105 protein-coding genes and 1 tRNA gene (2 of these 106 only partly in view) are annotated in these 111,638 nt (G+C 72.0%); 58 read left to right on the top strand and 48 right to left on the bottom strand.

The window, feature by feature from the left end:
- The 3 genes in view from AC3IYJ_RS20760 to AC3IYJ_RS20750 are tightly spaced (each overlapping or abutting the next) and all read left to right on the top strand, a layout consistent with a single transcriptional unit that may run on beyond the window.
- A protein-coding gene (locus AC3IYJ_RS20760) for a peptidoglycan-binding protein (protein ID WP_489396282.1) crosses the window boundary here: on the top strand, positions 1-937 show its 3' portion. Its footprint begins 59 nt before the window's first position; only the last 937 of its 996 coding nucleotides appear in the window; the start codon falls outside the window, past its left edge; the stop codon is at positions 935-937.
- Positions 934-1,707: an ABC transporter ATP-binding protein gene (locus AC3IYJ_RS20755; protein WP_489396281.1), complete on the top strand. Its 774-nt coding sequence runs from the start codon at positions 934-936 to the stop codon at positions 1,705-1,707. The genes AC3IYJ_RS20760 and AC3IYJ_RS20755 overlap by 4 nt, the downstream gene beginning before the upstream one ends.
- Positions 1,704-2,966, top strand: coding sequence for an ABC transporter permease (locus tag AC3IYJ_RS20750; RefSeq protein ID WP_489396280.1), 1,263 nt, complete (start codon positions 1,704-1,706; stop codon positions 2,964-2,966). The genes AC3IYJ_RS20755 and AC3IYJ_RS20750 overlap by 4 nt, the downstream gene beginning before the upstream one ends.
- Before the next feature lie 16 nt (positions 2,967-2,982).
- Here AC3IYJ_RS20750 and AC3IYJ_RS20745 read toward each other — a convergent pair whose 3' ends face one another.
- Genes AC3IYJ_RS20745 through AC3IYJ_RS20735 form a run of 3 tightly spaced genes read right to left on the bottom strand, consistent with a single transcriptional unit; the run spans position 2,983 to position 4,303 of the window.
- Complete coding sequence (locus AC3IYJ_RS20745) at positions 2,983-3,273, bottom strand: hypothetical protein (RefSeq protein WP_489396279.1); 291 nt, start codon at positions 3,271-3,273, stop codon at positions 2,983-2,985.
- Between the two features lie 39 nt (positions 3,274-3,312).
- A complete protein-coding gene (locus tag AC3IYJ_RS20740; RefSeq protein ID WP_489396278.1) occupies positions 3,313-4,062 on the bottom strand; it encodes a CbtA family protein in 750 nt (249 codons plus the stop codon).
- A gap of 22 nt (positions 4,063-4,084) precedes the next feature.
- Positions 4,085-4,303 carry a CbtB domain-containing protein gene (locus AC3IYJ_RS20735; protein ID WP_489396277.1) on the bottom strand — a complete coding sequence of 73 codons (219 nt, stop codon included), beginning with the start codon at positions 4,301-4,303 and terminating at the stop codon, positions 4,085-4,087.
- Positions 4,304-4,484: 181 nt separating this feature from the next.
- Between AC3IYJ_RS20735 and AC3IYJ_RS20730 the strand changes: the two genes are divergently transcribed.
- Positions 4,485-4,949 carry a histidine phosphatase family protein gene (locus AC3IYJ_RS20730; RefSeq protein WP_489396276.1) on the top strand — a complete coding sequence of 155 codons (465 nt, stop codon included), beginning with the start codon at positions 4,485-4,487 and terminating at the stop codon, positions 4,947-4,949.
- An 82-nt stretch (positions 4,950-5,031) separates the two neighbouring features.
- On the opposite strand, the gene pucL is transcribed toward AC3IYJ_RS20730, so the two are convergent.
- The 3 genes from pucL to AC3IYJ_RS20715 form a co-directional block, all read right to left on the bottom strand.
- Positions 5,032-5,949 (bottom strand): factor-independent urate hydroxylase, encoded by a 918-nt coding sequence (gene pucL, locus AC3IYJ_RS20725; protein ID WP_489396275.1) that lies wholly within the window; start codon positions 5,947-5,949, stop codon positions 5,032-5,034.
- A gap of 267 nt (positions 5,950-6,216) precedes the next feature.
- Positions 6,217-7,578 carry an aspartate aminotransferase family protein gene (locus AC3IYJ_RS20720; protein ID WP_489396274.1) on the bottom strand — a complete coding sequence of 454 codons (1,362 nt, stop codon included), beginning with the start codon at positions 7,576-7,578 and terminating at the stop codon, positions 6,217-6,219.
- A gap of 133 nt (positions 7,579-7,711) precedes the next feature.
- The gene (locus AC3IYJ_RS20715; protein WP_489396273.1) at positions 7,712-8,512 is read right to left on the bottom strand and encodes an SDR family NAD(P)-dependent oxidoreductase; all 801 of its coding nucleotides are present in this window, start codon (positions 8,510-8,512) and stop codon (positions 7,712-7,714) included.
- Between the two features lie 409 nt (positions 8,513-8,921).
- On the opposite strand from AC3IYJ_RS20715, the gene kdpF reads away from it, so the two are divergent.
- The 6 genes from kdpF to AC3IYJ_RS20685 all read left to right on the top strand — a co-directional run bounded on the left by kdpF (position 8,922) and on the right by AC3IYJ_RS20685 (position 16,169).
- On the top strand, positions 8,922-9,011 hold the full coding sequence (gene kdpF, locus AC3IYJ_RS20710; protein WP_489396272.1) for a K(+)-transporting ATPase subunit F: 90 nt from the start codon (positions 8,922-8,924) through the stop codon (positions 9,009-9,011).
- A 6-nt stretch (positions 9,012-9,017) separates the two neighbouring features.
- The gene (gene kdpA / locus AC3IYJ_RS20705; RefSeq protein ID WP_489396271.1) at positions 9,018-10,682 is read left to right on the top strand and encodes a potassium-transporting ATPase subunit KdpA; all 1,665 of its coding nucleotides are present in this window, start codon (positions 9,018-9,020) and stop codon (positions 10,680-10,682) included.
- Positions 10,679-12,778: a potassium-transporting ATPase subunit KdpB gene (kdpB, locus tag AC3IYJ_RS20700; protein WP_489396270.1), complete on the top strand. Its 2,100-nt coding sequence runs from the start codon at positions 10,679-10,681 to the stop codon at positions 12,776-12,778. Before kdpA ends, kdpB begins: the two co-directional genes overlap by 4 nt.
- A 22-nt stretch (positions 12,779-12,800) precedes the next feature.
- Positions 12,801-13,436: a potassium-transporting ATPase subunit KdpC gene (kdpC, locus tag AC3IYJ_RS20695; protein ID WP_489396269.1), complete on the top strand. Its 636-nt coding sequence runs from the start codon at positions 12,801-12,803 to the stop codon at positions 13,434-13,436.
- Between the two features lie 173 nt (positions 13,437-13,609).
- Positions 13,610-14,851 carry an MFS transporter gene (locus tag AC3IYJ_RS20690; RefSeq protein WP_489396268.1) on the top strand — a complete coding sequence of 414 codons (1,242 nt, stop codon included), beginning with the start codon at positions 13,610-13,612 and terminating at the stop codon, positions 14,849-14,851.
- 238 nt (positions 14,852-15,089) lie between these two features.
- Complete coding sequence (locus AC3IYJ_RS20685) at positions 15,090-16,169, top strand: PucR family transcriptional regulator (protein WP_489396267.1); 1,080 nt, start codon at positions 15,090-15,092, stop codon at positions 16,167-16,169.
- Between the two features lie 46 nt (positions 16,170-16,215).
- Here the strand turns inward: AC3IYJ_RS20685 and AC3IYJ_RS20680 are convergent, their stop codons facing one another.
- Positions 16,216-17,304 carry an NsdA family TPR-like regulatory protein gene (locus AC3IYJ_RS20680; RefSeq protein ID WP_489396266.1) on the bottom strand — a complete coding sequence of 363 codons (1,089 nt, stop codon included), beginning with the start codon at positions 17,302-17,304 and terminating at the stop codon, positions 16,216-16,218.
- On the opposite strand from AC3IYJ_RS20680, the gene AC3IYJ_RS20675 reads away from it, so the two are divergent.
- From AC3IYJ_RS20675 to AC3IYJ_RS20660, 4 genes are all read left to right on the top strand, one after another.
- Complete coding sequence (locus AC3IYJ_RS20675) at positions 17,285-17,782, top strand: hypothetical protein (protein ID WP_489396265.1); 498 nt, start codon at positions 17,285-17,287, stop codon at positions 17,780-17,782. The genes AC3IYJ_RS20680 and AC3IYJ_RS20675 overlap by 20 nt on opposite strands.
- Positions 17,783-18,222: 440 nt before the next feature.
- Positions 18,223-18,840, top strand: coding sequence for a class F sortase (locus AC3IYJ_RS20670; protein ID WP_489396264.1), 618 nt, complete (start codon positions 18,223-18,225; stop codon positions 18,838-18,840).
- Positions 18,841-19,026: 186 nt separating this feature from the next.
- Positions 19,027-19,356, top strand: a complete 330-nt coding sequence (locus tag AC3IYJ_RS20665) for a hypothetical protein (RefSeq protein WP_489396263.1) — start codon at positions 19,027-19,029, stop codon at positions 19,354-19,356.
- Positions 19,357-19,417: 61 nt separating this feature from the next.
- A complete protein-coding gene (locus AC3IYJ_RS20660; protein ID WP_489396262.1) occupies positions 19,418-19,597 on the top strand; it encodes a hypothetical protein in 180 nt (59 codons plus the stop codon).
- A 208-nt stretch (positions 19,598-19,805) separates the two neighbouring features.
- Here the strand turns inward: AC3IYJ_RS20660 and AC3IYJ_RS20655 are convergent, their stop codons facing one another.
- On the bottom strand, positions 19,806-20,216 hold the full coding sequence (locus AC3IYJ_RS20655) for a hypothetical protein (RefSeq protein ID WP_489396261.1): 411 nt from the start codon (positions 20,214-20,216) through the stop codon (positions 19,806-19,808).
- 159 nt (positions 20,217-20,375) lie between these two features.
- Between AC3IYJ_RS20655 and AC3IYJ_RS20650 the strand changes: the two genes are divergently transcribed.
- From AC3IYJ_RS20650 to AC3IYJ_RS20630, 5 genes are all read left to right on the top strand, one after another.
- Positions 20,376-21,203: a hypothetical protein gene (locus tag AC3IYJ_RS20650; protein WP_489396260.1), complete on the top strand. Its 828-nt coding sequence runs from the start codon at positions 20,376-20,378 to the stop codon at positions 21,201-21,203.
- Positions 21,204-21,285: 82 nt separating this feature from the next.
- Positions 21,286-23,313 carry an FUSC family protein gene (locus AC3IYJ_RS20645; protein WP_489396259.1) on the top strand — a complete coding sequence of 676 codons (2,028 nt, stop codon included), beginning with the start codon at positions 21,286-21,288 and terminating at the stop codon, positions 23,311-23,313.
- A 133-nt stretch (positions 23,314-23,446) separates the two neighbouring features.
- Positions 23,447-24,154, top strand: coding sequence for a hypothetical protein (locus AC3IYJ_RS20640; protein ID WP_489396258.1), 708 nt, complete (start codon positions 23,447-23,449; stop codon positions 24,152-24,154).
- Positions 24,155-24,175: 21 nt separating this feature from the next.
- Positions 24,176-25,435, top strand: coding sequence for a sensor histidine kinase (locus tag AC3IYJ_RS20635; protein WP_489396257.1), 1,260 nt, complete (start codon positions 24,176-24,178; stop codon positions 25,433-25,435).
- Positions 25,436-25,767: 332 nt separating this feature from the next.
- Positions 25,768-27,108: a VWA domain-containing protein gene (locus tag AC3IYJ_RS20630; protein WP_489396256.1), complete on the top strand. Its 1,341-nt coding sequence runs from the start codon at positions 25,768-25,770 to the stop codon at positions 27,106-27,108.
- A 109-nt stretch (positions 27,109-27,217) separates the two neighbouring features.
- Here the strand turns inward: AC3IYJ_RS20630 and aspS are convergent, their stop codons facing one another.
- Entirely contained in the window at positions 27,218-29,023 is a 1,806-nt protein-coding gene (gene aspS / locus AC3IYJ_RS20625) for an aspartate--tRNA ligase (protein ID WP_489396255.1), read from the bottom strand.
- Positions 29,024-29,159: 136 nt separating this feature from the next.
- Between aspS and AC3IYJ_RS20620 the strand changes: the two genes are divergently transcribed.
- Complete coding sequence (locus tag AC3IYJ_RS20620; RefSeq protein WP_489396254.1) at positions 29,160-31,346, top strand: SpoIIE family protein phosphatase; 2,187 nt, start codon at positions 29,160-29,162, stop codon at positions 31,344-31,346.
- Positions 31,347-31,385: 39 nt separating this feature from the next.
- Positions 31,386-32,471: an AI-2E family transporter gene (locus tag AC3IYJ_RS20615; RefSeq protein ID WP_489396253.1), complete on the top strand. Its 1,086-nt coding sequence runs from the start codon at positions 31,386-31,388 to the stop codon at positions 32,469-32,471.
- Between the two features lie 30 nt (positions 32,472-32,501).
- On the opposite strand, the gene AC3IYJ_RS20610 is transcribed toward AC3IYJ_RS20615, so the two are convergent.
- The 6 genes from AC3IYJ_RS20610 to AC3IYJ_RS20585 form a co-directional block, all read right to left on the bottom strand.
- Complete coding sequence (locus AC3IYJ_RS20610; RefSeq protein WP_489396252.1) at positions 32,502-33,464, bottom strand: pirin family protein; 963 nt, start codon at positions 33,462-33,464, stop codon at positions 32,502-32,504.
- Positions 33,465-33,614: 150 nt separating this feature from the next.
- The gene (locus AC3IYJ_RS20605) at positions 33,615-33,977 is read right to left on the bottom strand and encodes a hypothetical protein (protein WP_489396251.1); all 363 of its coding nucleotides are present in this window, start codon (positions 33,975-33,977) and stop codon (positions 33,615-33,617) included.
- Positions 33,978-34,073: 96 nt separating this feature from the next.
- The gene (locus AC3IYJ_RS20600; protein WP_489396250.1) at positions 34,074-35,033 is read right to left on the bottom strand and encodes an ArsR/SmtB family transcription factor; all 960 of its coding nucleotides are present in this window, start codon (positions 35,031-35,033) and stop codon (positions 34,074-34,076) included.
- 24 nt (positions 35,034-35,057) lie between these two features.
- A complete protein-coding gene (locus AC3IYJ_RS20595) occupies positions 35,058-35,516 on the bottom strand; it encodes an SseB family protein (protein WP_266840166.1) in 459 nt (152 codons plus the stop codon).
- A 48-nt stretch (positions 35,517-35,564) separates the two neighbouring features.
- A complete protein-coding gene (locus AC3IYJ_RS20590; RefSeq protein WP_489396249.1) occupies positions 35,565-35,768 on the bottom strand; it encodes a DUF397 domain-containing protein in 204 nt (67 codons plus the stop codon).
- A complete protein-coding gene (locus tag AC3IYJ_RS20585; RefSeq protein ID WP_489396248.1) occupies positions 35,749-36,600 on the bottom strand; it encodes a helix-turn-helix domain-containing protein in 852 nt (283 codons plus the stop codon). Before AC3IYJ_RS20585 ends, AC3IYJ_RS20590 begins: the two co-directional genes overlap by 20 nt.
- Before the next feature lie 121 nt (positions 36,601-36,721).
- Here AC3IYJ_RS20585 and AC3IYJ_RS20580 point away from each other — a divergent pair, with 121 nt between their 5' ends.
- The 6 genes from AC3IYJ_RS20580 (at position 36,722) to AC3IYJ_RS20555 (ending at position 42,761) form a co-directional block, all read left to right on the top strand.
- Positions 36,722-36,928 (top strand): hypothetical protein, encoded by a 207-nt coding sequence (locus AC3IYJ_RS20580; protein ID WP_489396247.1) that lies wholly within the window; start codon positions 36,722-36,724, stop codon positions 36,926-36,928.
- Entirely contained in the window at positions 36,925-37,332 is a 408-nt protein-coding gene (locus tag AC3IYJ_RS20575) for an ATP-binding protein (protein WP_489396246.1), read from the top strand. The genes AC3IYJ_RS20580 and AC3IYJ_RS20575 overlap by 4 nt, the downstream gene beginning before the upstream one ends.
- A gap of 67 nt (positions 37,333-37,399) precedes the next feature.
- Positions 37,400-39,226 carry an acyl-CoA dehydrogenase gene (locus tag AC3IYJ_RS20570; protein WP_489396245.1) on the top strand — a complete coding sequence of 609 codons (1,827 nt, stop codon included), beginning with the start codon at positions 37,400-37,402 and terminating at the stop codon, positions 39,224-39,226.
- Between the two features lie 204 nt (positions 39,227-39,430).
- Positions 39,431-40,171, top strand: a complete 741-nt coding sequence (locus AC3IYJ_RS20565) for a hypothetical protein (RefSeq protein ID WP_489396244.1) — start codon at positions 39,431-39,433, stop codon at positions 40,169-40,171.
- A gap of 98 nt (positions 40,172-40,269) precedes the next feature.
- Positions 40,270-41,565 (top strand): M18 family aminopeptidase, encoded by a 1,296-nt coding sequence (locus tag AC3IYJ_RS20560; protein ID WP_489396243.1) that lies wholly within the window; start codon positions 40,270-40,272, stop codon positions 41,563-41,565.
- A gap of 182 nt (positions 41,566-41,747) precedes the next feature.
- A complete protein-coding gene (locus AC3IYJ_RS20555) occupies positions 41,748-42,761 on the top strand; it encodes an NHL repeat-containing protein (RefSeq protein WP_489402873.1) in 1,014 nt (337 codons plus the stop codon).
- Positions 42,762-42,770: 9 nt separating this feature from the next.
- Here the strand turns inward: AC3IYJ_RS20555 and AC3IYJ_RS20550 are convergent, their stop codons facing one another.
- Together AC3IYJ_RS20550 and AC3IYJ_RS20545 are read right to left on the bottom strand one after the other, a co-directional pair.
- Positions 42,771-44,621 (bottom strand): NHL domain-containing thioredoxin family protein, encoded by a 1,851-nt coding sequence (locus tag AC3IYJ_RS20550; RefSeq protein ID WP_489396242.1) that lies wholly within the window; start codon positions 44,619-44,621, stop codon positions 42,771-42,773.
- Positions 44,618-46,204 (bottom strand): recombinase family protein, encoded by a 1,587-nt coding sequence (locus tag AC3IYJ_RS20545; RefSeq protein ID WP_489396241.1) that lies wholly within the window; start codon positions 46,202-46,204, stop codon positions 44,618-44,620. The genes AC3IYJ_RS20550 and AC3IYJ_RS20545 overlap by 4 nt, the downstream gene beginning before the upstream one ends.
- A 165-nt stretch (positions 46,205-46,369) precedes the next feature.
- Here AC3IYJ_RS20545 and AC3IYJ_RS20540 point away from each other — a divergent pair, with 165 nt between their 5' ends.
- On the top strand, positions 46,370-47,932 hold the full coding sequence (locus tag AC3IYJ_RS20540; RefSeq protein ID WP_489396240.1) for a hypothetical protein: 1,563 nt from the start codon (positions 46,370-46,372) through the stop codon (positions 47,930-47,932).
- Positions 47,933-47,943: 11 nt separating this feature from the next.
- Here AC3IYJ_RS20540 and AC3IYJ_RS20535 read toward each other — a convergent pair whose 3' ends face one another.
- Positions 47,944-48,750 carry an ATP-grasp domain-containing protein gene (locus AC3IYJ_RS20535; protein WP_489396239.1) on the bottom strand — a complete coding sequence of 269 codons (807 nt, stop codon included), beginning with the start codon at positions 48,748-48,750 and terminating at the stop codon, positions 47,944-47,946.
- A gap of 32 nt (positions 48,751-48,782) precedes the next feature.
- On the opposite strand from AC3IYJ_RS20535, the gene AC3IYJ_RS20530 reads away from it, so the two are divergent.
- Positions 48,783-49,289: an LURP-one-related/scramblase family protein gene (locus tag AC3IYJ_RS20530; protein WP_489396238.1), complete on the top strand. Its 507-nt coding sequence runs from the start codon at positions 48,783-48,785 to the stop codon at positions 49,287-49,289.
- Positions 49,290-49,311: 22 nt separating this feature from the next.
- Here the strand turns inward: AC3IYJ_RS20530 and AC3IYJ_RS20525 are convergent, their stop codons facing one another.
- Positions 49,312-50,091 (bottom strand): carbon-nitrogen family hydrolase, encoded by a 780-nt coding sequence (locus AC3IYJ_RS20525; protein ID WP_489396237.1) that lies wholly within the window; start codon positions 50,089-50,091, stop codon positions 49,312-49,314.
- A gap of 155 nt (positions 50,092-50,246) precedes the next feature.
- Between AC3IYJ_RS20525 and AC3IYJ_RS20520 the strand changes: the two genes are divergently transcribed.
- Positions 50,247-51,077 (top strand): maleylpyruvate isomerase family mycothiol-dependent enzyme, encoded by an 831-nt coding sequence (locus tag AC3IYJ_RS20520; RefSeq protein ID WP_489396236.1) that lies wholly within the window; start codon positions 50,247-50,249, stop codon positions 51,075-51,077.
- A 58-nt stretch (positions 51,078-51,135) separates the two neighbouring features.
- On the opposite strand, the gene AC3IYJ_RS20515 is transcribed toward AC3IYJ_RS20520, so the two are convergent.
- The 6 genes from AC3IYJ_RS20515 to AC3IYJ_RS20490 all read right to left on the bottom strand — a co-directional run bounded on the left by AC3IYJ_RS20515 (position 51,136) and on the right by AC3IYJ_RS20490 (position 58,092).
- Positions 51,136-52,521: an MFS transporter gene (locus AC3IYJ_RS20515; protein WP_489396235.1), complete on the bottom strand. Its 1,386-nt coding sequence runs from the start codon at positions 52,519-52,521 to the stop codon at positions 51,136-51,138.
- Positions 52,518-53,189 carry a GntR family transcriptional regulator gene (locus tag AC3IYJ_RS20510; protein WP_489396234.1) on the bottom strand — a complete coding sequence of 224 codons (672 nt, stop codon included), beginning with the start codon at positions 53,187-53,189 and terminating at the stop codon, positions 52,518-52,520. Before AC3IYJ_RS20510 ends, AC3IYJ_RS20515 begins: the two co-directional genes overlap by 4 nt.
- A 76-nt stretch (positions 53,190-53,265) precedes the next feature.
- The gene (locus AC3IYJ_RS20505; RefSeq protein ID WP_489396233.1) at positions 53,266-53,574 is read right to left on the bottom strand and encodes a protease inhibitor I42 family protein; all 309 of its coding nucleotides are present in this window, start codon (positions 53,572-53,574) and stop codon (positions 53,266-53,268) included.
- Between the two features lie 42 nt (positions 53,575-53,616).
- Complete coding sequence (locus AC3IYJ_RS20500; protein WP_489396232.1) at positions 53,617-55,572, bottom strand: C1 family peptidase; 1,956 nt, start codon at positions 55,570-55,572, stop codon at positions 53,617-53,619.
- Positions 55,573-55,772: 200 nt separating this feature from the next.
- Entirely contained in the window at positions 55,773-56,588 is an 816-nt protein-coding gene (locus tag AC3IYJ_RS20495) for a hypothetical protein (RefSeq protein WP_489396231.1), read from the bottom strand.
- A gap of 277 nt (positions 56,589-56,865) precedes the next feature.
- A complete protein-coding gene (locus tag AC3IYJ_RS20490; protein ID WP_489396230.1) occupies positions 56,866-58,092 on the bottom strand; it encodes an FAD-dependent monooxygenase in 1,227 nt (408 codons plus the stop codon).
- Positions 58,093-58,186: 94 nt separating this feature from the next.
- On the opposite strand from AC3IYJ_RS20490, the gene lepB reads away from it, so the two are divergent.
- Positions 58,187-58,879, top strand: coding sequence for a signal peptidase I (gene lepB, locus AC3IYJ_RS20485; RefSeq protein ID WP_489396229.1), 693 nt, complete (start codon positions 58,187-58,189; stop codon positions 58,877-58,879).
- Here the strand turns inward: lepB and AC3IYJ_RS20480 are convergent.
- A complete protein-coding gene (locus tag AC3IYJ_RS20480; protein ID WP_489396228.1) occupies positions 58,854-59,369 on the bottom strand; it encodes a GNAT family N-acetyltransferase in 516 nt (171 codons plus the stop codon). The two genes, lepB and AC3IYJ_RS20480, sit on opposite strands and share 26 nt — an antisense overlap.
- Before the next feature lie 167 nt (positions 59,370-59,536).
- Here AC3IYJ_RS20480 and AC3IYJ_RS20475 point away from each other — a divergent pair, with 167 nt between their 5' ends.
- Positions 59,537-60,763 (top strand): DUF1266 domain-containing protein, encoded by a 1,227-nt coding sequence (locus tag AC3IYJ_RS20475; RefSeq protein ID WP_489396227.1) that lies wholly within the window; start codon positions 59,537-59,539, stop codon positions 60,761-60,763.
- A gap of 51 nt (positions 60,764-60,814) precedes the next feature.
- Here the strand turns inward: AC3IYJ_RS20475 and AC3IYJ_RS20470 are convergent, their stop codons facing one another.
- The 6 genes from AC3IYJ_RS20470 to pdhA (AC3IYJ_RS20445) form a co-directional block, all read right to left on the bottom strand.
- A complete protein-coding gene (locus AC3IYJ_RS20470) occupies positions 60,815-61,588 on the bottom strand; it encodes a hypothetical protein (RefSeq protein ID WP_489396226.1) in 774 nt (257 codons plus the stop codon).
- Positions 61,589-61,623: 35 nt separating this feature from the next.
- Positions 61,624-62,562, bottom strand: coding sequence for a GNAT family N-acetyltransferase (locus AC3IYJ_RS20465; protein ID WP_489396225.1), 939 nt, complete (start codon positions 62,560-62,562; stop codon positions 61,624-61,626).
- 115 nt (positions 62,563-62,677) lie between these two features.
- Positions 62,678-63,046 (bottom strand): hypothetical protein, encoded by a 369-nt coding sequence (locus tag AC3IYJ_RS20460; protein WP_489396224.1) that lies wholly within the window; start codon positions 63,044-63,046, stop codon positions 62,678-62,680.
- Positions 63,047-63,101: 55 nt separating this feature from the next.
- Complete coding sequence (locus AC3IYJ_RS20455; protein WP_489402872.1) at positions 63,102-64,556, bottom strand: dihydrolipoamide acetyltransferase family protein; 1,455 nt, start codon at positions 64,554-64,556, stop codon at positions 63,102-63,104.
- A gap of 29 nt (positions 64,557-64,585) precedes the next feature.
- On the bottom strand, positions 64,586-65,566 hold the full coding sequence (locus tag AC3IYJ_RS20450; protein ID WP_489396223.1) for an alpha-ketoacid dehydrogenase subunit beta: 981 nt from the start codon (positions 65,564-65,566) through the stop codon (positions 64,586-64,588).
- Between the two features lie 5 nt (positions 65,567-65,571).
- Positions 65,572-66,783 (bottom strand): pyruvate dehydrogenase (acetyl-transferring) E1 component subunit alpha, encoded by a 1,212-nt coding sequence (gene pdhA / locus AC3IYJ_RS20445; RefSeq protein WP_489396222.1) that lies wholly within the window; start codon positions 66,781-66,783, stop codon positions 65,572-65,574.
- Positions 66,784-67,354: 571 nt separating this feature from the next.
- Between pdhA (AC3IYJ_RS20445) and AC3IYJ_RS20440 the strand changes: the two genes are divergently transcribed.
- Together AC3IYJ_RS20440 and AC3IYJ_RS20435 are read left to right on the top strand one after the other, a co-directional pair.
- Positions 67,355-68,026, top strand: a complete 672-nt coding sequence (locus AC3IYJ_RS20440; RefSeq protein WP_330297500.1) for a response regulator transcription factor — start codon at positions 67,355-67,357, stop codon at positions 68,024-68,026.
- Positions 68,027-68,166: 140 nt separating this feature from the next.
- Positions 68,167-68,583, top strand: coding sequence for a pyridoxamine 5'-phosphate oxidase family protein (locus AC3IYJ_RS20435; RefSeq protein WP_489396221.1), 417 nt, complete (start codon positions 68,167-68,169; stop codon positions 68,581-68,583).
- An 89-nt stretch (positions 68,584-68,672) separates the two neighbouring features.
- Here the strand turns inward: AC3IYJ_RS20435 and AC3IYJ_RS20430 are convergent, their stop codons facing one another.
- On the bottom strand, positions 68,673-70,256 hold the full coding sequence (locus AC3IYJ_RS20430) for a protein kinase domain-containing protein (RefSeq protein WP_489396220.1): 1,584 nt from the start codon (positions 70,254-70,256) through the stop codon (positions 68,673-68,675).
- Between the two features lie 228 nt (positions 70,257-70,484).
- Here AC3IYJ_RS20430 and AC3IYJ_RS20425 point away from each other — a divergent pair, with 228 nt between their 5' ends.
- The 10 genes from AC3IYJ_RS20425 (at position 70,485) to AC3IYJ_RS20380 (ending at position 82,560) form a co-directional block, all read left to right on the top strand.
- The gene (locus AC3IYJ_RS20425; RefSeq protein ID WP_489396219.1) at positions 70,485-72,167 is read left to right on the top strand and encodes a protein kinase domain-containing protein; all 1,683 of its coding nucleotides are present in this window, start codon (positions 70,485-70,487) and stop codon (positions 72,165-72,167) included.
- Between the two features lie 103 nt (positions 72,168-72,270).
- On the top strand, positions 72,271-72,864 hold the full coding sequence (locus AC3IYJ_RS20420; RefSeq protein WP_489396218.1) for a hypothetical protein: 594 nt from the start codon (positions 72,271-72,273) through the stop codon (positions 72,862-72,864).
- Between the two features lie 95 nt (positions 72,865-72,959).
- Entirely contained in the window at positions 72,960-73,655 is a 696-nt protein-coding gene (locus AC3IYJ_RS20415) for a PadR family transcriptional regulator (protein WP_489396217.1), read from the top strand.
- A gap of 31 nt (positions 73,656-73,686) precedes the next feature.
- The gene (locus tag AC3IYJ_RS20410; RefSeq protein WP_489396216.1) at positions 73,687-74,418 is read left to right on the top strand and encodes an ABC transporter ATP-binding protein; all 732 of its coding nucleotides are present in this window, start codon (positions 73,687-73,689) and stop codon (positions 74,416-74,418) included.
- The gene (locus AC3IYJ_RS20405) at positions 74,415-77,252 is read left to right on the top strand and encodes an ABC transporter permease (RefSeq protein ID WP_489396215.1); all 2,838 of its coding nucleotides are present in this window, start codon (positions 74,415-74,417) and stop codon (positions 77,250-77,252) included. Before AC3IYJ_RS20410 ends, AC3IYJ_RS20405 begins: the two co-directional genes overlap by 4 nt.
- Positions 77,253-77,370: 118 nt before the next feature.
- Positions 77,371-77,910 (top strand): bacterial proteasome activator family protein, encoded by a 540-nt coding sequence (locus AC3IYJ_RS20400; protein WP_330297492.1) that lies wholly within the window; start codon positions 77,371-77,373, stop codon positions 77,908-77,910.
- A gap of 290 nt (positions 77,911-78,200) precedes the next feature.
- Positions 78,201-79,100 carry an NTP transferase domain-containing protein gene (locus AC3IYJ_RS20395; protein WP_489396214.1) on the top strand — a complete coding sequence of 300 codons (900 nt, stop codon included), beginning with the start codon at positions 78,201-78,203 and terminating at the stop codon, positions 79,098-79,100.
- Entirely contained in the window at positions 79,097-80,440 is a 1,344-nt protein-coding gene (locus tag AC3IYJ_RS20390; RefSeq protein ID WP_489396213.1) for a molybdopterin molybdotransferase MoeA, read from the top strand. Before AC3IYJ_RS20395 ends, AC3IYJ_RS20390 begins: the two co-directional genes overlap by 4 nt.
- Entirely contained in the window at positions 80,428-81,528 is a 1,101-nt protein-coding gene (locus AC3IYJ_RS20385; RefSeq protein ID WP_489396212.1) for a potassium channel family protein, read from the top strand. Before AC3IYJ_RS20390 ends, AC3IYJ_RS20385 begins: the two co-directional genes overlap by 13 nt.
- Before the next feature lie 54 nt (positions 81,529-81,582).
- The gene (locus tag AC3IYJ_RS20380) at positions 81,583-82,560 is read left to right on the top strand and encodes an NAD(P)H-quinone oxidoreductase (protein ID WP_489396211.1); all 978 of its coding nucleotides are present in this window, start codon (positions 81,583-81,585) and stop codon (positions 82,558-82,560) included.
- A gap of 34 nt (positions 82,561-82,594) precedes the next feature.
- Here the strand turns inward: AC3IYJ_RS20380 and AC3IYJ_RS20375 are convergent, their stop codons facing one another.
- The 3 genes from AC3IYJ_RS20375 to pdhA (AC3IYJ_RS20365) are packed head-to-tail and all read right to left on the bottom strand — an operon-like array spanning position 82,595 to position 86,114.
- Entirely contained in the window at positions 82,595-83,968 is a 1,374-nt protein-coding gene (locus tag AC3IYJ_RS20375) for a dihydrolipoamide acetyltransferase family protein (RefSeq protein WP_489396210.1), read from the bottom strand.
- Positions 83,968-84,966 carry an alpha-ketoacid dehydrogenase subunit beta gene (locus AC3IYJ_RS20370; protein WP_489396209.1) on the bottom strand — a complete coding sequence of 333 codons (999 nt, stop codon included), beginning with the start codon at positions 84,964-84,966 and terminating at the stop codon, positions 83,968-83,970. Before AC3IYJ_RS20370 ends, AC3IYJ_RS20375 begins: the two co-directional genes overlap by 1 nt.
- Positions 84,963-86,114, bottom strand: a complete 1,152-nt coding sequence (gene pdhA, locus AC3IYJ_RS20365; RefSeq protein WP_489396208.1) for a pyruvate dehydrogenase (acetyl-transferring) E1 component subunit alpha — start codon at positions 86,112-86,114, stop codon at positions 84,963-84,965. The genes AC3IYJ_RS20370 and pdhA (AC3IYJ_RS20365) overlap by 4 nt, the downstream gene beginning before the upstream one ends.
- A 178-nt stretch (positions 86,115-86,292) precedes the next feature.
- On the opposite strand from pdhA (AC3IYJ_RS20365), the gene AC3IYJ_RS20360 reads away from it, so the two are divergent.
- The gene (locus AC3IYJ_RS20360; RefSeq protein WP_489396207.1) at positions 86,293-86,862 is read left to right on the top strand and encodes an Lrp/AsnC family transcriptional regulator; all 570 of its coding nucleotides are present in this window, start codon (positions 86,293-86,295) and stop codon (positions 86,860-86,862) included.
- Between the two features lie 36 nt (positions 86,863-86,898).
- Here the strand turns inward: AC3IYJ_RS20360 and AC3IYJ_RS20355 are convergent, their stop codons facing one another.
- The 3 genes from AC3IYJ_RS20355 to AC3IYJ_RS20345 form a co-directional block, all read right to left on the bottom strand.
- Positions 86,899-87,384: an SCO4225 family membrane protein gene (locus AC3IYJ_RS20355; RefSeq protein WP_489396206.1), complete on the bottom strand. Its 486-nt coding sequence runs from the start codon at positions 87,382-87,384 to the stop codon at positions 86,899-86,901.
- Between the two features lie 129 nt (positions 87,385-87,513).
- Entirely contained in the window at positions 87,514-88,101 is a 588-nt protein-coding gene (locus AC3IYJ_RS20350; protein WP_489396205.1) for a TetR/AcrR family transcriptional regulator, read from the bottom strand.
- Complete coding sequence (locus AC3IYJ_RS20345) at positions 88,098-89,666, bottom strand: 3-hydroxyacyl-CoA dehydrogenase (protein WP_489396204.1); 1,569 nt, start codon at positions 89,664-89,666, stop codon at positions 88,098-88,100. The genes AC3IYJ_RS20350 and AC3IYJ_RS20345 overlap by 4 nt, the downstream gene beginning before the upstream one ends.
- Positions 89,667-89,823: 157 nt before the next feature.
- Here AC3IYJ_RS20345 and paaN point away from each other — a divergent pair, with 157 nt between their 5' ends.
- Together paaN and AC3IYJ_RS20335 are read left to right on the top strand one after the other, a co-directional pair.
- The gene (paaN, locus tag AC3IYJ_RS20340; RefSeq protein ID WP_489396203.1) at positions 89,824-91,506 is read left to right on the top strand and encodes a phenylacetic acid degradation protein PaaN; all 1,683 of its coding nucleotides are present in this window, start codon (positions 89,824-89,826) and stop codon (positions 91,504-91,506) included.
- A 93-nt stretch (positions 91,507-91,599) separates the two neighbouring features.
- Complete coding sequence (locus AC3IYJ_RS20335) at positions 91,600-92,646, top strand: DNA polymerase III subunit beta family protein (protein WP_489396202.1); 1,047 nt, start codon at positions 91,600-91,602, stop codon at positions 92,644-92,646.
- Positions 92,647-92,668: 22 nt separating this feature from the next.
- Here AC3IYJ_RS20335 and AC3IYJ_RS20330 read toward each other — a convergent pair whose 3' ends face one another.
- Genes AC3IYJ_RS20330 through AC3IYJ_RS20320 form a run of 3 tightly spaced genes read right to left on the bottom strand, consistent with a single transcriptional unit; the run spans position 92,669 to position 95,489 of the window.
- Complete coding sequence (locus tag AC3IYJ_RS20330; RefSeq protein WP_489396201.1) at positions 92,669-93,457, bottom strand: TrmH family RNA methyltransferase; 789 nt, start codon at positions 93,455-93,457, stop codon at positions 92,669-92,671.
- On the bottom strand, positions 93,454-94,791 hold the full coding sequence (locus AC3IYJ_RS20325; RefSeq protein WP_489396200.1) for an HTTM domain-containing protein: 1,338 nt from the start codon (positions 94,789-94,791) through the stop codon (positions 93,454-93,456). The genes AC3IYJ_RS20330 and AC3IYJ_RS20325 overlap by 4 nt, the downstream gene beginning before the upstream one ends.
- Entirely contained in the window at positions 94,728-95,489 is a 762-nt protein-coding gene (locus AC3IYJ_RS20320; protein WP_489396199.1) for a DUF5819 family protein, read from the bottom strand. The genes AC3IYJ_RS20325 and AC3IYJ_RS20320 overlap by 64 nt, the downstream gene beginning before the upstream one ends.
- A gap of 143 nt (positions 95,490-95,632) precedes the next feature.
- On the opposite strand from AC3IYJ_RS20320, the gene paaA reads away from it, so the two are divergent.
- The 6 genes from paaA (at position 95,633) to AC3IYJ_RS20290 (ending at position 100,657) form a co-directional block, all read left to right on the top strand.
- Positions 95,633-96,655 (top strand): 1,2-phenylacetyl-CoA epoxidase subunit PaaA, encoded by a 1,023-nt coding sequence (gene paaA, locus AC3IYJ_RS20315; protein ID WP_489396198.1) that lies wholly within the window; start codon positions 95,633-95,635, stop codon positions 96,653-96,655.
- Entirely contained in the window at positions 96,652-96,936 is a 285-nt protein-coding gene (gene paaB / locus AC3IYJ_RS20310; RefSeq protein ID WP_030153111.1) for a 1,2-phenylacetyl-CoA epoxidase subunit PaaB, read from the top strand. The genes paaA and paaB overlap by 4 nt, the downstream gene beginning before the upstream one ends.
- Positions 96,933-97,691, top strand: coding sequence for a 1,2-phenylacetyl-CoA epoxidase subunit PaaC (gene paaC / locus AC3IYJ_RS20305; RefSeq protein WP_489396197.1), 759 nt, complete (start codon positions 96,933-96,935; stop codon positions 97,689-97,691). Before paaB ends, paaC begins: the two co-directional genes overlap by 4 nt.
- 29 nt (positions 97,692-97,720) lie before the next feature.
- On the top strand, positions 97,721-98,212 hold the full coding sequence (gene paaD / locus AC3IYJ_RS20300; protein ID WP_489402871.1) for a 1,2-phenylacetyl-CoA epoxidase subunit PaaD: 492 nt from the start codon (positions 97,721-97,723) through the stop codon (positions 98,210-98,212).
- The gene (locus tag AC3IYJ_RS20295) at positions 98,213-99,364 is read left to right on the top strand and encodes a 2Fe-2S iron-sulfur cluster-binding protein (RefSeq protein WP_489396196.1); all 1,152 of its coding nucleotides are present in this window, start codon (positions 98,213-98,215) and stop codon (positions 99,362-99,364) included. It abuts the gene before it with no gap.
- A gap of 150 nt (positions 99,365-99,514) precedes the next feature.
- Complete coding sequence (locus AC3IYJ_RS20290; RefSeq protein ID WP_489396195.1) at positions 99,515-100,657, top strand: acyl-CoA dehydrogenase family protein; 1,143 nt, start codon at positions 99,515-99,517, stop codon at positions 100,655-100,657.
- Positions 100,658-100,678: 21 nt separating this feature from the next.
- Here the strand turns inward: AC3IYJ_RS20290 and AC3IYJ_RS20285 are convergent, their stop codons facing one another.
- The 6 genes from AC3IYJ_RS20285 to AC3IYJ_RS20260 all read right to left on the bottom strand — a co-directional run bounded on the left by AC3IYJ_RS20285 (position 100,679) and on the right by AC3IYJ_RS20260 (position 106,171).
- Positions 100,679-101,023 (bottom strand): rhodanese-like domain-containing protein, encoded by a 345-nt coding sequence (locus AC3IYJ_RS20285; protein ID WP_356652752.1) that lies wholly within the window; start codon positions 101,021-101,023, stop codon positions 100,679-100,681.
- A gap of 61 nt (positions 101,024-101,084) precedes the next feature.
- Positions 101,085-101,918 carry a J domain-containing protein gene (locus tag AC3IYJ_RS20280; protein WP_489396194.1) on the bottom strand — a complete coding sequence of 278 codons (834 nt, stop codon included), beginning with the start codon at positions 101,916-101,918 and terminating at the stop codon, positions 101,085-101,087.
- A 105-nt stretch (positions 101,919-102,023) separates the two neighbouring features.
- A complete protein-coding gene (locus AC3IYJ_RS20275; protein WP_489396193.1) occupies positions 102,024-103,463 on the bottom strand; it encodes a DUF2252 domain-containing protein in 1,440 nt (479 codons plus the stop codon).
- 43 nt (positions 103,464-103,506) lie between these two features.
- The gene (locus AC3IYJ_RS20270) at positions 103,507-104,166 is read right to left on the bottom strand and encodes a response regulator transcription factor (RefSeq protein WP_330300976.1); all 660 of its coding nucleotides are present in this window, start codon (positions 104,164-104,166) and stop codon (positions 103,507-103,509) included.
- 17 nt (positions 104,167-104,183) lie between these two features.
- On the bottom strand, positions 104,184-105,884 hold the full coding sequence (locus AC3IYJ_RS20265) for a sensor histidine kinase (protein ID WP_489402870.1): 1,701 nt from the start codon (positions 105,882-105,884) through the stop codon (positions 104,184-104,186).
- Positions 105,885-106,088: 204 nt separating this feature from the next.
- Positions 106,089-106,171, bottom strand: a tRNA-Leu gene (locus AC3IYJ_RS20260).
- 292 nt (positions 106,172-106,463) lie between these two features.
- On the opposite strand from AC3IYJ_RS20260, the gene AC3IYJ_RS20255 reads away from it, so the two are divergent.
- The 5 genes from AC3IYJ_RS20255 to AC3IYJ_RS20235 all read left to right on the top strand — a co-directional run.
- A complete protein-coding gene (locus AC3IYJ_RS20255) occupies positions 106,464-107,306 on the top strand; it encodes an FHA domain-containing protein (protein WP_489396192.1) in 843 nt (280 codons plus the stop codon).
- A 10-nt stretch (positions 107,307-107,316) separates the two neighbouring features.
- Positions 107,317-107,823, top strand: a complete 507-nt coding sequence (locus AC3IYJ_RS20250; RefSeq protein ID WP_489396191.1) for an FHA domain-containing protein FhaB/FipA — start codon at positions 107,317-107,319, stop codon at positions 107,821-107,823.
- A 141-nt stretch (positions 107,824-107,964) separates the two neighbouring features.
- A complete protein-coding gene (locus tag AC3IYJ_RS20245) occupies positions 107,965-109,440 on the top strand; it encodes a PP2C family protein-serine/threonine phosphatase (RefSeq protein ID WP_489396190.1) in 1,476 nt (491 codons plus the stop codon).
- A 31-nt stretch (positions 109,441-109,471) separates the two neighbouring features.
- Positions 109,472-110,896: an FtsW/RodA/SpoVE family cell cycle protein gene (locus tag AC3IYJ_RS20240; protein WP_489396189.1), complete on the top strand. Its 1,425-nt coding sequence runs from the start codon at positions 109,472-109,474 to the stop codon at positions 110,894-110,896.
- Positions 110,893-111,638, top strand: the 5' portion of a protein-coding gene (locus AC3IYJ_RS20235) for a peptidoglycan D,D-transpeptidase FtsI family protein (protein WP_489396188.1). It continues 721 nt past the right edge of the window; 746 of the gene's 1,467 nt are visible here — the first part of the coding sequence; it begins with the start codon at positions 110,893-110,895; the stop codon falls past the right edge of the window. The genes AC3IYJ_RS20240 and AC3IYJ_RS20235 overlap by 4 nt, the downstream gene beginning before the upstream one ends.

The raw sequence follows: 111,638 nt of genomic DNA, 5'->3' as shown, positions 1-111,638 counted from the left end.
CCCCACCCAGGTCGTCGCCGCGGGACGCGGCATCCTCACCGCCCTGCCCGCCGTCGGCACGGTCCTCAAGGCGGGGGCGAAGCTCTACGAGGTGGACGGCCGGCCCGTCGTACTGCTCACCGGTGACCGCCCGATGTGGCGCGACCTCGGCCCCGGGACAGCCGACGGCCCCGACGTGGAGCAGCTCAAGCGCAACCTGATCGCGCTCGGCCACGCCGACGGACTGGGCCTGTCGGCGGACCAGAAGTTCACCGCCGCCACCGCCACCGCCGTCAAGCGCTGGCAGAAGTCCCTGGGCGAACCGCAGACCGGGTCGGTGGTGCTCGGCAGCGTCGTGGTGCTGCCGCAGCCGGCCGTACGGGTCCAGCAGCTCGGGGCGCAGCTCGGTTCGGCGCTGGGTGCCACCTCCGTCATGACCGTGACCGGCACCGACCTGGTCGCCACCGTGCAGCCCGCCGACAACCAGCTCTCCTCTTTCAAGCCCAACGGCCGGGTCACGGTGAAGCTGGCCGACGGCTCCACCCTCAACGGCCGCATCCGCTCGCTGGTCCGGGGCGGCGGCGGGGGAGGGGGCGGGGGCGGGGGCGGGGGCGGGGGCGGGGGCGGCAACGGCGGGGACGGCGGCCCGGGAGGCGGGGGCGGGGGTGCGGGCGGCTCGGACAGGACCACCGTCACCATCGCGCTCGACGGCCAGCAGGAGGCCCAGCAGGCGGGCCCCTCCTCCGCGACCGTCACGGTCGTCGGCAGCAGCGTCAGCGACGCGCTCATCGTGCCCGTCACGGCGCTGCTCGCCCTGGACGGCGGCGGCTACGGGGTCCGGGTCGCCGACGGCGGCGCCACCCGGCTCGTCAGGATCGAGCTGGGACTGGTCGCCGACGCCAGGGCCCAGATCACCGGGGAGGTCCGGGCGGGCGACCAGGTGGTGATCCCGAAGTGACGCTTCCCCGGTCGGCCGACCCGACTCAGGCCTCCCCGGCCCCGGCCACCCCTACTCCGGCCGCCCCGACCCCGGTACTGGAACTCACGGGCGTGACGAAGGAGTACCCGGGATCACCGCCGCTGCGCGTCCTGGACGGCATCCACCTCACCATCGGGGCCGGCGAACTCCTCGCCGTGGTCGGCCCCTCCGGCTCCGGCAAATCCACCCTGCTCGCCCTGCTCGGCTCCCTCGACCGCCCCACCGCCGGACAGCTCCGCTTCGAGGGGCGCGACCTGGCAGCCGTCTCCGACCCCGAACTGGCCGCCCTGCGCGCCCACCGGATCGGCTTCGTCTTCCAGCAGTTCTTCCTGCTCTCCAAGGTCACCACGGTGGAGAACGTCGCCACCGGCCTCCTCTACAGCGGCGCCCGCGCCTCGGACCGGCGCGCCCGCGCCGTCGAGGCCCTGCACGAAGTGGGTCTCGGACACCGGCTCGACCACCACCCCGACCAGCTCTCCGGCGGCGAGAAGCAGCGCGTCGCCATCGCGCGCGCCCTCGTCGCCCGCCCCGCGCTGCTGCTCGCCGACGAACCCACCGGCGCCCTGGACAGCGTCTCCGGCACCGCCGTCGTCGACCTGCTGCGCGAGCTGAACGCCAACGGCACCACGGTCGTCGTCATCACCCACGACCGGGAACTGGCCGCCTCGTTCCCCCGGCGGATCGGCATCCACGACGGGCGCATCGAGTTCGACGAGCACGGCCAGAACCCCGCAGGAGCCCTCCGATGACCCCGCCCACGACCCCGCCGAAGACCTCGCCGAACACCCCGCCCACCGGCCGTCGCAGGAGTCGCCCGCGCCGACCGCGCCGTACGCGGCTGCGCCCCGTGGACGTGCTGCGCCTCGGCATGATCGGGCCGCGCACCCGCCGGACGCGCACCGCGCTCTCCGCGCTCGGGATCTCCCTGGGCATCGCCGCCGTCATCGCCGTCACCGGGATATCCGCCTCCAACCAGGCGCACCTGCTGGCGCGCCTGGACCGGCTCGGCTCCAACCTGATCACCGTGGCCCCCGGCAACGGTCCCGACCAGAAGCCGGTGCCACTGCCGCCCACGGCCGAGAAGATGCTCGCCAACATCGGACCCGTGCAGCAGGTCACCGCCACCGGCGCCACCAAGGCCCGGGTCTACCGCAACGACCTCGTACCCGCCCAGCAGACGGGCAGCATCAGCGTCCTGGCCGCCCGGCTCAACCTGCTCGACGTCCTGCACGCCACCCTGAGCAGCGGCCACTGGCTCGACCGGGCCGGCGAGAACCTCCCCGTCACAGTGCTCGGCGACCAGGCCGCGCTGCGGCTCGGCGTGGGCGCGCCCGGCGAACGGGTCTGGCTGGGCGGCCAGTGGTTCGCGGTCGCCGGGATCCTGGCCCCCAACGAGCTGGCCCCCGAACTCTCCTCGGCCGCCCTCGTCGGCTGGCCCGTGGCCACCGCCGCCCTCGGCGCGGACGGCACCGCCGCCACGGTCTACCTCAGGGCCCACCCCGATCGCGTACCCGGCGTACAGGCCGTGGCGGGGGCCACCGCCGACCCCGCCAACCCCAGTACGGTCGCCGTCAGCCGCCCTTCGGACCTGTACACGGCACGCGCCGAGACCAAGGACTCCCTCACCGCCCTGGTGCTCGTCCTCGCCGCCGTCGCCCTCCTGGTGGGCGGGGTCGGCATCGCCAACACCATGGTCGTCGGCGTGATGGAGCGCCGCGGCGAAGTCGGACTGCGCCGCGCGCTCGGCGCCCGGAGCGGCCAGATCGCCGTCCAGTTCCTGATCGAGGCCGTGCTGATGGGCCTCATCGGAGGGATCGGCGGACTCCTCCTGGGCGGCCTCACCGTGTACGGCTACGCCCTCGCCCAGGGCTGGCCCGCCTCCGTCCCGCTCTACACGGTCGTCGCCGGCCCCGTGGTGTCGGTCCTGGTGGCCGCCGTCGCCGGCATCTACCCGGCCCTGCGCGCGGCCCGGGTGTCCCCGACCGACGCACTGCGCTCGGCCGCCTGAGGCCCGGACCGGCCGCTCAGGACACCACGAACGCCACCGCCGCCGCACCCATGAGCGCAGCGGCGGTGTGGATGGCCGGGTGGCCGTAGTCACCCGACCAGAGATGGCGGGCCAGTCCGCCGATGGCGGCCAGGGCGGCGATGATGCCGATCTGGGCGAACAGGGTGACCGAGGTGAAGGGGGCCAGGAGCAGCAGCAGCGAATTCAGCCAGAACGGGGCTGCCCCCGTCCAGCCGCGCCACTCCCGGAGTTCCCTGAGTCCGTGCAGGTCCCGGAACTCCCGGAACTCCCGGATCACCGTCGTCATCGTGCCGCCACCGGCCCCTTCGATCAACCTTGCGAGACATCAACTCGCAGGCTGTACAGCCTCCTTGGGTGCGACGGCCGGGACAAGGGCCCGTTCGGCAAGAAATCCGAAAGCCAGGCCGAAAGTGCTCCACATGGCGATCTGGATGCCCAGCGAGGAGAGCCGGAACTGCCAGATGAGCGCGGCCGGGAAGTCCGCCGGGACCTCGTTGACGCCCGGCAGGGTCGCGTACGCGATGCCGATGGCCACCGCGAAGGCGAGCCCGGCGACGATCGAGGCGTTCCAGTTGCCCATGCGCGGCGCGAGACGCCGGCCCAGGATCAGCGCGACCGAGGCCAGGAGCACGCTGAGCGCGATCATCAGGACGAACAGGGTGGTCCGCCGGACCACGGTGTCGGGGTCCCCGACGGCCGGCGGGTTGGCGGGGTACTTGAGGAACGGCACCAGGTTGACGGTGACGAACAGACCGCCCGCGACCAGCGCCGCCGTGGACCGGGGTCCGAAGCGGCCGATGCGGCCGAGCGCGTAGCAGAAGACGAGCGCGGCGATGCCGCCGAGCGCGACACCGTAGAGCAGGGTTCCGGTGCCGAGGCCGGCCGTGGCCTGGAGGGCCCGGCTGACCGGGGCGGACTCCTCGCCGTGGTCGTGGGCGCCGGCTTCCTCGATGGCGATCGCCGCGTCCACCTTGGATTCACCGAGGAGGTACGCGACGAGGAACGCCGCGACACCGGCCAGCAGGCCGGCGAGCATGCCCCTGATCAGGAGCACGCGGGGAGAGATGTCGTTCATGAGCGCACTTGCCCCTCGCTGGTCAGTGGCAAGGGAAGCCGAGCAGGTGACGGCCGTCGTGCATCCACTCGTGGATGGTGTCGCCCTGGAACACCGCGGTGGCACCCTGCTCGGCGCCGACGAGGTAGAGCAGGACCAGCATGAGGACGCCGACGAACAGGGCCCAGGGGGCCAGCGAGGAGAGGGAGATGGGGGCGATGCCGACAGGTGCGGCAGTCGTGGGCACGGCGGAGTGGGCCATGGCAGGAACCTCCAGGGGAACACGCGTCCCGGTCATTGGTGCTCGCGACGACGGTGGCGGGTCTGACTTTCCTCCCCCTCCGGGAGGATTCACAGTGGCGCGACCGTGCCGGATTCTCACCGGTGCTTCCGTCATACCGTCGTCTTGTCGTTGGTGACCGTACCGCGCTTACGCTCACCTTATGAAGAGCGCATTCGTGCGAGTCCATCTCGTGAGACCTCCGCTGAGCGACGCCGAGCGGCTGCATCGCTTCCCCTACGGGGATCCGTGCCCCGGGTACGAGGGGCTGCGTGGTCAGGATCACGGGGCCTGGGCGGGGCTGATGATGGACGAGGTGGCGGCCGGGGACCCTGGGGCGCTGCGGAGCTGGATGACCGACACCTCGTTCGCGCCCTCGGGCGGTGGGGAGTCGGTGGAGGCGCTGATCGCGCGGGTCGGCGTGGAGCTGGCCGGGCTGGCGCCGGGGACGCACCGGCCGGTGGCCGGGCAGGGCGTCGTACGGGCGGCCGTCGTGTGGGCGCTGGAGCTGCCCGCGGCGGCCTTCTGGCGCCTCGACGTCAGGCCCGGCTCCGTGACCACCCTGACGGGCCGCTCCGGGCGCTGGAACCTGCTCGTGGGACAGCCCGGGGAGCAGCACGGGAACTAGACCGTGAACGCCGGTTCGGCCCGGCCCCCTTGGCGGGGCCGGGCCGAACCGGACGGTACGAGTGGCAGTGCGAGTATGGGTGTTACGCCACGATCCAGTCGCTGGTCGCGATGACCGGCTGCACGCCGTCGCGGTGGATGGTGCCCTCGATCAGGCCGTACGGGCGGTCCGCCGCGAAGTAGACCTCGTTGTCGTTCTTGAGGCCGAAGGGCTCCAGGTCGACCAGGAAGTGGTGCTTGTTGGGGAGGTTGAGGCGGACCTCGTTGACCTTGGGGCAGTTGTCGAGCACGCGCTCGGCCATCGCGTTCAGGGTCTGCTGCAGCGAGTACGAGTAGGTCTCCGCGAACGCCTCGAGCATGTGCTTGCGGACCTTCTTGTACGACTGGTCCCAGTCGTACTCCGGGTCGTCGGCGGCCAGCGCCGAGTGCGCCCAGCGCGCGGTGACCTTGGTCGCCAGGATGCGGTCGTACGCTTCCTTCAGGGTCGTGTACTTGTCCTTGATGTAGCCGTGGAACTCGGAGTTGGTCGAGTTCATCACGGTCAGGTCCTTCAGACCCGAGATGACCTGGAGACCGGTCGTCTCGCTGTACGTGACCTGCGTGGTGCGCACCTCGCTGCCCTTGAGGGAGAAGGAGTGCTGCTCCTTGCGCGACGGGACCGGGATCCGCTCCCAGGCGAACTCCTCGATCCGGATCTGCGCCTCGCGGATCGGCTCCTGCGAGGAGACGAAGTGCTTGGCGAGCAGGATGCCGAAGGCCTCCGGGGAGGAGACGCCGTGCTCCTTGCCGAAGGCGTACACCGTGTTCTTGGTGGTGTCGGTCGGCAGGCAGTTGGCGTTGTCGCCGGTGAGGTGGACGTCGCGGAACTCACCGCGGAGCGCGACCGAGACGTTCAGGTCGCGGATCTCGTGCCAGGAACCGTCGTTGCCCTTGCGGGTGACCTTGACGATGCGGTTCTCGGCCTTGCCGTACTGGTTCTGGGCGAGGACGTGCTTGCTCATGCGCTGTCTTCCTTCGGTACTCGGGAACACGGAGTCCGGTTGTCTGGATCCCGTACGCCCGGCGTCCGGCGGACGCGCAGCCCGCCCCCCGCCGTTCGGTCACGTACTCGGAGAAGACTCGGAGAATCCGTGGACCGCCCCGGGACTGACGTGCATCCCGGTCCGTAGGTGCCTGTTGATTCCAGCACGTTCACATCCCGTTCGTAAGGGAGCGAATCCTCCGAGAACAGGCACCCACGGCTTGGGCAACCGTACGATCTGCGCAGGTCAGACCGTGTGCGCGTCGGCGACCATCAGGGCTTCGTCGATGATCCGCAGGCCCTTGGCCACGTCCTCGGCCGAGATGTTGCACGGCGGCGCGACGTGGAGGCGGTTCCCCGCGATCAGCGGCCACAGCCCGGCCTTCTTCAGGGCCGCGCCGAATTCCGCCATGGGGGCGGCGTCGGCCCCGGCGGCGTTGTACGGGACGAGGGGCTCGCGCGTCTCCTTGTCCCGTACGAGCTCCAGGGCCCAGAAGGTGCCCAGACCCCGGACCTGACCGACGGACGGGTGCCGTTCGGCGAGGGCGCGCAGCCCGGGGCCCAGCAGCTCCGCGCCGGTGCGGGCGGACTGCTCGACGATGCCCTCCTCCTCCATGACGTTCACGGTGGCCACGGCCGCGGCACAGGCCAGCACGTGCCCGGAGTAGGTCAGCCCGCCCGGGTAGGGGCGGCGGGCGAAGGTCTCGGCGATGGCGGCCGAGATGGCCACGCCGCCGAGGGGCACGTAGCCGCTGGTGATGCCCTTGGCGAAGCAGATCAGGTCGGGGGTGACGTCCCAGTGCTCGGAGGCGAACCACTTACCGGTCCGGCCGAAGCCCACCATGATCTCGTCGAGGATGAAGACGATGCCGAATCGGTCGCAGAGCTCGCGGACGCCGGCCAGGTAGCCCTCGGGGTGCACGAGCACGCCGGGGGCGCCGCCGACGGTCTCCAGGATGATCCCGGCGATCGACTGCGGTCCCTCGAAGACGATGGTGTCCTCCAGGTGGCGCAGGGCGCGCACGCACTCCTCGGCCTCGTCGGCCGCGTAGAAGGGCGAGCGGTAGGCGAACGGGCCCCAGAAGTGCACGACACCGGCGGTCGCGGTGTCGTTGCCGAAGCGGCGCGCGTCGCCCGTGAGGTTGATCGCGGTGGAGGTGGCGCCGTGGTACGAGCGGTACGCCGAGAGGATCTTGGGGTGGCCGGTGTGCAGCCGGGCCATGCGGACGGCGTTCTCGACGGCCTCGGCACCCGCGTTGGTGAAGAAGATCTTGTCGAGGTCGCCGGGGGTGCGCTCGGCGATCAGCCGGGCGGCCTCGGAGCGCACGTCCACGGCGAAGCCGGGCGCGACGGTGCAGAGCTTCGCCGCCTGCTCGGCGATGGCGGCGGCGACCTTCGGGTGCTGGTAGCCGATGTTCGTGTAGACGAGCGCGCTGGAGAAGTCGAGGTAGCGGTTGCCGTCGTAGTCCCAGAAGTACGAGCCCTCGGCGCCGGCTACGGCGAGCGGGTCGATGAGCTCCTGGGCCGACCACGAGTGGAAGACGTGCTTGCGGTCGGCATCTTTCACTGCGGCTTTGGCGGCGGCGAGGGCGTCGGCTTCTGCGTTCATGGATCGAGCGTAGTTGTCCGGCATGTGGATACCTCTCCGTGTACGGATCTGCGTGCGGGCGGGGTCGGGGCGGCGGGGCCGGCGGGGCGGCGGACGACACGGGCGACGGGCGGGCGCGTCGGCGCGGGGCCCGTCAGACGACGTGGCGGCCGCCGTCGACCGTGAGGACGTCGCCGGTCGTGTAGGCCGCGTCGACCAGGTAGAGCGCGGCCTCGGCCACGTCCTGCGGCGTGCCCACCCGGCGCAGCGGGGTGTTCTCCGTGATCCATTCGCGCGAGCTCTCCCAGACCTCGTCCGCGCCCTCGTACCAGGGGGTGTCGATGAGGCCGGGCGCGATCGCGTTCACCCGGACGGCCGGTCCGAGCTGGGAGGCCAGCAGCCGGGTCATGTGGTTCACGGCGGCCTTGCTGACCGCGTACGGGATGGAGCTGCCGAGCGCGCGGGTGGCGGAGACGGAGGAGATGTTGACGATCGAGGCGCCGCCGGACTTCGCGCCGGAGCCGTCAACGGCGGCGCGCTGCGCGGATTCCCGCAGGTGGGGGGTGGCGGCGGTGATCATCTGCCAGGTGCCGACGACGTTGACCTCGAAGATCTCGCGCCAGGCGTCGGCGTCCGCCGCGTCCAGGTCGCCCAGGGGGATGAAGCGGGTGACGCCCGCGTTGTTGACCAGGATGTCCAGGCGCCCGTAGGCGTCGATCGCCGTCTCCACGATCCGCCGCGCGTCGGCGGCGTCGGCCACGTCTCCCCGTACGTAGACCGCGTCCGGCAGCTCGGCGGCGAGCGCCTTGCCCGCGTCCTCGCTGCGCGCCGAGTTCAGGACGACCCGGATGCCGGCCGCGGCCAGTCTGCGGGCGATCCCGGCGCCGATGCCGGAGGAGGATCCGGTGATCAGGGCGACGCGGTTCTCGGCCGGGGCGGGGGTCTGCTCGGTCATGGCGTTCCTCCTGGCAGGGGGTTCCGTGGTCTGGACGGCCCGGAGCATAGCGCGAATCCCGTATGTCGGAAGTTGGTTTCCGCTATCCGGAGTTTGATCACCCAATCGACTACCCCACAGCGCCACAGATCAGGTGAATAGGTACACACGCGCCTACTCTGAGCGAACGGCGCACATCCCCCTGTTAGGGACCCGTAAAAGCCGTACCGCTGGACGTATGGGCCCCGTCAAGGGTGTCTGTGAGACCCCCGGACAGGCGTTCCACTCGAAGGTGTCCGACAACGAGGTGTCCTGAAAACACCCGCCCTCGAAATCCCCGGGAGCTCACGATGGCCGATCTGGCCTTCGTCGTCACCACGATCGCGGTCTTCGCACTGGTGGTACTCGTCGCCAAGGGGGTGGCCAAGCTGTGAACGCCGAAAACGTCATCGGCCTGCTGGTCGCCGTCGCGCTGCTGGGCTACCTCGTCATCGCCCTCGTGTTCCCGGAGAGGTTCTGAGCCCCGATGAGTCCCGTTCTTGCCGGGGTGCTCCAGCTGCTCGCGCTCGCCGCGGCCCTGGCCCTCTCCTACCGCCCGCTGGGCGACTACATGGCCCGCGTCTACTCCTCGAAGAAGCACTGGGCCCCCGAGAAGTGGATCTACAAGGCCGTCGGCGCCGATCCGAACACCGAGATGCGCTGGCCCGCGTACCTGCGCGGCGTCCTCGCCTTCTCGGCAGTGGGCGTCTTCTTCCTCTACCTGCTCCAGCGCGTCCAGGGCGCCCTGACCGGCTCGCTCGGCTTCGCCTCCATCAAGCCGGACCAGGCCTTCAACACGGCCGTCTCCTTCGTGTCGAACACGAACTGGCAGTCCTACGCCGGCGAGCAGGCCATAGGCCCGCTCGTCCAGACCGGCGGCCTGGCCGTGCAGAACTTCGTCTCGGCCGCGGTCGGCATGGCCGTGGCGGTGGCCCTCGTACGGGGCTTCGCGCGCTCCCGTACCGGTGAGCTCGGCAACTTCTGGTCGGACCTGGTGCGCGGCACCGTCCGCATCCTGCTGCCGCTGTCGGCGATCGCCGCGGTGGTGCTGGTGGCCTGCGGGGTCATCCAGAACTTCTCCGGGATCCACGAAGTCGGCCAGTTCATGGGAGGGCAGCAGCAGTGGAACGGCGGCGCGGCCGCCTCGCAGGACGCCATCAAGCAGCTGGGCACCAACGGCGGCGGCTACTTCAACGCCAACGCCGCCCACCCCTTCGAGAACCCGACCCCCTTCTCGAACCTCTTCCAGATCTTCCTGATGCTCCTCATCCCGTTCTCCCTGACCCGCACCTTCGGCCGCATGGTCGGCTCGGTCCGTCAGGGCTACGCGATCCTCGCCACGATGGTCACCATCTGGATCGGGTTCACCGCGCTGATGATGTGGACGGAGTTCAGCCACCACGGCCCGGCGCTCCAGGCGGCCGGCGGGGCGATGGAGGGCAAGGAGACCCGCTTCGGCATCGGCGCCTCCGCGATCTTCTCGGTCGCCACCACGCTGACCTCGACCGGCACGGTCAACTCCTTCCACTCCTCCTACACGGGACTGGGCGGCGGCATCCAGCTGCTGGGCATGCAGCTCGGCGAGATCGCACCCGGCGGCGTCGGCTCCGGCCTCTACGGCATGCTGATCATGGCGATCATCGCGGTGTTCATCGCGGGCCTGATGGTCGGCCGGACCCCCGAGTACCTGGGCAAGAAGATCGGCACCCGCGAGATCAAGTTCGCGGCCTGCTACATCCTCATCACCCCGACCCTCGTCCTCGGCTTCACCGCCCTGGCGATGGCTCTGCCCACCCCGGTCACCTCGATGTCCAACGGCGGCGCGCACGGCTTCTCCGAGGTCCTCTACGCCTACACCTCGGCCGGCAACAACAACGGCTCGGCCTTCGCCGGACTGAACGCCAACACCCAGTGGTTCAACACCACCACCGGTCTGGCGATGCTGCTCGGCCGTTTCCTGCCGATGGTCTTCGTGCTGGCCCTGGCCGGCTCGCTCGCCGAACAGCAGCCGGTCCCGGCGACCGCGGGCACCCTGCGCACCGAGAAGCCGCTGTTCACCTTCCTCCTGGTCGGCACGATCGTCATCGTCACCGGCCTCACCTACTTCCCGGCCCTGGCGCTGGGCCCGCTCGCCGAAGGGCTCGCCTCATGAGCACCATCACCCCCACCCGCGCCCCGCACGGGGACCTGCCCAGCGGTCACAAGCCCGAGAAGGCCCGGATCGGCGGCGGCATCTTCGACCCGAAGCAGCTGCTCAAGTCCTTCCCCGACGCGGTGCGCAAGCTGGACCCCCGCGTGATGGTCAAGTCCCCGGTCATGTTCGTGGTGCTGATCGGCTCCGTGCTGACCACCGCACTGGCCATCTCCGACCCGGGCAACCTCTTCGGCTGGGCGATCACCGGCTGGCTGTGGCTGACCACGGTCTTCGCCAACCTGGCGGAAGCGGTGGCCGAGGGACGCGGCAAGGCCCAGGCCGACACCCTGCGCAAGGCCAAGACCGACACCGTCGCGCGCCGCCTGAACGGCGCCGTCGAGGAAACCGTCCCCGGCACGGAGCTCCGTATCGGCGACCTCGTGGTCTGCGAGGCCGGAGACATCATCCCCGGCGACGGAGACGTCGTAGAAGGCGTCGCCTCCGTCGACGAATCCGCCATCACCGGCGAATCGGCCCCCGTCATCCGCGAGTCGGGCGGCGACCGCTCCGCCGTCACCGGCGGCACCAAGGTCCTCTCCGACCGCATCGTCATCAAGATCACGACCAAGCCCGGCGAAACCTTCATCGACCGCATGATCGCCCTCGTCGAAGGCGCGGCCCGCCAGAAGACCCCCAACGAGATCGCCCTCAACATCCTCCTGGCCTCACTGACCATCGTCTTCCTGCTGGCCGTGGTCACCCTCCAGCCGTTCGCGATGTACGCGCACGCCGAGCAGTCGATGATCGTGCTCACCGCACTGCTGGTCTGCCTGATCCCCACCACCATCGGCGCGCTGCTCTCGGCCATCGGCATCGCGGGCATGGACCGCCTGGTCCAGCGCAACGTCCTGGCCATGTCCGGCCGCGCGGTGGAAGCCGCCGGCGACGTCTCGACGCTGCTGCTCGACAAGACCGGCACCATCACCCTCGGCAACCGCCAGGCCTCCGAGTTCGTACCGGTGAGCGGAGCCATCGCCGCCGAACTGGCCGACGCCGCCCAGCTGTCCTCACTGGCCGACGAGACCCCCGAGGGCCGCTCGATCGTGGTCCTCGCGAAGGAGAAGTACGGACTGCGCGAACGCCACCAGGGCGAGCTGACGGCCGCCGAGTGGATCCCCTTCACCGCGCAGACCCGCATGTCGGGCGTGGACGTGGACGGGCGCAAGGTCCGCAAGGGCGCCGCCTCCTCGATCACCGCGTGGGTCGGCGAGCAGGGCGGAACCATCGCCCCCGACACGGGCACGAAGGTGGACGAGATCTCGGGCGCGGGCGGTACGCCGCTGCTCGTGGCGGTGAAGGACGACAAGGGTGCCCGCGTCCTCGGTGTCATCCACCTGAAGGACGTGGTCAAGGAGGGCATGCGCGAACGCTTCGACGAGCTGCGGCGCATGGGCATCAAGACCGTGATGATCACGGGCGACAACCCGCTGACCGCGAAGGCCATCGCGGAGGAGGCAGGAGTCGACGACTTCCTCGCGGAAGCCACCCCCGAGGACAAGATGGCCCTCATCAAGCGGGAGCAGGCCGGCGGCAAGCTCGTCGCGATGACCGGCGACGGCACCAACGACGCCCCGGCGCTCGCCCAGGCCGACGTCGGCGTGGCCATGAACACGGGCACCTCGGCCGCCAAGGAGGCCGGGAACATGGTGGACCTGGACTCCAACCCCACCAAGCTCATCGAAATCGTCGAGATCGGCAAGCAGTTGCTGATCACCCGCGGTGCGCTGACCACCTTCTCGATCGCCAACGACGTCGCGAAGTACTTCGCGATCATCCCGGCCATGTTCGCGGTGGTCTATCCGGGCCTCGACAAGCTCAACGTCATGGGCCTGTCCTCGCCGAACTCCGCGATCCTCTCGGCCGTCATCTTCAACGCGCTGGTCATCATCGCCCTGGTCCCCCTCGCCCTCAAGGGCGTCCAGTACCGGCCCACCAGTGCCGACAGGATGCTCCGCCGCAACCTCACCCTCTACGGACTCGGCGGCCTGGTGGCCCCGTTCATCGGCATCAAGCTCATCGACATGATCGTCTCCCTCATCCCCGGCCTCTCCTGACTAGGAACGTGCTGATCCCGCCATGACCAACTCCGTGTCCAACACCCTCCGCCTCCTCGGCGCGGGCCTGCGCGCCCTCCTGGTCCTGACCGTCCTGTGCGGGGTCCTCTACCCCCTGGTGGTCACCGGCATCGCCCAGGCCGCCTTCCACGGCAAGGCCAACGGCTCCGAGATCAAGGACGCCGGCGGCAAGGTCGTCGGCTCCTCCCTCATCGGGCAGTCGTACGGGGACGACCTGCGCTGGTTCCAGGGCCGCCCGGCGGCGGGCCTCGCGAAGAACACCCTCAACACGCAGTACGAGCTGCTGGTCTCCGGAGCCACCAACAAGGCCGCGGACAGCCCGGAGCTGCTGAAGGCGGTGGAGGAGGCCAAGGCCAAGGCCCTGCTCGACAACACCGTCCCCGGCTACACCCCGCGCCTGTCCGAGATCCCGGCCGACGCGATCACCTCCTCCGGCTCCGGCCTGGACCCGAACATCTCCCCGGCCTACGCGGACCTCCAGATCCACCGCGTCGCGCAGCGCAACGGCCTCCCGGTGGCGACGGTCGCGAAGCTGGTGCGCGACCACACCGAAGGCCGCACGCTCGGCTTCATGGGAGAGCCCCGGGTGAACGTTCTGGAGCTGAACACGGCCCTGAAGGCCATCGCCCAGAAGTAGCCAACTCCCGGTTCCGGCCGGGAGGACGGATGCTCTACTGACGTTCATGGGGAGCTCATACACGCACCGTCGGGACTGTCGGGACCGTCAGGACTGTCGCGGGTACGGATTCGGGTCGGGCGGCTTCCGGTCGGACCGGTCATGACCGGGGTGCGCTGATCCGGCGGCCGCGGATGCCCGGACCACCGCCCTCCTCGCCTCCCGTCCGCCTCCCCGCGCTGCTGCGGGCCAACCCCGACTTCCGACGGCTGCTGTGCGCCTCGGCGTTCAGCATGACCGGCGACTGGTTCACCCTGGTCGCGCTGAGCGGGTTCGTGTACCGGCAGACCGGGTCGCCCGCGCTGACCGCGGTCCTGTTCGCGGTCAACTCCCTTCCCGGGGTGGTCCTGATCCCGTTCATCGGTCCGCTGACCGACGGCTTCGACCGGCGGCGGCTGCGGATCGCGTGCGACCTCGGCGCGGTGGTGCCGGTCTTCGGGCTGCTGGTCGCCCTGCGGCTGGGTTCGGTGCCGCTCGCGCTCGGCGCTCTGGCCGTGCTGTCGGCGTTCGCCGCCGTGTCCAAGCCGGTCCCCGAGACCGTGCTGCCCAACCTGGTGGCCGAACGGGACCTGCCGGCGGCCCAGGCCGCGCTCGGCGGCGTGTACTCCGGCGGACTCCTGGTGGGTGCCGGGCTCGGCGGGCTGGTCGCCGCGGTGGGCGGCGCCTCCGTCACGCTGCTCGTGGACGCGGCCTCGTTCGCCGTCTCCGCCCTCCTCGTGGCCAGGATCCGCAGCCCCTTCGCGACGGACGCCCCCGCCCACCGGATGCGGGTTCGCGCCGATACCGCGGAGCTGGGCCGGTTCGTACGGGCCACGCCCGCCGTGGCCGCGTACCTGTGGCTGACCGCCGGACTGCGGCTGTCCTACGGCATGGTCGGGCTGCTGCCCGTCTACGCCCTGGCCCGTTTCCACGTCGGGGAGTCCGGGGTCGGCGCGCTGTACCTGGCCCAGGGCGTCGGAGCCGTCCTGGGCCCCTTCGTCGGCCGCCGGCTCGCCGGAGGTTCGCAGCACCGGCGGTTCTACGTGACCTCGGGCGGCCTGGCCGTCTTCGGGGCCGGATACCTGGCCCTGGCCCAGACCGATCACCTGGCCCTGGGCATGGCCGCCGCCGCGGTGGGCCACGTAGGGGTCGGCGCCTGCGGGATCCTTTCGCTCAACGGCCTGCAAGTGGCCAGCCCCGACCACATCCGGGGGCGGATCATGGTCCTGGCCTTCGGACTCGCCATGGGTCTGCAGGGCGTCTCCGCCCTCGCCATCGGCCCGCTGGCCGCCGCCTTCGGCATGGCGGCCGCCACCCGCGTACTGGCGGTCCTCGCCCTCGTGTGGGCCACGGTCTGGATGATGCGCCTGGAGAGCACGCTCCGGAGCGGGGCCTAGGACGGATCGGACCGGGACCTGGACCGACCGCACCCCTTTCGGCTCGCGTAGGGAATTCCTCCCCGGCTCTAGCCGGAGACCGCCTGCGACCAGCAAGAATGGGGCCCTTGAGCTACTCGCGGGAGCTGGTGTGACGGAAGGTCGGGAGATATCCCGGATACCTCGTATGCCTCGGATGCCCGGAACCTCCGGGACCACTGCGGGCCCGGGGATGGCCGGGAGAGCCGGGACGGTCGGGATGGCGGGGACGGCGGGGACGGTCGGGACCACCAAGGTCCCCGACGCGTACCTGGACGGCTACGTCCGGATCCTCGGGCAGGTGGCGGAGACCGGCCGCCGCCCCGGCCGCGACGAGCTCGACGCCCGGCGGGCGGAGGGCGTACGGGCCGCCGAGGCCGGGTACGGGCTGCGCACGCTGATCGGCGCGCACCTGGCCGTGACGCGGCGGGCGCTGGCCGGCCGGCTGGCCGCGAACCACGTCCTGGCGGCGGTGGAACAGGCCGTCGACGCCTTCGCCGAGGGCTACGAGCGGGCCCAGCGGCTCGCGGTCCGCCAAGAGGAAGCGGCCCGACGGGAGTTCATCGACGACCTGCTCCTCGGCCGCAGCGACCTGGGCCGACTGAGCGCGCGGGCCGACCGTTTCGGCCTGCACCTGGCGCAGGCGCACTCGGTGGCGGTGGCCCGCGGACCCGAGTCCTACGAGGACACGGGCACGGCGATCCGGCAGGTGGAACTGGCGCTGTCGGGGCGGTTCGGCCACCGTACGTTCCTGCTCGCCACCAAGGACGGCCAGCTGATCTGCATCGCCCCCGGCGACCAGGACGACGTCCTCGCGCACTTCGCCAAGCACGCCTACGCCGCCGTGGCCGAACGGGGCCTCGTCGCGATCGGCCGGCCCCATCCCGGAGCGGGCGGGGTCGTGACCTCGTACGAGGAGGCCCTGGGCGCCCTCGACCTCGCCGACCGCCTCCAACTGGACGGCCCGGTCCTGCGCTCCGCCGACCTGCTGGTCTTCCCGGTGCTCGCGAGGGACCGGGCCGCCCTGGTCGACCTGGTGCGCAGCGTCCTGGGTCCCCTGCAGGCGGGCCGCGGCGGAGCCGGTCCGCTGCTGGACACCCTGAGCGCGTACTTCGACTCCGGCTGCGTGGGCGCGGCGGCGGCCCGTCGGCTGAACCTGAGCGTGCGCGCGCTGACGTACCGCCTGGAACGCATCCACCGGCTGACGGGAACGGACCCCGGCGACCCGGTGCAGCGCTACACCCTCCAGACGGCGGTGATCGGGGCCCGGCTGCTGAACTGGCCGGCCCAGCCGCTGTAGGAAGGCTGCGGGGAGGCCGTAGGGATCCTGCGCGCCGACCGCGCCGTCACCGGAGCCGTTCGGCGAGCGCCCTCGCCATCGCGAAGGTCGGGACCGCCTCCCTCATCCGCCGGTACGGGGTCAGGTCCCGCAGGAGCCGCCCGAGCGCCTCGTGCACCGCGCGGGACTGCACGGCCGGGACGACCGTGAGGAACGCCCGCCAGTGTTCGCACGCCCGGCTGAGGTGCCCGAGGCGCAGCAGCGCCTCGGCCAGCGCGGCGTGCGTGAGCGCGGTGGCCCGGTGCTGCCCGGCCGCGCGGCCTCGCAGGGACCGCTCCAGCGCCTCCACCGCGGCCGGGACCTCGCCGAGCGCGAGGTGGGTCCGGGCCCGCGCGAAGTCGAAGTCGGCGCGGGCGTAGGACTCGAAGGGTCCGGCGGGTGACTTCGCGGTGTGCCGTGCGTGCACCCGGTCGGCGGCGGCCAGATCGGCGGCGGCCGCCGCCCGCTCCCCCGCGTGGGCGTGCGCCGCGGCGCGCTGGACCAGCAGGAACGCCAGCGTCCCGGGCTCCCCGTCGGCTGGAGCGCTGTCCACGGCCATCCGGGCGAGGCGCACCGCGTACCCGGGCTGCCCCAGCCGCCCGGCGTGCGCGCTCATCGCGCGGAGCGTGATGGCGTACATCCGGCGGTCCCCGGCCTGCCGGGCCAGCCCGAGGGCGATGGCGTGGTACTCCTGCGCGAGCCCGTGGTACCCGGCTTCGACGGTCATATCGCCGAGCAGGTGGGTGAGTTGCGCGTACCCCCGCAGTACGTCCGCTTCCACCGTCCCCGGCCGTTCCACGAGGACCCGGGTCCGCGCGGGCACCCCGCCCGGCCCGGTTCCACGGGCCGCCGCCCCCGCCCGGCCCGGCCGGGGGCGGCGCGCGGCGAAGGCCCCCGCGTCCTGGGCGAGCCAGGCGGCCAGGGCGGCGCGGGTGCGGGTACCGCCATGGGCGAGGTAGAGCCCCGAGAAGCTCCCGGCCAGGGCCCGCAACTGCTCGGCGTGCGCGGCGAGATGCCGCCGCGCGGCAAGCTCCGCGACGCCGGGGGCGGCGGGGGCCGCCGGGTCGGCCCGGCCCGGCTTCGACGCCGTCTGGTGCGTGGAGCAGCCCGCCGCCACCGTGGCCGCGCTGCTGCCCCTCGCCTCCGCGGGCCGTCGGTCCACGGCGTTCCACCTGGTCACCACCGGGGACGCGGGGCCGGCCGGGCGGACCGTGGCCGCCGCGGCCCTGCGGGAGGGGTTCGCGGCCGGGGTGCACTGCCTGGCCCCGACCGTGAGCGACCTGCCCGACCATCCGGAGCTTCCGCGGCCGGTGTTCACCCGGGTCGCGGTCGCCGAGGCCACCCGGCCGAGCCCACGGCCGGTGCTCGGCGCCCCGGACTCCCCGCAGGCTCCGGCGGCCGTCAGCCTGCTGCCGCTGACCGCCGCGGCCACCGCCCTGGCGGACGCCGCCGAGGAGCCGGGCTGGTCGGGGCTGCGCCGCATCGGCTGGGTGCACGCGCACCCCACCGGGGCCGCGGACCTCGCCCCGGCGCCGGAGCGGGCGCCGGATCGAACCCCGGAGCGGGTACGAGCAGAGCCCTGCGCACCGGGGTGAACCCGTCCAGGGGTCCCCCGACTGCCGCCGCGCCCGGAAGGGCCGCGTCGTGGCGGGGCGAGGAACGGAGGCCCATGGCCAGGGCGTACGCGTAAGGATCATTCATGGCTCAAGGACAAGCGGCCGGGTCCACCCCCGCAACTCGCACGGCCACTCCGTCGCATCGTCCCGCTTGACAGGTTTTCGCATGTGGCAGAACGTGCCGCCGACCCGACACGCCCGGAGCCCCGCCTTGACGTTCTCACTCGTTCGGGCGCACGTCTTCCACATGCTGGTCATCGCCCGGCCCACCGGCCGCCATCTGCGAAGACGCTCCCACCTCGGGGTGAAGTGACCGTGACGCGCCGTCAATTTGCCGTGTTACACGAGGATCCGAGGCCCTGGGAGGAGTCCACTGCTCTCAGGACCCGGCCGCCCGAGCCGGAACAGGAGGGATGCTCATGCCCCGCGCCCAGTGGATGGTCGGCGTGCTGACGGTGACTCTGCTGATCGTCGGCATAGGGGTGTTGCATTCCACCGAGGGCGCCCGGCCCGCCTCGCCCACCGCGGGCGACGCCCTGCCGTCGCGGGTGCTGGGGCTGTCGGGCCCGCGGCGGCTGGCCAGGCAGCTGGACCATTCGGACGGGCACACCACCGGCAAGGGCACCCGGCGGCCGGGGCGCGCGGGCGTGGCGCCGCTTCCGGCGGCACGCCCGCTGCGGCTGGTCATCCGGAGCCTTCGGGTGGACGTACCGCTGACGGGCGGGACGCCGGTGGGCGGGGCGGGCGGGCCCGACCTCGTGGACGGCGCCGTCTGGGACTCCGCAGGCCCGGCTCCGGGCGTGGCCGGTACCGCCGAAGTCTCCGGGGAGTCCCTCCATCTCACCGGGCTCCGGCGCGGGCAGGTGGTCGAGATCCCCCGCGCCGACCGGCGTACGGCCATCTTCACCGTGTACCGGATCTCCCCCGCCGGGCTCTCCCAGCGGGAGAGCTCTTCCGGCAGGGCCCAACTCCGACTGATCAGTGGGGAGACCGCCGTCCTCGCCCGCCTCACGGGACACCGCCGCACGCCCCGCTGACGCACTACGGACTCGGATGTGTTCACCCGTCACCCCCCTCGGCCATCTGTCAGCCGTGGGGGGTGTCTTCGTCCCCCGGTCGGGGGGATCTTCGCTCCGGGCGGGGAGTTGGGCCGCGCCGCGGGGCAGACCCTCCGCATGAGCGGGACGCGGCGTGCGCGAACGGCACCGAGCAGGGCCCTGAGGGTGCCCCTGACCGTGCTCTGCGTCGTGCTGCTGTGCGTGTTCGGCATCGGCAGGGCCGGTACGGACCCCGCATCGGCCGAAGGCCCCCGCTCCAGCTCATCGGCCCCCGCCGAGCCCACCGAGGGCCCTGCCGACCCGGCCGGGGATCCCGAGGTACGGGTGGCGGTTCGGGTGACCGAGCGCGGCATCCCGGGCGTACGGGGGCTGCAGCGGCCGGTGTTTCACGTGAAACCTGCCGCGGGCTCCGTGGGTCCCGCCGCGCACGGGACGGGGACGGCCGCGCCGCCGGCGTCCCTCCTGCCGGTCCGGAGTGTGGTCCTGCGCTGCTGAGCGGTCCGAGAGGTCACGCGCAGCAGGCATCCCCCCACTCCGAGCACCGCGAGGTTCCGTCATGCCCATCGACCCGTACCTGGCCCTGAACGCCATGCTCCGCGCCGAGGCCGCCCGTTTCTCCCCGGCGGCCCCGCAGCCGGGCCAGCCCGGCCGGCCCGGACAGCTCCGCCGGTCCGAGCCCGAGGCGGCCGCGCCGAACTCCGAAGCCCCGGTCGCGGACACCACCACGGGCGAGTAGCCCGGTCCGTCCGCGAGCGGACATGAGGCGGCACCGGTTCCCGCGCCCTCGGCAACGGAGAGTGGTCACGTGAGGTTCGACCACGGGGCGCGGGAACCGGCGCCGACAACCAGTCTCCGCCGACGGCACACCCGCCGGCCTCGGCCGATGGTCCGCATTCGCCCGCCGAAAGTACTGGTCTGCCCCGACAGGATCCGAAGGAGACGGCCTAGTCCTCCTGCGTGTAGAAGCGGTAGAACGCCGCCACGGTGACGCCCGCGGCGATGAGCAGGGAAATGCCCGAGGACTTGAAGATGCTCTCGCCCGCCAGGCTGTACAGGTAGCCGAAGGAGATGCCGACGAAGGCCCCGTACAGCGGTGCGCGCAGCTCCCGCCTCAGCCGGGGGCCGATCCGGGCCATGGCGAACACGCAGGCGGCGAAGATCGCGCCGCACAGGATCCCGTAGAAGACGTTGCCCGCGTCCACGGGCCCCATCTGGCGTTTCATGAAGGCCGCGTAGACGCCGTAGACGAGTCCCATCAGCAGGGGAAGCGTCACCGCGGACTTGCTCAGGTGGGTCGTGCCGCCGGTGGCCGTCTGCCGGTGCCGTCCGGGGGCGGTGGGTGCCGCATGTGCCATGACGGGCTCCTCTCTCCCATCCTCCAGGGCACACCCGCCGCCCCCGACCGGCAACTGGATCACTCGTACGGCCCCGGCGGACGGCCGACGTCGGCCGGTCGCCACCCGCCCGCAGTAGTCCCGGTCGCGCCGGGCGGCCACCCGTCCTTCCCTGGTGACGTGCGGACCATTTTCTCGGCGGTACTCATCGTGCTCGTGGCCCTCCTGGTGCCCGCGAGCGCCGTCGCGTACTGGGCGGACCACGAGCTGGGCAACGCCGACCGGTACACCGCAGCGATGTCCCCGCTCGCCTCGGATCCCGCCGTGCAGAACCTCGTCGTCACCCAGGCGAGCCGCGCCATCTCCGGGCAGATCGACGCGGGCCCCTTCCAGGGCGGGGTCGACGCCCTGCTCGGGGAGGCGCTGCGCTCCTTCGTGGGGACCTCCGCCTACCGCACCGCCTGGGACGCCGCCAACCGGGCCGCCCACACGGCCTTCCTCCAGGCGCTCACCAGCGGCCACGGCGACGCCCTCACCATCGATCTCGCCCCCGTGATCGCGCGGGTCAAGGGCGATCTCGTCAACAACGGGGTGCCGCTCGCCAACCGCATCCCGGTGACCCACCTGTCGGTGAAGGTCCTGGAGTACGACAACCTCAGCGCCCTCCGGAGGGGTTTCCACATGCTGCAGATCGCCGGGGTCTGGCTCCCCGTTCTGACCGTGGTGCTGGCCGCGACAGCCGTCGCCGTGGCCGTCCGCCGCCGTCGTGCGGTGCTGGCCACCGGGCTGGGGCTCGTGGTCGGGGCCGTCCTGCTGTGGGTGGCCGTGGTGCTGTGCCGCCGCCTCGCCCTGGACGACCTGCCGGCCGATGTGGACCGGGCGGCCGCCGAGGCGGTGTACAACGCGCTCACCGCGTTCCTGCGGACCACCGCCTGGGTGGTGCTGGGCGTGGGGCTCGCCGCCGCGCTGGCCGCTTGGCTGATGGGACGACGGCGTCGCACCCCATAAGCTCAGAAGGTACGGATTGATATGAAAATCCGCGCAACAGTGCAGAAGAACCGATTCGCGAGCGGCGGAACCGGAAGCGGGAATGAGCACCGAACGCACCGAAGGAATACCGTCCGGGCGGGCCCGGCACAGACCGGGACGGTCCCTCCAACTGTCCCCGCCCGCCTGGCTGCTGAAGGGGCTGCGGCCGTCTTCCGCGCCGATCCCCTGGGCCGCCGTGGTGCGTGCCGGGATCGCCATGGCCGCCCCCCTGGCCGTGGGCTTCGCCCTGGACGAGCCCGAATACGGGGCGCTCGTCTCGATGGGCGCCCTGTCCGGGGTCATCGGCGACATCGCCGACGCCTACCGGATGCGCATCCTGAACATCGCCGTGCCCCAGCTCTTCGGCGCCGTCGGCGTCGCGCTCGGCACCCTCGTTTTCGGGCACGGCTGGGTCGCCGTCGGCATGCTCACCCTGATCGCCCTGGTCTCCGGGATGATCTCCTCGATCGGCACGGTCGCCTCCGTCTCCGGGCTGATGCTCCTGCTGAACGCCGTGGTCGGCGCCGGTCTACCGATGCCCGAGCCCTGGTGGACGGCCCCGCTGCTGCTGAGCGCGGGCGGGCTCTTCGTCCTCGCGCTGACCCTGCTCGGCTGGCCGCTGCGCGGCCGGCAGCCGGAGCGGGCGGCCGTGGCCGCCACCTACCGGGCACTGGCCGACGCGCTGGAGGCCGCGGGCGGTCCCTCGCCCCTCTACGACGAGCGCCGCCAGCAGGTCACCCAGGCCCTGAACCAGGCCTACGACCTCGTGCTCGGCCGCCGGGCCCGGGTGCACGGCCGCAGCCCCGCGCTCGTGCGGATGCTGGCCCAGCTGAACGTGCTGATCCCGCTGGTCGAGGCCGCGCCCGCCGCCCACCTGCGACGCAAGCCGCTCTCCCCCGAGATCCCGGCAGCCGTACGGGAGCTGGCCGCGGCCGTCGAGGAGGGCCGCACCGGAACCCTCGTACTGGACCTGCCCGCACCGGGCAGCCAGTCCGAGCGGGCCATCGACGCGGCCCTGCGCCACGCCGCGGGCATCGTGCTGACGGCCGATCCGGACATGCGCAACGTCGACGACCGGCTCGGCCGGCCCGCCGCACTGCGGGTCCGGGCCGTGCGGGCGGTGCGCGACATGATGTTCTCCGAGGCCTCCTGGCGGTACGGGCTGCGGCTCGCGCTGTGCATCGGGCTCGCCCAGGCGCTGGTCTCGGTGGTGCAGATCGAGCGGTCCTACTGGGTCGCGCTGACCGTCACCTTCGTCCTCAAGCCCGACTTCGGCTCGGTGTTCTCCCGCGCCGTCCTGCGCGCGCTGGGCACCGCCGCCGGGCTGGTCATCGCGGCCGCCGTGCTCTCGGAGGTGCCGCGCGGCTGGTGGGACGTGCCGGTGATGATGGTCCTCGCCGCGCTGATCCCGGCCTTCTCCGTCAGGGGGTACGCCTTCCAGACCGCCGCGATCACCCCGGTGATCCTGTTGCTCTCCGACCTGCTCAACCACCAGGGCTTCGATCTGATCCGGCCCCGGCTGCTGGACAGCCTGATCGGCTGCGCCATCACCCTGCTCGCGGGCTACCTGCTGTGGCCCGAGAGCTGGCACACCCGGATCGGGGACCGGCTCGCCGACGCGGTGGACGACGCGGCGCGGTACGTGGAGCGTGCGTTCGGCGGCCACCCCGACACCGAAGCGGGGTTGCGGGCGGCGCGGACCGCCCGGCTCCAGGCCCGGCGGCGGATCTACCGTGAGCTGTCCGGAGTCCGCAGCGAGTTCCAGCGGGCGCTGACCGAGCCGCCGCCGACGGGGACCCGGGCCGCCGCCTGGTGGCCGCTGGTCGTCGCCGTGGAGCGGATCGTCGACGCGACCACGGCGGCCAGGGTCCGGGTCAACCACGGCGCGCCGCCCCCTGATCCGGCGGAGGCCGAGGCCATCGCCGAGGACCTGCGCGGTCTGGCCTCCGGCGTCCGCAGGGTCCGGACCCCGGAGCAGATGGATCCCCCGGCCGCCCCTTCGGTGGACGAGGACTCGGTGCTGGCCCCGGTCCGCCAGGAACTGGCGGCGGCCCGCGCCATCGCCGACCCGAAGCGCGAAGCCCCGTAGTCCTGGAGCCCTGGAGCCCTGGAGCCCTGGAGCCCTGGAGCCCTGGAGTGCCGTAGCCCCCCCGATGGCCCGGTGTCCCTCCAATGGCCCGGCGTCCCGGGCCGCACCGGCTCCGGCGGGAGAACATCGGGGCATGAGGCCCATCCTGCGACGCGCGCTCCCCCTGGTGGCCCTGGCCGCCGTCGCGGGCTGCGCCGATGCCGAGGGCCTGCAGAGCAGGGGCGACCTGGGAACGGTCCACGCACCCCAGAGCCTGTGGAAGAACATCCGCCCCGAACCCCCCGGCACCGGCGAGAAACCGGGAACGGCCGCCGTGATCCCGGGACTCCCCAAGGTCGGCAACCTGTCCATGCGCGGGGTGAACCCGCTGGAGGTCATCCGCGCGGACATCACCGCGGCCACCGCGGGCGACGGCGGGACCGGCCGTCTCGTCGACCCGCGCGCGGTCCAGCGGCTCGCGCTCTGTACACAGGCTGTGGACGGCGGTCCGGACTGCCCGGTCCGGCCGGGCGTGCTCCACGATCTGACCGGCAACGGCCGGGAGGAGCTGATCACCGCCCTGGACCTCGACGGCAGACTCAGCGAGCTGCGCGTCTACACCGTCCAGGACGACGGGCGCATCGCCCGGATCCTGTCCCGGCGCGCGGTGCTGGAGGGCGTGGAGGTGGCCGCCGAACACCTCGCGGTGCGCGAGCCGACCTCGAACCCGGCCTACGTCTCCATCTCCGACTACGTCTGGGACGAGAAGGCCGGAATCATGAACCTCGCCCAGCTCACCCTCGACACCTGCCCCGACGCCAACGACCCCGCCGGCCCCTGCGGCCCGGCGGGCGCGGCCTGAGCACGGGCCGGCGGGCGGACGATGCGGGTACCGAGCGGGCTGCGCTGGAAGATCGCCATGACCACCACCGCGGTGTGCTGCATGGTCGCCGCCGCGCTCGGAATCCTCGTCCACAACGTCGTCTCCCGGCAGATCTCCGGCGAGGTCCGCAAGGACGTGAACCGGAACCTGGACGACGCCCTCAACCGCTACCAGTACGGCACCACGCACGGCGACGCGAACGTGGACCTGAACCCGCCCGGCCTGCCGGAGCCGCTGCGCAAGCTGGTCGCGCGCGGGGAGACCGGCAGCATGGTCGGCGTGCACGACCACAAGCCGGTGATGTGGGCGGCCGGACCCGCCGACGGGAAGGCCCTCGCGGTCTGGATCCCCTACGAGGACACCCGCTCCCGGCTCCGCGACATCGACACCGCCATCCTGGCCTCCGCCGGCCTCGCCGCCGGGGTGGTGGCCCTCGCGGGCCTCTTCCTCGCCAACCGGATCAGCCGCCGGCTCGCCACCACCGCCGCAGTGGCCCGCCGGATCAGCGCCGGCGACCTGGACGCGCGGGTCGGATTCCCGGCCGACGCGGAGGAACCGACCCGGCTCCGGTCCCGCGACGAGGTACGGGACGTGGCCCAGGCCCTGGACTCGATGGCCGCCTCGCTCCAGGACCGGCTGGAGGCGGAGAAGCGGTTCACGGCCGACGTGGCGCACGAACTGCGCACCCCGCTCACGGGCTCACTGGCCGCGGCGGACCTGCTGCCCGAGGGGCGGCCCAAGGAGATGATCAACGACCGGCTCAAGGCCCTGCACCTGCTGACCGAGGACCTGCTCGAGATCTCCCGGCTGGACTCGGGCGTCGAACGGGCCGACCTGGCCCGGGTGGAGCTCGGCCGGGCGGTGGAACGGGCCGTGGCGGGAACCCGGCTGACCGTCTCCGTACGGATCCTGCGGGACGCGGTGGTGCTCACCGACCGGCGCCGCCTGGACCGGATCCTGACCAATCTGCTGGTCAACGCGGCCAAGCACGGGCAGCCGCCGATCGAGGTGAGCGTCGAGGGCCCGCTCGTGACCGTCCGCGACCACGGGACGGGCTACCCGGCCGAGCTGATCGAGCAGGGCCCGCAGCGCTTCCGCACCGGCGACCCGGGACGGGGCCGCGGCCACGGTCTGGGCCTGACCATCGTGGCGGGCCAGGCCGCGGTGCTGGAGATCGTGCTGCGGTTCTCCAACGCCCCGGACGGGGGCGCCGTGACCACCCTGCGGCTGCCCGTGGGGCGTCTGCCGGAGGGAAGTTGATCGGGCCGAGTGAATGTTTCACGTGAAACAGGCATGCGGGGTGGGTGTTTCACGTGAAACACCCACCCTGCGGCGTTCGGTGCCGGCTCGGGTTGAGCCGAAGCGGCAGAAGGCCGATGAACGGCTGGTGAATCCGGCCCGTCGGAGGGGCAGTTCAGGGGCCTGACAGGCGTGTTTGGACCCTGGGCGCCACGAATGGTGCCCCTGCCGAAGTTCCAGCCGAGGGGCCGATAACCTTACGTGTCCACTCTGGGCAGGGATCTACCGCGCAGCACGGACAAATGACGCACGCACTCATGCGAAAGGCCTGGCCCATGGGTATTCGGAGCTTGTTGCGCAAGGTATTCGGAAGGCCAACGGAGCCGGTTCCGGAGACGACCGACGCCACTTCGGCGGCCCTCCCGAGCCAGACCGAACGCACTCCACTGGACGCGGCGGCCGAACTGGTCGCGGCCTCCTTCGACAACCCCACCGTCCCCCCGCAGTCCGCTCCGCGCGACCGCGAACCGGGGACCGTTATGACGGCCCCGGCCCCGGACCCGACCGTCCCGGAGGCACGCCGTCACGCCCCCGGCCCGTCGGCCTCCCCGACACCCACCCCGCCGACCCCGGAGCCGATCGCGGCCGAGGCCGAACCGGAACCGGCCGCACAGCCCGAACCGGAACCGGTAGCGGCCGAGGTCGAGGCCGTCACCGCGGCCGAGCCGGAGCCGGCCACGGCCGAGGCAGAGCCCGAGCCCGCGGCGCAGGTTGAGCCGGAGCCCGTAGCGGCCGAGGCCGTCACCACCGCCGAGCCGGAGGCGCAAGCCGAGCCGGTCGAGGCGGAAACCGAGCCGGTCGCCGTAGAGGCGGAGACCGAGCCGGTCCCGGTCGAGGCGGAAGCCGAGGCCGCCCCGGAGCCGGAGGCCGCCGCGGAGCCCGAGGCCGAGCCCGTCGAGCCGCAGGCCGCCGAGGCCGAGCCCGTCGCAGCCGAGGCCGAAGCCGAAGCCGAGGTCGAAACCGTCCCGGCGGCAGCCGAAGGGCCCGCCAACGCCCTCGCGGCAGTGAAGCGGCAGGCTCCCGCCCTGGCCGGGGCCTACAAGGCCGCCGGTCAGGTCCTGCGGAGCAAGGGCAGGACAGGGGCGCGGGCGACCGTGTACCTCGTGCTCGACCGGTCCGGGTCGATGCGGCCGTTCTACAAGGACGGCAGCGCCCAGCACCTCGCCGACCACGCGCTCGCCCTCGCCGCGCACTTCGACGAGAACGCCACCGTGCACACCGTGTTCTTCTCCACGGACGTGGACGGCACCGCCGACCTCACCCTCGACGGCCACGACGGGGCCTGGGTCGAGACCCGCCACGCCGAGCTCGGGCACATGGGCCGCACCAGCTACCACCGGGCGGTCGAGGAAGTCCTCACCCGCTACGAGAAGGACGGCGGGGAGGGCCGCGCCCTCGTCGTCTTCCAGACGGACGGCGCCCCGGACAACCGTCAGCCCGCCCGCCAGGCGATCGCCGACGCGGCCGCGCACGACATCCACTGGCAGTTCGTGGCCTTCGGCGACCCCGAGGCCAAGGCCTTCGACTTCCTGCGCAAGCTGGACGCCGAGAACGCCGGCTTCTTCCACGCCGGGTCCGCGCCGAGCGAGCTGACCTCGGCCGCGCTCCTCAAGGGCATCCTCGACGGGTTCTAGTCCGGCCCTTGCGGAGAACCGCACGGACGCACACGCACAGAAGGGCCCGGGATCCTCAGGGATCCCGGGCCCTTCACGCGTGGGGACGGCCCCGTAGGGCCACCGCGGCCTACTGGTGCGGCTTGACCGACTTCTCGACCGGCTCCGTGGTCTTCGTCTCCACCGGCTTGCGCAGGGCGATGTTCAGCTCGCGCAGGCGGGACTCCTCCAGGATGGTGGGGGCGCCCATCATCAGGTCCTGGGCGTTGCCGTTCAGCGGGAAGGCGATGGTCTCGCGGATGTTCGGCTCGTCGGCCAGCAGCATCACCATGCGGTCCACACCCGGGGCGATGCCACCGTGCGGCGGGGCGCCGAGACGGAAGGCGCGGAGCATGCCCGCGAACTCTCGCTCGACGGTCTCGGCCTCGTAACCGGCGATCTCGAAGGCCTTCAGCATGACCTCGGGCTCGTGGTTGCGGATGGCGCCGGAGGACAGCTCGATGCCGTTGCAGACGATGTCGTACTGCCACGCCAGGATGTCGAGCGGGTCCTTCTCCTCCAGGTCCTTCATGCCGCCCTGAGGCATGGAGAACGGGTTGTGCGAGAAGTCGATCTTGCCGGTCTCCTCGTCCGCCTCGTACATCGGGAAGTCGACGATCCAGCAGAACCGGAAGACGTTCTCCTCGAACTGACCGGCGCGCTTGGCGGCCTCGACGCGCACGCCCGACATGATCTTGGAGACCTCGGCGAACTCGCCGGCGCCGAAGAACACCGCGTGACCGGCCGCGAGGCCCAGACGCTCGGTGAGGACCTTGACGTTCTCCTCGGTGAGGAACTTGGCGATGGGGCCGGTCAGGCCGCCGTCCTCGCCCACGCGGACCCAGGCCAGGCCCTTGGCGCCCAGCGAGATCGCGTACTCGCCGAGGCCGTCGAAGAACTTGCGCGGCTGCGCGGCGGTGTCCGGGACGGCCAGCGCGCGCACGTGCTTGCCGGCGAACGCCTTGAACTCGGAGCCCTCGAACACGTCGGTGATGTCGACGAGCTCCAGCTTGGAGCGCAGGTCGGGCTTGTCGTTGCCGTACTTCAGCATCGACTCGCGGAACGGGATCCGCGGGAAGGGGGAGGTGACCTCGCGGCCGTTGCCGAACTCCGTGAAGATCTCCGTCATCAGCCGCTCGATGGGCTGGAAGACGTCCTCCTGCTCGACGAAGGACATCTCGACGTCGAGCTGGTAGAACTCGCCCGGCGAGCGGTCCGCGCGGGCGTCCTCGTCGCGGAAGCAGGGCGCGATCTGGAAGTACCGGTCGAAGCCGGAGATCATCAGCAGCTGCTTGAACTGCTGCGGCGCCTGCGGCAGCGCGTAGAACTTGCCCGGGTTCAGGCGCGACGGGACCACGAAGTCACGGGCGCCCTCGGGAGAGGTCGCGGTGAGGATCGGGGTCGCCATCTCGTTGAAGCCGAGGGCCACCATCTTCGAGCGGATCGACGCGATGACGGCCGAGCGCAGCATGATGTTGTCGTGCATGCGCTTGCGGCGCAGGTCGAGGAAGCGGTACTCCAGGCGCCGCTCCTCGTTCACACCGTCGTCGGTGTTGATCGTGAAGGGCAGCGGGGCCGAGGCGCCGAGGATCTCGACGTCCGTGACCTCGACCTCGATGTCACCGGTCGACAGCTCGGGGTTCACGTTGTCCGCGCCGCGGGAGACGACCTTGCCGTCGATGCGGACGACGGTCTCCTTGGTGACCGCGCTCAGCGCCTCGTTCGCGGCGGTGCCGGGACGGGCCACCAGCTGCGTGATGCCGTAGTGGTCACGCAGATCGATGAAGAGGATGCCGCCCAGGTCTCGACGGTTGTGCAGCCAGCCGCTCAGCCGGACGTCGGAAGCGACGTCGGAGGCACGGAGCGCGCCGCACGTGTGGGACCTGTACCGATGCATCAGTCATCCAGTTCTACGCGATACCAGGGTGGATTCAACCGTCCCAAGGTTACCGTCCGGGCCGGGTGCCGTGCGGGCGCGCCCGAAGTGGGTGGTTAACAGGCACGTCAGGCATACGACCTGTAAAGATGACCACGTGCGCACAGAGGACGTCCTGGCCGCCATCGCGACGGGTTTGTGGCGATGGGACAACGCCTCCGGGACGGTCACACTCGACAGCGAGGCCGCCCGGCTGCTCGGGCTGCCCGCCGAACCGGTGGAGCTGCCCGAGGTCGCCGTGCGCTCCCGCTTCCACCCGGTGGACTGGAACGAGATCAACGGCATCGTGAACCTGGCGGTCGCCGAAGGCACCCTCGCCGAGGCCCGGCTGCGGATCATGGACGAGGACGGGCGCGTGCTGCGCACCGTACGGAGCCGCTCGAAGCCGCTGGAGAACCGGGGCGCTGACGGCCGGCTCGACTACGAGCTGATCGGCACCATCCAGGAGATCGCCGAGGCGCAGCCCGGCACCACCGCCGTGCACACCCCGATCACCGGAGACTGGCGCCGCTCGCGCGAGGCGTTCCTGCTGGACGCGGGCCGGGCGCTGGCCGAGGCCCGTTCCACCGCCGAGGTCCTGCGGGTGGCGGCCTCGCTCTCGATGCCCGGGTTCATACCCGACGGGCTGGCCGTCTTCGGCGTGGCCGGCAGCCGGCTGTCGATCATCGGGCACCACGGGCACGATCCCGGGGACGAGAGCCCCTTCGCCGACATGCCGGTGGACACCGACTACCCGGCCGCGGAGGTGGTCCGCACCGGGCGGGCGATCTACCTCCCCAGCCCCGAGGACTACAAGCGGCGCTTCCCCGCCACCTGGCCGCTCGCCCAGCGCTTCGGCCGGCTCTCCTGGGCGTTCCTGCCGCTGGTGGTGGCCGGCCGGACCATGGGCGCCTGGATGGCCGCCTTCAAGCACCCGGTGTCCTTCTCCCCCGACGAGCGCTCCGTCCTGACCACGGTGGCCCGGATGCTCGCGCAGGCGCTCCAGCGGGCCGGAGTGGCCGAGTCGGAGCGGGAGCTCACCACCGGCCTGCAGCGGTCGATGATGCCCCAGCTCGGCCCCGAGATCCCCGGCATGGCCATCGCCGCACGCTACGTGCCGACCGGCGGCGGGCTCCAGGTCGGCGGCGACTGGTACGACATGATCCCGCTGCCCTCGGGGCGGTTCGCGCTGGTCATCGGCGATGTCCAGGGCCACGACGTCCGGGCGGCCGGGCTGATGGGCCAGCTGCGGATCGCGGTGCGCGCGTACGCCTCCGAGGGCCACCGGCCCGACGCGGTGCTCTCCCGGGCCTCGCGCTTCCTGGCGGGGCTGTGCTCCTCCCAGGAGCAGGAGGGGGACTCCGACAAGACCGAGGAGGACCCCGACTTCCAGAGCCCGCGCTTCGCGACCTGCCTGTACGTGGAGTGCGATCCGCAGACCGGCCTGCTGGAGGTGGCCCGCGCCGGGCACCCCGACCCGGCGATCCGGATGACCGACGGCACGGTCCTGATGCGGCCCACGGCGGGCGGACTGCCGCTCGGCATCGTCCCGGACACCGACTACCCCACGACCCGGTTCACCCTGGAACCGGGCGAGACGATGATGCTGTGCACCGACGGGCTCATCGAAACGGGCGGGCACGACCTCGACACGGGCTGGGCGCGGCTGCGGGCCATCCTGGAGTCGGAGACGCACGACGCTCAGAGCCTGGAGCCCCGGCACCTCGAACGCATGGCGGACCTGCTGGTCCAGGCCGTGCACGGACCCTCCTCGCACCACACCACCGGCCCCCTCGCCGACCGGCGCGAGGACGACATCGCCGTGGTCCTGCTCTGCCGCGAGGGCGCGGGCTGCGGCTGCGACACCCCGCTGCTGCACCCGGGCCGCCCGGCCCGGCGCACGATGCTGACGGTCGCCCAGGCCGAGCCGGAGCGGGTCTCCGGGGTCCGCCGCCAGATCCGGGAGCTGCTGCACGACTGGGCGGACCCCGAGCAGGTGGACTCGGCGGTGCTGATGGTCTCCGAGATGGTGACGAACGTACTGGTCCACACGGACGGGGACGCGCTGCTGATGGCGGAGGCGGTGGGCGAGCTGGGCGCACGCCGGCTGCGGATCGAGGTGGCGGACGCCTCCGACGAGCTGCCGCACAAGCGGCATCCGGGCGAGATGGCGTCGAGCGGGCGGGGCGTCCTGCTGCTGGAGATGCTGGCGGACGACTGGGGCGTGGACCCGCGAGGCGAGGGCAAGTCCACCTGGTTCGAACTCAACGAGCGGTCCAAACCCGAGCCCGACGCGCTGGACTGACCCCCCGGCCGAGCGGTTCGCCCGTGCTTGTATGCGGATGTGCCGACTTCGCTGCTTCCCGAGCCCGTCCGCCGCCTGGCCGCATGGTGCCTGGCCATCCTTCTCGTCACCGCCGTGGTGGCGCTCGTCGTGTGGCTGTGCGGGGTCTTCCGGACGGTCGTCACGCCCGTTCTGCTCGCCGTGCTCGGGACGGCGCTGCTCGGGCCGATGCACCGGCGCCTGGTCCACATGAAGGTCAACCGCTCGCTCGCCGCGGCCCTCACCTGCCTCGCCGTGGTCGCCGTCGTCGGCGGGGCCTCGTACGTCGTGGTCCTCGCCCTCATCGAGACGGGCGACCAGATCATCGACGCCCTGCGGAGGGCCGGCAAGAGCCTCGCGGAGCACTTCGGGGCGCTGGGGACCTCGGTGGAGGACGTCGCGAAGAGCTCCAAGGACCTGCTCGCCAAGTTCGGCGGCACCGCCGCCTCGGGCGTGGTCGCCGGGCTCAGCGTGGTCGGCACCATGATCGCGACGGCCCTGCTGGCACTGGTGCTGATCTTCTTCTTCCTCCGCGACTCCGACCGGGCCGTGGGGACCCTGCGCTCACTGGTGCCGAGCCGCTCGGGCGACCTGATGGAGGCCATGGGGCGGCGCGCCTTCGAGGCCGTCGAGGGCTTCATGCGCGGGACCACCTTCGTGGCCCTGGTGGACGCGGTGCTGATCGGGATCGGACTGCTGGTCCTGAAGGTCCCGGGCGCCCTGGGCCTGGCCGCCCTGGTCTTCGTGACGGCCTACATCCCCTACCTCGGCGCCTTCCTCTCGGGCGCCGTGGCGGTCCTCGTCGCCCTCGCCGACCGGGGCTGGGTGATCGGCCTGTGGACGCTGGGCGTGGTCCTCGCCGTCCAGATGATCGAGGGGTACGTGCTCCAGCCCATGGTGCAGAGCCGCACGGTGCAGATGCACCCGGCGGTGGTCATGCTGGCGATCACGGCCGGGGCCAGCGTCGCGGGCATCCTCGGGATGCTGCTCGCCGTACCCCTGACGGCCGCCGTCTTCGGGGTGGTCTCGGAGCTGCGGACCCTGTACGGGGGCCCGCGCGCGCAGCAGCCCGCGCAGCCCCCTGCGGAGGGTTCCGCGGGGGGCTAGGGGGCGCTGCGGCCTGGACCGGGGGACGGTCTAGCGGGTCCGCTCCGTGGTCGGGATGCGGCCCAGCCGGCCGGCCTGGAAGTCGTCGAAGGCCTGCTGCAGTTCGTGCTGGCTGTTCATGACGAACGGACCGTAGTGCGCCATCGGTTCCCGGATCGGCCGACCGCCGAGGAGGACGATCTCGAGGTCCGGGGCGTTGGAGTCCTGGGCCTCGTCCGCCCTCAGGGTGATCGAGCCGCCCTCGCCGAAGACCGCGGTCTGCCCGGTGTGGACGGGCCGCCGGTCCTCGCCGACCGAGCCGCGCCCGGCCATGACGTAGGCCAGGGCGTTGAAGTCCTCGCGCCAGGGGAGGGTGACCTGCGCGCCGGGGGTAACCGTCGCGTGGATCATCGTGATCGGGGTGTGGGTGATGCCCGGGCCCTCGTGGCCGTCCAGCTCGCCGGCGATCACGCGGAGCAGGGCGCCGCCGTCGGGGGTGGAGAGCAGCTGGACCTGGCCGCCGCCGATGTCCTGGTAGCGCGGGGGCATCATCTTGTCGGAGGCCGGGAGGTTCACCCACAGCTGGAGGCCGTGGAACAGCCCGCCCGACAGGACCAGCGACTCCGGCGGGGCCTCGATGTGCAGGAGGCCCGAGCCGGCGGTCATCCACTGGGTGTCGCCACCGTTGATGATTCCGCCGCCGCCGTTGCTGTCCTGGTGGACGAAGGTTCCGTCGATCAGGTAGGTGACGGTCTCGAAGCCGCGGTGGGGGTGCCAGGGGGTGCCCTTGGGCTCGCCCGGCGCGTACTCCACCTCACCCATCTGGTCCATCATGATGAACGGGTCGAGGTACTGGTAGTTGATCCCGGCGAACGCACGACGTACCGGGAACCCCTCCCCCTCGAAGCCGCCCGGGGCGGTCGTGACGGCCAGCACCTTGCGGGCGGCGGTCTCCTGGGCGGGCTCCGCGACGCGCGGGAGCGTCAACGGGTTCTCCACAGTCACTGCAGGCATGGTCGGAACCTCCTTCTGGCGTCGAGTTTAGTTGAAACTCGAACTTTCTGCCACACCCGACAGAACAAGAAGGAACCCCGGAGGAATTCCCCCGGGGCCCGATTCACTCGTACTTCTGGAAGTCGGCCCCCGCACGCCGGGCCGCAGGACCTACGGCTCGATCGAGACCGAGTTGAACGGGGTCATGTCGATCACGTCCCGGTGGTCCTGATACACCGCGAAGTCACAGTTGGTGCCGTTGTTGTTCCGGCACAGCCAGATCTTCCACCCGTCGGTCTGGTTGTTGTCGACCAGGTGTCTGCCGTAGTAGTTGTAGATCTTGTGGGGGCCGTAGCTGCTCCACATGTTGCGGATCCCGCTGTCCAAGGTGGTGCCGTAGTAGACGCAGGCGTACCCGTCCGGGCATTGGGTCGCAGCCGCCGCCGGCGATGCCGTCAGGACCCCCGTACCCAGCGCCATCACCCCCGTGACCGCCACTGCCGCGAGCTTCGTGCGCAAGGACGTACGTGTCATCACAGTCCCCCTGTCAGTAGGAGCGGGTTTCCCCCGCAGCACTGACATTCGGGACTCGCGGCCGGCGCCGCGATGGTTTCGGTGGTGGCCGAAAGGTCAGCTGCCGCTGTGGAGGAGGTCCACGCCCAGCCCGGTCGCCGAGTGGAGGACCGCCTTGCCGTCACGGCACGTGGTGATCAGGCCCGCCGCGCGCAGGGTGCGGGTGTGCTCGGACACCGAAGGCAGGGAAATGCCCAGGTCACGGGCGAGCTCGCTGGTCGTGCGCTGCTGGACCAGCGACTGGAGCACCGCCGCCCGGGTCCGCCCGAGCAGGGCGTCCAGCGCCCCGCCCTCCGGGCCCGGCTCGGACAGCGGGAGCGGGGTCAGAGCCGGGTACAGCAGCAGGTGCGCGCCCGAGGGGTGTTCCGCGAGCAGCGGGCGTCCCGTCCAGAAGGGCGAGGGCATCAGGATCAGGCCCCGGCCGCCCAGATGGATCTCGTAGTCCGGCGGCCGGCCGACCTCGAAGGCCGTCCCCGACCAGCCGGCGGCCGGGTGCGTACTGGCCAGGCAGGCCTTGATCCCGTGGGCGGCGAGCAGCCGGGTCCGCCAGGCGACGTCCGCCTGGAAGGACTGCCGGATCCGCGCCCAGTACGGGGCGACGAGCACCTCGTACGCGGCCCGGATCGCCGAATCCAGCTGGCCCCACGCCTCCCGGTCCAGGTCCCACAGGGCGCGCAGCCAGCTCGGTGAGCCGGGGGCACGGGCGGCGGCCCGGTGGAGCATGTCGGAGGTCAGGAACGGCCCGGCCGCGCGCACGTCGGCCAGCCCTTCCTCCAGGCTCCGCGAATAGGGCTCGACGAACTGCGGGTTGTCACCGTCGGGGCGCATCAGGTCGAAAAGCGGCAGCGCCCGGCCCGGCAGCTCCCGGGCCACGAGGCTGCGCCAGCGGCCGAAAACCGCCTGCTCATCGGTGCGCTGGGCGGCTACGAGCGCCATGCCCAGCTCCACCAGGGGCAGCGGTTCGCTCGCGAAGGTGACGTTGAAGAGGTCCTCGGCCGTGAAGTGCACCCTCAGCATGTCCGCCCCCGGCGCCGGGATTGCCTAGCCGTACATGCGGCGCATCGCGAAGTCGACCATCTGCTCGACGGCCTTCGCGTCGAAGACCATCCGGTGGTCGCCCTCCATGTCGAGGACGAAGCCGTAGCCGGTGGGCAGCAGGTCGATCACCTCGGCGCCGGTGATCACGAAGTACTTGGACTCCTTGCCGGCGTACCGGCGGAGCTCCTTGAGCGTGGTGAACATGGGGATGACCGGCTGCTGCGTGTTGTGCAGCGCCAGGAATCCCGGGGTGTCGCCGCGCGGGCAGTAGACCTTCGAGGTGGCGAAGATCTGCTGGAAGTCCTCGGCGGAGAGCGACCCCGTCGTGAACGCGCGCACCGCGTCCGCGAGGCTCGGCGGCGACGGCTCCGGGTACAGCGGCGGCGCTTGCTGCGCGTAGCCCTGGGGGGGCTGCTGCGCGTAGCCCTGCTGGGCGCCCGGGTTCTGGTCGTAGCCGTACATACGCCGAAGCCTACCGATGGCGTGGCCCGCCGGGACGACGAGATCCGGTCAGCGGGATTTCAGCCCACTGACGAAGCCGTGCCAGGCGGTGGCCCCGACCATCAGGACGGGCCCGTCCTGCACCTTGGAATCCCGGACGGGGACGATCCCGCTGAGCCCATCGGCCACCTCGACGCACTCGCCGCCGCTGCCGTTGCTGAAGCTGCTCTTGCGCCAGCAGGCGGACGTCAGGTCAATGTGGGTGCTTGCCATTTCGGAAGTCCTCTGCAGCTGCGTCGATCCTCGCCAGGGACGCCTCAGGTGACAGCGCGACAGCCCTGAGCAGATCGTACGACCTGCGGTAGTCCTTCACGAGGGCCGGATAATCGATGAGTTGGCCGCTGTGGAGACCCTCTGTGTAGACGACCGGCGGCGCATCCGGGAACGTCATGACCCTGATCATGCCCATCATCATCGGATGCGCAGCCGCCGTTTCCGGAAGAAGCTGCAAAACGCTCTGCGTGGAACGGACGACGTGGGCGATGTGGTCCAGCTGATCGGCCATCTCCTCGGGCGACAGCAACAAGTTGCGAATCAACGAGCCGTGCAGGATCGCCCAGAATGCCGGCCGATCCTCACGCTCCCAGAGCCTCGCGCGCTCCACACGGGCACTGACCTGCTTCTCGACGACGGCCGGACGCAGCCACGGCAGCGACGTACGCACGATCGCCCTGGCGTAAACCGCTGTCTGCAGCAGTCCGGGGATCACCATCGGCGCCCAGTCCTCGATGGTCTCCGCGAACGGCTCCATCTCCGCAACGTCCGCGAAGTATTCCGCGTGGCCCGACTGCTTCGCCTTGCGCGCATCTTCACAGCGGCGCTCGAAAAAGCCGTCCGTCCCCAGCTTCGCGTCCACGTGCCGGGCCAGATCCGGTGGCATGCGCCGCTCACCGTGTTCAATCTGGCTCAGGAACGGAACCCCCCGGAAGCTGCCCTCCGCCAGCTGTTCCAACGTGAGCCCGGCGGCCTCCCGCCTGTAGCGCAGCTCCGCGCCGTAGAAGGACGGCACATTCGCCGACGCGTCCGTGTCCTTACGAGCAGGCACAACCCACCACCGCCATTTGCCACTTGCTCAGCGCAATCGGAACCCCTTCCAAAACTACGCCGCCCCACGCCAGCCTGTGAGGAGTTCGTCACACACAGTCCGCATCCCGAAAGGCCCCGCCATGAGCGACCACCCCCACGACCGCGAGGCCACAACGGCCCTGGACAACCTCCGCTCCGCACTCGCCGCGCACGGGATCACGCTCCCCTCCCTCGACCTCCACCTCCTCTCCTACTCCGGCCGCTACACCACCCCACCCCTCATCGCCCTCGGCAACTGCAACCCCGCAACCGCGCAGCGACTGGCCGACGCACTGGCCACGCCATGAACGGCCTCACGCTCCGGCTGCTCGCCACCCCCGGGGCCGTCCCCCTGGCCCGGCACGCCGTCCGGGAGCACCTGGGGGGTAACCCCGACGCCGAGCTCTGCGTGAGCGAGCTGCTGACCAACGTGCTCACCCACCTGGGCGAGGGCACGCCCGTCACCCTGCGGATCACCGGAAGGGCACCCCGTACGCGGGTCGAGCTCACCGATCCCGATCCGCGAGCCCCCGTACAGCGGCAGGCGAAGGGGACCGCCGAGTCCGGGCGGGGTCTAGCCCTGCTCGACGCCCTCGCGCTTCGATGGGGAGTACGCCCAGAAGGGACCGGAAAGACCGTCTGGTGCGAGCTCGGGGAACTTGACCCTGATCACAGTCCCGGCCCAAGGGTTGCCCTTATTACCCGTGGGTAGCATCATTACGTTACCGATTGGTATGTACGAGGAACCCGTCTCACCGAGCCTTAACGGAGCCGTCGCCATGGGGCACTACAAGTCGAATCTCCGCGACATCGAGTTCAACCTCTTCGAGGTGCTCGGACGCGACAAGCTGTACGGCACCGGCCCGTTCGGCGAGATGGACACCGACACCGCCAAGACCATCCTCAGCGAGATGACCAAGCTCTCGGAGAACGAGCTGGCCGCCTCCTTCGAGGACGCGGACCGCAACCCGCCTGTCTTCGACCCCACCACCAACACCGCGCCCGTCCCGGCGTCCTTCAAGAAGAGCTACAAGGCCTTCATGGACTCCGAGTACTGGCGCCTGGGCCTGCCCGAGGAGATCGGCGGCACCACCTCGCCGCGCTCCCTGATCTGGGCCTTCGCCGAGACGATCCTGGGTGCGAACCCGGCCGTGTGGATGTACTCCTCCGGCCCGGCGTTCGCCGGCATCCTCTTCGAAGAGGGCAACGAGGCGCAGAAGAAGGTCGCCCAGATCGCGGTCGAGAAGCGCTGGGGCTCCACCATGGTGCTGACCGAGCCGGACGCCGGCTCGGACGTGGGCGCCGGCCGCACCAAGGCGATCGAGCAGGCCGACGGCTCCTGGCACATCGAGGGCGTGAAGCGCTTCATCACGTCCGGTGAGCACGACATGGAGGAGAACATCCTCCACTACGTCCTCGCGCGCCCCGAGGGCCACGGCCCGGGCACGAAGGGGCTCTCCCTCTTCCTGGTGCCCAAGTTCGAGTTCGACTGGGAGACCGGCGAGCTGGGCGAGCGCAACGGCGTCTACGCGACGAACGTCGAGCACAAGATGGGCCTCAAGGCCTCCAACACGTGCGAGATGACCTTCGGCGACCAGCACCCCGCCAAGGGCTGGCTGATCGGCGACAAGCACGACGGCATCCGCCAGATGTTCATGATCATCGAGTTCGCCCGGATGATGGTCGGCACGAAGGCCATCGCCACGCTCTCGACGGGCTACCTGAACGCCCTGGAGTACGCCAAGGAGCGCGTGCAGGGTCCCGACCTGGCCAACTTCATGGACAAGTCGGCCCCCAAGGTCACCATCACGCACCACCCCGACGTGCGCCGCTCGCTGATGACGCAGAAGGCGTACGCCGAGGGCATGCGCGCCCTGGTCCTGTACACCGCCTCCGTCCAGGACGAGATCCAGGTCAAGCAGGCCGCGGGCGAGGACTCCTCCTCCCTGGTCGGCCTGAACGACCTGCTGCTCCCGATCGTGAAGGGCTACGGCTCGGAGAAGTCCTACGAGCAGCTCGCCCAGTCCCTGCAGACCTTCGGCGGCTCCGGCTACCTGCAGGAGTACCCGATCGAGCAGTACATCCGCGACGCCAAGATCGACACCCTCTACGAGGGCACCACGGCCATCCAGGGCCAGGACTTCTTCTTCCGGAAGATCGTCCGCGACCAGGGTGCTTCGCTGAACGTCCTCTCCGAGACGATCAAGAAGTTCCTCGCCGAGGGCGTGGGCGGCGAGGAGCTGGCCCCGGCCCGCGACGCGCTGGCCAAGGCCGCCGTCGATCTGGAGGCCATCGTCGGCCAGATGATCGTCGACCTCACCGCCACCGGCGAGGACGTCAAGAACATCTACAAGGTCGGCCAGAACACCACCCGCCTGCTGATGGCCTCGGGCGACGTGGTCGTCGGCTACCTGCTCCTCAAGGGCGCGGCCGTGGCCGCCGGGAAGCTGCCGGCCGCCTCCCCGAAGGACGTGGCGTTCTACACCGGCAAGATCGCGGCGGCGAAGTTCTTCGCCTCCCAGATCCTGCCCGGCGTCTCGGTCGCCCGCGCGCTCGCCGAGAGCGTCGACAACACCCTGATGGAGCTCGACGAGGCCGCGTTCTAGCCTCACGGGACCCTTGCGTACCGCTGCCCGCACGCGGCGCACGTACGCGCCGACGGCCGGACCCTCCCGCACGGGGGCCCGGCCGTCGGCCTGTGCGGGCCCGAGAACCCCGCACGGCGCGGAGCCCCCGCATCCCACAGCTCCGCCCCCGGCGGGACCTGCGGGGTTCCCGGGATGTCGGTGCTTCGTGGGACGCTCGTGGGTATGAGCCCACAGGAGCAGCAGCACGGCAGCAGGGGGTACTCCGTCCCGACCGGGCGGCCGTACGCCCTCAAGGAGCTGCAGGCGGCCGTGGGCAGCCTCGGCGACCACCTCCGGGAGCTCTACGACGGCGCCCACCCCACCGAGTACGAGTCCGTCGCCGACGCCCTCTACACCGCCTTCCAGACAGCCGCCGGGCTGGCCCCCGCCAAGAGCTACACGGGCTGCCCCGAGCACCCCAACGGCGCCCTCGACCCCGAGGCGCCCGAGGGCTGGGGCCGCTGCCTGATCTGCAACGACCGACGGCGCCTGGGCCTGCGCGCCCAGGGGGCCCGCGCGGCCGCCGCCGCCCCGCCCGCCGGGGAGCAGCGCCGGCTGGGCTATCCCGTGCCCGAGCCCCCGTACAACATGGACGCGCTGCTCGGCTGCCTGCGCGCGGTCGAGGAACGGCGGTTCCACCTGAGCCTGTCCTCGCCCCCCGAGGACTTCGTCGCGATGGCCGACGACCTGCACCGCGCCTTCATCGTGGCCCGCGAACTCTCCCGCCCCCGCAACGCCTCCGGCTGCTCCGAACACCCCGGAGCACCCATCGACCCCGACGCTCCTCCCGGAGAGGCCTGTATCTTCTGCGCCGGACGCAAAAGACGCGCACAGCGCTCCGCGCAGACCCCGGAGATGCTCCCGCGCATCCGCAGGGGCGAGCGCAGGCAGCTGCAGCGCCGCTTCGAGCGTCCGCCGGGCTGAAAGCCTCCAGGGCACAGGCCACAACCCTCGTGACCCCTACTCCGGCTATCCGCCGCAGTCCGGCCAAGACGAACACGACCGTCGTTAAGGTGAACCACATGAGCTCTCCCGCCGCCCGCTTCGACCGCGGCCACACCGACGACCTGATGGCCTTCCTGACGGCCAGTCCGTCGCAGTACCACGCCGTGGCCAACGCGGCCGAGCGGCTGGAGAAGGCCGGATTCAGGCAGTTGGCGGAAACGGACGCATGGGACGCGAGCACGGGGGGCAAGTTCGTGACCCGCGGCGGCGCGATCATCGCCTGGTACGTGCCCGAAGGCGCGGCCGCGCACACCCCGTTCCGGATCATCGGCGCCCACACCGACTCCCCGAACCTGCGCGTCAAGCCGCTGCCCGACACCGGCTCGCAGGGCTGGCGGCAGATCGCCGTCGAGATCTACGGCGGAACCCTCCTCAACACCTGGCTCGACCGCGACCTGGGCCTGGCCGGACGGCTGACCCTGCGCGACGGCACCGAACGGCTCGTCAACATCGACCGTGCGCTGATGCGCGTACCCCAACTCGCCGTCCACCTCGACCGGTCGGTGAACACCGACGGCCTCAAGCTCGACAAGCAGCGGCACATGCAGCCGATCTGGGGTCTGGGCGAGGTCCACGAGGGCGACCTGATCGCCTTCCTGGAAGAGGAGGAGGACCTGCCCCGCGGTTCCGTGGCGGGCTGGGACCTGATGGTCCATTCGATCGAGCCGCCCGCCTACCTTGGCCGCGACCGCGAGCTGCTGGCCGGCCCGCGCATGGACAACCTGCTGTCGGTGCACGCGGGCGTGGCGGCACTGGCCGCCGCCTCCACGGCGGACAACCTCTCGTACATCCCCGTACTGGCCGCCTTCGACCACGAGGAGAACGGCTCGCAGTCGGACACCGGCGCGGACGGACCGCTGCTGGGCAACGTGCTGGAACGTTCAGTCTTCTCGCGCGGCGGCTCCTACGAGGACCGCGCGCGGGCCTTCGCCGGCAGCATCTGCCTCTCCTCCGACACCGGCCACGCCGTGCACCCCAACTACGCGGAGCGGCACGACCCCTCGCACCACCCGCGCGCCAACGGCGGCCCGATCCTCAAGGTCAACGTCAACCAGCGCTACGCGACGGACGGCAGCGGGCGCGCGGTGTTCGTGGACGCCTGCGAGCGGGCCGGCGTGCCGTGGCAGACCTTCGTCTCGAACAACTCGATGCCCTGCGGCACGACGATCGGCCCGATCACGGCCGCCCGCCACGGCATCCAGACCGTCGACATCGGCGTCGCCATCCTCTCGATGCACAGCGCGCGCGAACTCTGCGGCGCGGACGACCCGTACCTCCTGGCGAACACCCTGGTGGCGTTCCTGGAGAGCTGAGACCTACCGGTCGGACGGCCGAAAGCCCGCACCGCCCGCCGCATCCCGGCGGAAGGTGCGGGCTTTCGGCCGGGTGGGTCGTTCCCGGGAGCACCGCCGTGTGACGAACCGGTGGTGACGCTCCGTCATGGTCTGCTGGGCTCCCGTCACGTCCGGCCGACAAGGAGAGTCCCGTGCTCCGCATGGACCGCACGCCCCGCAGACCCCGAACGCCGCGTATCGCAGGCACCCTGGGCATCGCCCTCGCCCTGCTCGCGTCCGCCCCCACCGCGACCGCCACGACCACGTCGCCGCCGCCGAAGCCCTCGTACTCCCTCACGGACCCGCGGATCGTCGCCCACTTCGACTTCCCGGCCGGGCAGACGCCGGAGAACATCGTCCTGGAGCCCGACGGCTCCGCCGACCTGACCTTCGCCATCGCCCGCCAGGTCGCCCGGGTCTCCCGGCACGGCGACACCGAGATCCTGGCGACCCTGCCCGCCGTCGCGAACCCGGCCACACCCCTGCTCGGCCTCGCGGTCGTCACCGGGATCGTGCGCACCCACGACGGGACGCTCTACGTCCCCTACCTCACCGGCACGGCCGTGACCGGCATCTACCGGATCACCCCGGACGGCGAGGTCTCCAAGTTCACCGACCTGCCCCCGAACGGCTTCGCCAACGGCCTCGCCCTCGACGAGCACCACGGCGTGCTCTACGCCGCCGACTCGGTCCTCGGCACGGTCTGGCGCATCTCCCTCGACGACGGCGAGGTGACCCCGTGGGCCACCGGCGCCGCCCTCGAACCGACCTCGTTCATCGGCGCCAACGGCATCAAGGTGCACGACCACGCGGTCTGGGTCTCCAACTACGACCGGGGCACGCTCCTGCGGATCCCGGTCCGCGAGGACGGATCTGCCGGGGCCGTGGCGGTCCGGGCCACCGGGCTGGCGGGGATCGACGACTTCGCCTTCCCCGGGCACGACGACACGGCCCTCGCCGCCCTGAACACCACCAGCCAGGTCGCCCTGGTGCGGCCCGACGGCACCCACAGCATCCTGCTGACCCCGCAGGACGGGCTGTCCAACCCCACGTCGGTGGCGATCCGCCACCACAAGGTCTACGTACCCAGCGCCGCCTTCCTCACGGGGCTCGACCCGAACCTCCTCCTCGCCCGCCTGGAGGGGGACGAGAAGGAGGACGGGCACGGGGACTGAGCCCGCGCCCTACGACGCGTCTTCGTCCATCCCCGCCAGGACCAGCGGCAGACGGCTCGTCCCCCCGGCGGTGACGCGGACCGGCACCCCCCAGTCCTGCTGGTGGACGTGGCAGGCCGGGTATTCGTTGGCCGGGTCGTCGTCGCAGGAGGCGGCCATCGCCGAGACGTGCAGGACGCCTTCGGTGAGCTCCGGATTGAGCCCGAGCTCCCGGAACAGGTCGGTCCCGGCCCCGTCCCCGGAGACCAGCAGCTCGGGCGGGGTCGAGGAGACCAGCAGGCGGGTGGAGGGCCCGTAGCGGGTGTCGAGCTTCTGGCCGGCCGGGGCCTGGAAGACGATGTCGAGGCGGAGCGTGCCGGGGGCCACCTCGGTCGCGGCCCGCTGCGTACGGTGGGCGACCGCGTCCACCCGTACCGCCTCCTCCGGGAGCCGCAGCCGGGTCAGCCGGTGCCGGGCGGACTCGACGACCACGATGTCCTCGCCGACGAGCACGGCGTCGCTGGGCTCGCGCAGATCGGTGGCGAGGGTGGTGACCTGGCCGGTGGCGGGGTCGTAGCGCCGCAGGGCGTGGTTGTACGTGTCGCACACCGCGACCGAGCCGTCGGGCAGGGCGGTGACGCCGAGCGGGTGCTGGAGCAGCGCCTGGGCGGCGTCGCCGTCGCGGTGCCCGAAGTCGAACAGTCCGGTGCCGACGGCGGTGGTGATCGCGTAGCCCCCGTCGTCCCCCTCCTCGTGCACGTACCGCAGGGCGCTGGTCTCGGAGTCGGCGATCCACAGCCGGTACTCGGTGGCCGCGAGGCCGGAGGGCTGGGCGAACCAGGCCTCGGCGGCCGGCCCGTCGTGCAGGCCCTCGTTGGTGGTCCCGGCGGCCAGGGCGACGGTGCCGCTCTCCGGGTCCCAGGTCCACAGCTGGTGGACGCCGGCCATGGCGATCCACACCCGCCCCCGCCACCAGGCCACGTCCCACGGCGACGACAGGTCCACCTCCAGGGCCGGCCCGGAGGTCGGGGACCCCTGCCACCACTGGCGGCCGGTCCCGGCGACGGTCTCGACGGCGCCGGTGGCGGGGTCGAACCGGCGCAGGGCGTGGTTCACGGTGTCGGCGACGACCACGGACCCGTCGGGCAGCAGCGCCAGCCCCTGGGGCTCGCTGAAGCTGTCAGCCGTGAAGCCGCGCTGCCCGCTGCCGATGCGCCGTACGACGCTCTCCCCGTCGGCGGCCAGCTCCACCAGCTGGTGCCGCGTCGAGTCGGAGACCAGGAGGTTCCCGGAGGGCAGCACGAGCGCCTTCCCGGGGAACCGCAGATCGCCCGCCACCGGCTCGGGAGCCACGTACGGCCCGTCACCGCGCCGCAGGGTCCCCTTGGCCTCGTGCTCCGCCTCCAGCTCCTCGACGAGCCGCTCGATGGCGTGCGCGTGCCCCTCACCGGCGTGCTGCGCGACGACGTACCCCTCGGGGTCGATCACGACGAGCGTGGGCCACGCGCGGACGGCGTACTGCTTCCAGGTCGCCAGCTCGGGGTCGTCGAGCACGGGGTGGTGCACCTCGTACCGCTCGACGGCATCGACGACGGCGGCGTGCTCGGCCTCGTGGACGAACTTCGGCGAGTGCACACCGATGATCACGACGGTGTCGCGGTGCTTCTCCTCGAGCTCGCGCAACTCGTCGAGGACGTGCAGGCAGTTCACACAGCAGAAGGTCCAAAAATCCAAGATCGCAACGCGTCCCCGCAGGTCGGCGAGAGTGAGCTCCTTGCCTCCGGTGTTCAGCCAGCCGCCCTTGCCGATCAGCTCGGGGGCACGGACACGGGCACGTCGGGGCGCGGGCGCGGGGGTGGGCGCCGGGGCAGCATCGTTCATTCTTCAAGCTTGCCATCCGGGTATGAACGCCGGATCACACGCTCACCTCCTGCTGCCGCAGTCGGCGCCGCCCACAAGATCTGGCAGCGCTCATCGCCGTCAAACCTTGCCCCGACCCTTCCCCGCCGGACCTCCACACGATCGATGGCCAGGCCGAGGCGTTCGCGCCTGCCCGCCGCGTCGTCGGCATCCCAGGCCTCGCGCAGAAGATCCGCGTTCAGGAGCGGCGAGATGTCCACGGACGGCGTCGGCATCCGCACCAGATCCGCACGCAACCCCTCAATCCGGTTTCGCAGGCGTCCAGCCAGTCGGTTGTAGCGATCGACGGCGTCTGTTCCGTTGAACTCTCCCCGTACGTACCTGGCCTCTTCCAAATCCGCCAAGCGGGCCCCTTCGTCACTAATTTCCGCCTCGATGGCATCCCGCTTGGCGAATACCTCCGGGTCTTCCTTCCGGACCAAGCGGTCCGCGATGACGGCGAGCAGCGGGTCCTGCGGCTCAAGCCCCGGGAGACGCGACAGGAACGCCCTTGTCACGTAGTCGTCAATGCTCTCGACTCGCGCGGACACCCCAGAGCATCCCCGCCCCATCCTGTGATTGGAGCACTGGTACGACGTGCCGGCCTTGCTCATTCGTGAGCCACACAGCCCGCAGCGCGCTATGCCGGTGAGCAGGGACTTGCCCTGCTTGTGGCCGTGGCGTTTCCCGGCCAGCGGGAACGTACGTGCTTCGAGCTGGCGGAGGATGAGTTCACGTTCCCCGACCGTGATGATCCCATCACCGACGCTGACCGTGTCCAGTGTCTCCGGGTCCCGGTAGGGAGTGACTCGATTCAGGTATTTCCGAGTCCCGTCCGCCTGCTCCTCGTACTCAGTCTGAGGCATGAGACCTGCGAAGGCCGGTGAGCGTAGGAGCTGCATGACACTGGACGAATTCCACTCACCTCCCCGAGCCGACTCCACCCCGTGCTCGTTCAGCAGCCGGGCGATGTGGACGAGCGCCTTCCCAGAGAGTGCTTCGTCAGCTATCAGACGGGCGTAGACGGCCGTCTCGGGGTCGTGCACGAGCTTCTTGGTCTGCGGATCGATCACGAGCCCGTAAGGCGGCTGCCCGCCGATCCACTGCCCTCTCTGGCGGAGGTAGCGCTTGGCGTTGCCAACTCGCAGCCCGAGATTGCGCGACTCGTTACGGGCGAGCTCAGCCAGCATCGTGATGGTTGTCCGTGCACTGTCGTTCTTCGTGTCGAGGCCGTCCATGACAGAGACCAGCCGGCCGCCAACCCGACTGAAATCGTCCAGCGCCTTGCCGACCTCACCGATCCCCTTGCGGGACAGACGGTCGAGCTTCCAGACGATCAGCACGCCGGCGACACCGGCCGTGACCGCTGTGATCGCCGCGTCGAAGCCCTTGCGGCTGACGTTCTTGTAGCCGGAGCGCCCACGGTCGATGTGGACCTTGCGGACGGTCAGCCCATTGCGTTCTGCCCACGCACGGCAGTCGGCTTCCTGACGGTCAATCGCTGTCTTGCCTTCCCGGTCCAGGGACAAGCGGAGGTAGAGGTCAGCTGTGGTGTGTTGGTGCACGTCCCCACGCTAGCGAGGAGTTCCCACATTGGTTCAGGAAATCCAATAATCCAGGATCAAGATCTGTCTTCGCAGGTCGGCCAGGGGACTGGGCCGCCCCGGCTCGGGGTACACCTCGGGCAAGCCGGCGCCGGGGGGCGCCGGGGCGTTGGGGGGCTGGGACCTATGGGGCAGAAGCTGCGGGCGGCATTGCCGTCGGTGCTGGCGGCCGTGGTGCTGGGGCTGGTGCTCTGGTACGGGTCGTACTACACCACCATCCTGGTGTGGGAGCTGCGCAAGCTCGTGGCCTGGCTGGCGGCGCCCCTGCTGCTCGCGGCGGCCATCGGGGTGCCGTGGGCACTGGTGAAGGCGGTCCGGCGGTGGCGCAGGCGCGATGCGAAGCCGGGCGGGGGCTCGGAGGTCGCGGACTGGGTGGCGGGGCTCGGCTGCGTGGTCGGGGTGGCCGGGCTGGCGCTCGCGATCTGGTGGCTGGTCTACGGCTCGTACCTCCAGGACCGCGCGTACATGCACGGCGTACAGGTCGTGACCGAGGCCGTGCCCGAGATGACGCCCAGGGCTCCGTACCTGGTCGGCAAGGCGCAGTCCGCGACCCACCTGGGCGATGTCACCGGGGAGATCTCCGACGTCACCTACCTGCCCGACTCGGACCGGTTCGCGACACTGGTCGAGCGGCGCGGATGGCTGTCCGGGTACGAGACCGCGCTCGTCCAGTACGTCCCGCTCGGCGGCAACAGCCGCACCCAGCAGCGCTGTTCCTTCGACACGGAGAAGGCGGACGCGCGGATCAGCGGCTGGTTCACGCACAACCTGGGCCGCAAGATATCGGCCAAGGAACGCGGGGTCCGCTTCGCCGCCGGCGACGTCTACGTGGTCTGCGACGGCGACACCCCGACCGTGGTCGTCCCCCTCAAGCGCCAGACCGGGTTCCTCGTCGTGACCGAACGGCCCGCCGGGGTCGCCCTCTACAACGGGCACACCGGAGAGCTAAAGATCACCACCGACACCGCTGGCGTGCCCGGCCCGACCTATCCGCTGAGCCTCGCGGGCCGCCAGCGCGAGGCGACCACCGCCGTCGGCAGCTTCGCGGACTGGTGGGCCGACCGCGGCGGCTGGGACGCGTCCGAGGACGGCACCAACGCGGGCAACGAGTCGGAGTTCACCCTCCAGTACCGCGACGGGAGCGGGCGCAGCGCGTACGTGACCCCGCTGACCCCGCAGGGCGAGGCCAGCTCGGTCGTGGCCGTGTCGTCCGTCCCGGCCCGCCAGAGCGGCGGCGGGCTCGCCCCGATGACCATCCACCGGCTCAATCCGGTGTGGTCCTCGCCGAAGGCGCTCGTCGCGCTGATCAAGGCCGAGTACCGGGACGTCTGCTGCTACAACGACGACCAGGTCTTCGAGGTCATCCCCACGGGCGGCAGCAACTGGACCTCCACCATCGGCAGCGAACAGAGCATCCGCTACCGCGTGGAGGGCCGGGGCCAGGTCGACGGCCGGGACGCGACCTGCCTGAAGGACGCCAACGGGGAGCTCATCCGGTGCGCGTACGCGGCTCCCGGCTCGCCGGAGGAGAAGGAACTCCAGCGCCGTGAGCAGGAGAAACAGAAACAGAAGGAGCAGAATCCGGGCGGCCCCGGCGCCGGCGACCTCACCGGCTACACCCCCGACCAGCTGGCCGAGCTGCAAAAACGGCTCTCCGAAGAGGTCACCCGGCGCCTCAAGGGCGGCTAGTCGGCGCCGCGTCAGCCGCAGACGAAGGAGTTCAGGGAGGCCACCAGGGCCGTCACGAACGATTCGCGGACGGGGGCCGGGAGCAGGTCCAGGGAGAGGTACGGGTTGAGGTCCTCCAGCTCGACCAGGAGGAGCTCCCCCGAGGGGGCGCGGCAGGCGTCCACGCGCTGGATGCCGTGCGCCAGGGTGTTCCAGTCGATGAAACCGCGGGCGAAGGCCAGGTCCGCCGGGGTGGGCTCGTAGGGGACGAGCTCCCAGCGGCGGGCCGGGTCCGGGGCGTACAGGGCGTACTGGAAGGAGTCGTCGACGAAGTAGAAGGACACCTCGTAGGCGAAGTCGATGCGCGGCTGGATCAGGAACTCCCCCGGTGCGCAGTCCGGGTGCGAGGTGAAGGTGAGCCCGATGGAGTCCGCGCCCGCCTTGGGCTTCACCGCGTACGAGGCCGAGGGCGGGAGCAGCCCGAGGTCCGCCGGGTCGTCGACGGTCGGGATGACCGGGTGGCCGGCCGCCGTCAGGTCCAGGAGGTACTGCTTGCCCGCCATGTCGCCCCGGCCGGTGAGCGGGTTGTAGACGGGGGTGCCGGCGGCGAGGGCGGCCGCGCGGAAGGAATCGTAGGCCTCCTGGTAGTGCAGGACGGGGCCGCTGTTGCGGATCACCACCGCGTCGAAGCCCGCCGGTATCAGGGCCTGTGCGTCCAGGGGGTGGCACAGGGCCAGCGGGAAGTGCTCGCGCAGCCGCGAGGTGAGGAAGACGTCCTCGTCGCCGTAGCGGCGGCCGCGCGCCGGGTACGCCAGATCGGTCACGTAGAGGAGAGGCATAGCGGCAACCTATCGCGGGAAGCGATGACGGCATGAAATACCTGGTACGGGACAAAGTGCTGGCCCTCGGCGACGACTACTGGATCGAGGACCAGGACGGCCGCCACGCCTTCCTCGTCGACGGCAAGGCCCTGCGGCTGCGGGACACCCTGGAGCTGAAGGACCCCGACGGGCAGATCCTGATCACGCTGCGGGAGAAGTGGTTCGCCTTCCGCGACGCGATGACCCTGGAGCGGGACGACCGGCGGCTCGCGGTGATCCGCAAGAAGCGGTTCTCGCTGCTGCGCAACCACTACCTCGTGACCCTCAACGAGGGCACCGAGCTGGACATCAGCGGCCGGATCCTGGACCGGGAGTTCAAGGTCGAGTACGACGGCGAGCTGCTCGCCCTGATCTCCCGCCAGTGGTACCGGGTCCGCGAGACCTACGCGGTCGACGTGATCCGGGAGGACGCGGACGCGGCGCTGCTGCTCGCCGTCGCCGTGTGCGTGATCCGGATGGCCGAGAAGGAGCGCGAGGGCGACGGCGACGAGGACTGACGGGCCACAGGGCCCACCAGGCCTACAGCCCCAGGCGGCGGTCCTTCAGGGCCGGGAACTGCTCGCGGGTCAGGGCGACCTTCGCCGGGTCGAGGTCCACGGTCAGGACGTCCTCCCCCGGGCCCGCCTCCGCGAGGACCTCGCCCCACGGGTCCACGACCAGGCTGTGCCCGGCCTGCTCCACGCCGGCGTGGGTGCCCGCCAGCCCGCAGGCGAGCACGTACGACTGGTCCTCGACGGCCCGCGCGCGGTTCAGGAGGGTCCAGTGGGCGCGGCGGCGGGCCGGCCAGCCCGCGGCCACGACCATCGTGGTCGCCCCGGCGTCGACCAGTCCGCGGAACAGCTCGGGGAAGCGCAGGTCGTAGCAGGTGGCGATGCCGAGCGTCTGCTCCGGCAGCTCCACGGTGGTCAGGGAGTCGCCCGCGGACATCAGGACGGCCTCGCCCTGGTCGAATCCGAAGCGGTGGATCTTGCGGTACGTGGCCGCGAGCTCGCCCGTCGGGGAGAGGACGAGCGCGGTGTTGTAGAGCGAGCCGTCGCCCGCCCGCTCCACGACGGAACCGGCGTGCAGCCAGACCCCCGCATCGCGGGCCGCCTTGGACATGGCCTCATAGGTGGGGCCGTCCAGGGGTTCGGCCTCTGTCTCGAACTGCTCGTAGGAAAAGGCCCCTACGGTCCACAGTTCGGGCAGGACGACAAGATCCGAGGAGGACTGGTCGCGCACGAGCTCGGCGGCCCGGGAGCGGCGGGAAGCCACCGACTCCCCCTCGTTCACCGCGATTTGGATCAGGGAAGCGCGCACAGTACCACCGTCCTGGCATTCAAGCCGTCAACTCGGGCCTACGATCGTCACACGAAAGCACTGCCGGGGTGCTCACCGGCAGCGTAGTTTTGAAGCCATTGCACAAGCTTCCAGAACGCGCCAACGCGCCAATGAACAGCACGCGAGGGGTCCCGTTGACCGTCCAGCCGCATCCCAGTCTTCAGCCCTATGCCGACGCGTGGACGCACTCCATCGAGGCGATATCCGAGCTGGTCCTTCCCTTGACGGAGGGCGAGTGGAGCCGGGCGACGCCGTGCCCCAACTGGTCCGTGCGCGATGTGGTGTCGCACATCATCGGCATCGAGTGCGAGCAGCTCGGCGACCCGCGGCCGATCCACACCCTGCCGCGGGACCTGCGGCACGTGGTCGACGAGTTCAGCCGCTACATGGAGGTCCAGGTCGACGTACGGCGCCACCACACGGCGCCGGAGATGACCTCGGAGCTGGAGTACACGATCATCCGCCGCTCCCGCCAGCTGCGGAACGAGAAGCGGGAGCCGGACGCCATGGTGCGCGGGCCGCTGGGCGAGCCGGCGACGCTGGAGCACTCGCTGAGGCTGCGCGCCTTCGACGTGTGGATGCACGAGCAGGACCTGCGGGCGGCGCTGGGGGTGCCGGGGAACTGGGACTCGCCCGGCGCCCACGTGGCGCGCGACATCCTGCTGGCCGGGCTGCCGAAGGTGGTCGCCAAGAAGGCCGGGGCGCCCGCGAACTCGGCCGTGGTCATCGATGTGCACGGGGCGCTGGAGTTCATGCGGACCGTACGGGTGGACGCGGACGGGCGGGGCACGATCGACAAGGCCCCGTCGCTGGGCCCGGCGGTGACGCTGACCCTGGACTGGGAGACGTACGTACGGCTCGCGGGCGGGCGGGTGCGGCCGCACACCGTCGCCGACCGGGTGAAGGTCGAGGGCGACCAGGCGCTGGCCGAGGCCATCCTGGCCCACTTCTCCGTGACGCCGTAGCCGGGCGGGCCTCCCCGCGCCGCCCTGTCCCCGCGGCCCCGCCCGGGGTCCCCGGAGCTCAGGAGCGTGCCGGGACGGAACCGGTCCCGGCAGTGATCACTGCCGTGGCCGCTGCCGGCGCCGACAGGGCGACGCTGGTGCGCTCCCGCTCGCGGGACAGCGCCCGGCCGCGCAGGCGCAGGATCTGGCTGATGCCCAGCAGTTCCAGGACGAAGACCGAGGAGAACGCGATCCGGTAGTCGTCGCCGGTGGCATCGAGCAGCAGCCCCACCACCAGCAAGGTGGTCATGGAGGCAATGAATCCGCCCATGTTGGTGATCCCGGAGGCGGTGCCCTGACGCTCCGCCGGATTGGCCGGGCGGGCGAAGTCGAAGCCGATCATCGAGGCCGGACCGCACATGCCGAGCACCAGGCAGAGGCAGACCAGCAGCCACATCGGCGCATGGTCCCCCGGATAGGCCAGGACCGAGCCCCACATCAGCGCGGTCAGGGCGACCGTGCCCAGGGCGAGCGGGATCCGCGAGGACTGCCTGCGGCCCACGATCTGCCCGTAGACCAGGCCCAGCGCCATGTTCGAGGCGACGATGAGCGTGAGCAGCCCGCCCGCCGTGGTCCGCGACAGCCCCTGCGCCTCGACCAGGAACGGCATGCCCCACAGCAGCAGGAACACCATCGCCGGGAACTGCGTCGTGAAGTGCACCCACAGACCGAGCTTGGTGCCCGGTTCCTTCCAGGAGTCCGCGATCTGGCGCCGTACGAATCCGCCGGCGGCGGCCGCGGGCCGCGGCAGCGGCTCGTGGCCCTCGGGGTGGTCGCGCAGGAACAGCACGAGCGGGACCAGGACGACCAGCCCCGCCACCGCGCTGCCCGCGAACGCCGGCACCCAGCCGATCCCGTGCAGTACGGGCGCCAGCACCAGGGTGGAGACCAGGTTGCCCGCCATTCCCACCAGCCCGGCCAGCTGCGCCATCAGCGGTCCGCGGCGGGCCGGGAACCAGCGGGTGCCCAGCCGCAGCACGGAGATGAAGGTCATGGCGTCCCCGCAGCCCAGCAGGGCGCGGGCGGCCAGGGCCATCCCGTAGGAGGGGGAGAGCGCGAAGCCGATCTGTCCGGCGGTGAAGAGCACGGCGCCGAGGGTGAGCACCTTCTTGGTGCCGAGCCGGTCCACCATCAGGCCGACGGGTATCTGCATGCCCGCGTAGACCAGGAGCTGGAGCAGGGAGAACGTGGACAGCGCGGAGGCGTTCACGTGGAAGCGGTCGGCGGCCTCCAGGCCGGCGACGCCGAGGCTGGTGCGGAAGATGACGGCGACGAAGTAGACGGCCACGCCGATCGACCAGACGAGCACCGCCTTGCGGCCGCCCGGCGGGTCCTTGGGGACCGGGACCGGGAGCGGGACCTGGACCTGCGCGGGCACGGGCGCGGGAACGGGCGCGGAGCTCATCGGGAGGACCCCCGCACCAGCTCCGCGACCCGGCCCACGTGGGCCCGTACCGCCGCGGCGGCCGTATCGGCCTCGCCCGTGCGCAGGGCGTCGAGGATCTCCGTGTGCTCGGCGAGGGTCCGCTCCACCCGGTCGGGGTGCGCGTGGAGCAGGGCGACGCCCATGCGCAGCTGGCGGTCGCGCAGCTGGTCGTAGAGGCGGCACAGGATCTGGTTGCCGGCGTTGCGCACGATCTCCGCGTGGAAGGCCCGGTCGGCGGCCATCATCGCCGAGAGCTCGCCCGCGGCTCCGAGGCGGCGCTGCTCCTCGATCAGTTCGGCGAGCCGGTCCAGCAGGCCGGGCGGGGCGGGCACGGCCTTGCGGACGGTGAACTCCTCGACCAGCAGCCGGGTTTCGATCACGTCGGCGATCTCCTGCGCGGAGACCGGCAGGACCAGGGCGCCCTTCTTCGGGTACAGCTTCAGCAGCCCCTCGGTTTCGAGGCGCAGCAGCGCCTCGCGGACCGGGGTGCGCGAGACGCCGACCGCGAGGGCGAGCTCGCCCTCCGTCAGCAGGACCCCGCCCTCGTAGCGCCGGTCGAGGACGCCTTCCTTGACGTGCTGGTAGACGCGCTCGGCGGCGGTCGCGGTGGGGGGTGCGGTCGGTGCGGTGCTGGTCCCGGATGGCATGCGCACAGCATAGATACAACAGAGGTGCAAGCTGGACGCGGTCCACGATGTGGACCTTCGTCACGGCCTCGCGGCTTCACGACACCACGACGTCCAGGACGAACTCGTCCAGCGGAGCCTCGTCCGGATACGGCGGGCGCACCTGCGCGAAGCGGATCCGGGCCCGGCCGACCGCGCGCCCGCGCACGACGTATACGCGCTCTACGGTCGCCCCGGGCGCCAGCGCGCCGGACGGACCTTCCGACCCTCCCGGCCCTTCCGACACCGAGATCGCGTCCGCGGCGCCCGTCACCCGCCAGGTCCAGACGTAGCCGCGCGCGCCGCGGCCGGTGAGCCGCAGCTCGTACGGTTCACCGGGCGCGAGCGTCACCTCACGGACCTCCACGCGGGCTCCTCTCCGGTCTCCGGCAAGGGGTCAGGCCGGGGGTCAGGCCGGGCCGATCACGGCCCCCTCGTGCCAGCCCGAGCCGTCGCGCCAGTAGTGCTGGAGCAGCCGGTCGGTGCGCAGGACGATCACCTCCAGGTTGAACCCGAAACTGCCCTGGAGCATCCCGGTGACCGCGAGCACGTCGTGGCCGAAGACCGCCGAGCGCTGCCAGGAGGCGCCCGAGGCGTTGCCCCGCCACCAGTGCTCGACGCGGCCGTCCCCGCCGGTCACGCACAGTTCGTAGTTCCCGGCGGTGTCCTCGTCGGCCGCCCCGTACTGCGATTCGACCAGGCAGGGCGCGGAGGTGATCCCGCTGCCGAAGATCTCGCCGGGGCGCCAGACGAACCCGTTCGGGTCGTCGCGCCACCACAGCTGCATCCGGCCGTCCGTACGGGTGGCGACCAGGTCGAGGTGGCGGGAGCGGGTCTGGATCAGGGCCGGGCCGTAGTGGGCGATGCCGGAGGCGAAGCGGCCGCCGTCGTTCCAGGTCCAGGGCGCGCCGTTGATCCGCCACCAGTGGTTGAGGCGGCCGTCGGCGGTGCGGACCACCACCTCGAAGTTGCCCGGGGCCCCGTAGTCGCTCTGGATGAAGGCCGGGGTCGAGCCGACCGCCGCGTCACCCGGGCCGAAGGCGCCGCCGTCGCGCCAGGCGCCGCCGGACTGCTCGTAGTACCAGTGGCGCAGCCGGCCGCCGGTGGTGACGTGGAGGGACTCCATGTTCCGGTTGTAGGTGGTCCCGGTGAAGGCGGGCTGGCCCGAGGCATCGGAGCCGTAGGTCCGGGCGCGGGCCCAGGGGAAGGGGGCGTCGCCCTCGCGCCACCAGTGCTGGAGCCCTCCGGCGTCCCTCCCCGCCAGGGCCGCCATCTCGAAGTTGCGGTGGGCGCGGCCGTTGCCGCTCTCGTAGACGTTGCCGGTGTGCAGGCGGCGCTTGCTCCAGGGGTCGATGTTGGTGCCCTGCAGACCGCACTTGGCCCAGTGGTCGATCCGCACCTCGCCGTACGCAATGCGGCCGTAGCCGCCGACGTGGAAGCCGGGCCCCCAGGAGTTCTTGAACAGCCAGCAGCCGGCCGCGTCGTCGTAGCCGACGACCAGGACGCAGTGGCCGCCCGCCAGGCGGTCGCTGGTGCGGTGGTAGACGCCGGAGCCGAGGCCGAAGAAATCGTCGTACACGTCGAAACAGGCGGTCAGCGGACCGACCGTGTCGAGCCACACCTTCTGCTGCTCCACGTCGCCGAGCCGCACGTGCTCGGGGATCCGGACGGTACGGCCCGACCGGTCCCAGCTCGGGGTGTACTCGGCCCGCCAGGCGTCGAGCCGGTCGGCCGGGGTGCCGGGCGGGGGCGGGGAGTACGGCCAGCAGCCCGGGTCGGCGAGCCCGCCGTTGGTCCTGACCCAGTCCAGGGCGGACTCGGGACTGCCCGTCTGCCCGCAGGGGGCCCGCAGCCCGTCGTGGACGTCCCCCTCCGACCGCTCAGCCCACACGTGGTGCTCGATGCGGGCCATCGACTCGACCAGCCCGGTCGCCCCGAACGCCCAGCAGGAGCTGCACGGGTTCTGGTCCTTGACCTTGGTGATCCAGGGCCACCCCCAGCGGCTGCGCCAGTCGACGGCGGCGGGGCGGGCGGACTCGGGGGCGGGACGGGCGGGACCGCCCGCCCGGGCCTCCCCCGCCTCCCCTGTCACCCCCGCCTCTGAAGTCGTCAGCAGGCCGTGCGCCGCCCTGCGCCGGGTGAGGTGCGGATTGCCGCTCGGCCGTCCTACGAGCTCCCGCAGATCCACGGCCGGCGCGGCCGCGGCGGGCGTGAGGCCGGCCCCCGGCCCCAGGCCCAGCGAGGGCCTCGGGACCGGATCCCCGTCGGCGAGATGTTCGCTGACGGACCACCGCGCCCCGTAGGCCACGAGCTGCGCACGCAACTCCCCCGCCGTCTGGACGTGCTGCCCCGACTGCTCCGGCATTCCGGCCCCCCAAGCCACCCGTACGGATCCGAGCCCCGGGAGCGTCCACCTGGCCGGAGGGCGCGTCAAGGGGGTCCGTACGGTCGCGCGGCGGCACGGCGGTCGCACGCGGTCGTACGCGGTCGCGCGCGGCGGGCCCGCCGGACCGGCCGCGCGCCGCCGGACGCCGGGCCGGTGCGCCGCGACCGCCCGCGTCGGTCCTACTCGACCGGCAGCCCCGGAACCGGCAGGGCGGGCGCCGGGACCGGCAGGGCCGGAGCCGGGACCGGCAGCGACGGGAGGCCGGGGAGGCCGGCGCCGGTGAGCAGGGCGACCACGGCGGCGACCAGGTTGGTCACGACGTCGGTGGCCTTGGCCTTGGCGTCGGTGGAACAGCCGCACGGACCGGCGGACTTGGTGAGACCGTCCACGGAGGCCTTGAGCTTGTCGATCGCGCCGGTGGCCAGGTCCAGCGGCCCGTCGGCCTTGGCCTTGGCCCTGACCGGGGCGGAGACGGGGAGGGCCACGGGAGGTACGGCGGGCAGGGCCACGGGCAGCTTGGGCGCCTCCACGGGCAGCTTCGGGGCGTCCACCGGGAGCTTGGGCGCGTCGACGGGCAGCTTCGGCGCATCCACCGGGAGCTTCGGCACGTCGACCGGCAGCTTCGGCACGTCCACCGGCGGGACCGGCACCGGCAGGGCCGGGGCGGCGGGCAGGGTCTTCTTCAGCTCCGCGACCGCCGCGTCGATCTTCTCCTTGAAGGCGGCGAGGTCCGCCTCCGGGAGCTTGCCGTCAGGGGACTTGAGCACCGCGGCCAGCAAGTCCGTCACGGGTTTGAGCAGTCCGGCGACGCCGCCCAGCGACTGCACCTGCGCGAGCAGGGCCTCGGTGCCCGGGATCGCCTTCTCCGCGGCCACGGAAGAGGCGGCGGCCGCCGGCTTCCCGGGAGCGGAGGCGGCGCCCGCGAGGCCGGGGGACGCGGCCAGCAGGGTCAGGCAGAGGGCGGCGGGGACGGTGTAGCGCGTGATGCGGAGCAACGTGTCTCTCCTGTCGAGAGCGAGCGGGCGGGCACGTGGGCGTACCCCGGGACGAGATGTGGTGAGACCTGGTGATGCGGTGAAGCAGTGATGCGGTGACCTGGTGATGCGGTGACGTGACATGGGACGTGTCACCGTCCACTCACCGACACCCCGTCAGCCCCCGCAACCGCAGCCCCGCACCCGCCCTCGACGACACGCCGCGCAACCGGCGTACGTACCCCACCTGACCAGCGGCGATCCCTTCACCCTCGGACGCTGCCCCGCCGGACGGCGGCTACGGCGCCAACGCCTGGCCCCCGATGTCCGCCGCCCCCGCGAGCTGGCCCTGCCACCACGCCTGCGCCTCGGCGTGCCCCATCGCTCCCCACTGCGGGGTCCGTTCCACCTGGGCCCGGCCCAGTCGGCGGGCCAGCGCGACCAGTTCCCGGCCCGCCGCGCCCCGGGCCTCCTGGTAGCCGCGCAGCAGCGCCTCCCACGAGTCCGTCCCGCGCCACGCCTCCTCGAAGGCGCTGGCATCCTGGAGCGCCTTGGCGGCGCCGCTGGTGTTGTGCGGGCGCACCACCGACGCGGCGTCCCCGGCGAGCAGCAGCCGGCCCGCCGTGATGGCGGTCGCCTCCAGGTCGTAGATCGGCTGGACGTACACGTCCTCCGGGGCGGTCAGCCCGAGCGCCCGACCCCAGTACGGCGGGAACTCCTCCTCCAGCAACCGCGCCAGGTGCGAGGCCAGTTCCCCCGTCACCGTGCCCGGCGGGAAGCTCGTCGGGTCGTCCAGCCTCAGCCCGGCCGCGGGCGGCGGGGTGGCGTACAGCACCCAGTTGACGCGCAGCCCGTCCGGACCGGGGATCCGGTAGATCACACAGGTCCCGCCCGGCCAGCAGACCGTCGTCACCGACCCGGGGTACGAGTCCTCGCCGCCGCCGTCCGAATCCAGCAGGCGGGCCTCGAAGTTCCCCCGCCAGCACACGTATCCCGCGTACTGCGGACGGGAGTCCGGGCAGACGGCCTCGCGCACCACCGACCGGTAGCCGTCGGCTCCGACCACGAGGTCGTAGCGCTCCACCGACCCGTCGGCCAGCCTCACTTCACCCTCTGCGCCCACCCCGGCGACGGTCTCGCCCTGCCGGTACACCACCGACTCGGGGGTGGCCTCCCGCAGCCCGCGCCACAGCAGGCCCCAGTGGTACGAGTGGAAAGGGAACGGCTGCTCCCAGATCACCCGGCCGCCCGGCCCCGACGCCGGATCGCGGACCACCCAGCGACGCCGCGCCAGCGGGTGCGCGGGGATCCCGGCGGGCAGCGCCCCGGCCGCGGCGAGCTCGGCGGCCCGGTCGTCATGGACGCACAGCCCGACCCCCCGGTCCGCGAGGCGCCCGCCCGTGCGCTCCAGCACCACCACCCCGCCCGCCCCGGCCCGCGCGGCCGCCGAGGCGAACGCGCACCCCGCGATGCTCCCACCGACGACCGCGACCGTACCGCTGCCCCGCATAGCCGTTCCCTCCACCGCGACGAGTCCTCCGGGGCCCGACACCCTACTGGCGGTCCGGGCTCGGGCGGACCGTACGATTCCGGCCAGGTGCACAACAACGGGGGAACGCATGACCGAAAACCAACGGCCGGGTCGCAGGCGGGGCATCGCGTCCGTCGCGCTGCTGTCGCTCGGAGGGCTCCTGCCGGCCGGGGCGATCCTCTGGGCTTTCCTCGGCACGCCTCCCGCCTATCAGGGACTCCCCCTGAACAGCGACCACATGATGCCCACCTACCGGCACGGCGACCGGGTCCCCGTCGCCATGAACCCGGTGCGGAAGGTCGAACGCGGGGAGGTCGTCCTCGTCCCCACGCCTTGGGGAAACGGCCAGGACTCACTGTTCCGCGTGGTGGCGGTCGGCGGTGACCACATCTCGTTCGCCCCCGGCACGTCCCGGCTGATGCTCAACGACCGGCCGCTCGAAGAGCCGTACCTCATGGACCGCGCGGTGGCGGGGACCGTCCCCTTCGACGTGGTCGTACCGGAAGGCCGGATCTTCCTGATGGGGGACAACCGCGGCAACTCGAACGACTCCTCCTACCACGCCACCGGGGGGACGGACGGCACCGTCGCGGTCTCGGCGGTCCACGCCGAGATCGTCGCGGATCCTGCCGGATACGCCGACATCCGCTGGGTCCTGCCGGTCCTCGCACTGCCGTTCCTGGCCGGGGCCGGTCTGGGAATCTCGGCCCTGGCCGTCCGCAAACGGGCCCCGAAGTGGGTGCCGCAGGCCCCGGTCAGCGGGCCTGCGACTGCCACCTGACCTCTCCGTCGTGCCACTGGTCGGTGGGGGCGAGCCCGGCCGCGGCGGCGACGGCTGCGGACGCGGTGTGGTCGGGGTGGATGTGCGCGACGACGGCGCCCACCCCCTTTGCCCCGAGCCAGTCGACCAGCCCCCGGGCCGCCTCGGTGGCGATGCCGCGCCGCTGCCAGGGGGTCCCCACGACCCAGGCGATCTCCGCGACGGACCCCTCCTCGCCGGTGGAGACCGTCGCCTGGACCGTCCCCGTCAGGCAGCCTTCGGCGTCGAGCCGGATCGCCCAGTTGCACCAGGAGACGGCGGGGTCCGGCGAACCGGCGACCAGCCGTTCGTAGCGCGTGCGCAGGGCCTGCGCGGTGTACGGGGCACCGCCGATGAAGGCGTGCAGGTCCGGATCGGACAGCACCACCGCCATCTCCTCGGCCTGCCCGACCCGCAGCGGCAGCAACGTGAGCCGCCCGGTCCGGATCGTCCCGGCTTCCAGCCCGCTCACGCCGTGGATCCTTGTCACGCCCGAATTCCTCCACCGATGGTGTCGATCATGTCCGTGCGGGCGGAGCACCCGTCCCGGACGGCTCTTCCCCGACCGCTCCGCACAGCCACAGTAGATCCGATGACGCCCCGGTGGGCGCCCGCCGCCACCCCGTTAGGCTGACCCGCATGGATGGGTGGACGGCGCCGAGTTCCATCGAGCGCGAGCTGTACGGGGCCAAGGCGCGCGGGGACTGGCCGGGGTACCTCGACGCCCTCGCCCGCAGCGAGCTGTTCCTGCCGCAGGCCCGCGCGCACGTCGACGCCGAACCCGCCCTCGCCCGGTTCCACCCCGCCCCCGACGGCCGCAGCCTCGCCGTCTACACCCGCGGCATGCTGCCCGCCCCCGATCCGCACACCGTCTACACCCGCCAGTCCCTCGCCTGGTTCGCCAAGGCCTGGGACGAGCGGGACCCGGCCCACCTCGCCGTGAACCCCGGCTCCCCCACCGAGGCCTACCTCACCACCGCCCCGGCCGACCGGGCCCGCTGGCAGGCCCACTCGGACGCCGTCGCCCCGGTGTGGGGCCTGGCCCCCGGAGCCGTGCACTCGCTGCACGCCGGCGGCCCGCTGCACGGGCCCGTCGCGCACGGCCTCGCCGTCGGAGCCCATCTCGCCGTCTCCAACGGGGAGTTCTGGAACGCCCTCGCCTACCACGGCGACGGCTACACCCGCGAGCGCGGACGCCTTCGCGAGTCCTGGGGCATCACCACCGCCGAGGGCTGGCACGGCGTGCTGCGCCGCATGCTCGCCGCCGAGATCGTCAGCCCCGTCTGGGAGTTCGCGCTGCGCGTGCGCCGCGTCCTCGCCTCCGACTTCGCCGGCCCGGTGGACGTGGAGCACTGGCGGCACGCGGCCGCCTCCGCCCTGCGCCGCAGCGCCGAGCGGGCGACCGAACCGCAGCTCACCCCCGACGGGGTCACCGTGGCGGAGCCCCGCCCGACCGCCGAGGTGGAGGGCGAGGTGGCGGGCGTACAGCGGCTCATCGGCCGGATAGCCCGCTACGAGCAGCGCTTCCGCGCCGACGGACTGCTCCCCGAGGACGGCTGGGTCCGCTCCGTCGAGGGCTGGGACCACGGCCGGGCCTCGCAGATGGCCCGGTGGGGCCTGGGCGCCCGCTACGGCACGCTCGAGGACGCCGAGCGCGGCGTCCTGCGCGCCGGGGAGGCGGCGCGCGGGACGTACCGGTCGTGGGAGGAGTTCTCCGCCGGGTACTCGCTGGGGCGGTGCCTGCACTTCGACGAGGAGGAGTTCGGCGACTGGTACACGGGCTCGCTGGCTACGCACCTCACGCTGACCACCGACCCCGCCGGGCCGTGGCTCAACATCCCCTGGAGGGGCTCCGACCCGGCGTAGTCGGACCGGCGGGACGGACAAGTCTTGGCAGGGCTCCGTACCGACGTCGGTCTAAGGCAGCTTCGGCCGCAGGGCCGTCCAGGCGTCGGCCGCCACCGCCAGGGGGTCGGTGTCTGCGAGGTACGGGCGCGCCGGGGCCATGCAGGGGATCAGGTTCTTGACGCGGCGCAGCCGCAGGATGGCGGGGCGCGGCAGGTCCCGCCAGACCGCAGCCTGGGCGGCCGCCTCCCCCGGGGTCATGGCGAGGCGGGCCAGCACGTCCCGGCAGAGGGCCGCCGGGTCCCGGTCCGTGTCGGGGCCGGGGTCGGGGTCGGGGCCCGGTCCGGCCGACGGGCCGAAGGTCTGGAGCAAGTAGGCCCGTACGTAGGGCTGTTCCTCCGGTCGGCCGCCGCGGGCGAGCGCGGCCAGCGCCACCCGGCCCCACCGCAGCCGCATCCCCTCCGGCAGGCCCTCGTCCTGCATCCGGGCCGCCGCCAGGGCCCGCAGCGGGTCCGGATGCGGCTCCTCCAGCAGCGGCGGGCCGGTGGCCAGCCAGGCCTCGACCTCGGCCAGGGCGTGCCCGCCGGGCGGCACGTACGTCAGCACCTGGCCCCGGGCGAGCAGCGCGACCACGGGCCCCGACAGGTGCACCTTCGCCACGTGTCCCGCGTCGAAGGACTCCACCGGGCGCCCGTGCCGCTCGATCCTGCGCAGTGCGGTCCGCTCGTCCCCGACCGCGTAGACCTGCCCGGCCCGCGCGACGCCTCCGACGCAGCGGACCACGCACACGCCGCCCGTGACATCGGCCGCCTCGACGGCGTACACCTGCAATTCGGCGATGGACAACCGGCCCCACCCTTCTCCAGGCGGGGAGGCTACCGTCACTGCGAGGCGGGCTCCAGCACCAGGCGGATCTCCGTGACCTCGTAGCCGGCGCGGGTGAAGGCGGCGGCCATCGGCGCGTTCACGGTGTCCGTAGTGGCGGTGATGCGCTCGGCGCCCTCGGAGGCGTGGAAGCGGGTGATCTCGGCGAGGACCTCGTCGATCAGGCCGCGGCCGCGCAGTTCCGGTACGACGCCCAGGTAGCCGACGTTGCGGTGGTACGGGGTCGCGGACGGGATCGCCAGCCCGGCGAGGGTGCCGTCCGGGAGGTGGGCCAGGCGCCACCAGGAGCGCTCGCCGGGGCAGTCGGTGTAGAACTCGATGTCGTCGCGCGCCAGTTCCTCGGCGTCGATCGTGCGCAGCTCGTTCTGCGTGTGCAGGTCCAGGCTGCCGGCCGCGATGCGGGTGAAGGCGTCGAGGAACTCCTCGTCCGTACCCTCGCGGAAGACCAGTCGTCCAGTGGGCTCGGAGGTCCCGGCGGCCGGGGTCCACTCGAAGCGCAGGCGTTCGATCTCGCGCGTCAGGCCGGACTTGTACGCGGCCTCCTGGCGCCAGGCGACCGCCTCGGCCAGGCCTCCGGGGGCGGTGCGCCAGTCGCGGGGCAGCGAGATGTTGTAGTCGGGGGCCTTCCCGAAGGCCTCGTGCCCGGCGGCGAGCAGCCCGGCGGCGACGGAGGCCGGGTCGGCCACGGAGGCCCGTACGTGGAGGCAGTCGAGGACGCCCGGGCGCTCGCTGTCGGCGCGGCCCCACCACAGGGCGCGGGCCAGGATCTCGCCGGCCTCGTCCTCGGCGGTCCAGATCCACTCGGGGCGCATCTGGTTCGAGGCGAGCTCTTCGCGGACCCTCTCGGCGGTGAAGGCGGGGACGGGGCCGTCGCCGGTGTAGGCGACAGCACGGTCCAGGTGTGCGGGGTCTGCTGCGGCAGAGCGGAATTCCATGGACCGATGATCACACCGTCGAGGGCCCTGACCCAAGGGGTTTCCGGCGCGATCCGCGCAGGTCAGCGCAGGTCAGCGGCGCGGAGCGGCGTTGAGCGGGCGTTCAGCGTGCCGTTCAGCGCAGAGTGACGAGGGACCGGAGGGTGCCGGATTCCAGGTCGAGGGTGCCCTGGAATTCGCCCGAGGAGCGGGTGGCGAGGACCAGCACGGGGCGGCCGTCGGGTCCGGGGAAGGCCCGGGAGAAGCCGAGCACGGCGGCCGGGTTGCTCATCAGCTCGCGCGGCGGGCGCACGCGGCAGCGCCGCGAGCCGTCGGAGTGGTAGACCACGGCGTTGTCGGCGCGGGTGAAGGGGCGGGTGTCCAGGGGCTCGATGACGAGAGTGAACGTTTCGCCGTCCTGGGTCCACGTCAGGGCGTCGCCCACGGGCGGACCGACGGGCCGGTCTGCCCGCTGGTCCTCGGGCCGGTCTTGGGGATCTGGCATGTGGATTCCCTGGGGAACCGGCCTCCGGGGGTCACCCGGAGGCCGGAGCGGGCCGTCAGGACCAGGTGATCAGGCGGCGGGGGTGTTCGAGCACGGCGGCGATGTCCGCGAGGAAGCGGGAGCCCAGTTCGCCGTCGATCAGGCGGTGGTCGAAGGACAGCGCCAGGGTGGTGACCTGACGGGCCTTGACCTTGCCCTTGTGCACCCACGGCTGGAGCTTGATCGCTCCGACCGCCAGGATCGCGGACTCGCCCGGGTTCAGGATGGGCGTTCCGGTGTCGACGCCGAAGACGCCGACGTTGGTGATGGTGATCGTGCCGTTCTGCATGTCCGCCGGGGAGGTCTTGCCCTCACGGGCCGTGGCGACCAGCGAGGACAGCGCCCCGGACAGCTCGGGCAGCGTCTTGGCGTGGGCGTCCTTGATGTTCGGGACGATCAGGCCGCGCGGGGTCGCCGCCGCGATGCCCAGGTTGACGTAGTGCTTGAGCACGATCTCCTGGGCCGCCTCGTCCCAGGACGCGTTGACGTCCGGGTTGCGGCGGATGGCCACCAGGACGGCCTTGGCGATCAGGAGCAGCGGGTTGATCCGCAGACCGGCGAGGTCCGGGTCCTCCTTGAGCTCCTGGACCAGCTTCATCGTGCGGGTCACGTCGAAGGTGATGAACTCGGTGACGTGCGGAGCGGTGAACGCCGATCCGACCATCGCCTGAGCGGTGACCTTGCGGACGCCCTTGACCGGGATGCGGGTCTCCCGCGCGGTTCCCTCGGCCGAGGCCGGGGCCGAAGCCTGGGCCGAAGTCGGGGCCGAAGCCGGGGCCGGCGCCTCGGTACGGACCGGGGCTGCGGCCGGCTCGACCGGAGCCACCGTCTGCGGGGCGATGGCCGCAGCGGCCGCCGCGTGCACGTCCTCGCGGGTCACGATCCCGCCGTCGCCGGTCGGGACCACGGCCGCCAGGTCGATGCCGAGGTCCTTGGCCAGCTTGCGCACCGGCGGCTTCGCCAGCGCCCTGGCTCCGGAGGCCGCCGTGCCGTTCTGGGGCTGCGCCGGGACCACCACGGGCTGCACGGCCACCGGGGCGGCCGGAGCCGCCTGGGCTGCCACGCCCGTGCCGTTCTGCGCGGCGAGGGCCGGCTCCGGCGCCGCCTTGCGCGGGCGGCGCTTCGTGGAGGCCGTGGAGACCCCGTAGCCGACCAGGACGGGCTGACGGGCCGCGGGGGCCTCGGGCTCCGCCTCGGCGGCCGCCGGGGCCGCGACGGCGGCAGCGGCCTCGGCCGGAGCCGCGTCCGCCTCGGCCGTCCGCACCGAGATGATGACCTGGCCGACGTCGACCGTCACGCCCTCCTCGAAGAGGAGCGCGTGCACGACCCCGTCGAAGGGGATCGGCAGCTCGACGGCGGCCTTGGCCGTTTCGACCTCGCAGACGACCTGGCCGTCGGTGACGGTGTCACCGGGCTGGACGAACCACTTGAGGATCTCGGCCTCGGTGAGGCCCTCGCCCACATCGGGCATCTTGAATTCGCGGATGGTCACGGCTCTCCTCAGTACGCCAGCGAGCGGTCGACTGCGTCGAGCACCCTGTCCAGGCCCGGCAGGTACTCGTCCTCCAGGCGGGCCGGCGGATACGGGGCGTGGTAGCCGCCCACGCGCAGCACGGGCGCCTCCAGGTGGTAGAAGCACCGCTCCGTGATGCGAGCGGCGATCTCCGAACCCACACCGAGGAACACCGGAGCCTCGTGCACGACCACCAGTCGGCGGGTGCGCTCCACCGAGGCCTGCAGACCGTCGAAGTCGATCGGGGACATCGAGCGCAGGTCCACGACCTCCACCGACTTCCCCTCCTCGGCCGCCGCGGCCGCCGCCTCCAGACAGACCTTCACCATCGGCCCGTAGGCCGCCAGGGTCAGGTCGGTGCCCGCGCGGGCCACCCGGGACCCGTGCAGGGAGTCCGGGATCGCCTCCGTGTCGACTTCGCCCTTGTCCCAGTAACGGCGCTTCGGCTCGAAGAAGATCACCGGGTCGTCGCTGAGGATGGCCTGCTGGAGCATCCAGTAGGCGTCGCTCGCGTTGGACGGCGAGACCACCTTGAGGCCCGGGACGTGCGCGAACAGCGTCTCCGGGGACTCCGAGTGGTGCTCGACCGCGCCAATGCCGCCAGCGTAGGGAATGCGGATGACGACCGGCATCTTGATCTTGCCGAGCGAGCGCGCGTGCATCTTCGCGAGCTGCGTGACGATCTGGTCGTAGGCGGGGAACACGAAACCGTCGAACTGGATCTCCACGACCGGCCGGTACCCGCGCAGGGCCAGTCCGATCGCGGTCCCGACGATGCCCGACTCGGCGAGCGGGGTGTCGATGACCCGCTCCTCGCCGAAGTCCTTCTGCAGTCCGTCGGTGATCCGGAAGACGCCGCCGAGCTTGCCGACGTCCTCGCCCATGATCAGGACCTTGGGGTCCTGCTCCAGGGCCTTGCGGAGCGAGTCGTTGAGCGCCTTCGCGATGGTGAGCTTCTGTACGGCCATGACGGTCACTCCCCGCCTTCGAAGGACGCGAGGTAGGCGGCGAACTGCGCGCGCTCCTCGTCGACGAGCGCGTGCCCGTCCGCGTAGACGTTCTCGAAGATCGCCATGGTGTCCGGGTCGGGCATCGAGCGCACGACCTCGCGCACCCGCTTGCCGAGTGCCTCGCTCTCCACCTCGAGCTGCTCGAAGTACGCCTCGTCGGCGCCTCCGGTGGCCAGCAGGTGGGCCTTCAGGCGCAGGATCGGGTCCTTGGCCTCCCAGGCCGCCGTCTCCTCGTCGCGCCGGTACTTCGTCGGATCGTCCGAGGTGGTGTGCGCGCCCATGCGGTACGTGAAGGCCTCGACCAGCGTCGGGCCCTCGCCGCGGCGGGCCCGCTCCAGCGCCCAGCGGGTCACCGCGAGGCAGGCCAGGACGTCGTTGCCGTCGACGCGGACGCCCGGGAAGCCGAAGCCCTTCGCGCGCTGGTAGAGCGGCACGCGCATCTGGCGCTCGGTCGGCTCGGAGATCGCCCACTGGTTGTTCTGGCAGAAGAACACCACGGGGGAGTTGTAGACGGCGGAGAAGGTGAAGGCCTCCGCCACGTCGCCCTGGCTGGACGCGCCGTCGCCGAAGTAGGCGACGACGGCCGAGTCGGCGCCGTCCTTGGCCACGCCCATCGCGTACCCGGTCGCGTGCAGCGTCTGGGAGCCGATGACGATCGTGTACAGGTGGAAGTTGTTGGTGGTCGGGTCCCAGCCACCGTGGTTCACACCGCGGAACATGCCGAGCAGGTTGGTCGGGTCGACCCCGCGGCACCAGGCCACGCCGTGCTCGCGGTAGGTGGGGAAGACGTAGTCGTCGTCCCGCAGGGCCCGGCCGGAGCCGATCTGCGCGGCTTCCTGCCCGAGCAGCGAGGCCCACAGGCCCAGCTCGCCCTGGCGCTGGAGCGCCGTGGCCTCGCCGTCGAAACGGCGGGTCATGACCATGTCGCGGTAGAGGCCGCGCAGGTCTTCGGTGGTGATGTCGGCGACGTAGGGGGCGAATTCCGCGATGTCGGGATGGTCCGCGACCTCGACCCGTTCCCCCTCGGGCGTCAGCAGCTGTACGAGCTGGGGTTCGGCGTCATCATGCGTCTGCGCGGTGGCGGCGGCGGCCTTGGCGGCGCTCGCCGCGCCTGCCTGCCGCTTGGTGCCGCCGCTGCGGCGCGGCTTGCGCGCGGCAGTGCTCTCCACGGTCACGATTGCTCCTCCGTCGGTCCGGCACCCGGGTTCTCCGGGGACCAGTGCGGCTCACCTGCATCTCTGCCCGCGCACGGGGTGGGTGCGCTTCGGGCTTGGGATTCAGGCGTGACAGGTGCCCCGGCGAGTGCCCTGCGCAATGCACGTTACCCAGTGCGTCGCATAACTGCGAAACCCCGTTTGACCTGCGATTTTGCTTGGATTTCCAAGTAAATCGGCGGAAGCGGGAACAACCACTGGTCACAGCCTTGCAGGGGGCCGGAACAACGGCACGTTATCCCGGCCTTCATCTTCATGGAAGGGCTTGAGTTCTGGGCCTTCCGGCGGTAACAGGAACCCGGCACCCGCCCCGGATCCACCCCGAATCCACCCCGGATCCACCCCGTGCGCCCACAACACTCCGGCTTGCTCCGATTGCACCCGGTCCGCCCTCAAAAGCGCCTCTTGGGACACTTCGAGGCTAGGATGGGGGCTGGACAAGGGGCCATCCCATTGCCACAACCGGCTCTTTGTCCGCTGAGTCGCCGTCGGCACGTGCCCGGGGACGCACAACCACTCGGACGGGTAGTCGATGAGCGCACAAGACGGTCAGGCAAAGATCAAGGTTTTCCTTCTGGACGACCACGAAGTGGTGCGTCGGGGTGTTCACGAACTCCTGTCGATGGAGGACGACATCGACATCGTCGGTGAGGCCGGCACCGCCGCCGACGCGCTGGTCCGCATTCCCGCCACCCGACCCGACGTGGCCGTGCTCGACGTCCGCCTGCCCGACGGGAGCGGCGTGGAGGTCTGCCGCGAGGTGCGCTCGCAGAACGAGGACATCAAGTGCCTCATGCTCACCTCGTTCGCCGATGACGAAGCGCTGTTCGACGCGATCATGGCGGGCGCCTCGGGCTACGTGCTGAAGGCGATCCGCGGCAACGAGCTGCTCAACGCCGTACGCGACGTCGCGGCCGGCAAGTCGCTGCTGGACCCCGTCGCCACGGCCCGGGTGCTGGAGCGGCTGCGCGACGGCAAGAACGGCAAGGGCGACGACCGGCTCTCCAACCTCACCGAGCAGGAGCGCAAGATCCTCGACCTGATCGGCGAGGGCCTGACCAACCGCGTGATCGGCGAGCGGCTGCACCTGGCCGAGAAGACGATCAAGAACTACGTCTCCAGCCTGCTCTCCAAGCTGGGCATGGAGCGACGCTCCCAGGCCGCCGCGTACGTGGCCCGCCTCCAGGCCGAGCAGCGCCGGTAGGCCCATTTCGGTCACGCACCGTGACGCCCCGTGGATGCACGATTCCACGGGGTGTTCTGTTTAATTCGGGACTAACGTCCCCGATGTGCGGGGCGGGCTCCTCTTTTCCGGCACGGTGTCGGTACCGGAAAGTGGGTGACATGTCCCCAGAGGAACTCCACGCCATCGAACTGCTGCGCCGGGTGCCGTACGGCCGAGTCGCCACCAGCATGCGCGCGCTGCCCTTCCTCGCCCTCGCCCGCCACATCGTGGTGAACGGCAAGGTCGTCCTGAGAATGCACGCCGGATTCGGATACCACCAGGCCTGCAACGGCAGCGTGGTCTCCTACGGCGCCGACAACTTCAACTCCGCGGAACCCCGGCTGTGGTCCGTGCAGATCACCGGCACGGCCAACATCGTCGAACCCACCACCGCCGAACTGGAACTCTTCGGCCCCGGTCCGCACTTTATCGACGGCGCGGTCTTCGACCCGGTCTACATGCGCGTCGAGCCCCAGCTCGTCACGGTCCACACCCTCGCGGGCAATATGGACCGGCAGTACCAGCACGCACTCTGAAAGACCCGCGGGGACTTTGGTCCCGACGGCGAACGGCCCGGCGGCCGGTTGGATTCAACCGGCCGCCGGGCCGTTCGCGTTGCTCAGGGTCACTGCTCCGGGTCGGGATTCGCAGGGTCCGTCGGCGTCGGCTTCGGGGTCGGGCTCGGCGACGTCGGCTTCGACTTCGTCGGCGTGGGGACCGGCGTCGGAGTCGGGCTGGGCGTCGGCGTCGGACTCGGCGAATAGCTCGGAGAGAACTTGCTGCGGCTCGGCGACGGCGAGTAGTCGTACGAGTGCGAGCTCTCCGGCGTCCGGGACGGCGGAGTGTCCGGGGTCGCGCTGTTCGACGGACCGCTCGACGAGGACGAGGAGGACACCGTCGTCGACGGTCCCTCCTTCTGGCCGCCCTTGCCTCCGACGCCGCTCATCGCGTACGCCACGCCACCCGCGACCGCGATCACGGCGAGGACCGCGAACAGCCACAGCTTCCAGCGGCCGCCGCCGGGCCGGTCGTCGTAGCCGTCGTACCCGTCGTAGCCCCCGTGCCCGCCCTGACCACCGTGGCCGCCGTGGCCGCCGCCGCCCGGGAAGGCCGAGCCGTCGTCCGGGTTCAGCGGGGGCACCATCGGCTGCTGGAACTGCGAGGTCGACGCGTGCGAGTTGTACTGGGGCTGGCCGCCGTTGCCCGGCATCGGCATCGCGGTGGTCTGCGAGGGGCCGCGGCCGTGCGGCAGCGCCATGGTGACCGGGCCGGTGTTCCAAGTGCCGGTGTTCGGCCCCTGGTCGTGCAGCATCTGGAGGGCGTACTGGACGAGCCCGCGCATCTCCTCGGCGCTCTGGAACCGGTCGTCCGGGTCCTTGGCGAGGGAACGCATGACGAGCCCGTCGAGCTCGTGCGGGATGTGGTGGCCCTCGGGCAGCTGGGACGGCGGGATCGGCGCGTCCTGCACGTGCTGGTAGACCACCGACAGCGGGGTCTCCCCGGTGAAGGGCGGCCGCAGCGCGAGGAGTTCGTAGAGCAGACAGCCCGTCGCGTACAGGTCGGAGCGGTGGTCCACGGCCTTGCCGAGGGCCTGTTCGGGCGACAGGTACTGCGGCGTGCCCATGACCATGCCGGTCTGGGTCATCGTCGACTGCGCGCCGTGCAGGGCGCGCGCGATGCCGAAGTCCATCACCTTGACCGCGCCGGCGTCCGTGATGATCACGTTGGCGGGCTTGATGTCACGGTGCACGATGCCGTGCTGGTGCGAGTACGCGAGCGCTTCGAGCACGCCGGAGACGATGATCAGCGCCTGGTCGGGGCCCGGGGCCTCGGCGCTGATCAGCAGGTCGCGGATGGTGCGGCCCTCGACCAGTTCCATGACGATGTAGGGGACGACGCTCGGGCCGACCCGGTCCTCGCCCGAGTCGTACACGGCGACGACGGCATGGTGGTTGAGGCCCGCGACCGACTGCGCCTCGCGCGTGAAGCGGGCCTTGGACACGGGGTCCTCGGCGAGGTCCGGGCGCAGCAGTTTGACGGCCACGGTCCGGCCGAGCCGGACGTCCTCGGCGGCGAAGACCTCGGCCATGCCGCCGCGTCCCAGACGGTGGGTCAGCCGGTAACGGCCGTCTCCCACCAGCCCGCCCGCGCCCCAGTGCTCAGGACCCTCTGCCATCCCGGCGCCGCTTCCCTCGGGTTCGGGTGCCATCAGTCCTCACCGTCGTCTGTCTCGGCCGCCGCTCAGCGGTAGGTCCTCATCGTCTGCTCCGATGAACGCTACAGCCTCGGAACCGGTCACCGTTCGGACGAGACGCCCGGTGGCCTTGTGGTCACGGAACGGGAACCTGGCTTGACGTGTGCTTGCCCTCCGGCAGACTGAGCCCGACATGCGCCCGGCCAGAGGCGTGGGGACACATCCCGAGGGGAAGCAACAGTCATGAGCCAGGACGGCACTCAGGGCCAGTACGCGGGCGGCTCTTTGGCCGGTGGCCGTTACCAGCTAAGGGATTTGCTCGGTGAGGGCGGCATGGCGTCCGTCTACCTCGCCTACGACTCCGCGCTCGACCGCCAAGTCGCCATCAAGACCCTGCACAGCGAACTCGGCCGCGAGGCCTCCTTCCGCGAGCGCTTCCGCCGCGAGGCCCAGGCTGTAGCGAAACTGTCGCACACGAACATCGTCTCGGTATTCGACACGGGCGAGGGCGTCGTCTCCTTCGCGGACCCCTCCGCGGCCGACGGCGGGGTCATGCCGTACATCGTCATGGAGTACGTCGAGGGGCGGCCGCTCGGCTCGGTCCTGGACGCGGACATCAGGCAGTACGGGGCGATGCCGGCCGACAAGGCGCTGAAGGTGACCGCCGACGTGCTGGCGGCTCTGGAGAGCAGCCACGAGATGGGCCTGGTCCACCGCGACATCAAGCCGGGCAACGTCATGATGACGAAGCGCGGCGTGGTCAAGGTGATGGACTTCGGCATCGCGCGGGCCATGCAGTCGGGGGTCACCTCGATGACGCAGACCGGCATGGTCGTCGGCACCCCGCAGTACCTCTCCCCCGAGCAGGCGCTCGGCCGGGCGGTGGACGCCCGCTCCGACCTCTACTCGGTCGGCATCATGCTCTTCGAGCTGCTGACCGGGCGGGTCCCCTTCATCGCGGACTCGGCGCTGGGCATGGCGTACGCGCACGTGCAGGAGGAGCCGGTCGCGCCCTCCTCCATCAACCGCTCGGTCACCCCGGCCATGGACGCGCTGGTGGCGCGGGCCCTGAAGAAGAACCCGAACGAGCGCTTCCCCACCGCCGCGGCCATGCTCGACGAGGTCGCGCGGGTGGCGGGCGCCGGGCACACCGGGGCCCCGGTCATCGTCCCCGGCTCGCACCCGACCGGCAGCGGGGCCGGGGTCGGCTCGGCGGTGTTCCCGCCGGTGGACTCGGGCCTGCAGGCGCCGCATTCGGTGCAGCAGCCGTACCAGCCCCCGCAGACCCCGGCGCCGTCCCCGTACGCTCCGACGCCCGCGCCGAACCCGGGCGCGTACGGGTACCCGCAGCAGCACGCGCAGCCCCAGCAGTACCAGACCCCGCCGCCGGCCCAGCAGGCCTTCGGGGCGCCGACCCCGGCGCCGTACGCGGCCGCGTCGCAGGGCGCGCAGACCTCCGTCGGCGGGGGCTCGCCGAAGAGGAACGTCCGGGTGATGTGGGGCGCCATCGCGGTGTCGCTGGCGGTCGTGGGCGGACTGGTCTACGGGCTGCTCCCGGACGGCAAGGACGACAAGGCCGGCCCGCCGGCCAACGGGCCCTCCGCTTCGGGTTCCGCCAAGGCCTCGCCGAAGGCCTCGCACAAGGGGCCGGACACCTCGCGCGTCATCGACGACAAGAAGTGCAAGGAGCCCCAGAAGGACCTCAACGACGCGACCAAGGTGCAGGCGCCGGACTTCCGGTACATCAACGTCGTCTCGGTGAAGGCCTGCATCCGGGCCGCTGGCTGGAAGTACGAGGAGAAGCCCCGCGACGAGGCGGTCTACGGCGAGGCGACGGTCGTCGAGCAGTCGCCCGCGGAAGGCTCCAAGATCGACCCGAAGGAGACCACCTTCATCCTGTACGTGTCCACGGGCGACCCCGAGTAGGCGACGCGCAGCAGGCGACCCGCGACAGGGCCGTTTGCCTCAGGGGCATCCCGTACGGGCCGTACGAGATGCCCCTTTTGTCCATTTATGTAAATCTGAGTGCGTGACATATGCCCGCGCGCTGCGCTGGACCGCCGGGGCAGCGTTGGCGTCCGCCGCGCTGCTGGTCACGGCGCCCGCGAACGCCGGGCCGGCGCCCGCCCCGTCCTTCGCTTCGCCGTCGGCCACGCCGACCGCCGCGTCGACCGCCACGCCGGTCACCGCACCCGCCGCCGCATCCGTCACCACGCCCGACTACGCACCCGCCACCGAACCCTCCGCTGAACCCGCACCCGCTTCGTCCGCTTCGCCCGCGAGCGCCGTCGCCGCCTCCGGCTACGCGCCGGACCGGGGCTTCGAGGAGCTCGCCGGGAGCGCCGCCGGGGCCGGGCGGGAGCGGCCGGGGCTTGCAGCCACCGAGCCCGCCAATCCCGAGACCGTCCTCGCCGCCCGGCCCGTCCCGGCCCTCCCGCGCACCGAGCCCGTCCGGACGGCCCCCGAGGTCCCCTCCGTCCCGGCCCCGGTCAGCGCGGTCGGGACCGAGCCGAACGAGCGGGCCGCCGACCTCGCCGCGCAGATACTGCCCCTCGGAACCGGATTCGCCCTGATGGGGCTCGGTTTCGGCTTCATGGGGATGCGGCTGCGCCGGGGCCGCTGACTCCCCCTCAGGACCCACGGATCCCCGCCCTCCCCCTTGCGGCGTAGCCCACAGGATGGTTGCGGTGATCGACATACTCGGTATACATACTGAGTATGTCCATTCGTCACGGCCTTCTCGCCCTGCTGGAACGGGGCCCCCGGTACGGCTCCCAACTGCGCACCGAATTCGAGTCCCGCACCGGTTCCACCTGGCCGCTCAACGTCGGGCAGGTGTACACCACGCTCGCCCGCCTGGAGCGGGACGGCCTCGTCGCCCCCGGCGGCGAGGACACCGCCGGGCACACCCTTTACGCCATCACCGACACCGGACGCGCCGAACTGCGCGAGTGGTACGAGCGCCCCGTCGACCGGGCCAACCCACCCCGCGACGAGCTCGCCATCAAGCTCGCCATGGCCGTCGGCGCGCCCAACGTGGACATCCGCGCCGTCATCCAGTCCCAGCGGCACGCCACCGTCCAGGCCATGCAGGACTACACCCGGCTCAAGGCCCAGGCCCTGACCGCCATCGAGAGCGGTCGGACCGGCGAACGCGACGACATCGCCTGGCTGCTCGTGCTGGAACAGCTGATCTTCCAGACCGAAGCCGAGGCCCGCTGGCTCGACCACTGCGAGACCAGGCTCGTACGGCTCTGGGCGAGCGGGGAGCTCGCCGGGGCCGAGCCGGACCGGGCCGGCCCTCGGACGGCCGACGGGGAACCGCCCGGGGAACCCACCAGGGAACCCGCCGCCGCCACGACCATCCCGACCACCGACCGGATGCCCCGCGCCGCCCGCACGCGGCGGGGCTGACCACCGCTCATGTTCCAGGGGGGGACCCTTCATGCCCGACCAGCCCGTACTGCAGCTGGACCAGCTCGTCCGCACGCACGGCAGCGGCGCCACCGAGGTGCACGCCCTGCGCGGAATCAACCTCTCCGTGTACCCCGGCGAACTCGTCGCCGTCATGGGCCCCTCCGGGTCCGGCAAGTCCACGCTGCTCACCCTCGCCGGGGGCCTCGACACCCCCAGCAGCGGCCGGGTGATCGTCGAAGGGACCGACATCACCACCGCCGGCCGCAAGCAGCTGGCCGCGCTGCGCCGCCGCAGCATCGGGTACGTCTTCCAGGACTACAACCTGATCCCGGCCCTCACCGCCGCCGAGAACGTCGCACTGCCGCGCGAGCTCGACGGGATCTCCGCCCGCAAGGCCCGCGTCTCCGCGATGGCCGCCCTGGAGGAGATGGGCCTGTCCCACCTCGCCGACCGGTTCCCCGACGAGATGTCCGGCGGACAGCAGCAGCGCGTGGCCATCGCCCGCGCCCTCGTGGGCGACCGCCGCCTCGTCCTCGCCGACGAGCCGACCGGCGCCCTCGACTCGGAGACCGGGGAGTCCGTACTCGCCCTGCTGCGCTCGCGCTGCGACGCGGGTGCGGCCGGGGTCCTGGTGACGCACGAGCCGCGGTTCGCGGCATGGGCCGACCGCGTGGTGTTCCTGCGCGACGGCAGCGTCGTGGACGAGACCCTGCGCAGCCACGCCGACTCCCTGCTCACCGGGCAGGCGGGCAACCAGTGATCTCCACGTACCACTCCTGGATCGCGGCGATCCGGATCGCCCGCCGCGACGCCTGGCGCTCCAAGGGCCGCAGCGCCCTCGTCCTGGCCATGATCGCCCTGCCGATCGTCGGCGTCAGCGCCGCCGACCTCACCGTGCGCAGCTCCCAGCTCACCGCCGAGCAGCGCGCGGACCGACTGCTCGGCGCCGCCGACGCGCGGGTCGGCGACGCGCACATGAACGGCATTCCCCTCTACCAGTCGCCCGACGGCAAGAACTACGCCCCGGTCGGCGGGTACGACAAGATCAACCAGAACGGCGGCTTCCAGGACACCGGGAACACCCCGCCCCCGCTGCCGCCCGGCGCCGAGTCCACCCGCGACAGCACCGCCTACGCCAAGGTCCGTACCCGGTACGGGATCCTCTTCACCGAGATGCGCGAGGTGGACACGGCCAGCCCGCTGACGAAGGGTCTGTGGAAGCTGGACCGCGGCCGGCTGCCGCAGGCGGCCGGCGAGATCATGGCCACCAACGCCTTCCTGGAGGAGTCCGGTTACTTCGTCGGCTCCACCGTGACCCCGCGGGATTCCGCGATCTCCTACAAGATCGTGGGCGCCTACGAGCTGCCCGACGCGCTGAAGCAGTCACAGCTGATCGCCCCGCCCGGGAGCCTGTTCGCCCCGCTCGAAAAGGCCGGAGAGGCCTCCGGCGGCAACGAACTGCGCGCCCAGCACTCCTACCTGGTCAAGGTCGGCGGCGATGGTTTCACGTGGAACGTCGTCAAGCAGGCCAACGCCAAGGGCCTCGTGGTCGAGTCGCGCGCCGTCCTGCTCAACCCGCCGGCCGATGCCGACGTGCCGCTCTACCAGCAGGAGCCCAAGAACAACTGGAACAGCGACGCGATCCTCGGCAAGACCGAACTCGCCATCCTGTCCACCGTCGTCGGCCTCGCCATGCTGGAAATCTGCCTGCTGGCCGGACCCGCCTTCGCGGTCGGCGCCCGGCGCTCGCGCCGCCAGCTCGGCCTCGTCGGCGCCAACGGCGGCGACCGGCGCCACATCCGGGCCATCGTGCTCTCCGGCGGCCTGGTCATCGGCGCCGCGGCCGCCGTCATCGGCACCGCCATCGGCCTGAGCCTCACCTTCGGTCTCCGGCCGGTCCTGGAAGCCCAGATCGGCAAGCGTTTCGGCGGCTTCGAGATCCGCCCGCTGGAGCTCGTCGCCATCGGCCTCATCGCCGTCCTGACCGGGCTGCTGGCCGCCATCGTCCCGGCCGTCACCGCCTCCCGGCAGACCGTGCTCGCCTCCCTCACCGGCCGCCGCGGCGTACGCCGGTCCAACCGGGTCCTGCCCGTCCTCGGCCTGATCGCCGTCGCGGGCGGCGCCGCCATCGCCCTGTACGGCACGGTCTCCGGGATGGGCTCCATGGTCGTCGCGGGCGGCAGCGGCATCGCCGAACTCGGCATCGTCGCCCTCACCCCCGCCCTCGTCGGCCTGTTCGGGCGGGCCGGCCGCTGGCTGCCGCTGTCGCCCCGGCTCGCGCTGCGCGACTCCGTCCGCAACCGGGGGCGTACGGCACCGGCCGTGGCCGCCGTACTGGCCGCCGTCGCCGGCACCGTCGCCGTCGCCACCTTCCAGCACAGCCACGAACTCCAGGCACGGTCCGAGTACGTCGCCCAGTTGCCCTTCGGGACCGGCCTCCTGGAGACCCACGACAGCGCCGCCTACCGGGACGTACCCGCCGCGCGCCTCGCGCTGGAGAAGGACCTCCGGCTGGGCGTACGGGCCGACGTGGACAGGGTCGCCATCGGCAAGCCCGGCTGCTCCCCGTACTCCGTCGGCCGGGGCTGCGGACGGGCCGAGATCATCATCCCGAAGGACCAGCGCTGCCCCCTCTACACGACCAAGGAAGGCCCCAGCGCCTTCACCCTGGAACAGCGCAAGGAGCTCAGCGCCGACTGGCGGTGCGCCCGGGAGAACATGGGCGTCCAGTACCCCCTGGTCATCGCGGACGAGAAGCTGCTCTCCGTCCTGGCCGTCACCGATCCGGGCGCGGTGTCCGCGCTGAAGTCGGGCAAGGCCGTCTCCTTCGCCAGGCAGAACGTGAAGGACGGAAAGGTCACCGTGCGGGTGATCACCACCGAGACCCCCGGCAGCGGTTCGGAGCCCGGTGAGGAACCGCCGGGCGAGGACAAGGTGTTCGCCGCCTACACGCTGCCCGAATCGGAGAAGGGCTACGGCCTGAAGCTGGTGCTGCCGCCTTCGGCCGCGAAGAACGCGGGCCTGACCACCGCCCCCTTCGGTTCGTACTTCACCCTCGACGGCGGGGCCACCTCCGAGCAGCTGCAGCGGGTGGACGGCGCCCTCGACAAGATCGGCGTGGACGCCTCGGTGCGCGTCGAGAAGGGCTACGAGGGCAACGACAGCCTGATCATGCTCGCCCTGACCGTCTTCGCCGGTCTGGTCACCATCGGCGCTGCCGGCATCGCCACCGGGCTGGCCCAGGCGGACGCCGAAGCCGACCTCAAGACCCTGGCGGCGGTCGGCGCCCCGCCCAGGGTGCGGCGCACGCTCAGCGGCTTCCAGTGCGGGGTGGTCGCCCTGATGGGCGTGGTCCTCGGCTCGGCGGCCGGGATCCTGCCCGCGGTGGGCCTGCGGCTCACCGAGCGGCAGGCCGCGGCCGACATGGTCCGCAGCAGCATCGAGCACGGCTACGCGGAGACCGTGCCGTACATCCCCATCGCGATTCCGTGGGCCACGCTGGGCGGCCTGCTGATCGTGGTCCCGGTCGGCGCCGCACTGCTGGCGGCCCTGGTCACGCGTTCGAGCGGGGCCCTCGCCCGGCGCGAGGTCTGACGGCTGCCGGACGGCACCGCGGCGGCATCCGGCGGATGTTGGTGCCCCCGCACAGGGTGGATCACGCCTGTGCGGGGGCACACCGTGTGAAAGCGAAGGTGTGCGAGAGAATGACGGCATGGAGATGCCGAGGAGTGAACGGTCGCAGGACAGCCCCCCGCCCGGCCTGATCGTGGGGCAGGACGGGATGCCGGTCGGCGGCGCCGATGACGAGTCGCGCGAGGTCCCGGTGACGGAGATGGTCGAACAGCCCGCCAAGGTCATGCGGATCGGCAGCATGATCAAGCAACTCCTGGAAGAGGTCCGCGCCGCGCCTCTGGACGAGGCCAGCCGGGTCCGTCTCAAGGACATCCATGCCGCGTCGGTGAAGGAGCTGGAGGACGGTCTGGCTCCCGAGCTGGTGGAGGAACTGGAGCGCCTGTCCCTTCCCTTCACCGAGGAGGCCATCCCCTCCGAGGCCGAACTACGGATCGCACAGGCCCAGTTGGTGGGCTGGCTGGAAGGCCTGTTCCACGGCATCCAGACGGCCCTGTTCGCGCAGCAGATGGCCGCGCGGGCCCAGCTGGAACAGATGCGCCGGGCCCTCCCGCCCGGTTCTTCCCACGAGGACGACGACGAAGGCCCCCACGGAGCCATCCGCTCGGGCCCGTACCTGTAGTGCTGTGACCGGATAGCCCCACCCCTGTCCACCCCTCCGGGGCCGGACTCACCCCGCGGTGAGTCCGGCCCCGGAGTCGTCTTCCGACGCCGGAGCCGTCCCCCGGCTCCGAAGTCGTCCCCCGGTCCCGGAGCCGTCCCCCGGTCCCACGGGCGGGGTCGGGGACCGGGCCCCGCCCGTGGCCCCGCCAACCGGCCCGCGGAGCGAACCGCCCGACCTCACCGCCGGTCCGTAAAGACCCGGTAAGCGCCAAAACCCGTCCGCAACACAACCCGCGCATACTCGGACCCATGACCTACGACGCCCTCGTGCTGGCCGGCGGCGCCGCGCGGCGACTCGGCGGGGCCGACAAGCCCGGCCTCCTCGTCGGTGGCCGCCCCCTCCTCGACCGCGTCCTCGACGCCTGCGCCGACGCCCGGACCACCGTCGTCGTCGGCGGCCGCAGGCCGACGGCCCGGCCCGTCGAATGGGCCCGGGAGGATCCCCCCGGCGGCGGCCCCCTCGCCGCCCTGGACGCCGGCCTGCGCCGCACCACGGCCGCACAGGTCCTCGTACTCTCCGCCGACCTGCCGTTCCTGGACCGTGAAACGGTCCGGGCCCTGCTCGACGCGCCCGGCGGCGACGGAGCGATGCTCCGGGATCCCGGTGGCCGCGATCAGCCCCTGGTCGCCGCGTACCGGGTCGAGCCCCTGCGGAGGGAAATCGCCCTGCTGGCCGCCGAGCACGGGACTCTGGCCGGCCTGCCGCTCCGCGCCGTCACCGCCGAACTCGACCTCACCCCCGTCGCCGCGGCCGCGCCGATCGCCTCCTTCGACTGCGACACCTGGGACGATCTCGCCGCTGCCCGCGCCCGCATCAGAGAGCATGGAACCGTGCTGGAGCAATGGATCACCGCCGTCAAGAACGAGCTGGGCATCGACATCGCCGTCGACACCAAGACCCTGCTCGACCTCGCCCGTGACGCCGCCCACGGCGTCGCCCGGCCCGCCGCCCCGCTGACGACCTTCCTCGTCGGCTACGCGGCAGCCCACGCCGAAGCCACCGGCGCCGACCCCGCCCAGGCCGTCGCCGAGGCCTCGCGCAAGGCCGCGGACCTGGCCCTGCGCTGGGCCGCCGAAGCAGCCGAGGCGGCCGGCGCCGAAGCGCCCGGCACCGGCGGCCCCGACACCGAAAAGACCGGCTCCGGATGACCGCCGACGCCAAGGCCAGGGACACCTCCGAGGACACCGCCGCGGCCGACGCCCGCAGCGCCGCCGACCGGGACCTCGACCAGGCGCTGGCCCTGGTCACCCGGGACCCCCGTTCCGCCGCCGCCAGGTGCCACGGGGACGTCTCCTGGCTCCGAGCCCGGGAGGCCGCCACCCGCGCCGGTTCCGGCGTCCGGGGCCGTACCCACCGGGTCCCCCTGGCCGCCGCCCTCGGCGAGGTGCTCGCCGAGCCCCTCGACGCCCTCAGCGACCTGCCCTCCTTCGACACCTCGGCCATGGACGGCTGGGCGGTCGCGGGCCCCGGCCCCTGGACCGTCCGCCCCGGCCGGGACGTGCTGGCCGGCTGCGAGCGTCCGGCGCCCCTCGCGGACGGCGAGGCCGTACGGATCGCCACCGGCGCCCGGATCCCCGCCGACACCACCGCCGTCGTCCGCAGCGAGGACTCCCGCGAGGCCGGCACCCTCCTGCACTCCGACCGACCCGTCTCCACCGGCCAGGACATCCGTCCCCGCGGCCAGGAATGCCGGTCCGGCGACCGCCTGCTGCCCTCCGGATCCCTCGTCACCCCCGCCGTCCTCGGCCTCGCCGCCGCCGCCGGTTACGACGAACTCACCACCCGGACCCGGCCGCGCGTGGAGGTCCTCGTCCTCGGGGACGAGCTCCTCACCGAAGGCCGCCCCCACGACGGCCTCATCCGCGACGCCCTCAGCCCCATGCTCGCCCCCTGGCTGACCCGGCTCGGCGCCGAGGTCGTCGCCACCCGGAGGCTCGGCGACGACCCCGCCGGAGCCGAAGCGCTCCTCAAGGCCATCACCACCTCCCCCGCCGACGTGGTCATCACCACCGGCGGCACCGCCGCCGGCCCCGTCGACCACGTCCACCCCGTACTCGCGCAGGCGGGCGCCGAACTCCTCGTCGACGGGGTCGCCGTGCGCCCCGGGCATCCGATGCTGCTCGCCCGCCTCGGCGACCGCGCCGAGGGCCGCCACATCGTCGGCCTGCCCGGCAACCCCCTCGCCGCCGTCTCCGGGCTGCTCACCCTCGCCGAACCACTGCTCCGGGCCCTGGCCGGGCGCAGGGCCCGCCCCCGGTACACCGCCCCCCTGGAGGGCGACGTACCGGGCCACCCCCAACGCACCCGCCTCGTACCGGTCCTGCTCACCGACGAGCACGCCGTACCGCTGCGCTACAACGGCCCGGCGATGCTGCGCGGGGTCGCCGCCGCGGACGCGCTGGCCGTCGTACCGCCGAACGGCGCACGCACCGGGCAGGAAGTGGAGATCCTCGACCTGCCGTGGGCCTCGGGGGGATGTTTCACGTGAAACTTCACGGCTCCGACGCGATGGCGCGCGGTGCCGACGAGAAGCTCGTCTCGCGCCGCATCAAGCTGCCCCGGCGGGTCGTCGAGAGGCCGCTGCGCCAGGTCACCCGACGGCTGCTGATGGCGCTCTTCGTGATGTGCCTGACGGTCCTGATCGTGTGGATCGACCGCGACGGCTACCACGACAACGCCAACGACAAGGTCGACTTCCTCGACTGCGTCTACTACGCGACCGTCACCCTGTCGACGACCGGCTACGGCGACATCGTCCCGTACAGCGACAGCGCGCGGCTGGTGAACGTCCTGCTCATCACGCCGCTGCGGGTCCTGTTCCTGATCATCCTGGTCGGAACCACCCTGGAGGTCCTCACCACACGGACCCGGGAAGAGTGGCGGCTGAGCCGCTGGAGGAAGAACTTGCGTGACCACACGGTCGTCGTCGGCTTCGGCACGAAGGGCCGCTCGGCCCTCCAGACCCTGCTGGCCACCGGACTCCAGAAGGAGCAGGTCGTCATCGTCGACCCCAGCGCCAAGGTGATCGACATCGCCAACGCGGAGGGGTTCACCGGGGTCGTCGGAGATGCCACGCGCTCCGAAGTCCTGCTGCGCGCCGAGCTGCAGAAGGCCCGTCAGGTCGTCATCGCCACGCAGCGGGACGACACGGCGGTACTGGTCACCCTGACGGCTCGCCAGCTCAACCGCGGCGCGAAGATCGTGGCGGCCGTCCGGGAAGAGGAGAACGCCCCGCTTCTGCGCCAGTCGGGCGCCGACGCGGTCATCACCAGCGCGAGCGCGGCGGGCCGGCTGCTCGGACTGTCGGTGCTGAGCCCGAGCGCGGGCACGGTGATGGAAGACCTGATCCAGCAGGGCAGCGGCCTCGACCTGATCGAGCGGCCGGTCAACCGGTCGGAGGTCGGCAAATCGGTCCGGGACACCCACGACCTGGTCGTCAGCGTCCTGCGCGGCCACCGCCTGCTCCCGTACGACGACCCGCACGCGAGCCCGCTCCAGCTGACGGACCGTCTCATCGCGATCGTCCGCGCGAGCCCGTCGGCATCCCCGCCGGTGGTCCTGGGTCCGGCGGAGTAACTCGCCGGTCCCGGAGGGCCGCACGCCGACGCACGGGCCGGTAGCCTCCGGGCCATGCATGCGATCACCATCGAACAGCCCGGCGGCCCCGAAGCCCTGGTGTGGGCCGAGGTACCCGACCCGGTGGCCGGCGAAGGCGAAGTCCTCGTCGACGTCGCGGCGAGCGCCGTGAACCGCGCCGACGTCCTGCAGCGGCAGGGCTTCTACGATCCTCCGCCGGGCGCCTCGCGCCACCCCGGCCTGGAGTGTTCCGGACGGATCTCCGCCGTCGGCCCCGGGGTGTCCGGCTGGGCGGTCGGCGACGAGGTGTGCGCGCTGCTCTCCGGCGGCGGGTACGCCGAGCGGGTCGCCGTCCCGGCGGGCCAGCTCCTGCCGGTACCGGCGGGCCTGGACCTGATGACGGCGGCCGCGCTGCCCGAGGTGGTCTCCACGGTCTGGTCCAACGTGTTCATGGTGGCCGGTCTGCGCCCCGGCGAGACCCTGCTCGTGCACGGCGGATCGAGCGGCATCGGAACGATGGCCATCCAGCTGGCGAAGGCCGTCGGCGCGCGGGTGGCGGTGACGGCGGGCGGCAAGGAGAAGCTTGACCGCTGCGCGGAGCTGGGCGCGGACGTCCTGATCGACTACCGCGAGCAGGACTTCGTGGCGGAGGTCCGGGCGGCCACGGGCGGGGCCGGGGCGGACGTGATCCTGGACATCATGGGAGCCAAGTACCTCGCCCGGAACGTGGACGCGCTGGCCGTGAACGGCCGCCTCGCCGTGATCGGGCTCCAGGGCGGCGTCAAGGCGGAGCTCAACCTCGGCGCGCTGCTGGCGAAGCGGGCGGCGATCACGGCGACCTCCCTGCGGGCACGGCCGCTGGAGGAGAAGGCGGCCATCATCGCGGCGGTACGGGAGCACGTGTGGCCCCTGATCGCCACGGGCCGCGTCCACCCGGTGGTCCACGGCTCCTTCCCGATGAGGGAAGCCGCCGAGGCACACCGGGTGCTGGAGTCGAGCGCACATGTCGGCAAGCTCCTGCTGACCACCTGAGCGCCGCTCCGTGGCCGCTGCGCGGCCGCCGGGCCTACAGGCTGCGCAGCAGCACCGCCGGGGACTCGACGCAGTCGGCCACGTACCGCAGGAAGCCGCCGGCCGTACCGCCGTCGCAGACCCGGTGGTCGAAGGTCAGGGACAGCTGGACGACCTGGCGGACCGCCAGCTCTCCCTGGTGCACCCACGGCTTGGGGATGATCCGGCCGACGCCGAGCATGGCCGCCTCCGGGTGGTTGATGATCGGCGTCGAGCCGTCCACCCCGAACACGCCGTAGTTGTTCAGCGTGAAGGTGCCGCCGGTGAGGTTCGCCGGGGCCAGCTTGCCCGTGCGGGCCAGCTCCGTCAGCCTGGCGAACTCCGCCGACAGGGACTCGGCGCTGCGCCCCTGCGCGTCCCGGACCACCGGGACCATCAGGCCGCGATCCGTCTGCGCCGCGAAGCCGAGGTGCACGGCGGGCAGCCGGACGATCTCCCTGGCCGCCAGGTCCACCGTGGAGTTGAGCTCCGGGTAGCGCGCCAGCGCTGCCGTGCAGATCCGGGCCAGCAGCGCGAGCACCGAGATCTTGGGGCCTCCGGCGGCGTTCATCGCCGCCCGCGAAGCCATCAGTTCGGTGGCGTCCGCGTCCACCCAGCAGGTGGCGTCCGGGATCTCGCGCCGGCTGCGCGAGAGCTTGTCCGCGACCGCGCCCCGTACGCCCTTGAGCGGGATCCGCGTGGCGCCTTCCGGCGCGACGGACGGGACCGGTGCGACGGCGACGGCGGTCGCGGCCGGCTCCGGCACGCGCAGGGCCGCCTCCACGTCGGAGCGCAGGATCAGCCCCTCGGGGCCGGAGCCCGTCAGCGCGCGCAGGTCCACCCCGTGGTCCCGGGCCAGCTTGCGTACGAGCGGTGAGATGACCGGCACGGGTCCGGCGAAGGCGACCGGTGCGGCGGCCGCCGGTGCCGTCACCGCGGGCACGGTGACCGCCGGGACGCTGACCGCGGCCGGAGTCGCCGGGGCCGTTCCCGGCGCGGCGGAGCCGGGTCGCACCCGCCTCCGTCGCGCCGGACGCGAATGGTCCGTCCCGTAGCCGACCAGCACGTTCCCCGAGCCGGAGTCCGTATCCGGGGCCGAAGCCGAGCCCGAGCCCGCGTCCATGGCCGCCGGCAGATCGGCCATCGCACCCACCGCCACGGTGATCAGCGGTGCGCCGACCGGCAGTTCCGTCCCCTCCTCGCCGAAGCGGGCGGTGACCACACCCCCGTAGGGGCAGGGCACCTCCACCATCGCCTTGGCCGTCTCGACCTCGACGACCGGCTGGTCGATGGCGACGACGTCGCCGACCGCCACCAGCCAGCGGACGATCTCCGCCTCGGTGAGCCCTTCCCCGAGGTCCGGCAGTTTGAACTCCATCACCTGCGGCATCAGTTCTCCCACTGCAAACGGGCCACGGTGTCCAGGATCCGGTCCACACCGGGGAGGTGGTGCTTCTCCAGCATCGGCGGCGGATACGGGATGTCGAAGCCGGTCACCCGCAGCACCGGCGCCTCCAGGTGGTGGAAGCACCGCTCCGTGACGCGGGCGGCGATCTCCGCGCCCGGCCCGCCGAAGCCACCGGACTCGTGGACCACGACCGCGCGCCCCGTCCGGCGTACGGAGGCCACCACGGTCTCCTCGTCGAACGGGACCAGCGAGCGCAGGTCCACGACCTCCAGGTCCCAGCCCTCCTCGCGCGCCGCCTCGGCCGCCTCCAGGCAGACCGGCAGCGAAGGCCCGTAGGTGATCAGCGTCGCGCTCGTGCCGGTCCGCCGGACGAGTGCCTTGCCGATGCCCGGCACATCCGAGGGCGCGTCCGGGGACCACTCCGCCTTCGACCAGTACAGCCGCTTCGGCTCCAGGAAGATCACCGGGTCGTCGCTGGCTATCGAGGCGCGCAGCAGCCCGTAGGCGTCCTCGACCGTCGCCGGGGTCACGACCGTGAGCCCGGGGGTGGCCACGTAGTACGCCTCGGAGGAGTCGCTGTGGTGCTCGACTCCGCCGATCCCGCCGCCGTAGGGCACCCGGATGGTGATCGGGAGCGGCATCGCGCCGCGGGTGCGGTTGCGCATCTTGGCGACATGGGAGATCAGCTGCTCGAAGGCCGGGTAGGCGAACGCGTCGAACTGCATCTCCACGACCGGCCGCAGCCCGTACATGGCCATGCCCACCGCCGCGCCGAGGATTCCGGCCTCCGCGAGCGGGGTGTCCGTACAGCGCTCCTCGCCGAACTCCTTCGCGAGCCCGTCGGTGATGCGGAAGACGCCGCCGAGCGCCCCGACGTCCTCGCCCATGACGTGGACGGTCGGGTCCTCGGCCATCGCGTCGCGCATCGCCCGGTTCAGGGCCTGCGCCATGGTCGCCGGCTTCACCGCCACCGTGGTCATGACCCGTCCTCCTCTTCCGGCTCGGCCGCGTCCAGCTCGGCGCGCAGCATGGCGGCCTGTTCGCGCAGTCGGCCGGTCTGCTCCGCGTAGACGTTTTCGAAAAGGTCCATCGGGTCCAGCACCGGCTCCGCGTTCATCGCGTCCCGCAGCTGTGCCGCCATCGCTTCGGCCGCGTCCTTGGCGGCCTGGATGCCGGCTCCGTCCAGCAGCCCGCGCGCGGTCAGCTCGCGCTCCAGCAGCTGCACCGGGTCGTGGGCCTTCCAGGCCTCGACCTCGGCGTCGCCCCGGTAGCGGGTCGCGTCGTCGGCGTTGGTGTGGGCCTCGATCCGGTACGTGACGGCCTCGATCATGGTGGGTCCGCCACCGGACCGGGCCCGCCGGACCGCCTCGGACAGCACCTCGTGCATGGCGGCGATGTCGTTGCCGTCGACGAGGCGGCCGGGCATCCCGTACCCCACGGCCTTGTGGGCCAGGGTCGGGGCGGCGGTCTGCTTGGCGAGCGGGACGGATATCGCGAAGCCGTTGTTCTGCACGAGGAAGACCACCGGCGCCTGCCAGACGGCGGCGAAGTTCATGGCCTCGTGGAAGTCGCCCTCGCTTGTTCCGCCGTCGCCGACCATGGCGAGGGCGACCACGTCGTCGCCGCGCAGCCGGGCGGCGTGCGCCAGGCCGACCGCGTGCGGCAGCTGGGTGGCGAGGGGGGTGGACAGGGGGGCTATCCGGTGCTCGCGCGGGTCGTACCCGGTGTGCCAGTCGCCCCTCAGGAGGGTCAGCGCCTGTACGGGGTCCAGGCCGCGCGCCACGGCCGCGAGGGTGTCCCGGTAGCTCGGGAAGAGCCAGTCCTGGTCCTCCAGGACGAGGGCCGCGGCGATCTCGCACGCTTCCTGTCCGACGGTGGACGGATACACGGCCAGTCGGCCCTGCCGGGTGAGGGCGGTGGCCTGGGCGTTGTAGCGGCGGCCGCGCACCAGCTCCGCGTAGCACCGGCGCATCAGCTCGGGGTCGAGCCGGTCGGCGGCCGGGGTGCCCAGCACCCGGTACGGCTCGGGGTCCGGGAGCAGCGGGGCGGCATCCGTACGGGGCCTCCAGGCGGGCGGCTGGGTGGAGCGGTGGGACGCACCGGCACCGGGCAGCTCTTGGACCGTCATGGCGGTGTACACCTCCTCGTGGGAAGCGGGCAGAGAGAGCCCCGGGTGTGAGGCCCCTCACCTACCGATTGTTCGGTTGTCTGCGCAATTTGGCTACAGGCGGCTCCAGGCTGTGGACAAAGTGGCGACGACGCCCTGGTATGGGTGCAGGACGTCCAGGAGAGGCAGGCAGCGGGCGATGGCGGATGAACAAATGGCCGGAGCGGGATCCGGGGCGGGCTCCGGACCGGTACCCCCGGTAAGTACCCCCGGGGTCCCGCAGGTCCCGCCCCGCCCCCTGGATCCGATCGACCGTTCGATCGTGCGCCTGCTCCAGGCGGACGGCCGCGCGTCGATACGTTCCGTGGCGGAACAGGTCCACGTCTCCCGGGCCAATGCCTACGCCCGCATCAACCGGCTCATCGACGACGGGGTGATCCGGGGCTTCACCGCCCGCGTCAACCACGAGAGAGCGGGCCAGGGCGCCTCCGCCTACATCACCCTGAAGATCGTCCAGAACTCCTGGCGCACGGTCCGCGAACAGCTCCGCGAGCTTCCGGGCGCCGCCCACATCGCCCTGGTCAGCGGAGATTTCGACGTCCTGCTCCTGGTCCACACCCCCGACAACCGCACCCTGCGCGAGCTGGTCCTGACCCGCCTCCAGTCCATCCCGGAGGTGCTGTCCACCCGAACCCTGCTGGTCTTCGAGGAATCGGACCTCCTGGACCCGGACGCACCCCCCGGCACCCCGGTGATCACGGAGGACTGAACGGGGCCCGGCCGAGCCGGGCCGTGCCGTGCCGTGCTACGCGGGGCTCAGCCCGCCGTGCACCCCTGCGGAGCCGCGGCGCCGACGGCGCGCGACGGCCCGCAGGACCATCCACATCAGCAAGGCGTTGATCAGGGCGCCCGCCACCAGCGCCCCGTAGTAGCCGAACATGATCAGCATCTCGGGCCCCGGCACCACGGAGGTGTCCGGCACCCAGTCGGCGGGCATCGGCGCGCCCTCCGAGGGCAGCGGGACCGGCGGGGGCTCCACGCCCCAGGCGGGCGTCCCGTCGGGGGCGAGGGCCCCGACCGAGGGCGGCTCCGCGGGCGGGGCCGGCGGGACGGGTCCGAAGGCGACCAGCAGCAGGAGGCTGGCCGGTGCGGTGGCCAGCATCGGCCAGATCGCGCCGAACCCGATGTCCCCGGTCCGGCTGACCACCTCGACCCAGAGCTGCAGCCCGAGCACCAGGGCCAGGTAGCCACAGGGCACCCACATCTCAGCCTTCGACCAGCGGCTTTCCATCGTGTTCCCCGTCCCCTGCCGTTCCGTTCGATCTGTGACCAGTATCGAAACGGCCGGAGGGCGCCACCTGAGTACCCCTACTCATCACGGATGCCCCGCGTACTCGGCGTACTCGGTCTCCGCGCCCGCTCAGCGCTGGGTGCGCAGGCCGTCCAGGGCCATGCTGACCACCGCGTCCGCGAGCTGGTCGGAGGTGGTCCCCGGGTGCGGGCGGTACCACTCGACCAGGGAATTGACCATTCCGAAGAGGAGCCGGGTGGCGAGGCGGATGTCCACGTCCCCCCGCAGGTCCCCCTCGGCGGCGGCCGCCTTGAGCAGGTCCGCGACCTGGTGGTCGAACTCGCGGCGGCGCTCCAGTGCCCAGCGCTCGGTACGGGTGTTGCCGCGGACGCGCAGCAGCAGCGTCACGTAGGGGAGTTCGGCGACCAGGACCTCCACCGTGCGCCGCGTGACGTACTCGACCCGCTCGACCGCGCGGCCCCGTACCGCCCCGGACTCGCCCAGGACCGCGAAGAGTTCGTCCAGTGCCCGGCTGACGGCGCGGTGGAGCAGCTCCTCCTTGCCCGCGACGTGGTGGTAGATCGAGGACTTCGAGATGCCCGCGGCCTTGGACAGGTGCTCCATCGAGGTGCCGTCGTAGCCCCGCTCGTTGAAGACCTGGACGGCGACCGAGAGGAGCGTCTCGGGCGTGTAGGTGTCCCGCTTGGCCGTCGTCATTCCGTCTCCCCCTCGTCGTACGCGTCCGTCCCGTCCGTACCCTCGTCCTCGTCCTCGCCCTCGTCGTCGTCGTCTCCCGCCGCGTAGCCCAGCTTGTACAGCGCCAGCGAAGGCGCGTACCGCCCACCCGGGCAGCGCTCGTCGAGGTGGTGCAGCAGGTCGTACGCCCAGTCGCGGCCGAGCCGGTCGTGCCATTCGGCGGGGCCCGCGGGGTAGTTGACCCCGAGCCGCATCGCCGTGTCGATGTCCTCGGCGCCCGCCACCCCGCGCGCGACGGCGTCGGCGGTGAGGTCGATGAGCATCGCGACGGTCCGGGCGACGATCATGCCGGGGACGTCGCCGATGACGGAGACCTCCTTGCCGAGCTTCTGGAAGAGGCCGATGGCTTCGGACAGGGTCCGCTCGCTGGTGTCCTCGCTGGCGGAGAGCGCGATCCGGGTGGCGTCGCGGTAGTCGAAGGCGAGGTCGAAGTAGACGACGTCGGCGAACTCGACCGAGGTCTTTCCGTCGGCGAGCACGAGCTGCCCCTCGCCCGGGAGCTGGATGTACGGGCCCCCGTGCTCGGTGGCGGTGACCGCGATCCCGGCCTCCTCGACGAGGTCGACGAGGGCGGCCGCGGGCCCGAGGTCACCGACGAAGGTGACCTTCGCGGGCGCCTCCTCGGGGCCGGCGGTGTGCGGGGCCGGGGCGGTGGCCTGCGGGCCGTACGGGTACCAGCCGTGGCCCGTCTTGCGGCCGAGGCGGCCCGACTGGACCAGGCGGCGCTGCGCGAGGGAGGGCGTGAACTTGGGGCTGCGGAAGAAGGACTCCCACACGGAGCGGGTGACGGCCTCGTTGACGTCCTGGCCGATCAGGTCGGTCAGCGCGAAGGGGCCCATCTTGAAGCCGCCGCTCTCGCGGAGCACGGCGTCGATGGTGGCCGGGTCGGCGCCCTGCTCCTCGTACACCGCGAAGGCCTCGGCGTAGAAGGGGCGGGCGATCCGGTTGACGATGAAGCCCGGGGTGTCGGCGCAGCGGACCGGGGTCTTGCCCCAGCCGAGGACAGTGCCGTACGCGCGGTCGGCGGCGGCCGGGTCGGTGGCGAATCCGGAGACCACCTCGACCAGCGGGAGCAGCGGGGCCGGGTTGAAGAAGTGCAGGCCGAGGAAGCGGCCGGGGTGCGCGAGGCCGGCGGCGAGCTCGGTGACGGAGAGGGAGGAGCTGTTGGTGGCCAGCAGCGCGTCCGGCGAAACGACCTCTTCGAGGGCCGCGAACAGCGCGCGCTTGACGGCGACGTCCTCGACGACCGCCTCGACCACCAGGGCAGCCTCGGAGAGCCCGGAAAGCCCGGCCGCCGAATCGATTCGGCCGATCGCGTCCTCGGCCTCGGCCCGATCCAGCCTGCCCTTGGCGGCCATCCGCTCGACGCGGTCCTGCACGAAGCCGACCGCGTCCGCGGCGAGGGAGGCGTTGATGTCGTAGATCAGCACGCGGTGACCTGCGAGAAGGGCGACCTGGGCGATGCCCTGTCCCATGGTGCCGGCGCCGACGACCGCCACTGTGCGGGACCGCTCGATTGCTGTCATGACCAGATCCTCCCGCACGGGGTTGTCCACAGGCCTGCCGGGCCCTCTTGTCCCGACCGATCGTTCGGTTACTCTAGCTCCAGTCTGCTCTTCTTCATCCCTTCTTGCCCGACCCGATCGCCTGATCCCGCCCGGCTCAACGAGGAGTTGGTCCCTGATGGCCGCCGAGCTCACCGTCCCCCAGCTGTCCGACAAGCACCGGCCGACCCTGGACCAGGCGCTGGCCACCATCCGCAGCCGCGCCTACTGGTCCCCGCATCCCGAGCACCCCAAGGCGTACGGGGAGACCGCCCCGGCCGACGGCCTCGCCGCCTTCGAGGCGCTGCGCGGCACCCGGTTCGACCTCGGGCAGCCCGGCACCGACGGCTGGACGGGCTCCGAGGTGTCCCCGTACGGCCCGGAGCTCGGCGTGGAGTACCCGCACGTGGACCCGGACGTCCTGCTGCCCGCGATGCGGGCCGGCATGGGCGCCTGGCGGGACGCGGGTCCCGAGGCGCGCGCCCTGGTCTGCATCGAGATCCTGTCCCGGATCTCGGCCCGGACGCACGAGTTCGCGCACGCGGTCATGCACACCAGCGGCCAGGCCTTCATGATGGCCTTCCAGGCCGGCGGCCCGCACGCCCAGGACCGCGGCCTGGAGGCCGTGGCCTACGCGTACGAGGAGCAGACCCGGGTCCCCGGACAGGCCGACTGGTCGAAGCCGCAGGGCAAGAAGGACCCGCTGGAGCTGGGCAAGACCTTCACGGCCGTCCCGCGCGGCATCTCCCTGATGATCGGCTGCAACACCTTCCCCACCTGGAACGGCTACCCGGGGATCTTCGCCTCCCTCGCCACCGGCAACCCGGTCCTGGTCAAGCCGCACCCGCGCGCCGTGCTCCCGCTGGCGCTGACCGTGCAGGTGGCCCGCGAGGTCCTGGCCCGGGCCGGTTTCGACCCGAACCTGGTGGCGCTGGCGGTGGAGCGGCCCGGCGAGGGCATCGCCAAGACCCTCGCCCTGCGCCCCGAGATCAAGGTCATCGACTACACGGGATCCACCGAGTTCGGCGACTGGCTGGAGGCCAACGCCCGCCAGGCGCAGGTCTACACGGAGAAGGCGGGCGTCAACACCGTCGTCCTGGACTCCACCGACGACTACAAGGGCATGCTGTCCAACCTGGCCTTCTCCCTGTCCCTGTACAGCGGCCAGATGTGCACCACCCCGCAGAACCTGCTGATCCCCCGCGAGGGCATCGGCACGGACGCCGGCCACAAGACGTACGACGAGGTCGTCTCCGACCTCGCGGGCGCGGTCGGCGGCCTGCTCGGCGACGACGCCCGGGCCAACGCCCTGCTCGGCGCGCTGGTCAACCCGGACGTCAAGGCCCGCCTGGAGGCTGCCGCCGGGCTCGGCGAGGTCGCGCTGGCCTCGCGCGAGGTGGTCAACCCGGAGTTCCCCACCGCCGTGGTCCGCACGCCGGTGATGGTGAAGCTGGACTCGGCCAAGCAGGACCCGCAGGCCCCGTACCTCTCGGAGTGCTTCGGCCCGGTCTCCTTCGCGGTGGCGGTCGACTCCACGGCTGACGCGCTCGACCTGCTGCGGCGCACGGTCCGCGAGAAGGGCGCGATGACGGTCGGGGCGTACACCACGTCCGCGGACACCGAGCGGGCCATCGAAGAGGTCTGTCTGGAGGAGTCGGCGCAGCTCTCGCTGAACCTCACGGGCGGGGTCTATGTGAACCAGACCTCCGCCTTCTCGGACTTCCACGGTTCGGGCGGCAACCCGGCGGCGAACGCCGCGCTGTGCGACGGGGCGTTCGTGTCCAACCGCTTCCGGGTGGTGGAGGTCCGCCGCCAGGCCTGACGACGGTCGAGGAGCGGGCCCGGCCGTGGCGGCACGGGCCCGCTTGACCCTCGACCTGGTGGAGGTCCCAGAGTCGTCGTTGTGGAGAGCGACATGCACAGCATCGGCGAGATGGGCCAGAGCAGCGGGCTGGGCGTCAGCGCCCTGCGGTTCTACGACCGCGCGGGCGTCCTGGTGCCCGCCTGGGTGGACCCGGTGACCGGGTACCGCTGGTACGCACCCGAGCAGCTGGGCGAGGCCCGGCTGCTGGCCCGGTTGAGGCGGTCGGCCATGCCCCTCGCGGACATCCGGCTTGTGCTGGCGGCCTGGTCCGGCGGGGAAACCGGCCTGGTGCCCAGACTGCTGGACGGGCACCTGCGCCGGCTCGAACAGGGGCTGGCCGACGCGCGCACGGAGCTCTCCGCGGTACGAGCGCTACTCGGACACAGGGAGACCGCCATGACCACCACCGACACCACCACCGCCGCCGCAGCAGCCACCACTCGGCTGACCGTGCCCGGCGCCGAGATCGCGGCCGCGCTGGACGCCGTGCGCTTCGCCGCCGGGACCGATCCCGAGCTGCCCGTCCTCGGCGGGATCCACTTCGACATCGAGGGCGGGGAGCTGCACCTCGTGGCCACGGACCGCTACCGGATGGCCGTCGCCCGCACCTCCACCACCGGCCACGCCGGCGAGCGGATCCGGGTGACCGTGCCCACCCCGCTCGTGGACGCGATGCGCGCCCTGCTCACCGACGGCGCCCCGGCCCACCTCACCGTGGACGGCGACAGGGTCGGGCTGGAGACCCAGGGCCGCCAGGTCGCCGGCCGGAGCCTGGGCGAGGAGTTCCCCGACTACCGCCGCCTCACCCGGCTGCCCGAGGGCCGCCGCATCGCGCTGGACGTACCGGCCCTGCGCCGCGCCCTCGCCGAGCAGGACACCGACGTCTGCGTCCTCGTCCTGACCGACGGGGTGAGCGTCGGGGACGAGGACTCCGCCGGTGACCGCGTGGGGGTCAACCCCGCGTTCCTGCTCGACGCGCTCGCCGCCGGGGACGAACTGCTGATGGAGTACGTGGGCCCCAAGGCCCCGCTCGTCCTCCTGCGCCCCGACACCGAGGACGCCTTCTCGCTCCTGATGCCGGTCGCGCTGGACGCCTGAGCCGACGACCGCGGCCCCGGCTTTACGAGGCCTCGTGCGGATCCCGCTGCGGATCCGGCTGCGGGCCACCCCAGTGGAAGAGGGCCATGGCCACGCTGGTGGCCAGGTTGTAGCTGGAGACCTGCGGCCGCATCGGCAGGGACACCAGGTGGTCGGCGCGGGCGCGCAGCTCCGGTGAGATCCCGTGGCGTTCGGAGCCGAAGGCGAGCAGGGCGTCGTCCGGGAGGGTGAGGGCACGGATGTCCTCGCCCTCCGGGTCGAGCGCGTACAGCGGGCCGGGCGGCAGGGAGTCGAGGTCCACCTGGTCGACGGTGGTGGCGTAGTGCAGCCCCGCCCCGGCCCGGACCACGTTGGGGTGCCAGGGGTCGAGGTCGCCGCGGGTGACGACGCCGGTGGCGCCGAATCCGGCGGCCAGGCGGACGACGGCGCCCACGTTGCCGAGGTTGCGGGGGTTGTCCAGCACGACCACGGGGGCCGTCCTGGGCATCGCGTCGAGCCGCGCCCGCCCTTCGCCCCGGTCGGGCCGGACCGCGAGGGCCGCCACCCCGGTGGGATGGACCCGGCCCAGCAGCCCCTTGAGCGGAGCCCGGAGCACCAGCCTGGCCACCTCGTCCTCCACGTCCGGAGCCAGCTCGTGCGCGAGGCCCCGTACCGCCTCGGGATCGTCCGCGACGACGATCCGCACGTCCGCCCCGAAGCGCAGTGCGTGCTTCAGCGCGTGGAACCCGTCGAGGAGCACGAGGTCCTCCCGCGCCGCGGCCTCCCGCCACTGCCGTTCGGTGCCTTCGGACGTCCCGTGCTGCTCACTCATGCCACCGAGCCTACGGTCCGCTGCCCGGCCTCCGGTTCCGCCTCGTTCCCGGGGCCCGTCCCCGGTTCCGGACCCGGGTCCGGAACCGGAACCGGCAGGGCGCGGGCCGGCCACCGTGCGCCGACCCGTGCCGTGACCCGCGCGCCGAGCCAGACCAGGAACGCCGTCGGCAGGAACACCGCGTCGGCGGCGATCATCGCCAGGGAGAAGAACGGCAGCCCCAGCAGCACCGCGATCCCCGCATGCTCCAGCATCATCAGCGCCAGCAGCACGTTCTTGATCCGCCGGTTGAACAGCGTGAACGGGAAGGCGACCTGGACCACGACCGTGCCGTAGGTCAGCAGCATCACCAGCGTGCCGCTGCTCGCCAGGAAGCCCGACAGCTCGGGCCACGGGGTGAAGTAGTCCAGGCTCAGCGGGTAGTAGAGCGCCGTGCCGTCCTGCCAGCGCGAGCCCTGGATCTTGTACCAGCCCGCCGTGGCGTAGATCAGGCAGACCTCCGTCGTGATCACCAGCATCCCCGCGTTGTGCAGCAGGTTCGCCAGGACGTCCAGGACCGCCCGGCCCTCGCCCTGCGGCTCGTAGCGGTCGACCATCCACCACAGCGCCGCGACCACCCACAGCGCCGCGAAGGCCGTCAGCCAGCCTGTGCCGAACCGGCCGGTCACGCCCCCGTACGCGAACCCGACGCCGAGCACCGACCACAGCAGCGGCCCCGCCCGCCCGGCCGACGCGGTGCCGAGGCGGCGGGCGCGGGCGGCGTCGAGCGACCAGACCTGCGCGCAGCGGGTCAGCACGAGGTAGATCGCCATCAGGTGGATGACGTTGTCCCCGCCGTCGCCCATGAAGACGCTGCGGTTCTGCAGCGAGAGCACCCCGATCATGAACACCACGGACGTCGCCCGCGTCCGCCAGCCCAGCATCAGCAGCGCGCTCGACAGCACGGACACGGCGTAGACGATCTCGAACCAGAGCGTCGAGTCCGACCACATCAGCACGGTGAAGGCGTGGTTCGAGGCGATCAGCCGCTCCGCCAGCCCCCAGCTCCAGGGCCCGTCCGGCCCGTACAGCTCCTGGCGGTTCGGGAACTCGCGCAGCAGGAAGAACAGCCAGGTGGCGGAGAAGCCGATGCGGACCACGGCGCTCTGGTACGGGCCCAGCGCCTGTCCGCTGACCTTGGCCACCGCCCGGCCGGCGGCGGCGCGGACGCCTTCGACGCCGCGGGCGCCCTCGTCGCCGCGGGGACCACTCGCGCCGCGGACCGCGCCGCTCACACCGTCCACCACGGCAGCTCCCGGTAGTACGTCTGGGTGTCGGTCTTCTCCTCGGACCACTTCGGTGCGGCCACCGTCGTCGTCGCCCCCCGCAGCTGGATCCGAACGATCCGGCCCTCGGCCATGTGCGCGGCCTTGCCCATCGACGTGTCCGCGTCCGTCCTGACCTTGAGCCGGTCCAGTGCGATCCGCCGCAGGTACTGCTCCGCGAGCTCGCCGCGATCGCCGTTCGACTTGTTGTCCTCATCGTGGGAGGCCGTGAAGAAGTCCCAGGCTCGCCGGAGCTCGTTCTGCTTGGTGTGGCTCGGCAGCAGGCTGTGCCGGATGGCCTCGCCGTCCTCGCCGGACAGCCCGCGCCAGTTGCCGGTCACCAGCTGACCGTCGCTGTTGCGGACCTCCACGCGCACCTCGACCGCGATGTTCTGCTGGAGGGGGTTGGGTGCGAAGAGCTTCCAGTTCTGTTCGAACTCGGGATAGATCCAGCCGTCGACCATCGCGGCGTTCTGCTTGCTCAGCGTGTTGGACGGGGCCACGTGCAGGAACACCAGCGCCAGGTGCCAGCAGGCGCCGATCGCCACGACGGCCAGGGCCAGGGCCGTGACGACCCGGTACGGGGCGGACAGACCTGCGATTCCGGGCGCCCTCGGCGGGATCCGAGCGTCGTCCGCCGGGTGCTGGGCGTCGTCCGCCGGGTGCTGAACGTCACCTCCGGGGGGTGGAGCCTCCCCCGCCGGGGGTTCGTGCTCGTTCGAATCCATCCCGCCCCGATCATCCGGCGTCCACAGGGTTGACCACAGAGGTTGACACCCTACGGGCCGTCGTCCCACCATTGAAGAGCATGAACCGAACGATCGGTCGGTCGGTCGGGACGAGGCGGAAAAGACTCTGGCAGGGGGCCGTGATGGTCGCAGTGACCCCGGAAGCGGGGCAGGAAGCGGGTATCGGTGTGACGGACGACCTCGGCACGCAGCTCGCGGCGGCCTTCGACGCGGCCGTCGCGGCCGACGAGCGCGTGGAACCGCGCGACTGGATGCCCGACGAATACCGCGCCTCCCTGGTCCGCCAGATGGCCCAGCACGCCCACTCCGAGATCATCGGCATGCAGCCCGAGGCGAACTGGATCACCCGCGCGCCCTCACTGCGCCGCAAGGCGATCCTGATGGCGAAGGTCCAGGACGAGGCCGGCCACGGCCTGTACCTGTACAGCGCCGCCGAAACCCTCGGCACCAGCCGCGACGAGCTGCTCGACAAGCTCCACGCCGGCAAGCAGAAGTACTCCTCGATCTTCAACTACCCCACGCTGACCTGGGCCGACGTCGGCGCGATCGGCTGGCTCGTGGACGGCGCGGCGATCACCAACCAGGTCCCGATCTGCCGCTGCTCCTACGGACCGTACGCGCGGGCCATGGTCCGGATCTGCAAGGAGGAGTCCTTCCACCAGCGGCAGGGCTTCGAACTGCTCATGGCCCTCTCCAAGGGCACCGAGGCCCAGCACGCGATGGCGCAGGACGCCGTCGACCGCTGGTGGTGGCCCTCGCTGATGATGTTCGGCCCGCCGGACGGGGAATCGGCGCACTCGGCGCAGTCGATGGCCTGGCGGATCAAGCGCCACTCCAACGACGAACTGCGCCAGCGCTTCGTGGACATAGCCGTCCCGCAGGCCGAGTCGCTGGGCCTGACCCTGCCCGACCCGGACCTGACGTGGAACGAGGAGCGCGGGCACCACGACTTCGGCGCCATCGACTGGGCCGAGTTCTGGGACGTGCTCAAGGGCAACGGCCCGTGCAACGAGGAGCGGATCGGGCAGCGCCGCACGGCGCACGAGGAAGGCGCCTGGGTGCGCGACGCGGCCGCGGCGTACGCGCAGAAGCATTCAGTGGCAATCGGATCCACCGCAAGCACCGGAAGCGAGGCTCGGGTATGACGCAGAACTGGCCCCTGTGGGAGGTGTTCGTCCGCTCGCGGCGCGGCCTCTCGCACACGCACGCGGGCAGCCTGCACGCCCCCGACGCGGAGATGGCCCTGCGCAACGCCCGCGATCTCTACACCCGGCGCGGCGAGGGCATCTCGATCTGGGTGGTGCCCTCCACGGAGATCACCGCCTCCTCCCCGGACGAGCGGGACCCGTTCTTCGCCCCCTCCGCCGACAAGCCCTACCGCCACCCGACCTTCTACGAGATCCCCGAGGGGGTGAACCACCTGTGACCGGCACCGATGTGACCAGCACCGATGTGGTCCGATTCGCCACCCTCTGCCTCGGCGACGACGCGCTGATCCTCTCCCACCGCCTCGGCGAGTGGGCGGGCCACGCACCGGTCCTGGAGGAGGAGGTCGCGCTCGCCAACATCGCCCTCGACCTCCTGGGCCAGGCCCGCGTCCTGTTGTCGATGGCCGGGGACGAGGACGAGCTGGCGTACCTGCGCGAGGAGCGGTCCTTCCGCAACCTCCAGCTGGTGGAGCAGCCCAACGGCGACTTCGCCCACACCATCGCGCGCCAGCTCTACTTCTCGCTCTACCAGCACGAGCTCTACGGGGAACTGTCGCGCGGGGACGGACCGTTCGGGCCGCTCGCCGCCAAGGCGGTCAAGGAGACGGCCTACCACCGCGACCACGCCGAGCAGTGGACGCTGCGGCTCGGCGACGGCACCGAGGAGAGCCGGGCCCGCATGCGGGCCGGGCTGGACGGGCTGTGGAAGTACACCGGCGAGATGTTCCAGCCCGTCCCCGGACTGGACGGGACCGACGGGACCGAGACCATCGACTGGGCCGCCCTGGAAGGACGTTGGCTGGCCGCGCTGGGCGACGTACTGGAGCGGGCCGGTCTGAAGATGCCCGAGGGGCCCCGCAGCGGGGCCTGGGCCGCCGGAGCGGGGCGTCAGGGACTGCACACCGAGTCGTTCGGACGGCTGCTCGCCGAAATGCAGCACCTGCACCGCAGCCACCCGGGGGCATCGTGGTGACCGCCGCCGGGGCCGCCACCGGCACCCGGATCGGGCAGACCCGGCTGGAGGTGGAGCTGGCCGAGCTGGCCGGCTCCGTCCCCGACCCCGAACTGCCCGTGCTCACCCTCTCCGAGCTCGGCGTGATGCGCGGGGTCCGGATGCGGGAGGACGGCCACGTCGAGGTCACCCTGACCCCCACCTACACCGGCTGCCCGGCCATCGAGGCCATGTCCGCGGACATCGAGCGGGTGCTGATCGACCACGGGATACCGGGCGTCACGGTGCGGACGGTGCTGGCGCCCGCCTGGTCCACCGACGACATCAGCGCCGAAGGCCGCCGCAAACTGGCCGAGTTCGGCATCGCCCCGCCGCGGCCGCACGCCGCGGGAGGACCGGTTCCGCTCACCCTGTCGGTCCGCTGCCCCAACTGCGGATCGACCGACACCGAACTGCTCAGCCGGTTCTCCTCCACCGCGTGCAAGGCGCTGCGCCGCTGCATCGCCTGCCGCGAACCGTTCGACCACTTCAAGGAGCTGTAGATGGCCGTGTCCCCGCCGTCGCCCACGCCGGGGTCCGCGAGCACGGCGCGCCCCGCGCGCCACGGCGCGTTCCACACCTTGACGGTGGCGGCGGTCGACCGGCTCACCGAGGACTCCGTGGCCCTGACCCTGGCCGTGCCGCCCGAGCTGCGCGCCGAGTACCGGCACGCCCCCGGCCAGCACCTCACCCTGCGCCGCAGCCCCCTCGGCGGCTCCGACCGTCCGGAGGTCCGCCGGACGTACTCGATCTGCTCCCCCGCCCCGGCGGCCGACGGGCCGGGCCCCTCGGCGCTGCGAGTCGGGGTGCGCCTGGTGGAGGGCGGGGAGTTCTCCTCCTTCGCGCACAAGGAAATCGCCGCGGGGGACGTCCTGGACGTGATGGTCCCGGCCGGCCGGTTCGTCCTGGATCCGGCCGCGGCGCCGGCCGCCGCGCACTATGCGGCGGTCGTCGGCGGCAGCGGGATCACCCCGGTCCTGTCGATCGCCGCCACCCTGCTCGAGGCCCGGCCCGACGCCCGGTTCTGCCTGGTGCGCAGCGACCGCAGCGCCGCCTCGACGATGTTCCTGGACGAGGTGGCCGACCTCAAGGACCGTTATCCCGACCGGTTCCAGCTGGTCACCGTGCTCTCCCGCGAGGAGCAGGAGGCCGGGCTGCCCTCCGGACGGCTCGGCGAGGAGCGGCTGACGGCCCTGCTGCCCGCCCTGCTCCCGGTCGCGGAGGTGACGGGCTGGTTCCTGTGCGGACCCTACGGGCTGGTGACCGGCGCCGAGCAGGCGCTGGCCGCGCTCGGTGTGGAGCGGACCCGGGTCCACGAGGAGGTCTTCCACGTCGAGGACACCGCCCCGCCCGCGCCCGTCGCCTCGGCCGCCGCCACCCACGGCCGGGTCACGGCCCGGCTCGACGGCCGCTCGGGCACCTGGCCGGTCCGGGAGGGCGAATCCCTGCTCGACGCGGTGCTGCGGGCCCGTGCGGACGCCCCGTACGCCTGCAAGGGCGGGGTCTGCGGCACCTGCCGGGCGTTCCTGGTGACCGGCGAGGTGCGGATGGACCGCAATTTCGCGCTGGAGGAGACGGAGACGGAGGCCGGGTTCGTGCTGGCCTGCCAGTCGCACCCGGTGTCGGAGGAAGTGGAGATCGACTTCGACCGCTGAGCGGCCGTCCGGCGGCCCCCTCACCGATTTCGGGCCCCGCTCTTTCGGGCCCCTCCCATTTCAGGGACATGCCTGTCCAATTTCAGGAACGTGTTCTATCTTGACGCACCGTCAGACAGAGCACGTTCCGGGCACGCGGGAGGACAGGCAGTGGACTTCACCTTCACCGAGGAACAGCAGGCCGCCGTCGAGGCGGCCAAGGCCGTATTCGCGGACGTCGCCCCCGACAGCGTGCCCAGCCCCGCGCTCACCCCGCGGGCCGTCGCCGAGGAGTTCGACCGCCCCCTGTGGGCCAAGCTCGCGGCCTCGGACCTGCTGGGCCTGGTCCTCGCCGAGGAGCACGGCGGCGCCGGACTCGACGCCATCGCCCTGTGCCTGGTGCTGCGCGAGGCCGCGAAGGTACTGGCCCGGGTGCCGCTCCTGGAGCACTGCGCCACCGCCATGGCCGTCCAGGCCCACGGCAGCCCCGAACTGGCCGCCGCCCTGCTGCCCGGCGCCGGGGACGGCACGCTGGTCCTCACCGCGGCCGCGCACGGCCGCAGCGGCCACGACCCGGCCGAACTGGCCGTCACCGCACGCCGCGAGGGCGACACGTGGACCCTGGAAGGCCTCCAGACGGCCGTCCCGTGGGCGCACAGCGCCGACTGGATCGCCGTACCGGCCCATACCGGGGAAGGCGGGGCCGTCCTCGCCCTCGTCCCCCGCGGCGCCGAGGGCCTGACCCTCGCGGAGCAGTACTCCACCAGCGGGGAGCGGCTCGCCGAGGCCACCCTCGACGGCGTACGGGTGCCGGCCACGCACCTCGTCGACGCGCCCGGAGCCTGGGACCACCTGCGGCAGCTGCTCGCCACCGGGACCTGTGCCCTCGCGCTCGGCCTCGGCGAGGGCGTCCTCAGCATGACCAGCCAGTACACCAGCAAGCGGGAGCAGTTCGGCTTCCCGGTGGCAACCTTCCAGGCCGTCGCCGTCCAGGCCGCCGACCGCTACATCGACCTGCGCGCCATGGAGGTCACCCTCTGGCAGGCCGCCTGGCGGCTCGATGCCTCCACGGGCGGAGCGGGCGGCCCGCTGCCGAGCGCCGGAGATGTCGCAGTGGCCAAGATCTGGGCCTCCGAGGGCGTACGACGTGTCGTGCAGACCGCGCAGCACCTGCACGGCGGCTTCGGCGCCGACACCGACTACCCGCTGCACCGCTACCACGCCTGGGCCAAGCAGCTGGAGCTCCAGCTGGGCCCGGCCGCGGCCCACGAGGAGGCGCTGGGCGACCTGCTGGCCGCCCACCCCCTCGCCTGACCGTCCCGCCTGATCCGCCCGTCAGACGACGAAGCCCGGGGCGCCCGCGTCGGTGACGACCGGGCGGCCCGCGGCCTCCCAGTCCTGCATGCCGCCGTCCACGTTCACGGCGTCGATGTCCTGGCCCCGCAGGTACTGGGCGACCTGGGCGGAGCGCCCGCCGACCCGGCACATCACGTAGACCGGGCGGTCGTCCTCGATCTTCTCGGTCAGCTCACCGATGCGCGCCACGAACTCGCTCATCGGGATGTGCAGCGCACCCTCGGCGTGACCGGCCGCCCACTCGTCGTTCTCGCGGACGTCGAGGACAAAGGCTTCGGAGGGCAGTGCGGAAGCGGCCACCGAAGGAAGCGGTCCGGAGTTCATAACTGTCGCCTTCTCTCGTCACGGATAGGTGAACCAACCTATCCGACGGGCTCGCCGCGGCTCATGGAGCGATCAGGGCCGCCAGCTCCGCCTCGCGCTTCGCGACATCGCCGAGCAGCTGCTCGGCGATCTCCTCCAGCAGCCGGTCCGGGTCCTCGGGGGCCATCCGGAGCATCGACCCGATCGCGCCCTCCTCCAGCTCCTTGGCGACCAGCGACAGGAGCTCCTTGCGCCGCGAAAGCCACTCGAGGCGCTCGTACAGCTCCTCGCTCTCGCTCAGCCGCGCCGCGGCCGGCGCCGGACCGGCCGCCCACTCCTGCGCGAGCTCGCGCAGCAGCTGCTCCTCGCCGCGTCCGTAGGCCGCGTTCACCCGCACGATGAACTCTTCGCGCCGGGCCCGCTCGGCCTCGTCCCGGGCCAGGTCCGGATGCGCCTTGCGGACCAGCTCGCGGTAGAGGCGGCGCACCTCCTCCGACGGGCGGACCCGCTCCGGAGGCCGCACCGCGCGGTCGGTGAGCATCGCGGACGCGTCGTCGGACATTCCGTCGGAGTCCAGCCAGTCGTGGAACAGCTCGTCCACCCCGGGCATCGGCATCACCAGCGAGCGGGCGTCGCGCGCACGGCGCAGGTCCTCCGCGTCCCCGGTGCTCGCCGCCTTCGCCTCGGCGATCAGCGCGTCCAGCTCGTCGAGGCGCGAGTACATCGGGCCGAGCTTCTGGTGGTGCAGGCGGGAGAAGTTCTCCACCTCCACCCGGAAGGTCTCCACGGCGATCTCGAACTCGATCAGCGCCTGCTCGGCAGCCCGCACGGCACGCTCCAGGCGCGCCTCGGGACGCTCGTCGGCGGTGGGGCCGGGCTGGGGCTCGGACGCTTCGGGAACTGTCTGCTCGCTCACCCGGCCAGCCTAAGGCCCGGCCGCCCGGGTGTTTCACGTGAACCTTGACGGCGGCGGCCCGGTTTCCCGACCCGCATGTTTCACGTGAAACATCGCCCTGAGGGGTCAGACCCCCATCTCTGCCGCGATCCGCCCGGACCGCACCGCCGCCACCAGGACCTCGTGATCGGCCTCGCTCCGGTCGGCGTAGGCCACGGCGAAGGTGGCCATCGCCTCGTCCAGCTCGTCGTTCTTCCCGCAGTACCCGGCCAGCAGCCGAGGATCGGCGCTGTGCGCGTGGGCCCGCGCCAGCAGGGCCCCGGTCATCCGCCCGTAGTCGTCGATCTGGTCGACGGCCAGGGCCGCCGGGTCCACGCTGCCCTTGCGGTTGCGGAACTGACGGACCTGGAAGGGCCGCCCCTGCACCGTCGTCCAGCCCAGCAGGATGTCCGAGACCACCTGCATCTGCTTCTGGCCGGCCACCACCCGCCGGCCCTCGTGCTCCTCCGGAGGCGAGACGAAGCCGAGGCCGGGCAGGTGCGGCAGCAGCGCCGAGGGCCGGGCCTCCTTCACCTGGAGGACCAGCGCGTCTCCGCGGTGGTCCAGGAGCAGCACCACGTAGGAGCGGGTACCGACGCTGCCGGTCCCCACCACCCGGAAGGCCACGTCGTGGATCGTGTACCGGGCCAGCAGCGGCTGACGGTCCCCCTGCAGCGTCTCCAGGTACGGGCCCAGCGAGGCCGCCACGGCCGCCGCCTCCCCGTCCCCGACCCTGCGCAGCACCGGCAGGGCGTCCACGAAGGCCCGGCCACCGTCGGGGGTGGCCTCGGTGGACTTCGCGGCGAACCGGGCGGAGGTGTTGTTGCGGGCCTTCTCCGAGACCCGCTCCAGCGTGCCCAGCAGGTCCCGGGCGTCGGTGTGCGAGACCAGTTCCTCGTCCGCGATGGCGTTCCACGCGTCCAGGGACGGCAGTTTCGCCAGCAGCCGCATGGTGCGGCGGTAGGCGCCCACCGAGTCCAGCGCGGCCGCCCGGCAGGTGTCCTCGTCCGCCCCGGCCACCCGGCCGGCCAGCACCAGCGAGGTGGCGAGCCGCTTGAGGTCCCACTCCCACGGGCCGAAGACGGTCTCGTCGAAGTCGTTGAGGTCGATGACGAGGCGGCCGCGCACGTCCCCGTACAGGCCGAAGTTGGCCGCGTGGGCGTCTCCGCAGATCTGCGCGCCGATCCCGGTGACCGGGCTGCCGGAGAGGTCGTGCGCCATCAGTCCGGCCGACCCGCGCAGGAAGGCGAAGGGGTTGGCGGCCATCCGCCCGACCCTTATCGGGGTGAGCTCGGCGACCCGGCCGACATTGGACTCCTCCACCGCCCGCACCGCGTCGGGTCGGTCCGCCGGAGCCTCGAAGTGCGCGTGCGCGGAGCGCGGCACGTGCGTGCGCAGCGCCTTGCCGGCCCCCCTGGGGGAACCGGCCGTCCGCCCCGCGGTGAACCGCGGCGCGAAGCCCCGGACCTCGGGGATCCGGTCCTTCGACTCCGGTTCCACCACACGCTGTTCCGGTACCGTCGTCATGCTGCCCGCCCCCTGATCACCATTGGTTCGGGCCCGACCGTATCTATAGCCCGGCGTCCCTGGCCAGCAGGGCCGCCTGGACCCGGTTCTCGCACTCCAGCTTCGCCAGGATCCGGCTCACGTACGTCTTCACCGTCGCCTCGCTCATGTGCAGCCGCCGGCCCGCGTCGGCGTTCGACAGCCCTTCGCCCAGCAGTGCCAGCACCCCGCGCTCGCGCTCGCTCAGCCCGGCCACCTTGCGCCGCGCCTCCTCGGTGCGGCCCGCGGACTGCCCGGACGCCAGCTGGTCCACCACGTGCCGGGTCGCCGCCGGGGACAGGTAGGCGTCTCCGGCCGCTGCCGCACGTACCGCGCCGATCAGCTCGCCCGGTGCCGAGTCCTTCAGCAGGAACCCGGCGCCGCCCCCGCTCAGCGCGCGCAGCACGTTCTCCTTCTCCCCGAAGGTGGTCAGGATCAGCGCCCGCACCTCCGGCGCCGAGCGCCCCAGTTCGGCGAGGGCCGTCAGCCCGTCCATCACGGGCATCTGGATGTCGAGCAGCATCACGTCCGGCGCGTGCGCGCGGGCGAGTTCGACGGCCTCCCGGCCGTTCGCCGCTTCCGCGACCACCTCGATGTCGGCCGCCGAGGTCAGGATCATCCTGATCCCGGCCCGGATCAGCGGCTCGTCGTCGGCGATCACCACGCGGATCACCCTGGCCGTCACCCCTGTCACCCGTGCTCCTACGACTTGGTCCGGTAGGCCTGCTTCTCGACGAGCTTGCCGTCCTTGAAGCAGAACCGGAAAACGCTGGTGGTGGCCAGCTCGGTGTCCTCGGCCTCCACCAGGGCCAGACACGTGGCTCCTTCCGGACGGGGCGGTCCCTTCCGGTCCAGCCCCGGAGTCAGGACGCTGTCCCCGCTGGGCAACCGCGAACGCACCGCGCTCTCCGGATCACCCACGCGGATGGAGTCGTACTCGGACCGGCTGATCGTCGCATCGCTCACCGAGCCCACGAACAGCGCCACCGCGGCCCCGATCACGATCAGCAGGACCACCAGGGCCGCGACCGCGATCCCGCAGCCCAGCGCGGCGCCTCCGAACCGGCTGCGTCCGCGCAACAGTTCACGGTCGACGGCCGCCCAGTCCATCGGCGCCCCGCCACGGACCAGCATGTGCGCCCGCAGCTGCTGCCCGAAGTCGTCGGCCACCTCGCCGGTCCCGCCCGGCTCAGTTCCGGTCTCCTGGGCCCCGGCCGGCTCGGTCCCGTACGGGAGCACCCCGGCGACCCGGAAGCCGCCGCCCTCCACGGCTCCCGCGTAGACCATCCCGCCGACCAGCCGGGCCCGCTCGCGCAGCCCCGTCAGTCCCTGGCCGCCGGAGACCACCTCGCCGGGACCCGGAGCGGCCGCCGGGCCGTTGGCGATCTCCACCACCAGCGAGTCGTCCTCGTAGCGCAGTTCCACCGTGATGGCAGCGCCCGGAGCATGCTTGTAGGCATTGGTCAGGGCCTCCTGCGCGATCCGGTACGCCGCGTGGTCGCACGCCGCGACCAGCGGCCTCGGCGCTCCCGCCGTGGTGAGCCGTACGTCGGTCCCCGTGCTCCGGGCCGCCTCCACGATCCCGGAGATGCCCGCCACCCCGCGCGCGGCCGGCTGCGCCTCCTCCACGGGCGCCGGCGCCTCCACCCCGTCGCGCAGGATGCCGACGACCTCGCGCAGCTCGTGCATGGCGGCGACCGAGGCCTGCCGCAGCACTCCCACCGCCTCGCGCTGCCGGTCCGTCAGGACCGGATCGACCTCCAGGGCGCCGGTGTGCACCGAGATCAGCGCGAGCTGGTGGCCGAGGCTGTCGTGCATGTCCTGGGCGATGCGCTGGCGTTCGCGCAGCCGGGCCTGCCCGGCGATCATCGCCCGCTCGCGCATCAGCTGGGCGTTGCGCTCCTGGAGGGCGCGCAGCAGCGTACGGCGCTGGGACCAGTAGCGGCTGGCCAGACCGGGCATGACCACCATGGCCAGGAACATCAACGTGCTGAAGACGACGATCAGGACGGGCCGGCCCTGCGTCCAGTCCTTGACCACGCTGAGCGCGACGGCCGCGACGAAGGCCCCGGTGAAGGCGGCGAGCGCCCGCCCGACCCCCACGATGCGCCGCCCGGCCGACCAGCCGAGCGGGATCGCCACCAGGAAGGCCCCGGGCAGGAACACGCCCACCGCCGAGCCGATCACCAGCGTGACCACCGGGAGCCGCCGCCGCACCAGGGTCAGCACCACCACGGCCGCCATGCCGGCCAGCATCCGGGCGGCGGACCCGTTGTCGAGTTCCTCGACACCGAGACCGAGCAGCACCAGCACCCCGGCGAGCGCCAGGTCCCCGGCCAGCATCCGCCGGGTCCAGGGCTCGGGCCCCTTGAGCCAGTCCCATCCCGCACGCGTTCCCGCCATCGCATCCACGCGCCGACCCTAGACAGCACCCCCCGCCCCGCACCGTCCTCTTTCGTCGCGCCCCGCCCGACGAAAGTCTCCCGGCGCATCAACCCGCGCCTCCCCCGGACACGACTCCCCCGAGACGACCGCCACATCCGCGGCCCCGGGTACGACAAAGAACCCCCGCTCCGGATTTCTCCGGAGCGGGGGTTCTTTTCAAAGTGGGCGAGGGGGGATTTGAACCCCCACGTCCCGAAGGACACTGGCACCTGAAGCCAGCGCGTCTGCCGTTCCGCCACTCGCCCGAGTAGCTACCAGCGGTTCTTCCCTTGCGGGCCGTTCCCCTGGCGACATCGGAACATTAGCACGTCGGACGGGGTGGTTTCACATCGCTTTCTGTGCTCCCCCGACCCCTCCCGACGGCGGCCCCTCCCGCTCTCGGCTCCGGGTGCGGGACACTGTCCCTGGGGCGCCCCTACGATCGCTTGTGAGGACCAACACTCCTCCCCTCGCGGCTGATGGGGAACCACCAGAATCCGCTGTGCGTGGATACGATCAGTAAGCAGTACAGGGCGACAACGACGGAGGAGGTGCCCCATGGGAGTCCTGAAGCGGTTCGAGCAGCGACTCGAAGGTCTGGTGAACGGCACCTTCGCCAAGGTGTTCAAGTCCGAGGTCCAGCCGGTGGAGATCGCGGGCGCACTCCAGCGGGAGTGCGACAACAACGCCACCATCTGGAACCGGGAACGGACCGTAGTCCCCAACGACTTCATCGTGGAGCTCAGCGCCGGCGACTACGAGCGCCTGAGCCCCTACTCGGGTCAGCTCGGCGACGAGCTCGCGGGCCTGGTCCGCGACTACGCCAAGCAGCAGCGCTACAGCTTCATGGGCCCGATCAAGGTGCACCTGGAGAAGGCGGACGACCTGGACACCGGGCTCTACCGGGTCCGCAGTCGCACGCTCGCCTCCAGCACCTCCCAGGCCCCGGGCCAGGGACAGGGGGGCCAGCAGGCTTCCCCGGCCCAGCCCGGTGGCTACGGCTACCCGCCGGTCTCCGCGCCGCCCATGCCCGCCGGACCGCCCCCGGGCGGACCCGGCGCGCGCAGGCCGGCTCCCGGCGGACCGGCCCCCGTACCGCCCGCGTCCCCCGGCGGCGCCGTCCGGCGCCACTGGATCGAGATCAACGGCACCCGCCACCAGATCTCGCGCCCGACGCTCGTACTCGGCCGAAGCACCGAAGCCGACGTGCGGATCGACGACCCCGGCGTATCGCGCCGGCACTGTGAGATCCGGACCGGAACGCCCTCGACGATCCAGGATCTAGGGTCCACCAACGGCATCGTGGTGGACGGGCAGCACACCACCCGCGCTACGCTCCGCGACGGTTCGCGGATCGTCGTGGGCAGTACCACCATCATTTATCGGCAAGCCGAAGGGTGAAGCGGGGGCAATGTCAGAGCTGACCCTGACGGTCATGCGGTTGGGTTTCCTGGCCGTTTTGTGGCTGTTCGTCATCGTGGCCGTCCAGGTCATCCGCAGCGATCTCTTCGGAACGAGAGTGACGCAGCGCGGTTCCCGCCGCGGCTCGGGCGCCACCGGCGCCCCGCAGCAGCAGGGCCGCCAGGCGGCCGCGGCGCCACCGCAGCAGCGCCAGCGCCGCGGAGCGCCCACCAAGCTCGTCGTGTCCGAAGGCACCCTCACGGGTACCACGGTGGCCCTCGCCGGCCAGACGATCACCCTGGGACGCGCCCACGACTCCACGATCGTGCTGGACGACGACTACGCCTCCAGCAGGCATGCCAGGATCTACCCCGACCGTGACGGCCAGTGGATCGTCGAGGATCTCGGGTCCACCAACGGCACGTATCTCGACCGGACCCGGCTGACCACCCCGACGCCCATTCCGCCGGGCGCCCCGATCCGCATCGGCAAGACCGTCATCGAGCTGCGGAAGTAGTACGAGAATGAGCGAGCGGAGCGAGCGAGCCGCAGCAGTCCGTCCCACCGGGGATCCGGACCCGAGCGCGCTCCCGACCGGAGGGTGGGCAGTGTGGCTCGAGACCGGTTGTACCCCGAGGCGTCGACAGGGCAGGTGCGCATGAGTCTGTCCCTGCGGTTCGCCGCCGGATCGCACAAGGGCATGATCCGGGAGGGGAACGAGGACTCCGGCTACGCCGGTCCACGCCTCCTCGCGATCGCCGACGGCATGGGCGGCCAGGCCGCCGGTGAAGTCGCCAGCTCCGAGGTGATCTCCACGCTCGTGCAGCTCGACGACGACGTCCCGGGCTCCGACATCCTCACCGCTCTCAGCACCTCCGTGCAGCGGGCCAACGACCAGCTGCGCGCCATGGTCGAGGAGGACCCCCAGCTCGAAGGCATGGGCACCACGCTCACCGCCCTCCTGTGGACGGGCCAGCGCCTCGGCCTGGTCCACGTCGGGGACTCCCGCGCCTACCTGCTGCGCGACGGCATCCTCACGCAGATCACCCAGGACCACACCTGGGTCCAGCGCCTCGTCGACGAGGGGCGGATCACCGAAGAGGAAGCCACCACCCATCCGCAGCGCTCCCTGCTGATGCGGGCCCTCGGCAGCGGCGACATCGTCGAACCCGACCTCTCCATCCGCGAGGTCCGGGTCGGCGACCGCTACCTCATCTGTTCCGACGGGCTCTCCGGCGTCGTCTCCCACCAGACCCTGGAAGAGACCCTCGCCGACTACCACGGTCCCCGCGAGACCGTGCAGGCGCTCATCCAGCTCGCACTGCGCGGCGGCGGCCCCGACAACATCACCTGCATCGTGGCCGACGTCCTCGACACCGACAGCGGCGACACCCTGGCCGCGCAGGTCAACGACACCCCGGTCGTCGTCGGCGCGGTCGCCGAGAACCAGCACAACCAGCTCTTCGACGGCAACGCCATGCAGACGCCGGCCGGCCGCGCCTCCGGGCTCGGCCGCCAGGCTTCCCCGCCCGCCGGCGCCTTCGGCCCCCCCGGCAGCGGCGAGGCCCCCGGCTACGGCGGCTACGGTGCCCAGGGACAGGGCTCCGGAGCCGGCGGCGGGTACGGCAGCTTCGGCGAAGCCGAGCCGTACGACGGCGACACCGGCTACGAGGACACGTACGACCACCCCCGCAGGCGTCGCGGCAAGGGCCGCAAGTGGACCACGCGCACGCTGACGCTGCTCGTCGTCCTCGGCGTCCTCGGCGGCGGCCTGTACGCGGGCTACCGCTGGACGCAGACCCAGTACTACATCGGCATCAAGGGCGACCACGTCGCGCTCTTCCGCGGAATCAGCCAGAAGCTCGGGCCCCTGGAGCTCTCCAAGGTGGAGACCGACCGCCCCGACATCGAACTGAAGTACCTGCCGACCTTCAAGCGCAAGCTCGTCGAGGCCACCATCAGCGAGACCAGCCTCGACGGCGCCCGCACGAAGATCGATGAGCTCGGCATCCAGTCCTCCGCGTGCAAGAAGGACGAGGCGCGCCGCGCCGCCGAGGCGCAGAACAACCAAACACCCGGCCCCGTCCTGACTGCCGATGAGCAGCAGGTCGTGAGCCAGTGCGAGAAGCAGTAGACATACGCGGGCACAGGGGGCCCGCCACACCATGAGCGTTGTCACCAACACGGCCACCATCGGCGCCATCGAGCTGCCGAGCCGGCGGAACACCGAGCTCCTGCTGCTCGCCTTCGCCGTGGTCATCCCGATCTTCGCCTACGCCAACGCGGGCCTGTCGATCCACGGGAAGCTGCCTCCGGGCATGCTCACCTACGGGCTCGGCCTCGGCGTTCTCGCGGGCATCGCCCACCTCGTCGTACGCCGCTACGCCAAGTACGCCGACCCGCTGCTGCTGCCGATCGCCACGCTGCTCAACGGGCTCGGCCTGGTGCTGATCTGGCGTCTCGACCAGTCGACGCGACTGCAGAACACGGCCAAGCGGATCTACGGGGCGTTCTCCGAGTCCGCGCCCCGGCAGCTGATGTACACCGCGCTGGCGATCGCCCTGTTCGCCGGGGTGCTGGTGGTCCTCAAGGACCACCGCGTCCTGCAGCGGTTCACCTACATCTCGATGGCGGCCTCGCTCGTCCTGCTGATCCTGCCGGTCGTCCCGGGCCTGGGCGCCGACGTGTTCGGCGCCAAGATCTGGATCAGCGTCGGCGGGTTCTCCATCCAGCCCGGTGAGTTCGCGAAGATCGTCATCGCCGTCTTCTTCGCCGGCTACCTCATGGTCAAGCGCGACGCCCTGGCCCTGGCCAGCCGCCGCTTCATGGGCCTCTACCTGCCGCGCGGCCGCGACCTCGGCCCGATCCTGATGATCTGGGCGATGAGCCTGCTCGTCCTCGTCTTCGAGAACGACCTCGGCACCTCGCTCCTCTTCTTCGGCATGTTCGTGATCATGCTGTACGTGGCCACCGAGCGCACCAGCTGGATCGTGATCGGCCTGCTCATGAGCGTGGGCGGAGCCGCCGTGGTCGGCGCCACCGCAAGCCACGTCAAGGTCCGCGTCACCGCCTGGCTCGACCCCTTCGCCTGCTACCAGAAGTCGGGCGCCTGCGAGCAGGTCGGCCAGTCGATCATGAGCTTCGGCTCCGGCGGGGTCCTCGGCACCGGCTGGGGACAGGGCAACTCCGACCTCATCGGATTCGCCGCCAACTCCGACTTCATCTTCTCCACCGTCGGCGAAGAGCTCGGGCTCGCCGGGGTCATGGCCTTCCTCCTGCTCTACGGCCTGATCATCGAGCGGGGCGTGCGCACCGCCCTCGCCGCCCGCGACCCCTTCGGCAAGCTCTTCGCGATCGGTCTCTCCGGCGCCTTCGCCCTCCAGGTCTTCGTCGTCGCCGGCGGGGTCATGGGCCTCATCCCGCTCACCGGCATGACCATGCCGTTCCTCGCGTCCGGCGGCTCGTCCGTCCTCGCGAACTGGATCCTCATCGCCATCCTCATCCGGATCAGCGACACCGCACGCCGACCTGCCCCGGCTCCGGCACCGTCCCCCGACTCCGAGATGACCCAGGTGGTCCGCCCGTCATGAACAAGCCCCTGCGCCGCATCTCGATCTTCTGCGGGCTGCTCATCCTGGCGCTGCTCGTCCGGACCAACTGGCTCCAGTACGTCGAGGCGGCCGACCTGAGCACCCGCAAGGAGAACCGCCGGGTCCAGATCGCCCAGTACGCCACCGAGCGCGGCAACATCATCGTCGAGGGCAACCCGATCACCGGCTCGGCCACCACCGACGGCAGCGATTACAAGTACAAGCGCACCTACGTCGACGGCCCCCTCTGGTCCCCGGTGACCGGCTACGCCTCGCAGGCCTTCGGCTCCACGCAGCTCGAATCCCTCGAGGACCAGATCCTCACCGGCAACGACGACCGGCTCTTCTTCGACCGCACCATCGGCATGTTCACCGGCGAGAAGAAGGCCGGCGGCAACGTCGTCACCACCCTCAACGCCGCCGCGCAGAAGGCCGCGTTCGAGAAGCTCGGCGAGAAGAAGGGTGCCGTCGCGGCGATCGACCCGCGCACCGGCGCGATCCTCGCCCTGGTCAGCACCCCCTCGTACGACCCCTCCGCCTTCGCCGGCAACTCGAAGAACGACGAGAAGGCCTGGGTCGAGCTCAAGGACAGCGAGGACAAGAAGCTGGTCAACCGCGCCCTGCGCGAGACCTATCCGCCCGGCTCCACCTTCAAGGTGGTCACCGCCGCCGCGGCGCTCGAGAACAACGTCGTCAGCGACATCGACGCGCCGACCGACACCCCCGAGCCCTACCTGCTGCC

This window comes from Streptomyces sp. GL_140 (assembly GCF_057834465.1).
This window is presented reverse-complemented; position numbering and strand designations above follow the sequence as displayed.

Excerpts from the sequence above, each read along its gene's own strand:
- AC3IYJ_RS20750 (WP_489396280.1), top strand. The coding sequence starts at position 1,704 with ATGACCCCGCCCACGACCCCGCCGAAGACCTCGCCGAACACCCCGCCC.
- AC3IYJ_RS20745 (WP_489396279.1), bottom strand. The coding sequence starts at position 3,273 with ATGACGACGGTGATCCGGGAGTTCCGGGAGTTCCGGGACCTGCACGGA.
- AC3IYJ_RS20740 (WP_489396278.1), bottom strand. The coding sequence starts at position 4,062 with ATGAACGACATCTCTCCCCGCGTGCTCCTGATCAGGGGCATGCTCGCC.
- AC3IYJ_RS20735 (WP_489396277.1), bottom strand. The coding sequence starts at position 4,303 with ATGGCCCACTCCGCCGTGCCCACGACTGCCGCACCTGTCGGCATCGCC.
- AC3IYJ_RS20730 (WP_489396276.1), top strand. The coding sequence starts at position 4,485 with ATGAAGAGCGCATTCGTGCGAGTCCATCTCGTGAGACCTCCGCTGAGC.
- pucL (WP_489396275.1), bottom strand. The coding sequence starts at position 5,949 with ATGAGCAAGCACGTCCTCGCCCAGAACCAGTACGGCAAGGCCGAGAAC.
- AC3IYJ_RS20720 (WP_489396274.1), bottom strand. The coding sequence starts at position 7,578 with ATGAACGCAGAAGCCGACGCCCTCGCCGCCGCCAAAGCCGCAGTGAAA.
- AC3IYJ_RS20715 (WP_489396273.1), bottom strand. The coding sequence starts at position 8,512 with ATGACCGAGCAGACCCCCGCCCCGGCCGAGAACCGCGTCGCCCTGATC.
- kdpA (WP_489396271.1), top strand. The coding sequence starts at position 9,018 with ATGAGTCCCGTTCTTGCCGGGGTGCTCCAGCTGCTCGCGCTCGCCGCG.
- kdpB (WP_489396270.1), top strand. The coding sequence starts at position 10,679 with ATGAGCACCATCACCCCCACCCGCGCCCCGCACGGGGACCTGCCCAGC.
- kdpC (WP_489396269.1), top strand. The coding sequence starts at position 12,801 with ATGACCAACTCCGTGTCCAACACCCTCCGCCTCCTCGGCGCGGGCCTG.
- AC3IYJ_RS20690 (WP_489396268.1), top strand. The coding sequence starts at position 13,610 with ATGCCCGGACCACCGCCCTCCTCGCCTCCCGTCCGCCTCCCCGCGCTG.
- AC3IYJ_RS20685 (WP_489396267.1), top strand. The coding sequence starts at position 15,090 with ATGGCGGGGACGGCGGGGACGGTCGGGACCACCAAGGTCCCCGACGCG.
- AC3IYJ_RS20670 (WP_489396264.1), top strand. The coding sequence starts at position 18,223 with ATGCCCCGCGCCCAGTGGATGGTCGGCGTGCTGACGGTGACTCTGCTG.
- AC3IYJ_RS20660 (WP_489396262.1), top strand. The coding sequence starts at position 19,418 with ATGCCCATCGACCCGTACCTGGCCCTGAACGCCATGCTCCGCGCCGAG.
- AC3IYJ_RS20655 (WP_489396261.1), bottom strand. The coding sequence starts at position 20,216 with ATGGCACATGCGGCACCCACCGCCCCCGGACGGCACCGGCAGACGGCC.
- AC3IYJ_RS20645 (WP_489396259.1), top strand. The coding sequence starts at position 21,286 with ATGAGCACCGAACGCACCGAAGGAATACCGTCCGGGCGGGCCCGGCAC.
- AC3IYJ_RS20640 (WP_489396258.1), top strand. The coding sequence starts at position 23,447 with ATGAGGCCCATCCTGCGACGCGCGCTCCCCCTGGTGGCCCTGGCCGCC.
- AC3IYJ_RS20635 (WP_489396257.1), top strand. The coding sequence starts at position 24,176 with ATGCGGGTACCGAGCGGGCTGCGCTGGAAGATCGCCATGACCACCACC.
- aspS (WP_489396255.1), bottom strand. The coding sequence starts at position 29,023 with ATGCATCGGTACAGGTCCCACACGTGCGGCGCGCTCCGTGCCTCCGAC.
- AC3IYJ_RS20610 (WP_489396252.1), bottom strand. The coding sequence starts at position 33,464 with ATGCCTGCAGTGACTGTGGAGAACCCGTTGACGCTCCCGCGCGTCGCG.
- AC3IYJ_RS20605 (WP_489396251.1), bottom strand. The coding sequence starts at position 33,977 with ATGACACGTACGTCCTTGCGCACGAAGCTCGCGGCAGTGGCGGTCACG.
- AC3IYJ_RS20600 (WP_489396250.1), bottom strand. The coding sequence starts at position 35,033 with ATGCTGAGGGTGCACTTCACGGCCGAGGACCTCTTCAACGTCACCTTC.
- AC3IYJ_RS20595 (WP_266840166.1), bottom strand. The coding sequence starts at position 35,516 with ATGTACGGCTACGACCAGAACCCGGGCGCCCAGCAGGGCTACGCGCAG.
- AC3IYJ_RS20590 (WP_489396249.1), bottom strand. The coding sequence starts at position 35,768 with ATGGCAAGCACCCACATTGACCTGACGTCCGCCTGCTGGCGCAAGAGC.
- AC3IYJ_RS20580 (WP_489396247.1), top strand. The coding sequence starts at position 36,722 with ATGAGCGACCACCCCCACGACCGCGAGGCCACAACGGCCCTGGACAAC.
- AC3IYJ_RS20575 (WP_489396246.1), top strand. The coding sequence starts at position 36,925 with ATGAACGGCCTCACGCTCCGGCTGCTCGCCACCCCCGGGGCCGTCCCC.
- AC3IYJ_RS20570 (WP_489396245.1), top strand. The coding sequence starts at position 37,400 with ATGGGGCACTACAAGTCGAATCTCCGCGACATCGAGTTCAACCTCTTC.
- AC3IYJ_RS20565 (WP_489396244.1), top strand. The coding sequence starts at position 39,431 with ATGAGCCCACAGGAGCAGCAGCACGGCAGCAGGGGGTACTCCGTCCCG.
- AC3IYJ_RS20560 (WP_489396243.1), top strand. The coding sequence starts at position 40,270 with ATGAGCTCTCCCGCCGCCCGCTTCGACCGCGGCCACACCGACGACCTG.
- AC3IYJ_RS20555 (WP_489402873.1), top strand. The coding sequence starts at position 41,748 with ATGGACCGCACGCCCCGCAGACCCCGAACGCCGCGTATCGCAGGCACC.
- AC3IYJ_RS20550 (WP_489396242.1), bottom strand. The coding sequence starts at position 44,621 with ATGAACGATGCTGCCCCGGCGCCCACCCCCGCGCCCGCGCCCCGACGT.
- AC3IYJ_RS20540 (WP_489396240.1), top strand. The coding sequence starts at position 46,370 with ATGGGGCAGAAGCTGCGGGCGGCATTGCCGTCGGTGCTGGCGGCCGTG.
- AC3IYJ_RS20535 (WP_489396239.1), bottom strand. The coding sequence starts at position 48,750 with ATGCCTCTCCTCTACGTGACCGATCTGGCGTACCCGGCGCGCGGCCGC.
- AC3IYJ_RS20530 (WP_489396238.1), top strand. The coding sequence starts at position 48,783 with ATGAAATACCTGGTACGGGACAAAGTGCTGGCCCTCGGCGACGACTAC.
- AC3IYJ_RS20515 (WP_489396235.1), bottom strand. The coding sequence starts at position 52,521 with ATGAGCTCCGCGCCCGTTCCCGCGCCCGTGCCCGCGCAGGTCCAGGTC.
- AC3IYJ_RS20510 (WP_489396234.1), bottom strand. The coding sequence starts at position 53,189 with ATGCCATCCGGGACCAGCACCGCACCGACCGCACCCCCCACCGCGACC.
- AC3IYJ_RS20500 (WP_489396232.1), bottom strand. The coding sequence starts at position 55,572 with ATGCCGGAGCAGTCGGGGCAGCACGTCCAGACGGCGGGGGAGTTGCGT.
- lepB (WP_489396229.1), top strand. The coding sequence starts at position 58,187 with ATGACCGAAAACCAACGGCCGGGTCGCAGGCGGGGCATCGCGTCCGTC.
- AC3IYJ_RS20475 (WP_489396227.1), top strand. The coding sequence starts at position 59,537 with ATGGATGGGTGGACGGCGCCGAGTTCCATCGAGCGCGAGCTGTACGGG.
- AC3IYJ_RS20465 (WP_489396225.1), bottom strand. The coding sequence starts at position 62,562 with ATGGAATTCCGCTCTGCCGCAGCAGACCCCGCACACCTGGACCGTGCT.
- AC3IYJ_RS20460 (WP_489396224.1), bottom strand. The coding sequence starts at position 63,046 with ATGCCAGATCCCCAAGACCGGCCCGAGGACCAGCGGGCAGACCGGCCC.
- AC3IYJ_RS20455 (WP_489402872.1), bottom strand. The coding sequence starts at position 64,556 with ATGCCCGATGTGGGCGAGGGCCTCACCGAGGCCGAGATCCTCAAGTGG.
- AC3IYJ_RS20450 (WP_489396223.1), bottom strand. The coding sequence starts at position 65,566 with ATGGCCGTACAGAAGCTCACCATCGCGAAGGCGCTCAACGACTCGCTC.
- AC3IYJ_RS20440 (WP_330297500.1), top strand. The coding sequence starts at position 67,355 with ATGAGCGCACAAGACGGTCAGGCAAAGATCAAGGTTTTCCTTCTGGAC.
- AC3IYJ_RS20435 (WP_489396221.1), top strand. The coding sequence starts at position 68,167 with ATGTCCCCAGAGGAACTCCACGCCATCGAACTGCTGCGCCGGGTGCCG.
- AC3IYJ_RS20430 (WP_489396220.1), bottom strand. The coding sequence starts at position 70,256 with ATGGCACCCGAACCCGAGGGAAGCGGCGCCGGGATGGCAGAGGGTCCT.
- AC3IYJ_RS20425 (WP_489396219.1), top strand. The coding sequence starts at position 70,485 with ATGAGCCAGGACGGCACTCAGGGCCAGTACGCGGGCGGCTCTTTGGCC.
- AC3IYJ_RS20415 (WP_489396217.1), top strand. The coding sequence starts at position 72,960 with ATGTCCATTCGTCACGGCCTTCTCGCCCTGCTGGAACGGGGCCCCCGG.
- AC3IYJ_RS20410 (WP_489396216.1), top strand. The coding sequence starts at position 73,687 with ATGCCCGACCAGCCCGTACTGCAGCTGGACCAGCTCGTCCGCACGCAC.
- AC3IYJ_RS20400 (WP_330297492.1), top strand. The coding sequence starts at position 77,371 with ATGGAGATGCCGAGGAGTGAACGGTCGCAGGACAGCCCCCCGCCCGGC.
- AC3IYJ_RS20395 (WP_489396214.1), top strand. The coding sequence starts at position 78,201 with ATGACCTACGACGCCCTCGTGCTGGCCGGCGGCGCCGCGCGGCGACTC.
- AC3IYJ_RS20390 (WP_489396213.1), top strand. The coding sequence starts at position 79,097 with ATGACCGCCGACGCCAAGGCCAGGGACACCTCCGAGGACACCGCCGCG.
- AC3IYJ_RS20385 (WP_489396212.1), top strand. The coding sequence starts at position 80,428 with ATGTTTCACGTGAAACTTCACGGCTCCGACGCGATGGCGCGCGGTGCC.
- AC3IYJ_RS20380 (WP_489396211.1), top strand. The coding sequence starts at position 81,583 with ATGCATGCGATCACCATCGAACAGCCCGGCGGCCCCGAAGCCCTGGTG.
- AC3IYJ_RS20375 (WP_489396210.1), bottom strand. The coding sequence starts at position 83,968 with ATGCCGCAGGTGATGGAGTTCAAACTGCCGGACCTCGGGGAAGGGCTC.
- AC3IYJ_RS20370 (WP_489396209.1), bottom strand. The coding sequence starts at position 84,966 with ATGACCACGGTGGCGGTGAAGCCGGCGACCATGGCGCAGGCCCTGAAC.
- pdhA (WP_489396208.1), bottom strand. The coding sequence starts at position 86,114 with ATGACGGTCCAAGAGCTGCCCGGTGCCGGTGCGTCCCACCGCTCCACC.
- AC3IYJ_RS20360 (WP_489396207.1), top strand. The coding sequence starts at position 86,293 with ATGGCGGATGAACAAATGGCCGGAGCGGGATCCGGGGCGGGCTCCGGA.
- AC3IYJ_RS20355 (WP_489396206.1), bottom strand. The coding sequence starts at position 87,384 with ATGGAAAGCCGCTGGTCGAAGGCTGAGATGTGGGTGCCCTGTGGCTAC.
- AC3IYJ_RS20350 (WP_489396205.1), bottom strand. The coding sequence starts at position 88,101 with ATGACGACGGCCAAGCGGGACACCTACACGCCCGAGACGCTCCTCTCG.
- AC3IYJ_RS20345 (WP_489396204.1), bottom strand. The coding sequence starts at position 89,666 with ATGACAGCAATCGAGCGGTCCCGCACAGTGGCGGTCGTCGGCGCCGGC.
- paaN (WP_489396203.1), top strand. The coding sequence starts at position 89,824 with ATGGCCGCCGAGCTCACCGTCCCCCAGCTGTCCGACAAGCACCGGCCG.
- AC3IYJ_RS20335 (WP_489396202.1), top strand. The coding sequence starts at position 91,600 with ATGCACAGCATCGGCGAGATGGGCCAGAGCAGCGGGCTGGGCGTCAGC.
- AC3IYJ_RS20330 (WP_489396201.1), bottom strand. The coding sequence starts at position 93,457 with ATGAGTGAGCAGCACGGGACGTCCGAAGGCACCGAACGGCAGTGGCGG.
- AC3IYJ_RS20320 (WP_489396199.1), bottom strand. The coding sequence starts at position 95,489 with ATGGATTCGAACGAGCACGAACCCCCGGCGGGGGAGGCTCCACCCCCC.
- paaA (WP_489396198.1), top strand. The coding sequence starts at position 95,633 with ATGGTCGCAGTGACCCCGGAAGCGGGGCAGGAAGCGGGTATCGGTGTG.
- paaB (WP_030153111.1), top strand. The coding sequence starts at position 96,652 with ATGACGCAGAACTGGCCCCTGTGGGAGGTGTTCGTCCGCTCGCGGCGC.
- AC3IYJ_RS20295 (WP_489396196.1), top strand. The coding sequence starts at position 98,213 with ATGGCCGTGTCCCCGCCGTCGCCCACGCCGGGGTCCGCGAGCACGGCG.
- AC3IYJ_RS20285 (WP_356652752.1), bottom strand. The coding sequence starts at position 101,023 with ATGAACTCCGGACCGCTTCCTTCGGTGGCCGCTTCCGCACTGCCCTCC.
- AC3IYJ_RS20275 (WP_489396193.1), bottom strand. The coding sequence starts at position 103,463 with ATGACGACGGTACCGGAACAGCGTGTGGTGGAACCGGAGTCGAAGGAC.
- AC3IYJ_RS20265 (WP_489402870.1), bottom strand. The coding sequence starts at position 105,884 with ATGGCGGGAACGCGTGCGGGATGGGACTGGCTCAAGGGGCCCGAGCCC.
- AC3IYJ_RS20255 (WP_489396192.1), top strand. The coding sequence starts at position 106,464 with ATGGGAGTCCTGAAGCGGTTCGAGCAGCGACTCGAAGGTCTGGTGAAC.
- AC3IYJ_RS20250 (WP_489396191.1), top strand. The coding sequence starts at position 107,317 with ATGTCAGAGCTGACCCTGACGGTCATGCGGTTGGGTTTCCTGGCCGTT.
- AC3IYJ_RS20245 (WP_489396190.1), top strand. The coding sequence starts at position 107,965 with ATGAGTCTGTCCCTGCGGTTCGCCGCCGGATCGCACAAGGGCATGATC.
- AC3IYJ_RS20240 (WP_489396189.1), top strand. The coding sequence starts at position 109,472 with ATGAGCGTTGTCACCAACACGGCCACCATCGGCGCCATCGAGCTGCCG.